The organism is Streptococcus suis (assembly GCF_019794615.1).
GTDB lineage: Bacteria > Bacillota > Bacilli > Lactobacillales > Streptococcaceae > Streptococcus > Streptococcus suis_AI.
Window position 1 is genome coordinate 1 of sequence record NZ_JAIMDU010000001.1, and the last position, 115,343, is coordinate 115,343.

Genomic DNA, 115,343 nt, shown 5'->3' on the forward strand with positions numbered 1-115,343 from the left:
ATTCAGAATAAAGAATGAGTGCTTGTATTTTTCTATGATGCGGAGCATTATTTTTATCTTTAAGTGCTTGCTTTAATTCTTCAACTTGTGTCTGGGTAAGTTCTTTTGTCATAATACTATTATAACGCTATTTTTGATTTTTGTTAAGTATTAATTTGAAATATAAAATATTTAAATTATTAATTTCACAAAAAGCTAAGTATAGTTTTAAGGGAGAAAGAACCAATGATTTAATATAATATAACAAGTCTTGAATAATTCATAAAAATAGATAAATTTCAAAAAAACTAGGTAACCGTAACAAATTCTTCTATTGTATTTGTAAATTAATTACCAACAATAGAGAGTATACGTTTACCTAGTTTTATTTATTAATTTTACTCCACTTCAACAATCCAACCTTCTGGTGCTTCAATATCACCAAACTGAATTCCTGTCAATTCTTCATAAAGTTTGCGGGTTACAGGACCAACCTCTGTTTCACTGTGGAACACATGTAATTTATCACCGATTTGGATACCACCAATTGGGGAAATAACAGCGGCGGTTCCACAGGCTCCTGCTTCAACAAAATCATCTAGTTCATCCACAAAGACTTCCCTTTCAATTGCTTTTAATCCCAATCGTTTTTCTGCTAAGTAAAGAAGAGAATACTTGGTAATTGAAGGTAGGATAGATGGTGAAACTGGCGTAACAAATTCATTTTCAGCTGTGATACCAAAGAAGTTAGCTGACCCAACTTCTTCAATTTTCGTGTGAGTAGCTGGATCCAGGTAGATAACATCTGAAAATCCTTGATTTTTTGCATACTTCCCTGGCAGTAATGAAGCCGCATAGTTCCCGCCAACTTTTGCCGCTCCTGTACCATTCGGGGCAGCACGGTCATATTCATCTTGAATAAGGAAATTGGTTGGAGCTAATCCACCTTTAAAGTAGTTTCCAACTGGCATAGCAAAGACAGTAAAGATATATTCGTCAGCTGGCTTAACCCCAATAATGTCACCAACACCAATCAAAAGCGGTCGTAGATATAACGTTCCGCCAGTTCCATATGGTGGGACATAATCAGCATTCGCTTTCACCACTTGCTTACAAGCTTCAATAAATAATTCTGTTGGAACTTGAGGCATAAGAAGTCGGTCAGCGGTTCGTTGCAAACGCTCAGCATTTTGATCTGGACGGAAAAGTTGCAACTTCCCTTCCTTAGTTCGATAGGCTTTAAGACCTTCAAATGCTTGTTGACCATAGTGTAGAGCAGGTGAACTTTCGGAAATATGTAATTCTGCATCCTCTGTCAATTCACCATTATTCCAATGACCGTCTTTGTAATAAGCAATAAAACGATAAGGTAATTTCATATAGGAAAATCCTAAATTCTCCCAGTCAATAGTTACTGTCATAGGTCATCTCCAATTTATTTTTTACTATTCTACTACTTTTGGTGATGAATTTCAAGAAAAATTCAGAAAATTTCGGCAATCTAAGAAATTAGACCGCAAAAATAAATTCTAGCTTTATGTCTGGCGAAATCGCCCTAAATAAATTGATGTAGTAACTCATTGCTGAACTCTGAATATCCTCATTATAGGTCTGCAGGACCTTTTCTTGTTCCTTGGATTTGAATTGTTCCGTTAGAACTGATCCAGTGTCTACTTCTTCTGTTAGCAAACTCAATATTTCACCACTTTTATCGTATAAAGTATAGGGAATTTCGCTCAATGCAAAGCCGACCACACGAAACTTGGGAATGCGGACTTGATAGTGATTGTCTCCTATTTGTTCAATCGAAACAGGATCCGTAATACCAAATTTTACCTTGTAACGCAAAATAATCAGCGCTGATTTTTCTGTAAAAGGCACTTCTTTGCCGAAAATTTCTGTACGGTTCTTTTCTGTAATGACCGTCTCAATCCCTGTTGTCAGAAAAACAAGCTCATTGACCTTCTCAACAGACTGTATTGTCGAGCTAATTGTGCGCTCAGAAGATTGATTTCCAGCTCCTCTACTATAGCCAACTGCCCACATGCCAAGCAAGGCTAAGAGCAGGCCAATCATGACCCAGAGATAGATTTTTATCCTAAAAAATGTTTTTATTGCTTTCATCCACTATCCTTTCTTGATAACTAAATCTTTCACTACTTTCTATCAATCAACATTGATTTTTAGTACACGGTCTACCGATGTGACCGTTGGATTGAGCCGGTATTTAAAGGCAGAAGATTCAAATAAGAGATAAAGTCCATCTTCCTCCGCAACAATTTGCTGCATATAAGGAGGCGCAGTCAAATCTTTTTCAATATCCTTTTCTTGATCCAGATGCCCAAGATTATCCAGATTATCAAAAGCAAAGAAGAGAAGTTTAGAATCATCCTTGCCATAGGACTGCGAAAAAATTATCTCCTTGTCCCCGACAGCCACGCCTTGAATTTTTTTCAAAGTATCAATCACGCGCTTGGGCTGATAACCGTCGTTGCCTTCTTTTTTCCGGAAGAGCAAACCTTGATTGTCCAAATCAAAAATTCCCAAATGACCCTTCTCATCCTTATCAAAATAACCAACAAGCAGATGATTGTCATAATAAGACATGTAGGATGATTTTTCAATATTGTCCAGATCATATTGTTGGTCAAACGTCACTTCTTTTTGAGATTTGCTGAAATCTTCTTGCTCCAAGGTTTCTAAGTCCAAAGCTGAAATCTGAGAACTACTGTCTTTATCCGTTGTTGTAATCCACAAACGCTCGTGTTGTGTATCATAGGCAATTCCGCCGACATGGCTAGTCGTTGGCAGAACAATCGTCTTGAGATAATCACCTGACTCACGGTTCAAGAACCAGAGGACGGAATTATGAGAATAACTCGCACTATAGGCAGAAATAATGACAAAATTCTCTGCAAAGCTCAGTCCCTGCGGTGTCATATCTTCCGTTTGGTCAGCATCTCCCTTGTCCTCACCTTTGGCTTGCACACTTTCTGTCTGAACAAGACCCGGAACCACGTAGGTCTCACGGTCCTTAGAAATAACGTTAAATAAATCTGGATAATATTCTTCCAATTCCGCAAAAAATTCATCCTGCTCCTTGCTCGCCGCGTTGGTATTGGTACCGTCCTCTTCATGATAATCCGTCCCATTAAAGAGCTTAAAACCATAAAACAACAAGAAACTAATCCCTACCACTGCCACTAGAGCTGTAAACAACTTTTTCATTATCTCACCTAAACCGCCTTCTTCCATCACACATGTCATCTTAGGCTGTACTTTCTAACACCAGTATAACAGAAAAAACTAGTCAATGGAGACAAGTGAATTCAAAAATCTGCAAATGACGATTGTTTTTGAAAAAAAAGTATCTCCATCACGAGACACTTCTTCATTTTTCTATACTGACTCTGTTTGAGTTTGAATCGCTCCAATTACAGCGTCCTTATCCTTGACAATCAGTTGTACTCTGGACTCGATGTCACGAATACCCATCTGAATATTGCGACTGAGCGCCATATCATCCAATTGTGGCTCAAAGAAAGTTTTGTACTCAGCTAGACGGATGTCTGTTTTAAAGATTGCTGCTGGAATCAGCACAAAGTGGTCAAAACTCATGTCCCCACCCAATGCTTGCTTGATCCAGTTCCACTCGTTGCGTGCCCAAGTCCAAACTTTTTCCTGTGCAAATTCTTTCCGTAACAAACTTCCATACCAAGCTGCCAAATCCTGCGGTTTCACGACATCCTTATTCTTCAAGACAGACAAAATCAAGTCCAGACTAGCGTCCTGTTTGGTTTCAACAATGGCAGCTAGCAAGTGCTGTTTCAAAACCGGATCATTACTGCCGGCATAAAGGTTGAGCAATTCTTCCACCAAACCATCAGTCTCAAACCGTTTGACTTGGTTAGCTAAGACATAAGGACGAATACCAGCTGGCATTTCTGCAATCCGGTCTTTATAGTCTTGATAAATAGCCTGTGCTTGCTCAATAACATCCGCATGGTCGGTGGCAATCATTTGTGAAAGAGCGTACTCACGAATCAACTCATCCTCATCCGTTTCGCCATCCTTCTTCTCAAAACCAAGGCGGTCATATTGTTTTACGAAGAGCTTCTGCACCAGTTTCTTAAATTGGTCATCAGCCACGGTTCCCTCATCGACAAAACGACGAATTCCTGCCACCAAATACAAGATGGCATCCAAAACAGCATAGTCTGTTTCATTTGTCAACGGTGCCATCAAGTCCACCAAAACTGCATTGGAAATCACACCAGCTTCTGCCAAGAGACGACGCTCATGTAAAACTTGCAATTTAGAAATCTTATCCAGCTGTTCCCAAGAATGTAATAAGTTATCAAACAAATTGCCTTGGTAATCCACCAGATAGTGGGCAGTATTGCCAGTATTCAAGCGCAAGGGTTGCGACTGCTTGCTAATCAGTTGACCGGCGTTGGCAATGCGGATTTCTGGTTCAACCAACGTATCTGGCACTTCTTCCCATGTCGCATTGAGCGGAATTTGCCACAAACGTCCCTTATCTTGGTGCTCTCCGATGAAGAATTGTTGCTGTGAAATGACCAATTCCTCCCCTTCGACAGCCAGTTTCACAACAGGATAACCCGGTTGTTCCAACCACGAATCCATAAAGGCTGCCACATCGCGACCGGATGCCTCAGAAAGAGCATTCCAGAGGTCACTACCCTGTGTATTTCCATATTGGTGGCGCTCAAAATATATTTTCAAGCCTGCGCGGAAGGCTTCATCACCTAGCCACTGGCGCAACATGTGCATCAAACGGCTTCCTTTAGCGTAGACAATCGCCGCATCAAAGAGCGTATTGACTTCGTCTGGATGATGAACTTCCACATGAACGGACTGCACACTATCTGTCGCGTCGCGTTTCAGAGCCGCCTGCACACCAGTCGTTTGGAAATCTTCAAAGATATTCCAAGTCGGTTCAATAGCATCAATCACCACGTATTCCATCATATTGGCAAAAGATTCATTCAACCACAAGTCATCCCACCACTTCATGGTCACTAAGTTACCAAACCATTGATGGGCTACTTCATGGGCAATGACCAGCGCAACCTGCTGACGGGCAGTAACGGTTGAATTTTCATCCACTAGCAAGTAAACTTCACGGTAGGTAATCAAGCCCCAGTTCTCCATTGCACCCGCTGAAAAGTCAGGCAAGGCAACGTGCAAACATTGAGGAATAGGATAAGCCACACCAAAATAATCTTCGTAAAATTCAATAACGCGTTTGGCAATGTCCAATGAAAAATCCAATTCGCTCAACTGATGAGCCTTGGTCGCATAGGAACCAATCACTGTTCCCTTGCTAGTTTTGACTGTCTTACCATGCAGGTCTCCCAAAGCAAAGGCCAACAAATAAGAGGACATGCGTGGAGTTGTTTCAAAGGTCCAAACCCCTGTTTCTTGGCGCTCTGCCACATTCTTTTCAGACATATTGGACAAGGCTATTTCACCCTCTTCTTGGTCAAATATTACCGAAAAATCAAATGTCGCTTTGGCCTCAGGCTCATCAATACACGGGAAAGCTTCACGAGCAAAATGACTCTCAAACTGGGTTGAAATAATTTCTTTAGTCTGACCATCAATCTTGTAATAAGACGGGTAGATCCCTGTCATGTTGTCGGTAATGGTTCCAGAAAACTCCATCTGAACAAGAACCTGCCCTACAACTGGACTATCAAAAGAAACAGCCTCTTTTTCCACATCCAATTCAAAGGCTACAGCCTGTTCTCCGACACGCACAGAAGAAATGGTTAAATTCTTCTGATGGAAGGACAGACGTTGCTGACATGCCTCTCCCTGAATGCTGACCTTACCAGTGAAAGTCTTGTCTATCCGACAAATATCTAAAAAGAGGTCATAATGTTCTGGAATAAAAAAATCAATAAAACGATCTACACTCATCTTCTTTTCCTTTCTTATTCTTAAAACCTATATTCACAGCTCAGTATACCTTGCTTGTGAATACAGGTTCTTACTTTTTAACATGATTGGCACGGCTAATCCTTAATCGTCGCCGCGAAAACTTCCTGCTCGGAAATAGTATCGTTAACGAAGGAGCCATTGCTGGTCCGTTCAGACAAGGATAAGTCCGCAAGATTTTTCTCGATAACTTGACCCGTTGTAGAGGTGATGACGAGTATCTGCTGGTCTGTCGTCTCTACTTCTGAAGTAAACAAATCGAGGACCGCACCGCTATTTTCCGTGTAAATAGGACCCGCCACAAAGACACGGTGTGGTTTAGCCTTGAGTTCGCGAAGCACCTGCAAACCACGCTTGGCACGACTGGTCACAGGGATTTCCTCCGTCGCCATCCGCTTCAAGCTACCACGCTGGGTCAGAATATAGACGGAGCTGGTATTGCTGATAAAGGCCGCAGCCACCACATCCCCATCCTTGAGGTTGACCGCCTTGACACCAGCTGCCTTGGCACCGATGATTGGCACTTCTTCGATGTTAAATCGCAGAGCGTAGCCTTTCTCAGTGATGAGCATGATATCATCCAAAACTACAGGCGATACAGTAATAACCACATCTTCGGCATCTTTGAGTTTGGCATACTTGGTTGACTTAGACTTGTAAGTCCGCCATGGAGCAAACTCCTTCCGCTCTACACGTTTAATTTGGCCAAATTTAGTTACCGCGAAATAAGTCCCCTCATCAAAATTCTCAACCAATTCAGCAAAGATAACCTCTTCATCGGTATCAAAGTTCATCAAGGTCTGGCTCAGGTGTTCACCAATGTCCTTCCAACGAATATCTGTCAACTCATGAACAGGTCGGTAGATGACATTTCCAAGATTAGTAAAGAGCAAGAGGTGCTGAGTTGTCTTTGCATTCTGCAAGAAAATCAGCTGATCATCATCTCGCTTGCCCATTTCTTCTAGCGTTGAGGCATTGAAAGAACGAGGACTTGTCCGTTTGATGTAACCTGCCTTTGTCACGCTCACAAAGGTTTCTTCTTCGACAATAAGGCTTGCAGTATCAATCTCAATCGTTTCTGCCTGAACCTGCAATTCACTCAACCGAGGGTTACCAAACTGCTTCTTGACCTCACGCAGTTCCTTCTTCATGAGATTGAACATGGTCCGCTCATCGCCAATAATGGCTGCCAAGGTCTGAATTTGCTCGCGTAGGGCTGCTTCTTCATTTTCCAAGGTCACAATGTCGGTATTGGTCAAGCGGTAGAGTTGCAAGGTTACGATAGCTTCTGCCTGTTCCTCGCTGAAGTCATAGCTGATTTTCAGATTTTCCTTGGCGTCAGCCTTGTTTTCAGATGCACGGATAAGAGCAATAACTTCATCTAAGATGGAAATGACACGAATTAAACCCTCAACTATGTGAAGACGTTTCTCTGCCTTCTCCTTGTCGAACTTAGAACGAGCAATGATAATCTCACGGCGATGGGCAATATAGCTAGACAGTATCTTCTGCAAGCCGACCTGACGCGGTGTGAAATTATCAATCGCCACCATGTTGAAGTTGTAATTAATTTGCAGGTCGGTGTATTTGTAGAGATAGTTGAGAATGGTTTGCTCATCGCTGTCTTTTTTCAGCTCAATGGCAATCCGCAGACCTGTACGGTCTGACTCGTCACGTACCTCAGCAATTCCAGGCACCTTGTTGTTGACACGGACATCATCAATCTTTTTAACCAGAACAGCCTTATTTACTTCGTACGGAATCTCCGTCACAATGATCTGTTTCTTTCCACCCTTCAGTTGTTCAATGTCACAACGGCTACGGACTACGACACGGCCCTTTCCAGTTTCATAGGCTTTCTTGATTTCGTCAGCCCCTTGGATAATGGCACCTGTTGGAAAGTCTGGTCCAGGCAAGAACTCCATTAGCTTTTCTAACTTAGCAGTCGGATGATCAATCATGTAAACAACGGCATCGATGACCTCCGCCAGATTATGCGGCGGGATGTCAGTCGCGTACCCAGCTGAAATTCCTGTCGCCCCATTAACCAAGAGATTGGGGAAGGCAGCTGGTAGCACAGTTGGTTCTTTTTCCGTATCGTCAAAGTTCCAGGCAAATGGTACTGTCTTTTTCTCGATGTCGGCCAGCAAATAACCTGCCATTTCCGACAGGCGAGCCTCGGTGTAACGCATCGCCGCAGGTGGATCGCCGTCCATGGAACCGTTGTTTCCGTGCATCTCCACCAAAATCTCGCGATTTTTCCAGTCCTGACTCATGCGGACCATGGCATCATAAATAGAGGAATCCCCGTGCGGGTGGAAATTCCCCATGATATTTCCGACTGACTTGGCGGACTTGCGGTAGCCCTTGTCAAACGTATTGCCGTCCTTATTCATGGAATAAAGAATCCGACGTTGCACGGGCTTTAAACCGTCACGAATGTCCGGCAAAGCCCGCTCCTGAATAATGTATTTGGAGTAGCGACCAAAACGCTCTCCCATGATGTCCTCAAGGGACATGTTTTGAATGTTAGACATAAATTAAGATACAAAGGGACGATTCGGTCCCGCATTCAGTTAAACAAGCTAACTGAACATTCCTTTCTTTCACATTGTTTTGAAAAGAGAAAAATTTACCTCGACTTACTTCACAAACTTCCTCTTATACTTGATATGACTGGCAATATTGCCTTCTACATCCTTCTCATCCCACAGTTGCAGTTCCCACGGATAGTAAAAATTGCTCTTATTCTTGAAATAGATATGAATACCAACATAGCCGTCTTTATCACGCAGATACCAGTTTTTCAGACCATATTGTTCCTGCCAGTCATCCAGACGCTCCATGACCTCAGCAATTTCCTCAGAAGTTAGAATCATACGAGCACCGAAAATATCATTGAGAATGGAGTTGACAGGATAGCCCTCGCTTCTCTCCTTAAAACGCTCAATCTTATCCAAAATCGATTCCGATGTTTTGACACGATAAAAATAGGCAATATCCTTGACATCGGCACGCATCAAGTAGTCATTGATAGATTCGTGTAAGTTGAGCCGATAAGCCAGAATAGGTTGAGTTGGAACCTTTGCAAAGGTATGTTTGAGATTGACCTTTTCAACCTTACCAGTTTCTAAATAATCCTTTGAATACTCCAGATGAATACGGTTAATTTCACTTATTAAGCGTTCAACTTTCTCTAACATCTTCTTTCTCCTTTTGAAAATAGCAGAGCTACTCATCCACTTTCCACTGGCTTGCTTGCCAGCTTCTAAAGTCATCGACATCTGTTTTGATTAATTTCAAACAGGCATTAAGGACAAAGGCATCGTCAAGTAGACCTGCTCCAAGGATGAAATCTGGTAAGGCATCAATAGGACTGAAAAAATAAATCAAAGCACCTATAATTGCGAGGATTGTCCCTTTGGGTAACTTGCTGTAATCTCTACGGATATAGCTTCGCACCATGGAAATCAAGCCTGGAATAGCCGCAAACTTATCTCCACCAAAAGGCATACGAGACAGTTTCCGTTCCGTGCTATGTAAAAAATGTTCTAATTTTCCTTGCTCAGATAGCAAGTTTTCTGCATGTTGCCGAGTTTTGTAAGATTGCCAAATCTTCAATGCTTGGTCAAATTTCTCTTCCAACTCCTGTTTATTTTTAAATGGCTTGCGCTTTCGAGCCCATTCAGACAACCGTTTTTGAAAACCGTCAGTTAATTTTACTCTTAGTGGCATAAAACACCTCACATCATTTGTTTATGCTAGATTTACAAATCCTCAAGGTTTGAGTGATTTTCATTTAGATTTTAATAGATTCAATCGCGATAAAATCTGAGCCTCATCCAAACTTAAAACAACAAACAATGTCGATGTATAAATATCATCATACCATCGTTCACACTCTTCTTCTGTCATACTATTATGGTATTGCTTGCTATTGTTATGTCGTAAACCAAACTGATTATACATTTCAAAAAGTTTGTCAACAGCTGAAATTTTCCCATTGTTTATTTTCAAGACTTCTTTCAATTCTTCAGAAGAATTAAGTTCATTTCTTAAAGGTTCAAGATATTTCGCTAAAGATATCAAAATTTCTCTCTTACGTTCAACATTGCCTTTATTAGCAAAATGATTATATTCTAAAACTTTTATAGCTTCATGAATATTAGTTTCAGAAATGATTTGAGATACCTGCGAAGCATACACATTCTTTTCAACGATGATTTGGTTACCATTTTCTAATTCAATAAATTCATGGTTAATAGAATTTAGAAAACTTTCAATATTTTCTCGAATAGCATATATATCATTTTTATAATAGGGATTAAATGGACTTACGATTGGTAAGATGTCATTTAAAATTTCAGAAAAAATTAAAAGTCTCTCTAATTCATTATCTGCTTGTGATAAACAAAATTCTAGGAATTTATCAAGACTTATAAATGTTTTACGATTTCTATAACTTAGAAATTTATCTACTAATTCCTCAAACAATCCATTTGATGAAAGAAGTTGTAAAAGATTTTTGTATTCTACACTTGGATCAAACTGCATATTATTAAGTATTTCAAAATAGTTTTTTCTAACCATAAGTTCTACACCTATTTACTAAAAGCTGTCGCTTCCTCCAATGTAAACTTAACATTGTCTTCAATCCACTTACGGCGTGGCTCGACCTTGTCCCCCATAAGGACAGATACACGGCGTTCCGCACGCGCCAAATCTTCAATCGTCACACGAATCAAGGTTCGAGTCTCAGGGTTCATAGTCGTTTCCCAGAGCTGATCAGCATTCATTTCACCAAGACCTTTATAGCGTTGGAGGGTAGAGCCTTTGCCAAAATCCTTGCGGAGATCTTCTAGCTCTCCATCAGACCAAGCGTAGGCAATCTTTTCTGTCTTCCCTTTTCCTTTAGACATCTTATATAAAGGAGGCAATGCAATATAAACTCGCCCTGCTTCTACTAAGGGTCTCATATAGCGATAAAAGAATGTTAACAAAAGCGTTTGAATATGGGCACCATCTGTATCCGCATCGGTCATAATAATAATCTTATCATAGTTAACATCTTCCAGCGTAAAGTCTGATCCAACACCTGCACCAATTGTATAAATCATGGTGTTGATTTCTTCGTTTTTGAGGATGTCCGCCATTTTTGCCTTGGCGGTATTGATAACCTTACCACGCAAAGGTAGGATGGCTTGAAACTTGCGGTCACGGCCTTGTTTGGCAGAGCCTCCGGCTGAATCTCCCTCGACCAGATAGAGTTCGTTTTTGGCTGGATTTTTAGACTGGGCTGGAGTTAGCTTACCTGACAGAAGACCCTTATCCTTCTTATTTTTCTTACCGTTTCGGGATTCGTCACGTGCCTTACGCGCAGCCTCGCGGGCGTCACGCGCCTTAATGGCTTTACGAACTAGATTTGAAGCTAATTCACCATTTTCCAAAAGGAAGAACGTTAATTTCTCTGAAACGATTCCATCTACAATTGGACGGGCAAGCGGGCTTCCAAGTTTATCTTTAGTTTGACCTTCAAATTGAAGATGTTCTTCCGGGACGAGAACTGACAAGACAGCTGACAAGCCTTCACGGTAGTCAGAGCCTTCCAAGTTCTTGTCCTTTTCCTTGAGCAAGTTGGTCTTGCGGGCATAGTCGTTCATAGCCTTGGTAATAGCAAGTTTCAATCCTGTCTCATGAGTACCACCATCCTTGGTACGAACATTGTTTACAAATGAGAGTATGTTATCTGAATAGCCATCATTGTACTGCATGGCTACTTGTACTTGAAAACCAGATTCTTCACCTTCAAAATAGAGGACTGGTGTCAGAGTTTCCTTGTCTTCATTTAAATAAGATACAAAATCCTGAACACCATTTTCGTAGTGATACTCTTCTTTTTCACCAGTGCGCTCATCTTTCAAGGTCATCGTCACTTGCTTGAGCAAGAAGGCAGATTCCTTCAACCGCTCTGCAATGGTATTAAATTTAAAATCAATTGTAGAGAAAATGGTACCGTCAGGCATAAAGGTAACTTTGGTACCTGTTTTTGATTTTGGTGCACTACCAATTTTTTTCAAGGTAGTAACAGGCTTACCTCCCTGCTCAAAGCGTTGTTTATAAACTGCACCATCACGGGTAATTTCCACATCTAACCAACTAGATAGGGCATTGACCACAGAAGAACCAACCCCATGCAGACCACCTGACGTTTTATACCCACCCTGGCCAAACTTACCACCTGCATGGAGAACGGTGAAGATGACTTCAACCGTTGGCTTGCCTGTAGCATGCATACCAACTGGCATACCGCGACCACAGTCTGTTACGGATAAACTTCCATCTTTATGAATCGTTACTTCAATTCTATTCCCGAATCCAGACAATGCTTCATCTACCGCATTATCGACAATCTCCCAAACCATATGGTGTAGACCGTTGCCGTCTGTTGATCCGATATACATGCCGGGACGTTTACGAACAGCATCTAACCCTTCCAAGACCTGAATGGCATCATCGTTATAATTATTAATATCAATCTCTTTCTTAGCCAAATTTGACCTCCATACTTATCATCTTTTCTATATTACAAGTTTTTTTGTATTTTTGCAAAATATTTCTGTTCTTTTCCGGTGCAACAAGATAATTCGTGTCCAATTCAAAATTCTTGATAAAAAATATGCTATAATGAAACTATGTTAAAGATTGTATTACTATTCATTACTGCCTACTTATTAGGCTCAATTCCATCTGGTCTTTGGATTGGTCAAGCGTTTTTTAATATCAATATTCGTGACCATGGATCTGGCAATACGGGAACAACTAATACATTTCGGATTCTGGGACCAAAAGCAGGGACAGTTGTATTTATTGTCGATTTCTTAAAAGGAACCTTAGCAGCCCTTTTACCTATTCTCTTCCATGTGCAAGACATTTCACCAATCGTTTTCGGTCTTCTAGCTGTTCTAGGACATACCTTCCCTATTTTTGCTCAATTTAAGGGTGGTAAGGCTGTTGCTACGTCTGCAGGAATGCTTTTGGGAGTTGCACCTGCATTTTGCCTCTATCTAGTAATCATTTTCACAGTATCTCTTTATTTGACGTCTATGGTCTCTTTCTCCAGTGTCTTTTCAGCCGCCTTAGCCATTTTGGGAGTCTTAGTGTTTCCAGCATTTGGATTCCTCTTTAATGAATATGACTGGTTATTTACACTGATTATTGTCTTTCTCGGACTCTTTGTGATTATCCGTCATAAAGAAAATATCAATCGAATTCTTCGTAAAGAAGAAAATCTGGTTCCCTTTGGATTAAACCTAACGAAACAAAAGAAAAAATAGCTTCATCAAATACCCCTTACACCCTTATTAGGAACCTCGACCTAGTAAGGGTTTTATAGTCATTTTAATTAGCTTTCATACATCGTCACTTTCGCCTTGCCGTACTCTAGTACAGCCTGCGCCTCAGTTCCTTGTCTGAAAGCTAATTCATTCGACTATATTATGGAAAAACATAGTCGTCTGAATTAATACACTATGAAAGTGACTAGTTTCGCAAGTCATATTTCCAACCTAGAAAAACCTCAAGGCTACTCTAGCTACCTGCACCAAAATTTCAAGCTCCAAAAGCTCTTCATTCGACTAAACAACAATTAAAACCAGCCTCACACTACCCAATCAAAGGAAATCTATCATCCCAAAATACTGGTAGAATCTTGAACACCACTCTTGGGTTTAACGTATTAAACTTTTTTGTAGATTTGAACATTCATTTTTGTTATACTAATTGTATGAAAACATTAACGCTTGGAAAACTATTAGGATTACCAAATTTTCATCATTTTTATTCGGTTCCTGTGAAGAGACTTGAGCACACCACAGACAATTATATACTTGTTTTTAAACAGGATAAGGAGCCTGTTTTTGTCGACTTAAAAAGTGAGACCGGAAAGACTAAGGAAGCTAGATTTGCTAGTCATTTTCAGAATGATCATCTGTTAATCGGTTTGGGAGCAATTCCTGTTTCTGCATGGTCTACCTGTCAAGTCCTTGAAGTAATGAAAAATACTAATCAACGAGGAGTCAGTCTCTCGCATTTGATGGAAAGCCATGGACAATTACCTATTTTTAAGTCAATAGCAGAGCGATATCGATCACGTGAACAAGCAACAGTTTATGATCCCTACCGCTACTCATACACTGTTGATGATAAATCTACTATTAAAGACAATCAATTAAAAGTCATTCCTAGAAAAGAATATGAAAAAATAAAAGATTTTCATCCCTTTTTGAAAACAAGAAATGGAAATGTTTATGCTGTTCCCTGCCTCTATCAAGACATAAAACGAAAGCAAGTAACTAAGATTTATATCATGGGATGGTATTTTTACGAAAAACAACTAAAAATATCCTGGAAACCCTCCCACTCTCGAAAAAGTCGCTGGCGTTCCTCACTTGTTTCTGTTGATAAACTGTCGGACCGCTACTTCTTCCAAGGTGAATTGTACAAGAAAGGCTCCTATCCAGTTTTTCTAGACCAGCTAACAATAAAAAATAAGGCTTACCAACAACGTCTAGACGACGAGTTTGCAGCCTTTATAAGTATCATTGAAAATCAAAAACAAAAAGCGCAGCTCCGTTTGAAATAAGGTATCGATGGACAGCTCTTATTTCCGACGATTGTCTTTTAATTTCACAGCTACGCGAAATTGGCGATCTGGATGGTTCTCTGTGTTAGACATTTGAATACGATCCTCAAGAATATCTCCATGTCCAAAGTAAATCAATCGGCTGATCAAAGAATTTTTATCAGATGGAATATAACCTAATTTGGTACCCTGATAAAAGATTGCCACCGCTTCAGAATCATATGGGTTAGAAGGCTCCTCTACTAATTCCACTGGTGTTCCTGGTTTTAGTTGATCAATCACATCAAGCCCATCATAATAGGCAAATGAAAATCTTGTACATTGCGTGTTGGTTCAAAAGAAGTAAAAGTCATGTGTTAACCTCCAAAATTTTCTTATGGTTGGTAGACAATTTGATAATTAGCATTGATAATAACCCCATTCTGATAGACAGTATACCGACTGTCGTCATCCCCCTCTATAACATTGTATGGGATAGATTCTGTGCGGGTGTAATTTCCCTCAATCACATGCCAGTTATTTTCACCTAAAATAGCGTTTGCGTATTCAATCGTCTTGGGACCACTTTCCAGCTGAATCCCAGTTTCAGTATTCTTTAACGGATCAATACCACTATCAGCTGATTGAGATAGACGATAATAGACTTCCATTGAATCTGCAGACGCCGAGCTTATCACTATCATTCTATCACGTGTGGAGTCAGATGTATCTGTACCAGTTGTTAGGTAGGTTGCACTCAATTGAGTTCCTCCCGGAACCATCAGTAATGTTACATCTCCAATTTTTGCATCTACATAGCCTGTTTCAAATACCCCGTCCATAATTTTTCCGCGTCCAAGCAAAGCACGATTTTCTGTGACCAAGCCCTTGCTATTAAATATCAAGGAATCTCCTTGGGCATTCTGCCAAGTACCAAGAATACTGTCGTAATTTCCCTGCATCAAAGCATCTATATCTATCGAAATTGGAAGAATGTCTTTCTGACTGGTAGATGAGTTACTCGTGCTTGAGGATTGGCTTGTTGATGAAGCAGTGTTTGACGATGTCGTAGACGTCTGACTGGCATTGCAAGCTGAAAGTACAAAAGCTGTAATCACACCCAGAATCATACATAAAATTCTCTTTGACATGCCGTCCTCCTATTCTCTGTGAATAGTAAATCCAGTTGCCTGTTTGGTTGCCATAATAGTCATATCAGAAATCTGAACGTGTGCAGGTTGATTGGCAACAAATAGAGTACATTGTGCAATATCGCTAGCTTGCAAAGCATCAATCCCTTGATAAACCGTCGCTGCTCTCTCCTTATCTCCATGAAAACGAACTTGGCTAAAATCAGTCTCAACAATACCTGGTTGTAAGGTAGTTACCTTGATATTTTTATCAATCGTATCAATACGAATACCGTCTGAAAGCACCTTGACAGCTGATTTGGTTGCAGCGTAGACAGCAGCTCCTGCATAGGCATAAATACCGGCCGTTGATCCAATATTGATAATATGGCCTTCATTGTTGCTAACCATCTGTGGCAATAATTGTCGAGTGACTGTTAAAAGGCCTTTAATGTTGGTATCAATCATCGTCATCATATCTGTCAAATCATAATCTTGGAATTTGTCCAATCCCAATGCCAGGCCAGCATTGTTTACCAAAATATGAATTTGTCCAACTTCTTCTAAGATTTTTTGACAATTTATGATTGTTTGCTCCATATTCGTAATATCAAATGAATAAATGGATACTCGGACATGGAATTGCTTTTCAATATCCTGTTTAATTTCTTCTAGTTTGCCAAATCTGCGTCCGGTAATAACCAGATGATCTCCGCTTTCTGCAAAAGCATATGCGATTGCTTTACCAATTCCGCTACTTGCACCTGTAATCAATACATTTCGTTTCATCATTCCTTCTCCTATTTCTATATTATACTACTTTTTTGAATAGAATGGAAAAACACAGAGTACAAAATAAGATCCCCTATCGACAGGGGACCTTATTCTTTAGGAAGGAAACACACTTATTTTAGACCATCTTTGGAATAATGGCCATCTACTTTAAAATCAAAACCAACTGAGACAGGGAATTGAATAGTAGAATTTGGTTTATTAAATAATAATTTTACATTAGAATTTGCATATTCTTCTGGTAAATCGATATAGAAGTGACCTTTGCTATCTTTCAGCATAGCTTGACCAGGCCAAGCTCCCAAAGGCATTTGAATTGGATTACCATAATAGGCATAGACATTTGCAGCACTCCATCCACCAGGATTTTCAAAGGAAATACGAGTAAAGCCTTCGGCAACTGGTTCTGGTAAAACGGCTCTATGGCTACCGTCTATTTCATAGACTTGGCCAAGTTCCAAATCATAGCCAGGTTTATTTTGTGCTGGGAATTGAACTTTCGTATCAGGATTATTGAAAATTACTTTACCACCTGCAAATTCTTCACCAAGTTCAATATAATATCCGTACTCATCTTGACTCATTTCTTTACCTGGCCAATTTCCAACGAGTGGTACACCTTTATTATCATAAACATAGGCGTAGACCTTAGACCAACCTTGTGAGTTGTTGAAGTAAACACGGTTGGCAATTTGTTGCTCAATGTCTGGGACTTTTGTACCGACTTCAACCACTTGTGTTACTGGCTCTTTGCTAACTGTTTCACTGATTTTTGTCTTAGAAACAAGTTGATCACCAATGTACTCTGAACGGTAAGTTATTGTCTTCACTCCGTCTTGACCTTCAATGCGAGTTACTTTCTGTCCTTTTTCAAGTTCAGGATTGTCTACATACTCTGTTTCAAATGGGATTGGAAGCTCTTCACTTTCTTCTTTGAACTCACTAGCAGGTTGTTCGGCAACTAAACCATCTTTAGAATATGTTCCGCCTGATTTAAATTCAAAACCAACGGATTGTGGATACTGCGCTCCTTTGTTGTTAGAAAAGAGTACTTTAACGCCATCAGTCTCGTATGATGTTGGAAGAGTGATGGCGAAAAGACCTGTACCATCTTTTTCCATCTTAGTTCCTGGCCATGCGCCCAACAATTTATCACCTTTGGCATTATACATATAAACAAAGACATCTGTCCATTTATCTGGATTTTCAAAGCGTATGGTTGTTTGGGTGGCTGGTTCTTCTGTTGGTTCACTAGGTACATCTGTTACTTTCTTCGTGATAGTATATACTTTCGTCACTAATTCACCAGCTGAATCTTTTGCTGATAGCGTCAAGCTCAACGATTCACCATTTTTCAGATCTTGTCCTAGTGTCAAGTTGTCCCCATCATTAAAGGAAACTGCATCACCATCATTCATCTGATAGGTCGCATCCGTTACGTGACTAGCTTGTAAAATCAACTCAATAGCATCTGTAATAGTAATCTCAGTTGTTGTTTGATCTTTTAATCCAATCACTGCAGGTTCAGTAATTTGTTTCTCAACAACTTTTACAAAGCCATCACGAGAATATAGACTATTTGTTTTTACTTCAAATCCCACACTCTGAGGATACTGAGCACCTTGATTGTTAGTGAACAATACCTTAGCGCCTTTGCTGATAAATGAATTTGGAACGGTAATCGTGTAATAGCCCGTTGCACTATCTTTACTCATAGCAGTTCCAGGCCATTTGTTCAGGAGAACGGTATCTGTCCCGCTATACATATAGGCATATACTTGATTCCAATTTTCAGGATTGTCAAAATAGATGGTTGTATTGGCATTCGGATCCTCTTTTGTAAAGCGATAAACGGATTGAACTGTCTGACCTTTAGTGTTTTTAGCAGATAATGTAACCGTTACTGTTTCACCAAATTGCACTTGACTTCCGATTGTAATGACCTTTCCATTTTCAAATTTAATTGGAGCGCCATTATTGACAGAATAGGTAGCCTCACTCGTATTGGAAGTTTGTAATGTAAGATTTAAGGTATCTGTCAAGAAAGTATGGCTACCTTCTTGATATCCTTGAACTGACAAGGATGCTAAATTATCAAAACTTTCACCATTTGTTAATACTAATACTGATCGTCTCGCAATAGAACCGCTTAACCGTCCGTTCGAAACAGTGTAGGTTTTACCAGAAATTTGGTCTTTATAGGTTCCATTCGCCAATTTAGTCTCAGTATTTAAGCTTTTCTCACTGTCGGAAAGGTTTGCAATTACTGCGCCTTGAGTGCCTCGTTCAATCATGGCAACGGTTGTATCACCATTCGGGTTACGAATATATTCTGATTGACCAACCATAGCATTATGGAATTTGTTTACTGCTACAATCGTAGGGTCTTTATAAAGATTGCTACCCGCATCACCGATTTTAGTTTGTTCAGGGAAACGGACACCATTACCGCCACCAACTGGACGTGAGAAGAATAGAGGTGTACCTTTGGCGCGTGCAGTAATCATTGCCCAGCCAAGTTTCAAATCTTCATCGCTCATCCAAGCTGATTCGGATTCACTATCCGTTTTTCCGTTTGCATATGTATCGTGAGATTCGACCCAAAGTACGAGTTTAGATGGATCGACTCCTGCTCTGTAATTTCCAAGATTCCCAGCATTGGCATTTCGATTGCGGAGCATTTCTCGGATAGAGTGTCCGTATTCGGATGCAGTAATGCTCATCAAGTTCGCATAATCTGCATCACGTGAAATATTATCTTGTAATATTTCACCATATTGAAATTCAGTACCGTTGTTCAAGATAACATTCCAGAAATTACTACCAAATTCGTTAGGATATTCTCCTGGTAATTCGATATGTTTTGCAGCATCATAACGAAATCCATCCGCTCCATCAGCAACTGCATTTTTTAAGAATTTCAACAAATACTGTTGTACTTCTGGATTTTGTGTATTCCATTCCCAGAGCTGAAGCAGAGCGTTTTGAGTTACATCCCAACGACTCCCCCAGTTTTCAATTAAAGTATTTCCATGAGTCCATTTTGTAATGGATTTAACTTCTGAAGAGATCGCATTATAATCAGAAGTAGTATGATTCAGTACTGCATCAACTATAATTTTTATACCATACTGCTCTGCGACACGATTCATCTCGATAAATTCAGCTTCAGTCCCAAGCTGATAGTTACCAATCGTATAGGCGGTTGGTTGATAATGATAATACCATTGCTCTGTAAATTTCTTATCTCCACCATTCCCAACAACTACAGCATTAATTGGGGATGTTTGAACACTTGTATAGCCTGCTTCTTTAATGGCTGCCATATTTTCTTTGATAGCATTAAACGACCAACACCAAGCATGCAAGATAGTCCCATCTTTCATTGAAACTTGCTGGTTGGAGCTGGCAACGATTGTTTCACCATTTACTGTAGTGTTTGTGAATACCTGTTCAATTCCAGCAAACATGGATAAAATCAGGGTAATACTAACCCCTTTTTTTACCAATTTGGATAGTTTTCTCTTACTTTGACTTTGATAAGCCATATAAACCTCCTAAAAAATAATAAGAAAACGTTTGCATTTTCTTGAAAATATATATCTACAGTTGATGACTTCGAACCTAGCAATCAACTGTAGAGGAATGAATACTCTCCTTTCTTTCAAAATTAATTCATTTTGCCAAATGCAAACGGTTGCAAAATGATAGTATCATATTTGTAGGTTAATTTCAAACAGCTAAAAAATCATGAAAAACCGCTCTGTATACGGTTTTACTGGCAATTTATGCTACTTTATGAAAAATTTTGTTACCGATAACTATTTTGGGATAAACAAAAAACTCATTGAACGTCAACGAGTTTTTGTATGTCATCAGAAAAAATTAAAAAATTGCATGAGTCGCATATTGAACTGAACCTGTCTTGCATAATAAATATTGCCGCCATTTACATATAATTTTCCACCACTAAGTAATGCCAAAGGATGATAATAGGTATAGGTTTCTCCTGTTGTATTACCCAAACTAGGAGCAACAACAGTCTTCGAATATTCTTTTGCCAAGGCTAGCGTATGTTCTCCACCATGTTCTGCGATATAGTCAATATAGGCCGGCCCAAAATTATAGGCTTGAACAGCGGCCCAAACTTCTACCCCTTTTTCTTCTGCCAGTCGCAAATTTTCAGTGAGATAGATTACACCTTGACGAATGCTTTCTTTACTATCTGTAATTGTATTCGTATAACCAGTTGCGGACTCACTAGATTGCATGACATCAGCTTCTAATCCTTTTGTTTCTGTATAAATCATGGCCAAAACCAATTCTTCATTGGCAGGTGTATCATTTTCAGCTAGTACTTCTTGTACCATTGATTGATAGGCCATTACTTGCTTGACAGCGTGATAGGTTTGGAAACCTTTATAGCCAAGAAAAATCAATAAAAGAATCACTAGAATGCGTCTCAGTTTTTTCATTTACTTACTCTTTATATCTTCAATATTTTTGATGAGAATCGAATAGGTTCCGTTATCATTTTGAATAAATTCAACAGATTCAGCATCCTCATAGATTGCGTTAGGTACAATCAACTCAATGCCATTTGATAAAGAAAGCTTTTGGTTTTCAAATTTCTTAAGTTGACGACTACTATCAATCTCATCAAATGAAATCTTATCCGGTATGATCTCTTTCAGTTGATCAACGAAATTTAAGCGTGCGGTCAGGTTGTTATCGAATAACTGATCAGCCAATTTTTCAGGTGAAAGCTCATTATCTTCTTCCAAATTGTTAAAAATAGCTGACTTGACTTTCGATTGAAATTGAAAATCGCCTTGATGGAAATTGTCAGCAATCTTCTGTGCAGTTTGCTCTACTGCTTTGATTGATTTCTTTGCAGAAATAGCTGGTGTAACTTGCAGAAGATTATCTGAGAAATAATTGAGGAAGGCTCCATTATGCTTGATTCGCTTTTCAATCAAGTGGTACTTGTTAGATTGAAGATTGACAATCAAGGCTTCATCAGGTGCAGAGCCTGCTCCAGGTAAATTATTCTGGGTGATTTTTAAAGGACTTCCACTTTCCAGACCAACGTGGGCGAGATTTTCACGTAGTGAGATTCTCAAAAAGGCAAAATGTTCAACGCCATTTCGCTCAAACTCGATGAAAATGAGGTCATTGGTTTTTAAATTTTCAGAAATGGAAAATTCTTCTTTCCAGAGATTGGCGATCTTTACTGAATTCGACAACAAATCAGCCTTTAGATAATCTAGAAAGGGATTCTCAGAATTGAATTGACCTGTTTTAGCCTCATCGGAAAAAACACGTTCAATTTTTTTGCGCAAATATTCTTCTATTTTGGGGCTAACAGTCAAAAGCTGGTCGGCAAGGACCAGCTCTGTATCATCAGGACTAAATTGATGTATGATGGCTTTTTTTACAAATATATCCATTATAAACCTTCGTAAAGTGGGAATTGATCTGTCAAAGCACGCACTTCTTGACGGACTTCCTCAAGAGCGGTTTCATTTTCTGCATTTTCAAGTGCTTTGATAGTTAGTTGTGCAACCTTGCGAGCTTCCTCTACTCCAAAACCGCGAGCAGTAATGGCCGCAGAGCCAATACGGATACCGCTTGTTTTGAATGGTGAGAGTTTTTCGTAAGGAATTGAGTTTTTATTGAGAGTAATATTTACTTCATCCAAGAGATGCTGAGCAACTTTACCATTTTCAACAACTTTGGTCACGTCAACAAGGAAGAGATGGTTGTCTGTTCCTCCTGTGATGACTTTAAAGTTTGGGTTAGCAAGGAAGACTTCGGCCATGGCCTTGCTGTTTTCAATCACTTTCTGAGCATAGTCTTTGAAAGCTGGGTCCAAAACTTCTTTGAAAGACACAGCTTTGGCAGCGATGACATGTTCTAGTGGACCACCTTGAATTCCAGGGAAAATAGCTGAGTTGATTTTCTTGATGAGCTCTTCATCATTGGTCAAAATCAAACCACCACGAGGTCCACGAAGAGTTTTATGTGTTGTTGTAGTAGTGATATGAGCATGCGGAACCGGGTTTGGATGGAGGCCAGCAGCTACTAGTCCAGCAATATGTGCCATATCCACCATCAATTTTGCACCAACTGCATCAGCAATCTCACGGAATTTAGCAAAGTCAATTGTACGGGCATAGGCTGAAGCACCTGCTACAATCAATTTTGGTTGTACTTCTTTTGCTTGCTCTAAAATCGCATCATAATCAAGCAAGCCAGTTTCTTCGTCGACATTGTAAGCGACAAAGTTATAAGTTTGTCCTGAGAAGCTAACGGATGCACCGTGAGTCAAGTGACCACCTGCTGCTAAGTCCATTCCCATAACAGTGTCTCCTGGCTCAATCAAGGCCATGTAGGCAGCACAATTGGCCTGGCTTCCTGAGTGTGGCTGAACATTAGCAAATTTTGCACCGAAGATTTCTTTAGCACGTTCAATAGCTAAACTTTCAACTACGTCAACGCATTCCGTACCGCCATAGTAACGACGACCTGGATAGCCTTCTGCGTATTTATTGGTCAAAATAGAACCTTGAGCAGCCATAACAGCCTTTGATACAACGTTTTCAGACGCAATCAATTCAATATTGTTTTGTTGGCGATTTTCCTCTGCCTTGATAGCATTCCAAACTTCTTTATCGAAGTCTTTAAAGTCAACTTTATCAAAAATCATATGCGGTACTCCTTTATTAGTGCTTGATGTAATGGTTATGCGACTTGTCAGATTGGCATCCCTAGTGTTATCAAAAAACTTATAATTGGTTTTCTTAGATATAAATGATGGTTTAAATATGTGAATAGACCCATTCATCTACTCAAATCATTCTTCAATCCTCGAATTCAATTTCAGGTATTTCTTTTTGAATGAGCTCACGACTTATTGCACCTTGACGCAAAATTCGCGCTTTCTGTCCAGAAAGGTCCAAAATCGTTGAATCAATGCCTGTCAAGGATTGGTCGTCCTCAATGCCAGGTAAATCAACTGAAAATTGTGCCTGGATGTCCGAAAACTTCTTGCCACTTTCATTTCCTGAAATATTGGCGGACGGTCCAATAAGTGGACCAGTCTCAGAAATCAATTGTAAGGTTTTTACGTGATTAGGTACACGAAATCCAACGGTATCCAGTCCAGAATTAACCCAAAAAGGAACATTATCATTCGCTTTTAGGATAATCGTTAGTGGTCCTGGCATAAACCTATTATACAGTTTTTCCAGAAAAAAGGGAGTATTTTGACTGAAAAAATATATATCGTTCAGATTTGAGACATTTAAGTTCATTGCCTTGTCCCTAGGGCGCTGTTTCAACTGATAGACACGATTGACCGCCTCTTCATTCAAGGCTTGGGCAAACAGTCCGTAGACTGTCTCAGTGGGAAGAACGACAGCCCCTCCACTAGTTAGAATTTTTCGGAGTTTCTCCATTGTCATCCGCTACGACCTTTCTATCCTGTCCAAATTGGTCTTTGAGGACTCGAATTCGCTTTTTTGGAAAATGCAGAGCAAGTAAGTCGGTTAGGTCTTGTCCTTGTTTATAGCCAATTTCAAAGTAGAGTTTCCCATTTTTCTTCAAAAATGACCCTGCTTGCTCCGCAATTTGTCTATAAATAGCCAGACCATCTTCTTCCGCAAATAAGGCCAGATGTGGCTCAGAAGTCAATACATTGAGTCCAACTTCATCTGTGTCATCTGGTGAGATGTAGGGCGGATTGGAAACGATGATGTCAAATTGCCCTTTCACTGCTTGCAAGACATCCGATTCTAGAAAGTGAACAGAGACTTGGTTGGTTCTTGCATTTTCCTGAGCCACTGCTAGGGCATCCTTTGAAATATCAACCGCAACCACTTCCCAATCAGGTCTAGCTTTTGCAAGGGAAATAGCTATGGCACCGCTTCCTGTACCGATATCTAAGATTCGCAAACCTGCTCTGCTATTTTCCTGCAAAATCAAATCGACTAATTCTTCCGTTTCAGGTCTTGGAATCAAGACTCGCTCATCTACCGCGAACTCCAAGCCATGAAAATCAGCCTTGCCGATAATGTACTGGGCAGGTCGGTGCTGGGAAAGTTGCTGAAAAATAGTATCAATCTCTTCTTTGTCGGCCGATGTGACTTCTTGACGGAGGAGTAAAAGAAATTCCGTAAAGTTCAGTCCCTTTAAGCCACGAAAGGTGAAGGACAGGGATTCTGCCTCTTCACCAATTGCGACTAATTGTTCTTCGTATGCTGCAAATAATTGAGCGTAATTCATTATTTGTTAAGCTCTTCTAGTTTTTGCGTCTGATCGTAGAGAACAAGGGCATCTACGACTTCGTCCATCTTACCTGACAAGATAGTATCCAGCTTTTGCAAGGTCAAGCCGATACGGTGGTCTGTCACACGGTTTTGTGGGAAGTTGTAAGTACGGATACGCTCTGAACGGTCACCAGTACCAATGGTTGATTTACGCTCTGCATCCTGCTCATCTTGGGCAATCTGTGCAAAATGGTCCGCAACACGGGCACGGATGATCTTCATGGCCTTTTCACGGTTTTTCTGCTGGGTCCGTTCTTCTTGCATTTCTACCTTGATATTGGTTGGCAAGTGAACGATACGCACGGCAGTTGCAACCTTGTTGACGTTCTGTCCACCAGCACCAGATGCGTGGTAAATATCGACACGAAGATCTTTTGGATCGATGTCATATTCCACTTCTTCAACTTCTGGCATGATGAGGACAGTTGCTGTTGAGGTGTGGACACGACCTTGGCTTTCTGTCACAGGGACACGTTGAACACGGTGAGCTCCTGATTCATACTTGAGTTTTGAATAAACGGATTGACCAGAGACCATGGCAACCACTTCCTTGATACCGCCGACACCATTGTAAGAAGCCTCCATGACTTCAAAACGCCAGCCTTGACCTTCTGCATACTTTTGATACATGGTCAAAAGGTCTCCAGCAAATAGGGCAGCTTCATCACCACCTGCGGCACCACGGATTTCCAAGATGATGTTTTTGTCATCGTTAGGGTCTTTTGGTAAAAGAAGGATTTTCAGCTTTTCTTCGTAAGCCTCTTTGTCAGCTTTAGCTTGTTTGAGTTCTTCCTTAGCCATTTCCTCCAAGTCAGCATCCCCAGAAGATTCTTTAATCATCTCTTCTGCATCGACAATGTTTTGAAGTACAGTCTTATATTCGCGGTAGGCTGTTACTGTATCACGAGTCGCAGCTTCTTCCTTAGATAACTCCATAAAACGCTTGGTATCGCTGACCACATCAGGGTCAGACAACAATTCACCAAGTTCCTCATAGCGGTCCTCCACCGCCTGTAATTGATCGTAGATGTTCATAACTATAAGATATTAAGGGCGTTAAACGAACAAAGCAAAAATAGGAGTTTTGACGAAGGACGAAAGCGTCCTAGGAAAAACTATCTTTTTTGCACAGTTCGTAGCCCGTATTCAATTCCTTTCTAAATATTTGACCGAACACACTTCCAGTTAGCTTGTAGGGCATGTTCAGTTCCTTTCTGTAATATGTAGGTCATGAAACAGGCACCGTTCGTAGCCCGTATTCAGTTCCTTTCTAAAAAATTGGGAAGAACACACTAATTGTTAGCTTGTAGGGCGTGTTCAGTTCCATTAAGATACAAAGCCTGTTAAGCAAGCACAGTCAAAATAGGAATTTTGACCAAGTGTTACAAACACTTGGAGAAATTATCTTTTTGACACAGCTTGTAGGGCGTGTTCATTTCCTTTCTGTTATTTGTAGGTCATGAAAATTGGCACAGAGTCATAGGCAAAATCAATTCTATACAGATGCTCAGTTTACAGCCGCTTCTCATTTTATTTTCAAAAATTAGGGTAATTCTTTAATTTCTGGTGAAAAATAATGTTTGCGACAGACAGGAATGTAGGTTTCATTGCCACCAATTTGGATTTGTTCTCCTTCATAAGTAGGTTTTCCATCCTGCGTTCTCAAAACCATTGTCGCTTTTTTAGAACAATACTGGCAGATTGTTTTGATTTCATCTAATTTATCAGCCAATAAGAGCAAGTGTTTGGAACCTTCAAACAGTTCATTTCGGAAATCATTTTTAAGACCGAAAGCCATAACAGGTACATCCAATTCATCTACAACACGCGCAAGAGCATATACATGATGACGTCGAAGAAATTGAGCTTCATCAATCAGAACACAATAAGGCCGGGGTTCCATTTTTTCGATAAAAGCAAAAATATCCATCTCATCGTCAATAGCTACTGCTTCACGTCGCATGCCAATTCGACTGGATACAACACCAAAGGCATCACGGGTATCAAGCGCAGATGTCATGATAACAACAGGTTTTCCTTGTTCTTCATAGTTGTGGGCAACCTTGAGAATTTCAATAGTCTTACCTGAGTTCATTGTCCCATATTTATAATATAATTGAGCCACTTTTCTCTTTCCAATCTTAAAATTTCACTCCTTTCATTCTATCATAAATTGGAGTTTATGGGAAATAGAAAAAAAGTACTTCCTATTTAATGAAAAAGTGCGAAACAAACTTTTTATTCATTCAAAAAAAATCATTCAGAAGCAAAATAATATTATTAAACTCTTTTTAATTACTTTATTGAATAAATAACCTCAATTCTATGGTATACTAGCTTTATAATGAAAGAAATTAAGGAGTTTTTTATGCCATTTGTACGTATTGATTTGTTTGAAGGACGCACAGAAGAACAAAAGATTGCTCTTGCACGTGAAGTAACTGAGGTTGTATCTCGTAATACCAACGCACCAAAAGAAGCCATTCATGTTTTCATCAATGATATGCCTGAAGGGACTTACTACCCACAAGGTGAAATGAAACGTAAATAAGAGAAAACACTCTTGCAACAAAATGAATTGCTCCCTGTCAAGTGGACAATGAAATAATAAAAGATTAGGCAACGGCCTTGTTCCTCATTTCAAGAGGGGCAAGGCCGTTATTGCGCTCTTGAAAGCGTTGATGATTGTAAAAGTAGATGTAGTTATCAATGTCTGATACTAGCTCCACAAAGGTCTTATACTTCTTCAAATCGTAGCACTCCGTCTTAAAGTGTCAAAAGAAACATAATTCTAAGAGCTTCATCTTCAGTTCGGGCTACCTCACTAAGGTAGCCTAATATTTATCTCGTGTAATACAATTTCTCACGACTTTGGGTACTAAATAAAATACAATTAATATGTTTAAGATTGTATAGAAAGTGGTAAAACTCCAAACTCGATTAGCTTTTAAATCTTCAATATATTGGTATCGTTCTGTGAAAAAGGAGTAAAATCCATAGATTTCAATAAAGATTAAGCCACTGATGATTCCGACAAGAAACAAAGCACCTGAATCTTTCACAATCTGTTAAAGGACAAGCAACATCAGTCCTATTACGACGATAATTAAAAGCCTTTATAAAATTTGCTCCAACATTTTCACCTCTTTCTAGGATAGCTGCATACGGTAATAGTTGGCTTGTTCCTGCTCAAGTTCATCTAGTTGAGCAACCAAATAAAGGTATTCTGCCTTCGTCACCTCATCTAAGCTTGGAAAATCAACCTCACGACTTGTGATGATGAGTTCCAGGTGTCCAGTGATTTCACGCTTTGAAAAACTATAATCAAGGTTCTCATCTTCATATTGTTCCTTTAAGGTTTGGTAGTTGGCTCTATCCTCTGGACTCGTAAAGCTTTGTGCCAACCATTCTTCTTGTTGATAACGCATTTCTTCTACTATTTGGGCCGGAGCTGATTCTCCTTTTCTGGTTTCTTGACTTCATTTTACCGCGTTCAAAATTATTTGTCAGCCTTTATCAAATGTTATATATCCCAAGCTTTTTTCAATCTCTCCATACAATCAGGTATATCTTCCAACTCAATTTTACTAAATCCCAAAAATAAATGTTCATGAGGACACTCTGCTTCTTCTTGCCAAAACTGCATCGTATCATATACTTTAACACCCTCATCAAGTGCACGTTTTATCATTTCATACTGATTGATTTTCGTTGGAAAACTGACCAAAAAATATTGTCCACTTACATTATGGGAAACCCTGATAGGCACTTGAAAAGTATCAAACCCATTTTGAAACGCCTCATATCTTTTTTTAAAAATATGGCTCATTTTTCTAACCAATCGATCATAATCGCCACTACTCAATACATTAGCTAGTGCAATCTGATTAATAAGATTCACAGTACTGTTGTGTAACCTAAATCGTTCTAAAAAGCCTTCAGTAAATTGTTTAGGTAGAACAATATAACTCATTCTAAAAGATGGCGATAAAATTTTTGAGAAGGTCCCTAGATAAATAACTCGATCAGGATAATCTATTGATTTTAATGCCGGAACAGGTTTCTCATAATAACGTAATTCACTATCATAATCATCTTCAATAACAAACGAATCGTTCTGTTCAGCAAATTCTAACAGCTTTTGACGTCTAGAAATTGGCATAATCATCCCCAATGGAAATTGATGCGATGGAGTCGTATAAATCATATCAATATTAACTGCATTAGAAAGTTTACTTATGTCTAATCCTTTTACGTCGACCTTTCCCGTACTAATATTACAAGAATTCTTTATAAAAATCTCTCTTGCTTTTGGATAACTTGGCTCCTCCATCAGTACATTTTTATTTTTACCTAAAAACTGACATAAATAATCTAAAGATTGTTGTAAGCCACTTGTGATAATAACCTGTCTAGGGTGACAAACAACACCTCTTATTCGCTCTAAATAACGACAAATTTCTTTTCTGAGGACTACATCACCTTGAAAAGGTTGTAAACTTGACAATCTTTCTGCTAATTCAAGTTGTTCAAGTGCAGTTATATAGTGCTTCTTCCATACTTTTTTTGGAAAAAGATTACTTGTATGGCTACTGTTAGTCAAGTCATAAACAATATTCTCTTGTCTCAATATTTCCTCATCCATGTAGTTTTCATCAAATGGATTTTTCTCTCTGCTAGAACATAGCACCTTCGGAAGTCTTAAAACATAAAATCCCGCATTTTTTCTACTTTCAATATATCCTTCAAGCGTTAATTGAAGATAGGCTCTATCAACAGTATTCCTACTGACATCTAGCATTTTAGCTAATGTTCTTGTTCCTAAGATTCTTTCATTTGGCGATAGGTAACCATTTATAATATCTAACTTTATCTGACTATAAATTTGCTCATATAATGGACGATGCTCCTTGCCTTTTTTAAGGTTTATCATAACTCCTCCCTCCAAAGTGGCACCTAAAAATTTTCTATTACTGGTACTTTTTATTATACCACTTATCTATTAAAATTTTAAAAAAGGAGGTTAAATAACAATGTCTATTCTTAAAGATATGGGAAATACACCTTTGGTAAAGTTAAAAAATCCATTTGGTGATAATTTTGCTCAGGTTTATTTGAAAATGGAAGAATTCAATCCAGGTGGTAGTATAAAATCTCGTGTTGCATTGCAAATGATAGAAGATGCAGAAACATCCGGTGTTTTGAAATCTGGAGACACTCTGATAGAGCCAACTGGGGGCAATACAGGCATTGGACTAGCTGTGGCCAGTTCATTAAAAGGTTATCAATTAGTTTTAACAACCCCAGATCACTTTAGTGCTGAAAAAATTGAAGTTTTAAAAAAATATGGTGCCAAAGTTGTTCTTGCTGATCATAGATTAGGCAATGATTGTCATATTCAGAAAGCTAAAGAATTGTTAAAAGATAATCCCGATTGGATTTGTTTAAACCAATTTGAAAATCCTTCAAATCCTAAAACACATTATCTATACAGGATATCAAGTCATAGATAATAATCTTATTATCTATTTTAATGATTTGAATAAAAATATGTTAAGCGAAATTCAATATTTATCAAAAAATAACACTTTTAAGTCATCCATTCTAAATGGTAATAGCATAACTGTTGAAAAAAATGGTTTTCTGTCACCTCTTAAACTACATTTTCTTAAAAATAATCGAATCATTAATGAAATGATTATACATGTTCAATAGATACAAGGAGAAAAATATCATGAAGTCTAACCGTTCAAATTCAAACATCCATATATTTCTAATCTTTGTTGCTATATGTTTTCTAGCAACAGGAGGTATATTTGTTAAATTAAGTTCCCTACCACCAATAAATACTGGTTTTTACCGTGTACTTTTTTCTATTCCTATGTTACTCCCCTTTATTAAAAAAGAAGATGTACAATTAAGTAAAAAAAATATTTTAACTATTGTATTAGCTGGAGCATTTTTAGCAGGAGACCTAGCACTATGGAATATTTCTTTCTCATATACAAGTGTCGCAAATGCAAATTTACTTGCTAACTTAACTCCTTTTACAGTAATTCCTTTCAGCTACTTTTTCTTTAAAGAAAAAATGACTAAACGTTTTTTTCTAGGAAGTATAATCACTTTTTTTGGTGTCATAATTTTAATGGGAAATAAACTGACCCTAACTTCAGATAGATTATTAGGTGATATCCTAAGTCTCAGCACCTCTGTGTTCTATGCAATGTTCATGCTTACAGTGTATAAACTAAGAGATAATATTAAAAGCAATGTTATTATGTTCATTAGTGCTTTCGGAAGCTTGCTTGTCCTTGGAATTGTAATTATATTTACTGAAGGATTCTATTTTCCACATAACTTCTCTGATCTCTGGCCACTTTTGGCGCTTGCACTAATTTCACAAATTCTAGGTCAAGGGTTACTGGCTTATTGTCTTGGAAAGGTAAATGCAAGTCTGTCATCACTGATTACATTATCTCAACCTGTTGTAGCCGCAGTCTACGCATGGATTATATTTCAAGAAAGATTAAATACACAATCAATTATTGCGATTTTAATTACTTTAGTTGGTGTTTATTTGGCTAAAACACAGACCAAACAATGAAAAGGAGCTCAAAAACAATCAATTACTTATGCTTGTTTTTTCTGACCACTATTCACTCCGTTACTTTTAAATCAAGTAATATATCTTGGTTCTTTGGCAGATGATGGGTATTTCGATTAAATTGTTCCAAAGCTGCATCTATCTCCTCAATCTCTACTTCTTTTTCAACCAAGAGAGCCAAAACATCATACTTAGCCTTTACAAGCTGATAGTCATCTTCCTTGGAAAAATTTTCTCTACTTCTACTTTTCCTACTTGTAGCTTATCTTTTTTAATACTTTACCAGCCCTTCTGTCTTTTCTTGGTCATCTATAATATGGTCAATGGCATTACTGATCCGTTGATTCGTTCCCACGTCTGATTTCAAATCAAGAGCGACTGTATATTGGTTATCACCTACAATCATCAAAGAAACCGTCTCTGGTAAGGGCTCACTAGGACCTCGTGTAGTCATTTTTAAGTCAAATCCTCTAAAGCTGGCAAGTGCTCTGACTTCCTTGGTCTCTGAGCGGTTATAGGTAATGAGTTTTCGCAGGTAGTCCCCTGCTTCTGCACGATTATCCATTACTTGATTGTCAAATCGAATGACATAAACTTGCTACTTTGTTGCCAAAGATTTAGCAATATCTTACTTAATAATTTTTCAATAATTGGGAGGAGCTTGTTCTTATAGCTCCTTACTACACTTCGTCCAGCAACTACTCTCCTCTAGCCTCTCGGCACCAGCTTCTTTGTACTTCCGAACCCAATTTAATAGTGTTTCCTTTGAGATACCATGGTTCCTAGCTAACCAACTAATTGATTCCCCTACTTTCAAGTGAATTAGAATTATTTCTAGTTTCTCAGAAACAGACTTTAGACTTCTTTTGGACATATTAAATCTCCCCTAATAGTTTCTAGTGAAAAAATTTTATTTTTCACTGTCCACTATAAGGGGAGCATATCAAAATGTTTGTATCCAGCTTATTTCTTATCGTCTTCATCCATGCTGAGAACGCTTAGGAAGGCTTCTTGTGGAACTTCGACAGAGCCGATGGCTTTCATCCGTTTTTTACCGGCTTTTTGTTTTTCTAGGAGTTTGCGTTTACGGGAAACGTCACCACCATAACACTTGGCCAAAACGTTCTTCCGAAGAGCCTTGATGTCGCTACGGGCAACGATTTTTTGACCGATAGCAGCTTGGATTGGCACTTCAAACTGTTGACGAGGGATGATTTTCTTGAGTTTGTCCACGATGATTTTCCCACGTTCGTAAGCAAATTCCTTGTGGACGATAAAGCTGAGGGCATCTACCTTGTCGCCGTTCAAGAGAATATCCATTTTCACTAACTTAGATGAACGGTACTCAGAAATTTCATAGTCAAAGCTAGCGTATCCACGAGTAGATGACTTGAGTTTATCAAAGAAATCAAAGACAATCTCCGCAAGTGGAATTTGGTAGATAACATTGACACGGTTATCATCGATATAATCCATGGTCACAAAGTCACCACGTTTGCGTTGGGCCAATTCCATCACCGCACCGACGTATTCCTGTGGTACCATGATTTGTGCCTTAACATAAGGCTCCTCAATACTTGCAATTTTTGTAGGATCTGGGAATTCTGACGGGTTGGCTACATCAATCATCTCACCATCTGTCATATTGACGTGGTAAACTACCGACGGTGCAGTCATGATGAGGTCAATGTTAAATTCACGCTCTATCCGTTCTTGAATAACATCCATGTGCAAGAGACCTAAGAAGCCACAACGAAAACCAAAGCCGAGGGCCTGCGATGTTTCAGGTTCGAACTGCAAGCTGGCATCATTGAGCTGGAGCTTTTCCAAGGCTTCACGGAGGTCATTGTACTTGTTGGAATCAATTGGATAGATCCCAGCGAAGACCATTGGGTTCATCTGCTTGTAGCCTGAGAGTGGCTCGCTGGCAGGATTTTCTGCCAAAGTCACTGTATCACCGACACGGGTATCAGCCACAGTCTTGATAGAAGCTGCGATATAGCCAACATCTCCAACTGCTAGGAAATCACGACCAATGGCTTTTGGTGTGAAAATTCCAACTTCTGTCACATCAAAGGTCTTGCCATTGCTCATCATCTGGATGGTATCGCCTGGCTTCACGACACCATTGACAATACGAACTTGGAGGATAACCCCGCGATAGGGATCATAGACAGAGTCAAAAATTAAGGCCTGCAATGGGGCTTCAACATCACCTGTTGGAGCGGGAACTTTCTCTACGATTTGTTCAAGAATCTCTTCAATACCAATTCCCGATTTAGCTGAAGCGGGAACCGCTTCCGAAGCGTCCAAACCGATGACATCTTCAATTTCTTGACGAACACGCTCAGGATCGGCAGCTGGTAGATCAATCTTATTAATAACTGGCAAGATTTCAAGATCATTATCCAGAGCCAAATAAACATTTGCAAGTGTTTGTGCTTCAATGCCTTGGGCTGCATCAACTACCAGAATTGCTCCTTCACAGGCAGCAAGCGAACGAGAAACTTCATAGGTAAAGTCAACGTGTCCTGGAGTGTCTATCAAATGAAAGATATAGGTTTCTCCATCTTTGGCGGTATAGTTAAGCTCGATTGCATTTAGCTTAATGGTTATGCCGCGTTCACGTTCCAAATCCATGCTATCTAACAATTGAGCCTGCATTTCACGACTAGAAACTGTTTCTGTCTTTTCGAGTATGCGGTCGGCCAAGGTTGATTTCCCATGGTCAATGTGGGCAATAATGGAGAAATTACGGATTTTCTCCTGTCGTTTTTTTAATTCTTCTAAATTCATGTTTCATCCTCTACAAGGGTATAATACTCTTCATTATATCAGATTTAGCTAGAACTTTCCATAAGAAAAACACCTAGAAATCCAGGTGCCAGCTCTGCTATTGTCCTAACCATAAAGAAATTTCACGTTCGGCTGCTTCTGAGCAATCTGATCCATGTACGACATTCTCTACCATTCCACCAACCGGTGCAGTGGCAAAGTCCCCTCGAATAGTTCCTGGAAGTGCATTGACCGGATTAGTAGCACCCATCATATCTCTCCATGATTTGATAACTTCTGGACCTTCCAAAATCCCAGCAATGACAGGACCACTAGTCATATATTGAACCAATTGCGGAAAGAAAGGTTTGTCAGTCAAATGATCATAATGTTGCGCAATTAATGCTTCTGTTGCAGTCAGCATCTTCAAATCACGAATCTTGAATCCTCTACGTTCAATACGTGTAAGAATTTGTCCTGCCAATCCTCGCTCAAGCGCATCCGGTTTGATAATGAAGAATGTTCGTTCCATGGCTTTTCTCCTCGTCTATAAATTAGATATTTTTCAAGATTGCATCCCAAGCCTGATCATAGCCATGACGAGTTTCAGAAGAAAACACGACAAATTGATCCTTCTTATCAAAGTCCAACTTTTTCTTGATCATTGATTCGTGTTTGTTCCACTTGCCACGCGGTATTTTATCAGCCTTCGTTGCCACAATAATAACAGGAATGTCATAATATTTCAAGAAATCATACATCTGAACGTCATCAGCTGAAGGCTCATGGCGCATATCCACTAGGCTAACAACAACCCGTAAATTCTCTCTTGTTGTCAAATATTCTTCAATCATTTTGCCCCACTTGGCACGCTCCGTTTTTGAAACTTTTGCATAACCATAACCTGGAACATCAACAAAACGAATTTTATCATCTATGTTATAAAAATTAAGTTGTTGAGTTTTTCCAGGCTTTCCTGATGTACGAGCAAGATTTTTTCTACCTAAGAGGGTATTAATAAAGGAAGACTTCCCAACGTTTGATCGTCCAGCAAGGGCGATTTCCGGAAGATCGTCTTCTGGATATTGGGCTTTCGAAACCGCACTAAGCAAAATTTCAGCATTATGTGTATTGATTTCCATTTTGTACCTTTCATAAATAAAGGGAGAAAGTCAAAACCTATCACCCCTTATTGTACTTATTTAAGCAGTTTCTAGCAAAGGTTTTTCCTTACCATCTACTGCATCTTTTGTAACACGAACACGTTTTACATTCTCTTGACTAGGAACTTCAAACATCACATCCATCATGGTTTCTTCAATAATCGAACGTAGTCCCCGTGCACCTGTTTTCCGTTCAATAGCCTTTTTGGCAATTTCCTCCAAGGCATCCTGGTCAAATTCTAACTCCACATTATCGTAGGATAAAAGAGTTTGGTACTGTTTTACCAAAGCATTCTTCGGCTCAGTCAAAATACGAATCAAATCCTCTGTCGTTAATTGGTCTAAGGCTGCAAAAACAGGTAATCGTCCAATCAACTCAGGAATAATACCAAATTTTTGAATATCATCAGCAATGATATGTTGCATGTATGATTCTTTTTCATCAATAGCACGATTGTTTTGACCAAAACCAATGATTTTCTCTCCTAATCGTTGCTTAACAATTTCCTCGATACCATCAAAGGCACCGCCAACGATGAAAAGAATGTTTTTCGTATCGACGTGAATCATTTCTTGATTAGGGTGTTTTCGTCCACCTTGTGGAGGAACACTAGCAACGGTTCCTTCAATAATTTTTAAGAGAGCTTGTTGGACACCTTCACCCGAGACGTCACGGGTAATGGACACATTTTCACCTTTTTTGGCAATTTTATCAATTTCATCCACATAGATGATACCTCTTTCAGCGCGGTCAATGTTAAAATCTGCTGCCTGCAATAATTTTAGTAAAATATTCTCAACATCTTCACCCACATAACCAGCCTCAGTCAGCGCAGTTGCATCAGCAATCGCGAAAGGAACATTCAGACTCTTAGCTAAGGTTTGTGCTAAGAATGTTTTTCCGGATCCAGTTGGACCAATCATCAAGATATTGGATTTTTGCAAATCAACATCATTTTCATCACGACTATCTTGGAAATTAATACGTTTGTAGTGATTATAAACAGCAACTGCCAATGCACGTTTAGCACGATCTTGTCCAATGACATAATTGTTTAAAATATTGAGTAATTCTTGTGGCTTTGGTGTGTCTGCCAAATCTGTCAGTACTTCTTCAGCTAATTCTTCACGAATGATTTCTTGAGCTAACTCAACACACTCATTACAAATGAAAACATTATTTCCTGCAATAATTTTTTTAACTTCTTCTTGATTTTTACCACAAAATGAGCAATAGATAAGCTCTTGTGTATGCTTAACAGCCATGTGTTTCCTCTTTCATATCTCTTATCTGAATAAAAAGCCATAAATTGCATGAATACTATTAACCAAATTGGTAAAAGCATTCAGTAAAAATAAAATGGCCAGACCAAAACGTTTCTTTCTAAAGGCTTGAACAGCACAAAGAACGCATATTCCGCAGAGCAACGCTGTAAATAAACCGAATAAACTTCTCTCCATGCCTAACTTTCTCTTCTTTCGTAGGTTTTTATAGTAAAATCAAATGGATTCGCCTCATCTTTTAATCGGAGTGTTTTCTTCTGTAGGCAAAATTGTTCCATCGGAAAATCTTTCGGAAAGAAAGTATCTCCATCAAATTGACCATGAATATCTGTCACAATCAATTGGTCGATATATGCCGCAAATGCCATAAAAATCTGACTCCCACCAAGTACAAATAAAGTCTGCTCTTGATGTGCATACCAATCCAACACTTCCTCCACACTATGAACAACTGTAACCCGATCATTTTCCGCTACATATGATTGATCCTTTGTCAAAACGATAGTGTGACGATTTGGAAGTGCACGCTTGCCCATACCATCAAAAGTTATACGTCCCATCACCATCGTGTGACCAGTTGTCGTTTCTTTAAAATGAGCGAAGTCAGCGGGCAAGTACCAAGGTAGTTTATCGCCTTTTCCAATCAATCCATTTTCATCTTGAGCCCAAATAGCAACAATCTTTTTTGTCATTTTCTCTCACTTTCCGTCCTATCATTCTATCAAAAATTCACAAAAAATGCACTTTCCAAGTAGGTCTAGTGCAAATTTTTATAGCTCTAAAAATGTAGCAGTACTCAAAGAATACTTGGAGAGTGAAACAGTCTTAGTATAGACTGTTTCAGCCCGAGCTTAAAATTAAAGAAGCGAGGTGGAGGTTGGAGATATAGGCTGTTGGAAAACAGCCTACAACTTAAATAGCAAGATCAAACTTCAATTGAGGTTTAACCGGTTCATAGTCCACCAACTCAAAATCTTCTGCTTTAATATCAAAAAAGTTTGTTCCGTCAGGGACGTTGAGCACTAAACGAGGCTCAACTTCTGAAGGAGTCCTACGTAACAATTCTTCAGCTTGTTCAAACTGATTGTCATAGATATGAAGGTTGTTGATGAAATAGAAAAACTTCCCAACCTTCCAGCCAAAATGTTTAGCAATCATCATCTGAAGGGCTACATACTGCATCGCATTGATATGATGGGCAACCAACATATCATTTGAGCGTTGAGTAAGAGTTGCGTCCAGATAAATGTCCCCATCCACTCGTCGAACGTCAAACATGGTCTGAAAGGCACATGGCAAGAGACCAGCAGATTGGTCAAAAGCCTCATAGTCCCATAACGAAATGACATTGCGGCGATTCCAAGGATTTTCTTCCAATTGTTTGAGAATCTTGGAAATGATGTCATGCTTCTTAACAATAGCACCATAGCGTTCGCCAATCGTGCCGGTTCCTTCCACTTCCCAGTCATTCCAATACTGGACACCGTACTTTTCTTGTAAAACAGACAAGTCATTAGTCTGGTCTTGGTAAATCCAGAGAATTTCCTTTATGGCTGATTTAATAGGGATTGGCCGTAAGGTCGTGATAGGGAACTCGCCCTTTGCTAAATCATACTCCGCAAAGGCACCTGTAAAGTACTTGGAATTGGCTACATTTCCATCCTTGTAACGGGGGCGAGCATTTTCTGAAAAAACGCCCTCTTCCATAATCTTACGAATGTTTTCTTTAAAAATACTATCTGCTTTTGTCATAGTTTTAGTATAGCAAAATCTAGCAAAAAACTCCAGTTTTGAACTGGAGTCCTCATTTATAGAGGAAGGGGTAGAAATTGAGCTGAAATAGACCAGAAAGGGAAGTTACTAAGCTGAGCAATATAAAATACAAAACAACCAAGACAGTACTCAATAATATCTGGCGAATATTTTTAGTGTAAATAGCCGTTGGTAAACTGGCTAGACCTAAAAAGGGAATGATGAAAAATGTTAGTTTGAAATTCACATTTACAATATCAAACCATTGACCTATTGGTAAAAATAGCATGACAATGAGAAATGTTGCAAGGCTGTAGAAAACTAAATTTAAGCATTTTAATTGTATAAGAAACTCCTTCTAGGGGCCAAATATAAAGTAGCCAATACCGAATATCAAAGGAAACGAGATAATTAAAAAGATACTAATTAAACCTGTCCACAATTTTTTATAGTAGATAGATAGTATAAGAATTAGAGTACCCAGCAGAGGGAGAATCAACATGGTTGCTACGTTTCCCCAGCTAGACGGGAAAAACCAGTCTCGAATCCAGTAATCAAGGAAAAAGGCAGATAACAAATCAATAAACCAAGAGTGGTCAGATAGTTGATTATCTTTGACATGTTTACCTGTTTCATAAGGTGACACTCCTTTCTTTTTACACTTTCATTGTACGCTTAAACACTACATTTTTCAATATATGTATATAAGAAAATTGTAACAGCGGATTAAAAAAAGCAGAGTTTCCTCTGCTTCTAACAATTATTATTTTAATACAAGTGATGCTGCGCCTAATACACCTGCATCATTGCCTCGTGTTGCCAATACGATTTGTGTACTTTCCTTAATTTGTGGGAAGCTATTTTCGGCAAATACATTACGTACACCATCTAATAGGAATTCACCTGCAGCTGAAACACCACCACCAAGAACAATGTAGGCTGGATTTAAAACAGCTGCAATATTTGCACAAGCAACACCTAGGTATTCTGAGAAGTGACGGTAGACAATCAAAGCCAAATCGTCACCTTCTTTAGCTAAGTCGAACACATCTTTTGCAGTAACTTCTTCTCCGTCGTCAATCAATTGTTTCAGTTTGGCATCACCTGCGTATTCTTCAGCATAACGGCGTGTCAAATTCACAATACCTGTTGCTGAAACAACAGTTTCCAAACAACCTTTTTTACCACAAGTACATGCAAATGGTGCATCAAAGTCAACTGTGATATGGCCCAATTCACCACCAGCACCTTTGACTCCACGAATCAAGTTTCCAGCAGCAATGACACCGCCACCGACACCTGTACCAAGAGTCATGAAGACAACATTCGGATTGTTATTTCCTGCACCAACCCATTGTTCACCAAGAGCCGCTACATTGGCATCATTGTCAATGTAAAAAGGTAAGCCGAGGGCAGATTCAAACTGATCTTTAACCAATTGCAAGGTTTTCCAATTGAGGTTGTAGGCACCGATAACAGTACCAGCTTCGCTATCAACGACACCTGGAGACCCCATACCAACACCAAGAAAATCTTCTTTCGTTAAACCATGTGTTTCAAAACGATGTTTGATGCTGTCAATGATATCAGGAACAATGTGGCTTCCCTCATCTAAAATATTTGTTTTGATAGACCATTTTTCTTGAATTTCACCTTCGGTAGTCAAAATCGCCAATTTAACAGAAGTTCCCCCAAGGTCAATTCCGATGATTTTTTTAGACATAAGATACTCCTAAAATCTGTTTTTTACAATTATACCACAATGCAAACATTTGCGTAAAGCCTTTTCATGGATAAAATAATCCTTTGTTCAGGATTATCATTCCTATTCAATAGCTTTTATTCCAAAGAACTGTGTTTAAAATATTTTAAAAATAAGAAGCTCTATCGAAAAAGATAGAGCAAGATAATGAATTGAATATGCAAAATAAATCGACCCACGGAAAATAGCATCACAGTCGCAAATTGACTGCCTTCTTTGGTACCATTATACAAAAATAAGGTCGAGATAAAGGTAAATCCTAATGCAAATCCGAGCATTTGCAAATCATGATAGGATTGAGCATAAAAATAAAGGGTTATGGCTAGTAAAACCATAGACAAGACTGTCAAAACAAGTCTGAGCCCATTCATCTTTCTTGTTTTAAAATAACTAAATAAGGCTGCAACCAAGGTAACTAGCAGATAAATGACCATATAGGAAATGACAAGAATTTTCATCTAGCCCTCCAATTCACTTAAGTATTCATAACGCTCATATTTTTCCAATAGAGAATCATTTTTCTCATCCAACTCCTTTTGTAAGTCGGACAATTTTGTAAAATCACTTCCGCAAGTGAGCATTTCCGATTCAATCACCTGGATTCGATCTTCTAAACTAGTGATTTCATCTTCAATACTTGCCCATTCCTGCTTTTCAAAATAGGACATCCGCTTCTTGCTTGCCTTGACCTTTTCTGTTTTTTCCTTTGGCATTTCAAGCGAAATAGCAGAGCTGGAAGCCAGAAAGGCCTTCTCATCCAGATAGTCTGTGTAGTTGCCAAAGAAGGTTTCGATACCGCTATCTTCGAATGCCAAAATTTTATTGGCTACCTTATCTAGGAAATACCGATCATGGCTAACGGTAATCACTGGACCAGAAAAACCTTGTAAGAAATGTTCGAGTACTGTCAAGGTTGCAATATCCAAATCATTTGTTGGTTCATCTAAGAGAAGTACATTTGGTCGTTGCAAAAGAATTTTGAGTAAATAAAGCCGCTTCTTCTCCCCGCCTGACAACTTTTCGATCAGAGTGCCATGCATATTCCGCGGAAAGAGAAATTGTTCTAGGAGCTCCGCAATTGAGACCATGCCAGAACTTGTCTTAGCTTCTTCAGCCACTTCTTGCAAGAAATTGATAACACGTTTGCTTTCATCTAATCCTTTGATAGTTTGCGAGAAATAGCCGATTCGGATGGTTTCCCCAATGTCCACTTTTCCGCTATCTGCTTGTAACTCACCAGCAATCAGATTCAAAAGGGTGGATTTTCCTTTACCATTGTCTCCGACAATCCCAATGCGATCCTTATTTTGAATGAGTAAATTAAAGTCTGATAAAATGGGCTTATCTGGATACGAAAAGCTGACATGATCAAAGTTGATGACTTTTTTACCAATACGTGAGGTTTCAAAATTTAATTCCAACTCACTGTCATCTATTGACTGAGCTAAATCACCCTTTAGGTCATGAAAACGATTGATACGAGCTTGTTGCTTTGTTGCTCGCGCTTGTGGCTGTCTTCGCATCCATGCTAGTTCTTGCTTGTACAATTGCTCTTTCTTATGGCGAAGAGCTGCGTCACGCTCATCCTGTTCAGCTTTTAAGCGCACATAATCTTGGTAATTTCCCTGATATTCAGTTAAATTTGCACGGTCTAGCTCAAAAATCCGTGTTGCAACATTGTCCAAGAAATAGCGATCATGGGTAATAAAGAGGACAGACTTTTTGGTATTTTTTAAAAACGTTGTTAACCACTCAATCGTATCAATATCTAAGTGGTTGGTAGGTTCATCGAGTAATAAAAGGTCTGCATGACCAAGAAGGACTTGGGCCAATTGAACACGTCTACGCAAACCACCTGAGAGTTCAGAAACAGTCTTCTTTAACTCAGTAAGGCCTAATTTTGAAAGAACCGTTTTGACCTGACTTTCGATTTCCCAAGCATTTAATGCATCCATTTCAGTCATTACAATTTCTAACTTTGATTGACTTGCTTCATCATAATTCGACATGAGCATCTCGTACTCACGAATCAACTGCATTTCGCGTAAATCCGAAGATAAAACCGTATCTAAAACTGTTTTACTCTCATCAAAAACAGGCTCCTGAGTCAAATATGAAATTTTATATGTATTTTTTGTACGAAATGGAGATACATCCCCATCAAATCCAATTCGACCTGATAAGACATCCAAGAGAGTTGTTTTTCCAGTTCCATTGACCCCGATTATCCCAATGCGATCTCCTTGGTGAATAATGAAAGAAAGGTCAGAAAAGACCGTCTTATCTCCTACTGACTTGGTAAGATGTTCAACGATAAAATCACTCATTATCTAAGATTCCTTTCACAAATGTCATAATTTCTGCAGATGAATTAGCTAAGTTCCCCTCAACGATTTGGAATTCAATTTCTTTTAATAACTCACCTAGAACTGGCCCTGGTTTAAGACCAAATGCTTGCATGAGATGACCACCATTAACAACAATTTCGTGTCTATCATGTATTGTTAAAGATTGGTCAACTCTTTCTATTGCTTTGAAATCTGTAGAGAAACCTTGAGCTTGACGCAATTCCTCAACCAAATAGAGTAATTCTTTGCCATACTTGAAACAAATTTGTTTTGTGACAGTTCCTGCATGCCGCATGTGGTATATTTCTACTAATTGAATAACCGTCCGTTGAAAATCATTACTGGTCTTCCATTTTTTCAGGAAAGATTTGATATTTTCAATTTCCAAGCAAACAAAAAGCATGGCCCAAGCTTGTTCAGAAGTTGAAAATCGGAAAGCCTCATCTAAACGAGTTAACATGGTCTCTAACTGTTCACCTTTTCCTGCCAAATCAGGCAAGAACTGATAAGCCTTAGAATCTATCATCGCACGCAAGCCATTTCGCCAATAATCAGCGACTAGGAGCTTATCAAATTCGATAAAACTCCGTTCTACAGATATTTTTTCCAAGAGCGGTGCAGTATCTACCATTGCTTTAAAAGTCTTTTCCTCAATTTTAAAGTTCAGTGTTGCTGCGAAACGAAAGCCCCGCATGATTCGTAAGGCATCCTCATTAAAACGTTCAGACGGAATACCAACAGCCCGAAGTGTATGATTTTCTAGGTCAGAAAGCCCTTGAAATAGGTCAATGATTGTTGACTCCTCATCAAGAGCGAACGCATTCACAGTGAAATCACGGCGTTTCAAATCTTCTTCCAGGGAGCGCACAAAAGAAACCTGACTCGGTCGACGGAAGTCAACATAGTCCTCTTCCGTCCGAAAGGTGGTAATTTCATACTCTTTTTGTCCTTCCAAAACCAAGACTGTTCCATGTTCAATGCCAACGTCAAATGTGCGTGGAAAAATTTGCTTAGTCTCTTGCGGATAACTGGATGTGGCAATATCGACATCATGAATAGGCCTTCCAAGAATCGCGTCACGAACAGACCCTCCTACAAAATAGGCCTCATATCCAGCTGATTTAATTTTCTCTAAAATCGGCAAAGCCTCCTGAAACTCAGAAGGCAGATTGGTTAATTTCATAATAAGTGTTCCAAACCATAAACGAGTTGTGAGCGATGAACAACCTCTTTAATGCCAAGGTTAACACCACTCATAAAAGAAATACGATCGTATGAATCATGTCGAATTGTCAGACCCTCACCTTGTGCACCAAAGATGACCTGTTGGTGAGCGACCAATCCTGGTAAGCGAACGGAATGAATGCGGAACCCATCGAATGCTGCACCACGAGCTCCAGCAATTAATTCTTCTTCATCTGCAGCACCCTGAAGTAGGGTTGGCCGTACTTGAGAAATCAGCTCGGCTGTTTTTACAGCTGTACCACTTGGTGCATCTTTCTTCTTATCATGGTGAAGTTCAATAATTTCAAGATTAGGGAAATACTTAGCTGCTTGAGCGGCAAATTGCATTAACAAGATCGCTCCGATTGCAAAGTTTGGTGCAATCAATCCACCTAAACCTTTTTCAGCAGACAAAGCTGTCAATTCTTCAATTTCTTCCGAAGTAAATCCAGTCGTCCCAACGACAGGTGCGAACCCATTTTCTAAAGCAAAACGAGTATTTTCGTAAGCAAATTTTGGTGTTGTAAAGTCAACCCAAACATCCGCTTCCACACCCGCAACTTCTTCCTTGGTTTTGAAAACAGGAACACCATCAACTTCGGTCTCAGTTGCAAATGGGTCTACTAAGGCAGCCAACGAGAGGTCTGCGTCACCATTGACCATTTCTACGGCTGTTGATCCCATTTTCCCTTTAAAACCAGCAATAATCACATTAATTGTCATAAGAACTCCTATTCAATAATGGGTGAAATACCAAAAGCAATGGCACCTTCGCCTAAATGAGTACCAATTACAGAACCAAATGTGACGATTGGTAATTCGCTAGTAACCCCAGCTTCTTCCAACAAAGCCTTGAAATTATCTGCTTTTTCAGGAGCATTTGCATGAATAATAGCTAATTGATAGTGTCCATCCGCAGTTTTTTCCTGTAAAATTTCAAGAAGTCGTTTCACAGCCTTTTTCTCTGTACGAACTTTTTCGTATACTTCAATCTTTCCTTCGGAAGTAAAATAAAGAATTGGTTTGATACTCAAAAGATTTCCCAGAATCGCTGCAGCATTCGACAAGCGTCCCCCTTTTACCAAATGATCTAAATCATCTACCATAATAAAAGCAGAGGTTTGTTCAATTTGACAGTTAAGTTTTTCACAAATCGTCTCAAAATCCTGACCTGCATCAGCCCATCTGAGAACATTCTCTACCATCATGCCAAGCGGTGCAGAAGTAATTTTTGAATCTGGGAATGCAATGGTTAGTTTTTCAAATTCATCAACCAAATACTGAATATTTTGATAAAAACCTGAAATTCCTGATGATAAAAACAGACCAATTGCATGAGTAAATCCTTGTTCCGATACTTGAGACAGGACTTCTTCCAATTTCATCAAACTTGGCTGACTCGTCTTTGGTAATTCTGCTGAAGCAGCCATTTTTTGATAGAATTCTGTTGCTGTTAAATTCTGTCCTTCTATATAAGACTCCCCATCAATCGTAACAGGAATGGGTAGAACAAAGACACGCTCATCAGAAATAATCGTTTCGCTTAAAACAGCCGAGCTGTCCGTAATAACTGCTATTTTCATTTAAATCTCCAAATTCACACCGGGTGCATCAAATGCAATCTCGGTTACATCATATGTCATTCTCTTTAAGATATCCAAAAGTGGTTCAACCAAGACACGCTTATCTTCGTTTGTAAATTCAGTTGGTTCTTCAACGAAACGGTTTTGCAAGTGAACAGCTTGGCTCATCGCTCCAGAAATAACATGTTGATTCAATACAATCATAAATCGGAGAATGGTAATCATGGATGTTTTATTTTCCTCACGACTATGCTTGAGCAATTGAAAATCAACGTTCAATTTTGTCACTGGGACTCCATTTTCTTTTTCCCATTCGTGATTACGAGCATCAAAATGATATTGATTAACAAATTCTTTTTCGCGAATAATTTCCATCTTTTTTCTCCAATACACAGTAATAGAATTATTATACCATAGTTTGTGGTGAAAATGAAAAAAACCTTGCCAACAGACAAGGTTTTTATATTCTTATTTAGGTTGACGTAGTGCTCCGTAAAGGACACCTGAAACTACTGCACCGATTGCAACATAAGCAAGGTATAGAAGTGGATTAGATGTAAGAGCAATCACGAAGATACCACCGTGTGGAGCCATCAATTGAATGCCTGACAAACCAACCAAGGCACCTGCAAGGGCAGAACCTGCGATAAAGCTTGGGATTGCACGAGCTGGGTCAGCAGCACCAAACGGAATCGCACCTTCAGTGATGAATGAAAGACCCATAACGATGTTTGTCAAACCTGAATTGCGCTCTTCTTGTGTAAATTTGTCTTTGAAAAGAAGTGTTGCAACGAATACTGCCAATGGTGGAACCATACCACCAGCCATAACGGCAGCCATTGCAACTGAACCACCATTTGCGACAGTTGCTGCAAGTGTACCAGTACCAAATACATACGCTGCTTTATTGACAGGTCCACCCATGTCAACTGCCATCATTCCACCAAGAACAAGTCCAAGTAGAACAGCTGAACTACCTTCAAGACCAGATAGGAAGTTGTTCATACCTGTGTTGATAGCTGCCATAGGAATATTGACGAAGAACATCAAGAAACCTGTGATTGCTGTACCTAAAAGTGGCAAGAGTAAGATAGCATTCAAACCTTGAAGGGATTTTGGAAGGTTGCGCAAAGCGTTGCGAAGAACGAGCACTACACCACCAGCAAGGAAACCACCGACAAGGGCACCCAAGAAACCAGATGATACACCAGCAAGAGCAAGGGTTTCTTCACCACCAGCTGCATAAGAAATTTTACCGAAAGCAAGACCACTGTTGGCAATAGCACCAGCTACAAAACCTGCAACCAAACCTGGTTTTTCAGCGATTGAGTAAGCAATGTAACCTGCAAGAAGTGGTAACATGAAGCCGAAGGCTGCTCCACCAATCTTCATAAACATGGAGGCTAATTCATTGTAAGAACCAAGACTACTTAAGCTATCATTAGGAACACCAAGTAAGTTATCGACTAAGAAGGCTAAAGCAATCAGGATACCACCACCGATAACGAATGGCAACATTTGAGATACACCGCTCATCAAGTGCTTATAGAAAGCTTTACCAAGACTAAGTTTTTCTGAAGATTCCACAGTAGCTACTCCTTCTGATGCTGTATAAGCTGATGCTTTACCTTCCAAGATAAGGTTAATCAATTCTTTTGGCTGTTTGATACCAGCTGCAACTGGGCGAGATACCAATGGCTTACCATTGAAACGCGGCATATCGACAGCCTTATCTGCTGCGATGATGACACCTGCAGCATTCTTGATATCTTCAGCGGTTAGTTTATTTCCAACACCTGAAGCACCGTTGGTTTCAACCTTGATGTCAACACCCATCTCAGCAGCTTGTTTCTTAAGTGCTTCTTCTGCCATGTAAGTGTGAGCAATACCTGTTGTACATGCTGTAACTGCAACGATAAATGGACGGTCACCACTTGGTGCTGCAACCACTTCTTCAACTGCCTTATCTGCGGCTTCAGCGGTATCGAAGACTGCAATGACTTCTTCAGGATTTGTTGCCGCCCGAAGTCTATCAGCAAATCCAGCTTTCATCAAGTATTTAGACAATTCAGCAAGAGCTGCCAAGTGGGTATCGTTAGCACCTTCTGGAGCTGCAATCATGAAGAACAAGTCGGTTGGTTGACCGTCAAGACTTGCATAATCAACACCCTTGTTTGATTTTGCAAAGAGAACAGTCGCTTCTTTTACAGCAGCATTCTTAGCGTGTGGCATTGCGATACCGTCCCCAAGACCTGTTGTAGTCTGTGCTTCACGATTTAGGATTCCTGTTTTAAAAACTTCAAAATCAGTAACATATCCCTTATTTACCAAGCTGGTAATCATTTCATCGATAACTGCTTCCTTGCTTGTCGCTTGCAAATCAAGCAACATGACATCTTTTCTCAAAACGTCTTGAATTTTCATAGTGTTTCTACCTCAACTTTTTCATAAGTTTCCTTAATAAATTCGATACTTGCCAGATCATCTGAAAAGGCTGTTGCCGTACCGCAAGCAACTCCCCATTTAAGGGCTTCGATTGGGTCTTGTGAGCGAACGTATTCACCTGTAAAACCTGCCACCATGGAATCTCCAGCTCCGACAGAGTTTTTCACTGTACCCTTGATTGGTTTAGCAAAGTAAGTAGCTGCTGGAGTGACCAACAAAGCACCATCACCAGCCATAGAAATGATCACATTCTGAGCCCCCATATCTAAGATTTTCTTAGCATAGGTCTCGATGTCGGTAGTGCCATTCAATTCGACATTGAAGATTGCTTCAAGTTCATGGTTGTTTGGCTTGACCAATAGTGGTTGGTGTGCCAGTGAGTCAAGAAGTGTTTGACCTTCAAAGTCACAGACAACCTGTGCCCCTGTTTCCCTCACCGCTGGAATTAATCGGTTATATACTTCGTTACCAAGGCTTGCCGGTGCAGAACCTGCAAATACTACAATGTCGTCTTTGGTAAGACCTGCAAGAATCATCTCTAATTCTGCCAACTGTAAATCTGTCACGACTGGTCCCAATCCATTGATTTCAGTTTCTTGATCAGCCTTGATTTTTACATTTATCCTTGTATCTTGATCTACTTGAACAAAATCAGTTTCAATCCCTTCGGCTACCAATCCATCCTCAATAAATTGACCTGTAAAGCCTCCAAGAAAGCCAGTTGCTGTATTGGAATACCCTAAACGCTTTAAGACACGACTAACATTAATTCCTTTACCACCAGCATACTTATCATCGCTCTCCATACGATTGACACTGCCTGTTTCAACATGCTCTAAACGAACAATATAGTCAATAGCTGGATTGAGCGTAACTGTATAAATCATACCTCGATAACCCTCGTTTTCTCTTTTATGATGTCCAACAAACTGCTTTCTGATGTTTGGCAGATAATGTTGGCTTTTTCGATTGCAGCAACCTTCACAAAGGAAAATTGTCCAATTTTAGATGCATCCACAAGTACATAACTTTCTTTTGCGTTATCAATAACAGTCCTTTTTATCGTTGCCTCTTCAACATCTGGTGTTGTCAAGTAGTGTTTGTCAATACCATTCATACCAAGAAATGCCTTGTCAAAATTGAGTTGCCGTATTTGATCTATTGCTACCGCACCAACGGAAGCATCTGTTGATTGCTTGACAAACCCACCAATAATAATGGTTTTTATCTTGCGTTCAACCAACTTAACCGCGTGATGAATCGAATTTGTCACAACTGTAAGATTCTCTTGATGAAGATAGTCAATCAGCAATCCTGTAGTGGTTCCGGCGTCTAAAAAGATTACATCGCCATCTCCAATTAGCTGAACTGCTCGTTCAGCAATCTCTCGTTTTTCTTGAACGTTTTTGACAGATTTTTCCAGCATCGATTCTTCTAACTGTAAATTGCCTGTTGATTCAGCTCCTCCGTGCACACGTCTCAGTTTCCCCTCATTCTCTAATTCATCTAAATCCCTACGAACAGTGGACTCAGACGTTTCGAGAATGTCAACCAACTCTTCCAAACGAACATACTGTTGTGCTTGTATTCGCTCTAAGATGAGTTGTTTTCGTTCTGATTTGAGTATGTTTAACACCTCCTGCAATCGTTTACAAAATCTATTATACACGAAAAATTTATCCTGTCAATCATTTTCTATCAAATTCCGTCAAAAAACTTCAATTTGGGAATTTGGGGATTTGGGAAAAACTTCAATTATAAAATTTTTATAAAATTCACGAACTATAAATCAATGAATATAAAAAGGAACCTAGCTTCAACTATCTAGAAGATAAGTAAATGTTGGAAATATGGAGAACTGTGTTGGCGTCATTAAGCCGACGATGTTACTCTGTCACTTTCCCATTTCAAGGTAGCAGGGTGAAAAGCTGCACTTAATCTTTTCACTCATCAAGGCACTTGACAGGGATATTTTTTCATTTTCAAAGAGTATAAATGGTTCCTATTATTTTATTATAACGAAAAAACCGATCCATCAAACGATGAATCAGTCTTATACTTTTTCTCTATATCATTAAATATTAAACAGAAGATCTACTATTCGGCAGTGGCAATGTTACGTATCATTTCTTTCATCATTTCCATCTCTTCTTTTCTGCCAATAGCCATTCGAATATGGTTGGACAATTTTCCACTTGGATAATACTTAAAATTCCACTCTTTTTCCAAGGCATATTGATGCAATTCTTGAGCCCATGGTGCAGAAAAAGTTACAAAGTTGGTTTGACTTGCCAGAACACAACAGTTTGGCATTGTTTCCAAAAATTCAATAAATGTTGCACGACTACTTTTTATTTCCTGGATTTTTTCTTGAACCAAGACAGTATATCCAAGGGCCATTGTCCCTATTTTAGCTGTCAGGTTTGGCACACTGTAAGGAGGAATAACCCGATCTAATTCAAAAATAAGTTGCTCGTCCGCAACTGCAAATCCAAGGCGGACACCTGCTAAACCAAAGGCTTTTGATAAGGTTCGAAGAACAATCAGATTCTTATATTGGTTTATGCGGTTAACAAAACTAGTTGTGTCAGAAAATTCTATGTAGGCTTCATCAATCACGACTAAGCCATCAAAATTGCGTATGAGTTCTTCGACCTCTTTTTCATCAAATGCCACTGAGGAAGGATTATTCGGATTAGAAAACATAATCATTTTCGCTCCTACACTGTTTGCATAAGCTAGTATATCATCAGCTTTCAGGCGAAGTGTTACTCCGTCACTAGGCAATTCATATTGTTTGAATCGGCTACCATGTAACTGATTGTAAACTTCGTACATAAAGAAATCAGGATCAATAGTTAAAAAGACTTCATCCACTTTCAGAACCCCTGTAATCAGCATATGGATGATGAAATCTGATCCAACCCCAACCGTCAATTGCTGAGGCTGCACCCCAAGATAGGCCGCATAAGTCTCAATCAATTCAGCATACCGATTATCTCCGTAGAAAGATAACTCACCAGCTGTAACAGCCTCTAAGGCCTCCTGTAAGAGAAAAGACCAATCAATCAGTCGATTCTCATTATCACCTAAATTGTACTTTGCCTGACCTGGCAATTTATAGGGCTCTAAATTTTCTATATCAGTTCTAAATAAGTTCATTTTTCTCCTACTTTCTATTGTTTTGAACCTATCACATACTTGGGTTCGTTAAAAAGCCTCAGGCCCTGAAAGAAAATTCTCGACAGTTACTATGATACTCTTCGAATAGTAGCAATGATAGATACAAACAAATAACTGATAAAATTTCCCTACTGAACCGTTCGTTTTTCTACAAGATGCATACGAATGTTTAAGGAAATACCACAGACAAAAATACCAACTATCAAACCAACCCAGTAAGCCTTAGGCCCTAAATCTGTCGTGCCTTCTAGTAAATATGCAATTGGAAACGTCAATGACCAAAAAGAAATGAGGCCAAGTAAAAATGGGACAGTTGTGTCTTTGTATCCGCGCAGAATTCCCTGAATCGGAGCTGTAAACGCATCTGCTAACTGGAAGAATAAAGCAAAAACTAAAAAATCTGCTGTTAATCGGATAAACTCAGGATCTTGACCATACCAACCCGCCACCATCTGCCGATTAAAATAGAGGAATGTTAGGGTTAAACCAGCAAATAAAATTGCAGTCAAACGACCGATAACAGCATACTGTCGCGCCGCTTGAGGCCGGTTTGCACCTATTTCATATGAAATCACAATCGGTAAGGCCATGGAAATACTAACTGGAAAAGCATATAACAAGGTCGCAAAATTCATCGCAGACTGGTGGGCAGCAATAACCTGAGAAGAAAATTTTGCCATTTGTAAACCGACAACTGCAAAAATAGCAACTTCAGCAAAGACTTGCAAACCAATTGGAAGACCCAATTTTAACCCAGCTTTTAAGAGAGAGGGTTGAACAGGGCTCCATTGCCACAGTTGATACGAAACGATACGCTTATTTTTAAGCATGACTAAGATAATGACTGCTAGGACAGCCCAATAAGCTAAAGCAGTTCCCAACCCAGCTCCTGCCCCGCCCAAAGTCGGAAATCCAAGCTTACCATAAATAAATAGATAATTGAATAAGCTATTAAAGGGAACTAGCAATAACATTAAATTCATGGACAAGCGTGTCATCCCTAATGCATCAAAAAATGAACGACAGACACTAAAGAGTAAAAGAGGCAAAATTCCAATTGAAATATAGTTAAGATACGATTTTGCTATAGACTCTACCTCAGCGTCCAAGTGCAAGAGACCAAGAACCGGAGCCGCAGCAAACTTTACCAATACAAACAAGATGACTGCCAAACCAAGAGCTAGATAAACAAATTGGTGGAATTCCTCTCTTATTTTATCACGGTTTCCCCGCCCTAAGTGATGACCAATAATAGGTACCATAGCGGAAACAATTCCTGTTAGAAAAGAGAAAAACGGATTCCAAAGACTTGTTGCCATAGAAACTCCTGCCAAATCAAGGGTCCGATATTGACCAGTCATCATAGTATCAATAAAAGATGCAGAAAAATTTGCAAACTGATAGATGAGAATGGGGAGAAAAATCTTTAAAAATAGAAGAAACTTATCTTTTCGAGTGTGAGTTGGATACATAATGATTCCTTTTTCATTCTAAGGCACCTTTTAAATAAATACAATTGACTTGATTATCAAACTGTCAACGGGTACCTCTATTATTGTAACAGGACTGAAAGCATTCTGCAAACAAAGAAAGGACCTGCATTGCAAGTCCAATGGAATTATAAGGAATCACCGTTCCAAATTGAATTTTTTACTACAACATAATCCACATGTTTTAAGCTTGTGAGATCACGTCCACCAGCATAAGAAATAGAAGATTGCAAATCTTGCTCCATTTCAATCAGAGTATCTTTCAAGCGACCTTTAGCTGGCAATAAAATTTTCTTACCCTCAACGTTTTTATAAGCACCTTTTTGGTATTCAGAAGCAGAACCATAGTACTCTTTAAACTTCTCACCATCTACTTCAACTGTTTTTCCTGGGCTTTCGATATGTCCTGCAAAAAGCGAACCAATCATGACCATACTTGCCCCGAAACGGATGGATTTAGCAATATCTCCGTGGGTACGGATACCGCCGTCCGCAATGATTGGTCTACGAGCTGCTTTTGCACACCAACGTAGGGCAGCCAATTGCCAACCACCTGTACCAAAACCAGTTTTAACTTTAGTAATACATACCTTCCCTGGGCCGATACCAACTTTTGTGGCATCTGCACCAGCATTTTCCAATTCACGAACTGCTTCTGGTGTGCCAACATTTCCAGCAATCACAAATGTTTCTGGCAATTCTTTTTTAATATGCTGAATCATATTTATCACACTATCAGCATGACCATGAGCAATATCAATGGTAATAAACTCAGGAGCATCTGCTTTCAAACTGGATACAAAGTCATATTCATATTCTTTTACACCAACAGAGATAGAAGCTATCAAGCCCTGTTCATGCATGCGTTTGATAAATGGAAGACGGCCAGCTTCATCGAAACGGTGCATAATATAGAAATAACCATCCTTTGCTAACATCTCTGCAACATCTTCATCAATTATCGTCTGCATATTGGCCGGAACTACAGGTAACTTAAAGCTGTACTTTCCCAGAATTACACTCGTATCTGCCTCTGAACGACTATTGATAATACATTTATTTGGGATAAGCTGAATATCTTCGTAGTCAAAAATTGGAGTCTCGTTAATCATAATCGCACCTCTATTTTCATATAATTTTCAGAAAAAACAATAAATTTTCGTAATTAAATGAATTCATATGTATTATTATAGTTTATTGTTTGGTTTTTGTCAATAACAACTAAGAAAATTGGTTAATCATTCGTATATTCAGTTGCTTTTTATTTTTCTGATAAATAAGTATAGGGATTGTTCAGATTTTAAGAAAGATTTCTAGTATTTTCGAAAAAATATTCTGAATTTACCATTTATTTCTGTCTCAAAAACGAAAAAAATCTCCAAAAACTGAAGATTTTTTAATCAAATTCATATAATTGCGGATATTTGTGACACTCAGGATTCTTTGGATGGCATACTTCTCTTCCAAAATAAATCATCGCCTGATGAGCTGGAAGCCATCGTTCAGGTGGTAAAACCTCCATAACCCGCTTTTCTGTTTCCAAAGGTGTTGCAGATTTTTTCACAATATCATGGTGTTTGCAGATGCGTCCTACATGGGTATCGACAGCAAACGCTGGAATCCCAAATCCGACACTCAATACTACGTTAGCAGTTTTTCGGCCCACACCTGCTAGCGCCTCCAATTCCTCACGTGTTTGAGGAACTACCCCATCATGACGATCCATCAACTGCTGGGCACATTCTTTTAAGAACTTAGCCTTATTTCGATACAAACCCAAGCGAGAAATAAAGGGTTCAATATCCTCCACATTCGCAGCTGCCATTGCTTGAGGGGTTGGAAAAACAGCAAACAAACCTGGAGTAGCTTTATTTACAGCAGCATCAGTCGTTTGAGCAGAAAGTAGTACAGCGCACAACAATTCGAAATGGTTCCGAAAATCCAAACTAGGTTTGGCATCAGGATAGAGTGCAATAATTTCTTCAATAACTTTTCTAGCACGTTTTTTTGATAATACCATAAAACCATTATAACATACGATAAATGAGAAACGAAATCAGAATGCCTAAGGTGTTAACAACCTTTCGATGGAATTTTGACACTAACTATCTAAGCACCTTCCAGTATCTTTCGAACAGTGTGAATTTGTGAAATTGGAACTGCGACGAGTAAGGAATCACCCATAAAAAGTTGGCTATTTCCTTTCACAATCCTAGACTTTCCGTGATGAATTTGACTGGTAATCAAGCACGAATCCGGCAAACGTAACTCACTTACAAAGGTTTGATCCAAAGTTTCGTTGACAACAACCTCTATTAAGGTCATATTTTCTTGCTGTTCTACTTCTTCTGGCAGAATTTTTTCCAACATCGCTTCGTAGACGGGCGCGCCACCTAAGAGATCCATTATCACATAGGAACTTAAAGCCACCAACCCAATGACCATCAATTGATTCAAACTTCCTACCATTTCAGTTACTAAAATAATAGCAGTTAGAGGGGCTTTGGAAATCGCTGAAAAAAAGCCTGCCATCCCCAATACAATAAACAATAGCATCTGGTCCTGACTGATGAAACCAATATCAAGGAAGAACCGTGCAACAAATAGGCCGAGGAGACTTCCTAAGGTTAATATTGGCAAAAAGATCCCCCCTGGTAGACCTGAACCATAAGAAATCATACTCCATACAAATCGTATTAAAATCAAGATTGCTAATGTCAGTAGCCCTTGATCCAAATGTGGAAGCTCTAAAATCAAATGATGCCCGCCACCCAACAGGTTAGGGAAATAATAACCAATCGGTATGATGAACAAAAAGGCAAATACACTATAATACGGAGCTGGGAGAGGAATGATTTTTGCAAGCATGGTATAGACAACTTGTATGTTGAGGATAATAACTTCATATACATATCCAGCAAGTCCAAGGAAAATACCAAGTAAGATATAGATCCAATATTGGTCAAGAGGTAATAGCTGCAAATCTTCCGGCATGTGCAAAACAGGTGTTAGTCCAAAAACATGTAAGGAAATAAAGTTTGCAGTGATACTAGCAGCTAAGGCTGAGACCCAAACCAGCCGCGAAAACTGATGATAGACTTCCTCTACAACAAATAAAAGTCCAGCTATTGGGGCATTGAAAGCTGCTGCCAAACCAGCCGCAGCTCCACTAGCAATTAAACTCCTTCTTTCCATTTCACTGGATTTAAGAAGAATTGATACTCCTTTAGCTGTTACAGCACCTAGTTGAATACTGGGACCTTCACGACCCAGCATTAAGCCCGATGCAATGGATAAAACACCACCGATAAATTTTTTCCAAAGAACTGACCACCACCTTAAACCTATCAATCCTTTTAGTTCCGCTTCAACTTGAGGAATTCCGGAACCTTTTGCATTGGGTTCGTCCTTCATCAATTGGCCAACAAGTAAAGCTATAACCAGATAAAGCCCTCCAATAAGAAGTAAATAGATTGCATTGTCTGTTGCCAGAGAATAGAGGTGTGTAAAGACAACAAATAGTTTTTCAATGGCTAAGCGAAATAGAACAACCACTAAACCAGCCGCAATACCAACTATACTACCACGCAGAACCGAATAGAGGATTGATTGCGAAATAAAACTAACTTCTTTCCGGTGATTTTCCATTGGAATTTCCTTTCCATTCTTTCTATAGTATACACGCCAAAAAAATGGGAGCAATAAGTACTTAGTAAAGAACCTCACTCCCATTCAACTATTTATCTTGCTACCGGTCCAATCAAATTATTTACGATACATTTTAAATTGGAGGTACAAATCATTGTAAGTACCAAGTAGTTCTTTTCCTAAATTATCATAAACTTCCATCTGCTTCATCGTTTCCTCAGAAGGATAGAAAGCTTCATCACTTTGTGTTTCTTCATCCAGCATAGCCTTAGCTGCAGGAATTGGAGTGGAATAACCCACGTATTCTGCATTGCGCAGTGCATTTTCAGGACGGAGCATGAAACTCATAAAAGCATAGGCGCCATCAATGTTTTTAGCTGTTTTTGGAATGACCATGTTATCAAACCAAAGGTTCGATCCCTTCGATGGCACGACATAGTGAAGATGTTCATTTCCATCCAACATTTCACTGGCTTCACCTGAGAAAGACACTGCAATGGCTGCTGCATCTTGTATCATATAGCCCTTGATTTCGTCAGCAACAATAGCCTTGATATTTGGTGTCAGGTTGTAGAGATGTTCAGCTGCTTCTTCAATCTCTACAGGATTTTTAGAATTCAGGCTATAACCTAGGGATTGTAGGCCAAAGCCCATAACCTCACGCACGCCATCAATTAACATGATGTTGTCACGGTATTCGTCGGACCATAAGTCTTCCCACTCTTGAGGAGGATTTTCAACCATAGTATCGTTGTACACAATTCCCAAGGTTCCCCAGAAGTAAGGGATAGAATAGTCATTATTCTTATCAAAGCTCAATCCCATAAATTGAGGGTCAATATTCTCCAAACCTTCGATTTTAGACTTATCGAGTTTAACCAGCATATTTTCTTCTGTCATTTTGGAAATCATATATTCTGATGGAACTGCTAAATCGTAGGTTGTTCCGCCCTGCTTGATCTTAGTGTACATGGACTCATTGGAATCAAAAGTCTGATAATCAACCTGAATTCCTGTCTCGGCAGTAAATTCATCTAATAATTCAGGATCAATATAATCGCCCCAATTATAGATGACCAATTTGTCTGTCGTTCCTTGTGTCGAATCGGCTTCTAACTTGTAGCCGATTCCCCATAAAACAAGAATAATAGCTACAATACCTACAAAAAATGAATACAGTCGTTTCATTAGTTGGCCTCCTTTTCACGTGAAATGAAATAATAACCCACTACCAACAAGATAGAGAAAAGGAACACAACCGCTGACAAGGCATTGATTTCCAAAGAAATACCTTGTCGAGCCCTTGAGTAGATTTCAACCGAAAGATTTGAATAGCCATTTCCTGTTACGAAAAAGGTTACAGCAAAGTCATCCAAAGAGTAGGTAAAAGCCATGAAATAACCCGCGATAATTGCTGGCGTCAGATAAGGCAACATAATTTCTTTCAGCATTTGTGGCTGAGTTGCGCCCAAATCATATGCAGCTGAAATCATGTCCGCGTTCATTTCTTTCAAACGGGGTAAAACCATCAAGACGACGATTGGAATCGAAAAGGCAATATGACTGAGTAAGACAGAAACAAACCCCAATTGAAATCCAATCATGGTAAAGAGAATCAAGAAACTTGCCCCAATCATAACGTCAGGTGCCACCATCAAGATATTATTGATAGACAAGAGGGCATTTTGAAAACGAGGTTTTGCCTGATAAATATAAATAGCTCCAAATGTCCCTATAATGGTTGCAATCAAAGAACTTAAGAAAGCAAGTAAGAATGTCTGAGCTAAAATCAGCATCAGTCGGCTGTCACCAAGCATCGAAGAAAAATGATCCAAGGTAAAGCCAGTAAAACCATTCATATCTCCACCAGCATTAAAGGCATAGAAAATGAGATAAAAAATGGGTAAATAAAGCACGAGGAAGGCAATGGTTAAGTAGATATTTGCAAATTTCTTCATTATTTCTTCCTCTCTTTCGTCATCCACATAATCAAGAGCATGGCCAAAATCAAGACCACACCTATTGTTGAACCCATTCCCCAGTTTTGTGTGGTGAGGAAATGCTGCTCAATGGCTGTACCAAGTGTGATCACTCGATTACCACCAATCAAACGGGTCAACATAAAGAGGCTCAAACTTGGAATGAAAACCGCCTGAACACCAGAACGGACACCATTCATGGAAAGAGGAAAAATAACTTTTGTAAAGGTCTGCCAAGAAGTTGCCCCCAAATCACGACTAGCATTGATGAGGTTTTTATCCAAATCATCTAAGGCATTAAAGATCGGCAAAATCATAAAGGGGATCTCGATATAAGCTGCAACAGCAATGAAGGAGAAATCCGTGAAGAGAATTTGCTGGGCACCCAGACCAATAAATTCTAAGAACTGGTTAATAGAACCATGTTGACCAAAAATACCAATAAAGGCATAGGCTTTTAGCAAGAGATTGACCCAGGTCGGCAAGATAATCAACATCAGCCAAAGCTGTCTATGCTTGAGCTTGGTCAAGAAATAGGCAGTTGGGTAGGACACCAAAAGCGTTACCAGTGTAATAATACCTGCGTAAAAAATGGAGTTAAAACTCATTCGCAGATAGGTCATATTTGGCGAATTGAAGTAGGTTTGATAATTAGCCAGAGTGAAATTACCATGAATATCAAAGAAAGATTTGAAGATAATCAGGGCAACAGGTGCGAGTACAAAGAGAAAGACCCATAGGGCATAAGGAATTGCAAAGAGCCTAGAGGTTTTCTTCATTGCGTTCCTCCTCGATGGCATTGATCAAGCCATCTTCCACTTCTTCCACCTCAACATACTCTTCGATACGGGCGTCAAATTCTTCTTCAGTTTCATTGAGGCGCATGATATGAATATCTTCTGGCTCAAAACTGAGACCAATTACCTCACCCACAATGGCTTTACGAGTGGAATGAATCATCCATTCGTTGCCCAAATCATCGTAGGCTATAATTTCGTAGTGAACACCACGGAAGAGCTGTGTATCGACTTTAACCTGTAGTTTTCCTTCTTCAGGTAAGGTAATTCGTAAATCTTCTGGGCGAATAACTACCTCAACCTCCTCATTCGGTCGCATACCACCGTCGACAGCTTCAAACCGTTTGCCATTGAATTCTACAAGATAGTCTTCAATCATACGCCCCGGAAGAATGTTGGACTCACCGATAAAGGTTGCAACAAAATGGTTAATTGGCTCATCATAGATATCTACAGGTGTTCCAGATTGAACAATTTCACCCTCATTCATAACAAAAATCCAATCGCTCATGGCCAAGGCTTCTTCTTGATCATGCGTTACGAAAACGAAGGTGATTCCAAGGCGCTGTTGCAACTCACGCAATTCATACTGCATTTCAGTCCGAAGTTTTAAGTCTAAGGCAGATAAGGGTTCATCCAGCAAGACAACGCGAGGTTGATTGATAATGGCACGCGCGATGGCAACACGCTGCCGTTGTCCACCAGACAATTTCTGAATGGAACGTTTCTCATAGCCAGAGAGTCGAACCATCTGTAAGGCTTCTGTCACACGACGTTCAATTTCTGTCTTATCTACCTTACGCAATTTTAGAGGAAAAGCCACATTTTCAAAGACAGTCATATGAGGGAAAAGGGCATAAGACTGGAAAACGGTATGGACATCACGCTTGTTGGTTGGCACATCATTTATCCTTTGGCCATCCAAATAAATATCGCCTGAGCTTGCATCCAATAAGCCAGCGATAATATTCAAAATAGTTGATTTTCCAGAACCAGAGGCACCTAACAAAGTGTAAAATTTGCCCTCCTCTAATTCAAAACTAATGTCCTTTAAAACAGTTGTTCCACTATCTTCAAAAACTTTAGATACATGTTTAAATTCAATAATCGGCTTTTTCAATTCACATAAATTCCTTCTTTATATAGTAGCCAATTGGCTAAAGAGTTTCGGCAGGGTCGCCAATAATACGTACTTCACGCTCTAAGGTAATGCCTGAAGATTTTTCTACAGTTTCAATGACATGCTTAATGAGACTTTCATAATCATTTGCAGTCCCATTTTCAACATTTACCATAAATCCTGCATGTTTTTGAGAAACTTCTACACCACCTATACGATAGCCTTTCAAGCCTGCTTCCATTATCAGTTGACCAGCAAAATGGCCAAGTGGCCGTTTAAAGACTGAACCACAAGATGGTAATTCCAATGGCTGTTTTAACTCACGCAAATGGGTCAGACGGGCCATTTCTTGCTCGATAACTGTGTAATTACCAGGACGAAGAGCAAATTTTGCAGATAAAACAATTGCGCCATTTTCCTGTAAAATAGAAGTACGATAACCAAAGCGTAATTCACGATTATCTAAAGTTTCTACATAGCCAGCAGGCGTCAAAATTTGTGCAGATACTAAAATATGCGATACTTCACCACCATAAGCGCCAGCGTTCATATAGACAGCTCCACCGATGCTACCAGGTATTCCACAAGCAAACTCGAAACCGGTCAGTGAATGAAATAGCGCAACTCTAGTTGTCTCAATCAAGTTAGCTCCAGCCTCTGCTTCGATAGTATAGCCAGAAACAGTTACCGTATTTAATTTATCCATTCGGATAACAAAACCACGAATACCACCATCACGAACAATGACATTGCTTGAATTTCCAAGTACTTGCCAGGGAATCCCTTCACGTTTTGCAAATTCAATGACACGAACAATTTCATATCGGTTACGAGGAAATACCAAATAATCAACTGCCCCACCGACTTTTGTATATGTGTACTCTTTCAAAGGCTCATCAAAACGGATATCGATGCCTTCAAGTTCAACTCTTATTTTATTTTTCATATCCTTCTCTTTTCCAAGTTATATACGGAGAATATTATACCAAAAATTCGGATAAAAAACGAATAGAAAATAAAATATATTAAATTCAAGCCTTAAAAATAAAAAAGCCCAAAACTGGACTTTCATTTATAAAATAACTTGAGTTCCCTTTGTATCAACTGTTAGGGAATGGACAGAGCCATCTAGTTGCAGAGCTTCAATCGCCCCAATAAGTTTCGTTTCTTTCTCAGCAGGTGCCAATACCATCACGGTCGGACCAGCTCCAGAGAGATAGGTTGCATAAGCGCCAATTTCTTGCGCCAACTGCTTAATCGGACAAAACTCTTTAACAAGTAGTTGCCGATAGGGTTCATGAAACATATCTAACTGAATCAGTTGACCCGCTTTTTCAATATCTCCTGACATAAGGCTTGCAATTGCAACGTTTGCTATCGAACTAGCAGCAACTGCCTTTTTATAGCCCATTTGTGAAGGAAGAACACCTCGACTTTCACTTGTACGAAGTGGATAATTTGGAATAAAGGCAACAAAACTTGTTGGTGGAAAGTCAGTTACAACTGCTTGAACTTTTTTATTGACATAGCTTGAAATGACCAAATTTCCATAAATAGCTGGAGCTACATTATCTGGATGTCCTTCAATCTTTGTAGCCAATTGCAACTTTTCATCCTGGCTCAAGTTCAGTTTCCCTAACTGATTGGCCAGTTCGATACCTGCAACAATGACTGAACTAGATGAACCTAAGCCACGAGCTAAGGGAATATCGCTTTCCATTTTTAAACGATGTGGTTGTAGATGTTTTGCAACTGTCAGGGCAGTCCGGATGAGTAAATTATTTTGATCAGAGGGAACATGTTCTAATTGATGCTCAACAATCCACTCATTAGTAGGTTCTAGAACTTCAACCGAAAGATATTTTGAGAGTGCTACACCAAGAGAATCAAATCCTGGTCCAATATTTGCTGATGTCGCTGGAACAATAATTTTCATAGACTATTCCCCCAAAACCTTAAAGGTGTTAACGAGTGTGAAATCAGTCGCTTCTGCTAATTTTCTAGTCACTTGTTCCAACTGTGTTTTGTTCATCGCATGTGTAACAATTACAAGGCGAGCAGTGTCGTCCTTTGTACCTTTTTGTAGGATTTGTTTAAATGAAATTCCCTCAGAATGGAAGATCTCTGCAATTCGTAACATTTTTCCACTTGTGTCTGGAGTCAGAATTGAGAAATAGTATTCGCTTGTCACATCTTCTGGTATAGCTAATTGAAGCGGGCGAGAATATTCATTAAATAGTTTGCCTACAGTTTTATCTTTCATCCTGCGCACAATTCGAATGATATCAGCGGTCACACTAGTTGCAGTTGGCTTTTGCCCCGCACCTGGCCCATAATACATGGATTGGCCAATACCGATAGACTCAACAAAGACCGCATTCATTACTCCATTTACACTTGCTAACGGATGGTTCTTAGGTAAAAATGTTGGTGAGACTTCGGCCGCGATTCCTGAAGCTGTTTCTCGGATATCACCTACCAACTTGATGACATACCCCAGCTCTTGAGCTACTGCAACATCTTCTGGTGTAATTGTGGTAATTCCTTTATGTCCTACAGCATCAAAATCAACGGTCATCCCAAAACCAAACTGACTCAAGATAACTGCTTTATAGGCAGCATCAATTCCTTCTACGTCATTTGTTGGATCAGACTCAGCATAACCCAATTCTTGGGCTGTTTCCAATGCTTTCTCATATGTCCAACCTTCATCTACCATTTTGGTCAGCATAAAGTTTGACGTACCATTTAAGACACCCAAAATGCGGGTAATTTTATCCGCAGCAAATGAATTCACAAGCGTACGCAAGATAGGAATGCCCCCAGCTACTGCTGCCTCATAATAAAGTGCTAACCCTTTCTCTTCAGCAAGTGTACGCAACTCTGTACCATGAACGGCCAATAAATCTTTGTTAGCTGTTACAACATGTTTGCCAGCTTCTAAAGCACGAGTGATAAATGTTTTTGCTGGTTCAATTCGCCCCATCAATTCTACAACAAGAGCAATCTCTGCATCATCTAAAATATCATCAATATTGGTCACAAAATGAAATTGATGACCAGCAGCTACCAACCGGTCTTTTTCAGCCTCATCTTTTACCAATACCTTAGCAATTTCAATCGAATCCCCAGCAGCTTTTTCAATTTTTTCTTTATTTTCTTTCAATAGAAATGGTACACCACTTGCTACTGTACCGAATCCTAATAATCCTACCTTGATAGCCATGTTTTCTCCTTATTTAAATGTATTTCGACTATTATACCAAATATTCTGATAATTTTCCAAATAATTTGATATAATTAATTTATCTAGACTCAAAAGGAGAACAATCATGGCGCGTAGACGTAGAAAACAACCTCAACCATCCAAGAAATATATTCATTATATTTTTCTCTCTCTTCTTACAATTCTTGTACTAAGTTTGATATATCTTCTACTCCCCACCTTGATTCCTCGCTCTTCAAATGCTTCACAGACTACTGTTTCAAGCCAATCAAGCAGTCAAGCATCTACTCAAAATACTACTACAGCTGATTCCAATTCATCAACCCAAACAAGTTCTGTAAACTGGGTTAAAGTGGATGAGCCTGTCCAAATACCGATTCTCATGTACCATGCGATTCACGAAATGGCTCCTGAAGAGGAAGCAAATGCCAACTTAATCGTCTCACCAGCAGTTTTTGAAAGTCATTTGCAAGTTTTAGAAGAAAATGGCTACTACACTCTTACACCGGAAGAAGCCTATAAAGTTCTAACTGAAAATGTTCTTCCACAGGACAAAAAAGTCGTTTGGTTAACCTTTGATGATAGCCTTTGGGATTTTTATTCTTATGCCTATCCTCTTTTGGCAAAATACCACATGAAGGCGACTAACAATGTAATAACTGGTTTTACCGAAAATGGAATTGAAGGATATTTAACCCTTGATCAGATGAAAGAGATGCAAGCAAATGGGATGTCTTTCCAAGGACATACAGTCAATCATCCTGACTTAGAGGTAAGCAGCATTGATGATCAGATGAGCGAATTGAGCCAATCCAAAAATTATCTAGATAGCCAACTTAATCAAGAGACTATTGCAGTAGCTTATCCATCTGGTAGCTACTCACAAGATACCCTAAACATCAGTGAGCAAGCCGGTTATAAATTAGGTTTAACGACAAATAATGGCTTAGCTAGTCTAGCGGATGGCTTATTAAGTCTTAATCGTGTTCGCGTTCTCCCAACTACAAGTGCAGAAGGACTCCTAAATGAAATAACACCATAATATCCACTGATAGATACCATCCTTTTTTCAAACCATGTCCTTTCAAAGGGGCTTGGTTTTTTCTTTTAGTAATTGCAGATGATACACATTTTCTGAAAAAAAAAGAGGGAGTGGGAAAGAACTCGACCAGTCAAAAAAGAGTTCGTCTTCCCACCCCCGCACAGTTGATTAGGTCAGATTTGGAGTGTGAAACACGAACAAATCTGCCAATCAACCACTGCGCTGAGATGTTGACACGAACTCTGAGAAGCGAGGCTGAACTTTCTGCCTCATTTGAACTCATCTAATGATTGTTCCGATATGATCTTATCCAAAATGAAGCGTTCTTCATCCGATAATTCATAGCATGCTAGTAAATCTGGACGTCGCTCATAGGTTTTTCTAATACTTTGTTCCAGTCGCCACTTCCGAATATTTTCATGATGGCCACTCATCAACACATCAGGTACGACCATGCCACGATATTCATAGGGACGGGTATATTGTGGGTATTCCAATAAACCAGAAGAAAAACTATCATCTGTATGACTGGCTTCTTTCCCAATGACCTCTGGTATGAGACGAACAGTCGCATCTATCATGGTCATTGCCGCCAATTCTCCACCTGTCAAGACATAATCACCCAGTGAAATTTCATCAGTGACTAGTGTCTTGATACGCTCATCATAGCCCTCATAATGCCCACAGATAAAAATTAACTGGTCTTCTTTTGATAATTCTTCTGCATAGGCTTGATTAAATGTCCGACCAGCAGGATCCAATAAAATAACGCGAGGATTTGTCTGTTCAATCGCATCCATGGTATCAAAAATTGGTTGAGCCCTTAATAGCATCCCTTGCCCGCCACCATACGGCTCATCATCAACATGTCGCGCTTTCTCTGCTTTTTCTCGAAAATTATGGTAGTTTACTTCGAGAATTCCCTTCTCCCTCGCCTTTCCGACAATTGAGTGCTCTAAGGGGGCAAACATCTCAGGAAACAGCGTTAAAATATCAATTCTCATCGTCCAAACCCTCAAGTAATTCCACATCTACACGATTGTTTGGAATATCAATATTCAACACAACTGGTGGGATATATGGTAAAAGCAAATCTTTCTTGCCTTTTCGCTTAACCACCCAAACATCATTGGCACCTGGCTGAAGAATTTCCTTTATTTGACCAATAACTTGATCATTTTCATAGACATCTAAACCAATAATTTCATGATAGTAAAATTCACCATCTTCAAGATCTGTCAGTTTTTCTTCAGCGATTTTTAAACTGTACCCTTTATATTTTTCAATATCATTAATATGGTACATTCCCTTAAACTTGATAATATCAAAATTCTTTGCCTTGCGATGATTAGCAATTTCCACATCCATAACAAATCTGTCTTTTTCATCAAAAAGTGCTAGGACTGAACCTTTTTTAAACCGTTCCTCCGTGAAATCTGTTACGGATAAAACCCGCATTTCTCCTTGCAAACCTTGAGTATTAACAATTTTACCGACATTAAAATAATTCATGATAACTTCCTTTGTATTTCTATCCATATATTTTAACATGTAGCGGAAGAATGCACAAGGATTAGAAAAAGTACCGATTGAATCGATACTTTTCACTGTACACTATTATCCCCTATTTAGACTGGCTGAACTGGCTTTGATAGAGGTTATAATAGAAACCTTTGTCAGCCAAAAGACTTTCATGATTACCTTGTTCGATAATCTGTCCATCTTTCAAGACCAAAATCTTATCAGCTTCCTGAATGGTTGATAAGCGATGGGCGATGACGAAACTTGTCCGCCCCTTCATCAATCGTTTCATAGCCTTTTGAATCAAAAGTTCCAAGCGAGTATCAACTGAGGAAGTCGCTTCATCAAGGATAAGAATGGCTGGGTCCGCCAACAAGGCACGCGCAATGGTCAAAAGCTGTTTCTGACCTTGGGAAATATTGCTGGATTCCTGGTTCATTTCCATATTATAACTGCCAGGCAGGGTACGAATAAAATGGTCAACGTTGGCGGCTTTAGCAGCTTCTACAATTTCCTCATCCGTCGCATCCAAACGTCCAAAACGTAAGTTTTCCTTAATCGTCCCCTCGTAAAGCCAAGCATCCTGCAAGACCATGCCAAATTGACTACGGTAGGATTGACGAGAAATATTCCGAATATCCTGACCATCAACCTTGATAGCACCTGAAGTGACATCATAGAAACGCATGAGAAGGTTGATGAGGGTTGTTTTACCAGCCCCTGTTGGTCCTACGATAGCCACCATTTCTCCTGGCTTAACATCAAGATTAAAGTTACGAATAAGTGGCTTGTCTTCTGAATAGCCAAATTCAACCTGTTCAAAGCTAACTTGTCCGGTCAAACCAGCTGTCAACTCTAGCGCATTGGCGTCTTCTTCGTCAAGTTCATCTAAGACTGAAAAGATGCGTTCAAGGGAAGATTTGGCAGACTGCAACTGTGGAGCCAACTGGGTCAAGGTTTGGACGGGCTGAGAAATCTGCCAAACGTATTGGACGAAGGCCTGCATGTTACCAACCGTTAGTTTACCTGCTAGGACTTTCAAACCAGCAAGCAAGGCTACGACGACATAGGCAATATTAGAAAAACCGTGAACTAAAGGCATGAGTAAACCAGATACGAAACTGGCTTTGAAGCCGACTTCTTGCAAATCCGAAGTAATCTGGCGAAATTCTTCTGTAGAGATTTCCTCTCGTCCATAGAGTTTGAGGACGTTGAAACCTGTTAGGTTTTCCTGAACAAAACCGTTCAATCGTCCCAATGCATCCGCCTGTTGTTTAAAGTAGGGCTGGGACTTGCCCATGACAAACTTGGAACCCAAATAGGTCACTGGAACCAAGGTTACGACTACGAGAGCCAGGGATATATCCAACCAAAAACACATAAAAATGGCTAAAGAAAGGGTTAGTACAGCATTGACGAGCTGAAGAAAACTTTGCTGCAAGGCATTTGAGACTGTCTCCACATCACTTGTAAATCGACCTAATAGGTCACCATACTGGTGTTTATCAAAATAGGAAACGGGAATTTTGTTAATCTTGTGACTCAAATCCTGCCGCAGTTCCTTGGTTGCTCCCTGTACCGCCTTAGTCATGAAATAGGTAGAACCATAGGCACCGATTTCATATAGAAGGGCACGGAGGGCATATAGCGCAAGCATGATGGCAATATAGGAAACATTGATATGGGCCCCTTCTACTCCATTTGCAATATCTAACAGATTTTTAGTCAATTCTGTGATGATCAGTCCCAAAACGAAGGGTTCCAGAGCATTCATCACTGCGCTAATGGTTTTTAGAAAAACAGCCAAAAATACTGAAGATTGATAATGACGTAAATAGTCCCAAACACGGATAAATACTGATCTATTCTTCATAATTCCTCCTATTCTTCTGTCAAGGATTGACGGTTGAGCTGAGAATTCGCGATTTCACGATAAATCTCGTTGGTCTCCATCAATTCATTGTGGGTGCCACGGCCAACGATTTCACCTTCGTTCAGCACGATAATCTGGTCAGCATCCATAATGGTTCCAACACGTTGGGCAACAATCAGCACTGTCGCATTTTCCGTTACTTCCTTCAAACGACTCCGCAAAATTGCGTCCGTCTTATAATCCAAGGCTGAGAAGGAATCATCAAAAATGTAAATATCCGGCTGCTTCACAATAGCACGCGCAATCGAAAGACGTTGTTTCTGCCCACCAGACAAATTGCTTCCGCCCTCAGCAAGATGGGTGTCAAACTTCTCTTCCTTCCTCTCGATAAACTCCATAGCCTGAGCCACATCCGTCGCATCATGAAGTTCAGCAAGACTAGCATCCATCTTACCGTACTTTAAGTTTTCCGCGATAGTTCCGGTAAATAGCAGAGCTTTCTGCGGAATAAAACCAATCTTGCTGCGGAGTGCCTTTAGATTGTAGCGTCTGACATCCACACCGTCCACCAAGATACGACCAAGTGTCACATCATAGAAACGTGGAATCAAGTTGACCAAGGAAGACTTACCAGAACCTGTTGAACCAATAAAGGCAATGGTTTCCCCAGGCTTAGCCTTAAATGAAATATTGTGGAGAACAGGCGATTCCGTTTCACCAGGATAGGCAAAAGTTACATTTTCAAATTCCAAATAACCACGAGTGTCTGTTTCAGTAATACCTTCTTCATTCTTAGAAATGGAAATGGGCATGTCCAAGACTTCCTGAATCCGTTGGCTTGATACGGACATACGTGGATACATGTTAAACAAGTTGGCAAAGAGCAAGAATGAGAATAGCGCGTGGAAACTATATTCGATAAAGGCTACCAAATCACCGATTTGCAGACTGCCCTCTTGTAGAGGGGTCAAAGCAAACCAAACGATTGCCACAATCATAGCAATGATAATCTGCACAAACAAGGGCTCCGTCAACCCAGTAAGGTTGAAAAGCTTTTTAGACGTTTCTGTATATTGTTCATTGACATCTGAAAAACGCTCTTCTTGAAACTCCTCACGCGTAAATGCACGAATGACACGAAGTCCCATTAAGTTCTCACGAACATACTGGTTGATTGTATCCAACCGTTTTTGTTGTTTTTCGGATAAGGGGCGTGTTTTAGTCGCAACATAATAGATAACGAAAATAAGGAAGGGAATAGCGACCGCCACTGTCCATGCTAAACTTGGACTCGTAACCAAGGTCATCACAACGCTGGCTACCATCATCAACGGAGTAATAATTCCCAATTTCAAAACCATCTCAGAGAATTGCATCAAAACAAAGGCGTCATTTGTCATACGAGCAACTAGGGAAGAAACACCAATTTGCTCATATTCATGATGGGAATAGTCTTGAATTTTCTCATACAGATCATTCCGAATATCTTTTACGATAGTTGTCGTTAACTTCCCTGCTGCATAGGCCAAAATCACACGACCAGCAATTCCTAATAAGACAATAAGCCCCATCATCCCAGCCCAGAAATAGAGCTGACTGGCATCATTTTTGGTAATACCTTGGTCAATCATTCTTGCCAAAAATGTAGGCAAGCCTAAGTTTACTACAACAAATAAAATAGCTCCCAACAAATCTAATGCTAACCATTTTGGATATTTTTTCAAATAAGTCCAAATCAGATTCATCTTTTCATCCTTTCTATATGTTAAAAGGGGCAAGGCCCCTGACTGTAAATTTAAAAGCCACCAAAAGGTGACTTTCTATTCTTTCTCGTCGATCACTAAACGAACTTTTTTATCACTTGTAGGGACAGAATAAACAATCGTTCTGATTGCAGAAATGGTACGTCCTTTTTTACCGATGACACGGCCGATGTCCGATTGATCTAAATCCAAATGGTATTCTAAGAATTCAGGTGTATCAACGATTTTAATCGTCAAGTTTTCAGGCTGTGAAATCAAAGGTTTCACAATCGCAATAATGAGATTTTCAATCATGTCCATAAGTGTTCTCGCTTACTGTTCTTATTTAGAGAATTTTTGTTCGTGGAATTTTTTCAATACGCCAGCGTTTGAAAGAAGAGCACGAACAGTGTCAGATGGTTGTGCACCTTTTGCCAACCACTCAAGTACACGTTCTTCTTTAAGAGTTACTGAGTTTTCAGCCAAAAGTGGGTTGTAAGTACCAACTGTTTCAATGAAACGACCATCACGTGGTGCACGTGAGTCTGCAACGTTAATACGGTAGAAAGGTTTCTTTTTAGAACCCATACGAGTCAAACGGATTTTTACTGCCATTTTTTAATGTCTCTTTTCTTTTAATTTTTCTTATTCGGTGAAATAGCAGAGCTATTTAGCACATGTTCTATTATAACACACTTTAACAGAGTGTCAAGAAAAAAACTTGACACTTTTTAAAAATTTTATTGCCATTTTTATTGCTCCAGCAGATCCGCTAATTCTCTCAGTTGACTTGCTAAATTCGGGCGGTCAAAAAGCAAATTATAGACTCCATCTTCACTCAATACACCGCAAGGAATACCATCAAAATAACCTTTATTGGATAAATCAAGATCTTCCATATAGGTCTGGCTTTGATAATAATCTAGCAACCGTAAATAACTTGATTGTGCCTGATTGAGTTGGGTAACACTATCAGCAAGGGACTTGTTCATCTCCAGATGCATATTAAATATTTTTTCCATCTCCTCGACACGTTTCCTAGCTTCCATACAATCCCCCATCAATGTGTTGCACCTCCAATGTTCTTCACATCCTCTTTGTCTTTAAATGCAACTATTGCTCCAATGGCTACTTCAACTCCTCTAACAATATCGGCTAGAGACATAGAGGCAAAGCCTGGTTTGTCAAGAACCTGTTCCGGCAGAAACGGAATATGAAGAAAACCAGCCTTAGTCTTTGGAAATTGTTTATCAGCTAAGTAAAGAGCTTGGTACATGAGATGGTTGCAGACAAAGGTCCCTGCGGTATTAGAAACAGAGGCTGGAAGACCTGCTGCACGAATGGCTTCAACCATTGCTTTGATGGGTAAGGTTGAAAAATAAGCAGGTTGCCCATCTTCACGAATCATAGTGTCAATTGGTTGTTGTCCTAAATTATCTGGAATGCGAGCATCGTCTTGATTAATGGCAACACGCTCAGGTGTTAATTCCGTCCTTCCACCAGCCTGTCCAATACATAGCACAATATCTGGTGCATACTTAGCCATGGCTTCTTCAAGAACACTTGCAGCTTGATAAAAAACAGTTGGAATCTCCTCAAGAAGAATCTCTGCGCCTGCAATCTGCTTTGGTAATGATTTAATAACCTCCAGTGCAGGATTGATAGACTCACCTCCAAATGGATCAAAACCAGTTACTAATATTTTCATTCTGTTCTCACTCCTTCAAACGAATTTCTCCATAATGAAATTTTTGATTGGGTCTTACATGACGTTTAAAGCCAAATTCTTCAAAAACACTGTCTCTGAAATGAGCCTTGACAAGAATTTTTTCCCTTGCAACCCGTTTTGCCTCAAGAAGCAACTCTTTTGACAATCGACTTCCGTCAGCCATCTCCACTAAACCAGCAAGATTGTTTGATTCCTTGATTTCTTCTGAAAACATGGGATCAAAGTAAATGACATCAACAGACTTATCTATTTGTTCTTTCAGATAGGTTAAACTATCTATACATTTAGTTTGAACTGATCGCATAGCACAATCCACCAGCACATTACTACTGTTGAAATCCTGTAAACCACGACTAACAATAAAATAAATAAGCCGTGAACTCTCCAAGGATGTCACCTGATGACCGGCACTAGCTAATACGATACTATCAGAAGCTAGTCCCATGGTACAATCTAAAATCGTTTTCTTTGGTGGCCCAATTAGATCTAATAGTGGATCATGTCCTGCTTTTATTCGCAACATCGCTGTGTCAGGGTGGAAAAAGAAGGTTTGACCATTTCTCTGCTCTAAAACAAGCTTATTTTGATAGAGCACAAGCACCTTTTCTACTTCCTTTAATAAAGACGAAATGGACCGCTTGTTTCTTTTCAAGTATGCTATACCTAACTCCTCAGCCAGCTGTTTCGCCTTTGCAACAAGATTATCATCCATCCTCAGACTCGTAGTGATTAATACTTTCATACTGTATCTAGTATACTCAAAAAACAGAATGAACTCAACATTCATCCTGTTTTTAGGTCCTATTAAATTGCCTGTGTCATAAAGCTACGGCTTTCTAGAACTTTAACCATGGCTTCAGCAGTATCAAGAGCTGTAAAGAGAGGAATTCCTCCTTCAATAGCAGAACTACGAATCACTTGTCCAGCACCATCTGCTACACGCTTTTTACCAACTGTGTTAATAATAGCTTGGACTTTCCCAGCTCGAACGAGACTAGGAATATCTTGATTTTCAGGATCTCCTAATTTTCCAATGAGCGTAACAGGTAAGCCATTTTCAATCAGATAGTCTGAAGTACCAACTGTCGCAAATAGACCATAACCCAATTCGTAGAACCGTTTTGCAAGAGCAAGGGCCTCTTCCTTATCTTCATCTGCAATAGTGAAGACGATGTTCCCAAATTCTTCTAAATGCTGGTAACTTGCTTCAAAAGCTTTATAAAGGGCTTTTTCGAGTGTGACGTCTGAACCCATAATTTCACCAGTTGACTTCATTTCTGGGCCTAAAAGACTATCTACTTTAGCTAATTTTGAGAATGAGAAGACAGGAGCTTTGACATGGACTTGTTGACTTTCAGGATAGAGTCCATCTTCATAACCAAGTTCTGAAAGGCTTTGCCCCAAAATCAATTTCGTTGCCACTTGCGCCATCGGAATATCTGTTACTTTTGACAAGAATGGAACCGTACGACTGGCACGTGGATTTACCTCAATGACATAAACTATTTCGTCTTTGATGACAAACTGAATATTCATCATACCAATACAGTTCAAGCCGATTGCTAGACGTTTAGTATAATCCGCAATCGTTTCTTGCACCTTTTTCGATAAAGTCTGTGGTGGATAAACTGCCATTGAGTCCCCTGAGTGAACTCCAGCACGTTCAATATGCTCCATGATACCAGGAATTAAAACATCAGTACCATCTGATATAGCATCCACTTCACATTCACGACCTACAATATATGAGTCAACCAAGACAGGGTGTTCTGGCGATGCCTTAACTGCTGTTCGCATGTAGGAACGTAGATCATTTTCATTTTCAACAATTTCCATCGCGCGACCACCCAAAACATAAGATGGCCGTACAAGTACAGGGAATCCAATCTTGCGAGCCGCTTCTAACGCTTCCTCTTCATTTGTTGCAGTTTGCCCAGGTGGTTGTGGAATACCCAAATCTTTCAGGGCTTTTTCAAACAAATCACGATCTTCTGCTCGATCCAAATCAGCCACTTGCGTACCTAAGATTGGAATACCAGCTTTTTCCAATGGTTCCGCCAAGTTGATCGCAGTCTGTCCACCGAATTGAACGATAACACCCTTTGGTTGTTCCAAGTCAATCACGTTGAGGACATCTTCAAGAGTTAGAGGCTCAAAATATAACTTATCAGAAACAGAGAAGTCTGTCGAAACTGTTTCAGGGTTTGAATTCATAATAATCGCTTCATAGCCTGCGGCCTGAATAGCTTTTACCGAATGGACTGTCGCGTAGTCAAACTCAACACCCTGCCCAATCCGAATCGGACCTGATCCTAACACAAGGACAGATTCTTTTTCAGACCGAATGGATTCATTTTCCCACTCATAAGTCGAATAGAAATAAGGTGTTGAACTTTCAAATTCAGCTGCACAGGTGTCTACCATCTTATAAACAGGAATAATCTTATGATCTGTACGCAGCTGACGAATATAGGACTCTGTTCTACCCCAAAGTTCTGCAATTTTACGATCTGCAAAGCCATATTTTTTAGCTTTTTTCAACAAATCAATATTATCATGATTGATGGCTAATTCCTGCTCGATTTCTAATATATGAAGCAGTTTATCAAGGAAGAAGATATCAATTTTTGTTAATTGAGCAAGCTCTTCAACAGTGTATCCTCGTCTTAGACCTTCTGAAAGATAGAAAAGACGGTCATCTTGAGCCTTAACAATTTTTTCTACTAAAGCATCATCAGACAAGTGACTTAGCTCAGGCATTTCATTGTGGTAAACACCAATTTCCAAGGAACGACAAGCCTTCAAAAGACTTTCTTCTATGTTACGACCAATCGCCATCACTTCCCCAGTTGCTTTCATCTGTGTACCAAGACGACGTTCCCCTTTTTCAAATTTATCAAATGGGAAGCGAGGAATTTTAGCAACAACGTAGTCGAGTGCTGGTTCAAACATAGCGTAAGTTGTTCCCGTCACAGGGTTAACCATCTCGTCCAAGGTCAAACCGACAGCAATTTTAGCAGCTAGTTTGGCAATTGGATAGCCTGTTGCTTTTGAAGCTAAGGCTGATGAACGAGAAACACGTGGATTCACCTCAATGACGTAGTATTTGAAACTATGTGGATCTAAAGCCAACTGAACATTACAACCACCTTCGATTTTCAAGGCACGAATGATTGTCAGACTGGCATCACGTAGCATTTGATTTTCAATATCTGAAAGCGTCTGAGTTGGCGCAAATACAATCGAGTCACCTGTATGAATTCCAACAGGGTCAAAGTTTTCCATGTTACACACAACAAGGGCATTATCCGCAGCATCACGCATGACCTCGTATTCTATTTCTTTGAATCCAGCAATAGAACGTTCAATCAAACATTGTGTAACAGGTGAAAGTTTCAATCCATTTTCAGCAATTTCTTTCAACTCCGACTCATTGCTACACATACCGCCACCGGTACCTCCTAAGGTAAAGGCTGGACGAACAATTACTGGATAGCCAATTGTCTTAGCAAAAGCCAAGGCCTCCTCAACCGTTGTAACAATTTCAGATTCAGGAATTGGCTGTTGCAAATCCTCCATCAGTTGCTTAAATAGGTCACGATCCTCAGCCTGATCAATTGCAGACAGCTTAGTTCCCAATAACTCAACACCAAGTTCATCTAAAATACCAGCTTTAGACAGTTCCATAGCCATATTTAGACCAGTTTGACCACCAAGTGTTGGTAAAAGAGCATCTGGACGCTCTTTCCGCAAAATACGTGTAACAAATTCAATCGTGATAGGTTCAATGTAAACCTTATCCGCGATTTCTTTATCTGTCATGATTGTTGCAGGATTTGAATTGACCAAGACAACGCTATAGCCTTCTTCTTTCAAAGCTAAACAAGCCTGTGTCCCAGCATAGTCAAACTCAGCAGCCTGACCAATCACAATGGGACCAGACCCAATCACCATAATTTTTTTAATATCCGTACGTTTAGGCATAATTTATGATACAGAGCCCGTTAAGAGGACAAAGCGAAAATAGGAAACTCGACGCTGATGCTTAGAGCATCAAGACGATGTTTATCTTTTTCGCACAGTCCTTAGGGCGTGTTCGAATAGGATAATCAAATCTTACTCAAACCTGTATCTTCTCCTTTCTATTTGTCAACTCACAGGTTGACATTAAATAAGATAAGTCCGACGCTTAACAGTTCAGCTCGATAATAGATGAACTGTTAAGCTAGTGCAAGGGATAGCCTGACCTCCATAGAGGCAGGCGTAGGGAAATGAGTTGCTGGCAACCATTGACCTGTCCCTTGCCTTTCTATTTTCTATCTCTCCGGATAGAATTAAATAATAGTCCGACGCAGTAAGGGTTAGCTCGATATTAGTTAAACCTTACTGCTAGTGTCAGAGTTAGCAAAGGTCCCATAGGACTTTGCGTAGGAGGACAAATGCATTCGCATGAAGTCCGACTTGCTCTGACCGACGTGAGAAAATGGATTCGATATTAATCCATTTTCGAGCTAGTGCAAGGGATAGCCTGACCTCCATAGAGGCAGGCGTAGGGAAATGAGTTGCTGGCAACCATTGACCTGTCCCTTGCCTTTCTATTTTCTATCTCTCCGGATAGAATTAAATAATAGTCCGACGCAGTAAGGGTTAGCTCGATATTAGTTAAACCTTACTGCTAGTGTCAGAGTTAGCAAAGATCCCATAGGACTTTGCGTAGGAGGACAAATGCGTTCGCATGAAGTCCGACTTGCTCTGACCGACATGAGAAAATGGATTCGACATTAATCCATTTTCGAGCTAGTGCAAGGGATAGCCTGACCTCCATAGAGGCTAGTGTATGGAAATGAGTTGCTGGCAACCATTGACCTGTCCCTTGCCTTTCTATTTTCTATCTCTCCGGATAGAATGAAATAATCAACCGATGTCTGAAATCTCTATTCAATCATAATTGAGGTTTTTAAACTAGTGTCTAAGCTAGCAACTGAACGAAAATGCAGCACTAGTTCTCAGAATTCGACTCAACTTTTCAGCTTAGTGGACAATTGCATACGCGCATGTAATCTCGAAGTCGCACTATATTTTGTTTGTCAATTGTGCTCTTGTTTAAATGAGTCCATCAAGTCCATGAATTCATCAAAAAGATAGCTAGCATCGTGAGGACCGGGTGCTGCATCTGGGTGAAATTGTACCGAGAATCCTGGAAGGTATTTATGACGCACACCCTCGACCGATTTATCGTTGATTTCTTCATGCGTAATCATGAGACAATCTGGCAGATCTTCACGCGAAACCGCAAAACCATGGTTTTGGCTTGTAAAGTCTACACGACCAGTTACAATTTCTCTAACAGCATGGTTGAAGCCACGGTGTCCAAACTTCATCTTATACGTCTTAGCACCATTTGCCTTGGCATACAATTGATGTCCCATACAAATTCCAAAAATAGGGATTTTCCCTTGGATACCACGAATCATCTCCAACGCTTCCGGTACATCATCTGGATTTCCAGGACCATTGGACAACATCACACCATCTGGAGAGAGTGCTAAGATTTCTTCTGCTGTCGTATCAAATGGAACTACAGTAACATTGCATTCACGCTTGGACAATTCACGTAAGATTGAATGCTTCAAACCAAAATCAACCAAGACCACGCTACGCCCAATTCCCGGAGCAGGATAAGCTGTTTTCGTTGATACTTGCTGAATATTATTGGTCGGTAATACTGTCGCACGCAACTGATCTGTCAAATGCTCAATGGAATCACCCACATTTGCAATTGTTGCCTTCATAGTCCCATGTTTACGAATAATTTTTGTTAAGGCACGCGTATCGATACCAGAAATCCCTGGAATATTTTTTGCTTTTAAAAATTCATCTAATGTTAGTTGGTTCCGCCAGTTGCTTGCCCGTCTAGCCCACTCACTAACAACTACTCCTTTACAAGTTGGATTAATGGACTCATAATCATCACGATTGACACCATAATTCCCTACCAAAGGATACGTAAATGTTAAAATTTGACCATTATATGATTGGTCTGTAATGGACTCTTGGTAACCTGTCATGCCCGTTGAAAAAACCAGTTCACCAGTCACATCTAATTCGGAACCAAAGGCTTCCCCTTCAAAAATAGTTCCATCTTCCAAAATTAATCGTCTTTTTGACATAATCAATGATACAAAGCCCGTTAAAAGGACAAAGCGAAAATAGGAAACGCGACGCTGATGCACCAAGCATCAAGACGACGTTTATCTTTTTCGCACAGTCCTTAGGGCGTGTTCGAATATGATAATCAAATCATAGTCGAACACGTATCTTCTCCTTTCTATTTGTCAACTCACAGGTTGACATTAAATAAGATAAGTCCGACGCTTAACAGTTCAGCTTGATAATAGTTGAACTGTTAAGCTAGTGCAAGGGATAGCCTTAAAGTATATCACCATTTCTAAGAGCAGGTGTCAACATCTCAGCGCAGTGGTTGATTGGTAAATTTGTTCGTATTCTATACTCCAAATTTAACCTAATCAACTGTGCGGGGGTGGGAAGACGAACTCTTTTTTACTTTTCGAGTTCTTTCCCACTCCCAGGCGTAGGGAAATGAGTTGCTTGCAACCATTGACCTGTCCCTTGCCTTTCTATTTTCTATCTCTCCGGATAGAATTAAACAATAGTCCGACGCTTAATAGTTCAGCTCGATAATAGAAGAACTGTTAAGCTAGTGCAAGGGAAACTTTTATGCTTTGCCATTCACTATCGCTTCTAAGATAGCCATTCGGACAAATACACCATTTTGCATTTGTCGGACAATGCGTGATTTAGGTGCTTCAACCAAATGATCAGCAATTTCTACATCACGATTAACTGGTGCTGGATGCATTACAATTGTCTGTTCTTTTAGTCGTTTATATCTATCCTCAGTTAATCCATGCAAACGATGGTAATGTTCTTTTGAAAAGCTTTCTGACCCATCATGTCGTTCGTGTTGAACACGGAGCAACATCAAGACATCTACTTCTTCAATAATATCATCAATATTTACATGTTTACCATAAATATCAAATTCTTCCGCATACCATTCTTCAGGACCAGTAAAGTAAATATCAGCTCCCAATCGTTTGAGAATTTGCATATTTGATTTAGCAACCCTCGAATGAGTGATGTCCCCTGCAATAGCAATTTTTAACTGATCAAAGCGGCCAAATTCTTCATAGATTGTCATCAAATCAAGCAGAGATTGACTCGGATGCTGACCTGAACCATCTCCACCATTGACAATTGAAGTCTGTATTGTCGGACTATCAATCAATTGTTTGTAGTAATCTACCTCTGAGTGTCGAATCACACAAATATCAACCCCTAATGCCGACATGGTTAGAATTGTATCATAAAGGGTTTCACCTTTATTTACCGAACTCGTACGGGCATCGAAATCTATCATTCCCATTTCTAATCTAAGTTCAGCCATTTCAAATGATTTGTGAGTGCGTGTTGAATCCTCAAAGAATAAATTTGAGGCGTAATATTTACGATTTAAAGCAACAGGCTCACCTTTTTTGAAAGCTAATCCCCGTTGGATAAGTCCCAGCACTTCTTCATTCGAAAGTGTTTCCATAGTCACCAAATGTTTTAGAGATACTTTACCATCTACAATTGTCATGATACTTACCGCCTTTAATCTACTTGACTTATTCCGCTTCTACTAATAAAACAGCATCTTGTTGGTCAATTTCCGTCATATGAACTATGATTTCCTCTGTCCGACTTGTTGGGATATTTTTTCCAACATAATCTGCACGAATCGGTAATTCTCTATGACCGCGGTCAACCAATACAGCCAAACTAACGCGAGCGGGTCTTCCAAGTGACACAATATTATCAATTGCAGCACGAATGGTTCGTCCAGTATAGAGTACATCATCTACCAAGATGACATCCCGATCATTGACATCCGCAGTAAAATTCGTTGTATCTTCTTCAACTTTCACATCATCTCGGAAAGGCTTGGTATCTAATTCACCCAGAGGTACATCAATCCCCTCAATTTGCTTCAGCCTTTCTTGAATTCGCTTAGCTATAAAAACACCACGTGTTTTAATGCCAGCAAGAACGATATTGTCTAAATTTTTGTTGCGTTCGATAATTTCATATGTGATGCGGGTAATCGCCCGCTTCATGGTCATATCATCAACGATTTCTTTTGTCTTCATAAGACCTCCAAAAAATATAGAAAAAGTCTCCTTTTCCAAGGAGACTTTGAAAATATCAGCTAATATGGTCTTCGAGTCCTACGATTATTATGGCAACGAATAAAAAACATTGTTTCCTATTTCCCAATCCTGAGAACCTTGCTCAATTTCAAAAGTAAACTAAAAGACAATCAAGACCAGCCTAATGATCATCCGACTCCTTGTCTGCCTCTCTGGACAGGTATTAAAGGATTTATTAAGCAGAGTATAGCATAAAATACTGTCCTTGACAATTTTTTTGTTGAAAAAAATACTAACTTTCGGTTTTTAGTGGAAATCATTTTGAATCTGTTTATTTGGCGCAAGACATAGACACTTGATTCCAGCTAATCCAAATCCGCAGATAAGATAGGCTGCAAAAATAATTCCTACATAGGTCAATACATACGACCAGCCATATTTAGGCACATTTAAAAAGAAATAGGCAAATGGACTATCCTTGGCATCTGGAATTGGAATCTTGAGAAAAAAGCCATTGATTAACCCAAAAATCATATACAGAACTGGTAATAAGGTCCACCAAATCGGATCAAACCATTTATACTGGCGCTGATGATCTACAAAGATGGTATCCAGCAAAAAAGTACAAAGGAACAACATAGTGGCAAAGTATATTCTCAACACGCCAAAAATCTTCGGCCAGTGGTGCCAACATAAAATGATAGACCACACAGGTAATCATTATTGACATTGTTACCGCAGCCTTTATTCGAAGGAACTGAGGACCTTGTAAATCGTTTCCCTTGAACATGGCATAAACCATATACACAGCGAACAGGGAGACCAGTAAGTTAGACTGCACTGTGTAATACATAAGCATGCCGATGCCATACTTGATAATCTCCAAAGCTGTACCAGTAACAGCTAAAATAGCCAGCAGACACCTACTGTAAAACAAAATACTTTGATATTTCATAATATCCTTTCAAAAACGCGAAAAGACTGGTCAACCAGTCCTTTCCAAATCTATACTAAATTTTCTTAACGAACTCAGATTTTAACTTCATCGCACCGAACCCATCGATTTTGCAATCAATGTTGTGGTCACCTTCGACGATACGAATCCCTTTAACACGTGTACCTTGCTTCAAATCCTTAGGTGCACCCTTGACTTTCAAGTCTTTTATAAGTGTAACAGTATCGCCATCAGCCAAACGATTGCCATTTGCATCAATTGCCACTGGACCATTTTCTTCTTCAGCCACATCAGCTGGGTTCCATTCATAGGCACATTCAGGGCAAACTAATAGTGCTCCATCCTCATAAACGTATTCAGAATTGCATTTTGGGCAATTTGGTAAAGTTTCCATTCATTTTCTCCTCAAATGTTATCTGTACTAGTCTATCATCTTTTTATAAAATGAGCAAGTGGGCCAAAATCAGCAAGCTTCCTTGCCACTTCCATTCACCAAACTGAAATTTTCACAATTTTTTCAGAGAATGGTCTGTTCTCGCGCCCCCTAGCCTTTAGCAGTTCGACGAAGATACTCTAGTGTATCTTGAAAAATAGCTGGCGCTTCTGCTGTAAAAGCAACTACCTCTCCAGTTTTCGGATGAGTGAATCCAAGAGTTCTGGCATGGAGAAATTGGCCATGTCCTTTTAAAGTTTTTCGGGGACCATAAACTTCGTCCCCAGCAACTGGATGACCAATATAAGCCATGTGAACCCGAATTTGGTGGGTTCTACCTGTTTCTAATGTCAATTCAACTAAGGTATAGTCACCAAATCGTTCCAATACTTGGAATCTCGTGACCGCTTCTTTCCCTTTTGCCGTCACAGCCTGTTTCTTACGATCCTTTTCAGAACGACCAATAGGTGCTTCAATGACTCCACGATCATTTGGAAGGTTTCCATGTACAATGGCCCAATACTTGCGAAGGGATTTTTTATCTTTTAACTCAGCTGCGAGTTTTGTATGAGCATCATCGTTTTTAGCAATCATTAATAAACCTGAGGTATCCTTATCAATTCGATGAACAATCCCAGGACGAAGGACTCCATTGATACCTGACAAGTCTTTGACATGGTATAGAAGAGCATTAACTAAGGTCCCAGAAGTATGCCCAGCTGAGGGGTGCACAACCATTCCTTGAGGTTTGTTGACAACAGCGACATCTTCATCTTGATAAACAATATCTAAAGGAATATCTTCAGCGACATAATCAATTTCTTCAATCTCTGGTACTTGATAGGTAACGATATCCCCTTCTTGTACAGTATATTTTGCCTTCTTTACTTGACCATTGACCAATACCTGACCAGCCTTGATTTGGTCATTTGCCACCGAACGAGATAACTCTGTCAATTCTGACAATGCCTTATCCAGACGAACACCGCCTGTTTCAACCTTTATTTCCATCATACTCTTCTTTCAATATACAAATAAATAACAATCCAACCCCAACCGACAAGCACATATCAGCGACATTAAAAATCGGAAAATTTATAAAATCCAGGTGAAACATATCAACAACATACCCCAAACGAACACGGTCAATAAAGTTACCCAAAGCTCCAGCCATCATCAAAGACAGACTGAATAATGTCCAAAGACTGCCTTTTAGTTGTCGAATATAGTACCAAACCAGCCCAATCAATACAACAATAGTTACAATCGTAAAAAACCATTGTTGATTTTGCAAAATCGACCAAGCTGCACCATAGTTGCGCAAATAGGCCAAACTCATGAAACCTGGTAAAAATTCTCTTACTGAATCTAACTCAATATTCGCAACTGTCCAAGCTTTCACATATTGATCAATAGCAATTAAAACCGCCGCAAGGAGCGGAAACCCAAATTTACGCATGTTCTTCCTTCTTTTTATCAAAATATGACTGCATAGTCTCCACAAAATCCTGTGCGCATTGACTCAATTCATCACTCGCACGTTTAACGTAGACCATGCGATTGTCAACTTTTCCTTTAAATGGTATCACTGTAATCCCATTCACACTCTCATCATCCAAGTAACCCGAACCAGTCGCATAAGCGTCTGTACGTTCTAAAATGCCATTTAAGGTAGCTCGATCTGTCACATCAAAAACTACTGATGAGTCAGAGGTGTCAATCAGATTTTCTGAATAATATAGATAGGCTTCCTTCTCTTGGGTAAATCGAACAGTTGGTAAACCAACCAAATCTGCTGGTTCAATCTCCTCTTTATTTGTCAAGGGATGGTCTTCCCGAAGGTAGATATGTGTTTGGAAATCAGATAAATCAATCGCTTGCAAATGAAGTTTATCTAACTTTTGCATAATACCTTTCGTATTTTTATCATTTAAATAGATAATACCTAATTCACTATATCCTTGGGCAACCTCATCTAAAATCTGTGCTGTGGTTGATTCAAAAATACGAAAATGAGGATATTGTGGATGTTGTCTCGAAAACTCGGTAATCAATGGAGGTAAAAAATCATAGTGTTGACTAGAAATAGAAAAAGTTTTCTCACCTTCTTCAGGTTGCAAATAAAGATGTTCAAACTGATCAAAACCTTTTACCAAATTTTGAGCTTTTTCATAAAAATCCATCCCTTTTTGCGTTAAAAAGGTGCCAGAACTGGTTCGACTAAAGATTTGAAAACCAAGCTCTGTTTCCAAATCTTTAATGGAAATGGATAAACTTGGCTGAGAAACATACATCTTTTCCGCCGCTTCTCGAAACGTTCCACTATTAGCAATAGCCACTACGTATCGTAATTGTTGAATATTCATCGTAAAATCCTCTTTTATACTACTTTTTCTATTATACCAGAAATATGTAGATTTTGGGAGACTTCAAATTACACCATAAAGCGTCACTTCTATACCAACCTAGATGGAGGTGAAAGACCAAGGGATAAAAAACACATTTCAACAATCATCAGTCCAAAGTTGGTTAGTATTTTTTTCTAATCATTAAAAAAATGGCAATTAAAAGATTGATTTTTCAAATGCTCCAAGGAAACACCCAGACTTCAACAATATTACACCACACGGCTCCCAACGCATCCACTGCTCCCTACTCTTTAAAGCTGATTCCACCATCAAGAAAGTGCAGGAAAGATTAGGTCACGAGAACATCCAAACCACCATGGACATCTATGCCCATGTCACTCAAAAAGCAAAGAATGAAGTTGCTGATAAGTTTGCTTCCTACATTGGATTTTAAAATATGGGTACCAAAATGGGTACCAAAACAAAAAAACAGACCTTCCGAAATCTCGGAAAGCCTATTGCTAAGCCATATTCAGACTTATTTTGCGATTGGGTAAACAGATACTTGTTTCTTATCGCGACCTTTACGTTCGAAGCGTACAACGCCTTCTACTTTAGCGTAAAGAGTGTCATCTCCACCACGACCTACGTTAGCTCCTGGGTAGATTTTTGTACCACGTTGGCGGTAAAGGATTGAACCACCTGATACAGTTTGGCCGTCAGCAGCTTTCGCACCAAGGCGTTTCGCTTGTGAGTCACGACCGTTTGACGTTGAACCTCCACCTTTTTTGTGGGCCATAAATTGCAAGTTAGCAAGATTCAAGTTTAACATATGTTATTCCTCCGAATTTCTGTAATGATTGCTTCAAGCTACGCCTTAAGCGTTGATAGCGTTGATAACAACTTTTGTGTAAGGTTGACGGTGACCTTGTTTGCGGTGGCTACCTTTTTTAGGTTTGTACTTGAAGGTAACAACTTTTTTCTGTTTACCTTGTTTTTCAACAGTACCAACAACAGTAGCGCCTGCTACAAGTGGAGTACCCACAACAGTTTTCTCACCACCAACAAGAACTACTTCTTCGAAAGTAACTTCTTGACCTGCTTCAACGTTCAATTTTTCAACGTAGATAGCTTGACCGACTTCAACTTTAACTTGTTTGCCGCCAGTTTTAATGATTGCGTATGTGCTCATTATGCACCTCCTATGATTTTTGGGTCTTGCCCGAATTTGATGTGAAGACTCGCCTAGTACCGTGGGACGAACCACTTACTCTACTCTCAATGAAAGAACGGCATTCGTGCGGTTGCACAGGATGTGTGCATAGTCAACACTCCTATTATAACAAAAACACCTGCAAATGCAAGTGTTTTGTATCACTTTTCTTACATTTCGAAAGCTTCGCTCTCCTGCTTGTTTGGTAAGAACAGAGAGAGGACAATTCCGACCAAGGCTGGCAAGAGCCAGGTCAGAGACTGTTGGGATAATGGCAGAGCTGCAAAGAAAGCTTTGACTGGCTCCAAGCCCAACTGACCTGCCACTACTTCCACAAGAGACATAACCGTCACCACACCCACTGTTAGCTGCATACCGTAGACAGAAAGTGGAACAAATTTATTAACAATAATAATCATAACCAGACAAATGGTAATCGGATAAAGGACCAAGAGCACCGGAATCGAAAAGGCGATAATCTTACTCAAGCCAAGATTGGCAATTCCAAAACCAATCAAGGTGAAAATAGTTGCATAGACTTTATAAGATAATCGTGGGAAACGGTCATTGAAAAACTGTCCAGTCGATACAATCAAGCCAACTGTTGTTGTGAAGCAGGTTACCGTTACCATCAGAGCCAAGAAAAGCTGAGCTGACGGACCAAAAATTGCCTGTGTTGCAGCCGATAAGATATAGACCCCTTTGTGCGTATCCGATGCCAACATATCTGCCGGAACTGGGAAATGATTCCCAAGAAAAGCTAAGCCTACATAGAGTGCTGAGAAAGCTAAGGCTACTACAAAACCAACAGACCAGATAGTTGAGACATATTCTTTCTTGCTGGAGAAACCAAGTTGTTTTAAGGTGTTCACTGCTACGACACTAAAGGCAATTGAAGCAAGGGCATCAAGGGTGTTGTATCCTTCAATAAATCCTGTCCCGAAAGCCTGTCCTGCTGAATAAGCATCGGTTGCAGGAAGTGGAGCTGTAGAACCATATTTAAGGATACCCAATACCACTAGAATCACAATTAAAATAGCAAATACAGGAGTCAAAATACGACCAATACTATTCAAGATTTGAGATGGATTGAGGGCAATCAAATAGGCTGCCACAAAGTAAAGAGCTGTAAAACCAAACAACCACAGTTGTGTGTTTTGTCCCTCCAACATGGGTGCAATCCCCATATCAAAAGCAGTTGTTGCTGTACGTGGAATTGCAAAAAATGGTCCAATCGCCAAATACAAGGCAACAAGATAAAAAGTAGCAAACAAGGGTGAAATCTTACGTGAGATCTCATGCACGTAGCCTTTAGGGTTGAGTGTTCCTACAATCAAAGCAATCACGGCAATACCGACACCCGATACGACAAATCCTAAAATGGCTGGCCAGAAATGTTCACCAGATAAGACACCAAGTGCAGGTGGGAAAATCAAATTTCCTGCACCAAAAAACATACCAAACAGTAGTAAACCTGTTAAGGCTCCTTTTTTCATAAAAACTCCTTCAAATCTTTTTCGAAAGTCCATTATACCACAAAAATTCGATTTTTCCGAACGTTAGGTTATAAAAGGTAAGGATACCTAAGTCAAATAATTAAAAAACGCATCAAATCAAGTTAATAGTAACCTTCATTTGATGCGCTGAATGAATTTCTTTCTAAAATTGTCTATTCTTTCCCAACCGTTTCAGGCATTAAACTTCGTCAACAGTTTACAGTAAATCTTCGATTAAATTGTCAATCTCATCTTTTGCTTCCACTTTTGGAGTAATTTCTGTCACAATAATTCCTGCAACAGCACGTTCTACCAATCCTTCTACATCCATACGAGCTTCGTACTGCTCGACATTTTTGATTTTAGGGTTCGTTTTTGGACGGTCAGGGGCAAAGATGGTACAGCAATCCTCAAATGGCTGGATGGAAATATCAAATGTATCAATTTCTTGAGCAATATCAATAATTTCCAACTTGTCCATGGTAACGACTGGACGGATAACAGGTGTATTGGTCACCGCATTGATAGCCTGCATGGATTCCAAGGTCTGACTTGCCACTTGTCCTAGACTTTCACCGTTGATAATAACCATGGCACCACGTTCTTCACGAACTCGGTCTGTAATCCGCATCATGAAGCGACGTGTTAAGGTCATCAAATAAGCTTCAGGTGCCTTTTCCTTGATTTCTTCCTGAATTTCTGTAAATGGCACTTCAATAAAGGTGATATTACCACCAAAGGCAGTCAATTTACGAGTCAAATCATGGGCTTTCTTAAGTGCACCTGGACTCGTGTAAGGCGGGCTAGCAAAGTGAAGAGCTTCGATTTCGACCCCACGTTTGAGAGCCAAATAGCCCGCAACAGGCGAATCAATACCGCCTGATAACATCAGCGTTCCTTTTCCAGATGTTCCAACTGGAAGACCACCTGCTCCCTTGATTTCTTCATGGGAAATATAAGCAGCATCAGGACGGATTTCCACTCGCAAGGTAATATCTGGAGACTGCATTTGCACTTGCACATTTGGAATAGCTGAGAAGACCGCATCTCCAAGGACTTGGTTAAGGTCACGGCTGTCCAATTCAAAATTGTGGTCACTACGACGCGCAGCAATCTTGAAGGTCATCCCTTCCTTGTAAATAGACTGCATAATCTCCACAACCGCCTCTTTCAAGGCTGGAACAGACTTTTCAACCTTATAAGATGGCGCAAAACTTTGGATTCCAAAAATCTTCTTCAAAGAAGCGGAAACTTCCTGATAGTCTGCTCCATTCAAATAGACATGACCACGGTCACGATCAAAATAAACCGACACTTCTGGGTAAACAGAAAGGACATGCTTGATATTATTGCGGAGTTTGTTAACAAACCGCATCTTGTTTTTCCCTTTGGTTGACAATTCGCCATAGCGAATCATAATTTCTGAATAGTTCATTCTACCTTACTTTCTGTGTATTGTGATAAATTTGTTTGAAAATCGTGAGGAATTGTTCAATTTGCCCCATATCGTTGTCATCATCCAAGCTGATACGGACAGCAGTTTGTGCCAACTTCTGAGGAACGCCCATGGCAATTAATGTACCCGCAGGTTTCCCAGCCTTAGACGAGCAGGCAGATGTAGTGGAAATATAAATCTGATGGTCCTCAAAAGCATGAACAATGACCTCACCACGAATATTCTTAATTCCAAAGGTCAAAATACTAGGTACAAAGTTTTCCATTCCAGAAAAGACCGTCACATCTTGATACTTACTCAATTCATCCACCAGAATCTGCTTCATAGCTGCTAGTTGCTTTTGGCTATCTGATGCTTTGACCAGGGTCAAGCGAAGCGCCTTAGCTGTAGCGGCAATACCAGCCACATTTTCCGTAGTTGAGCGTTTGTCGCTTTCCTGTCCTCCTCCTGTCAATAGCGGAGCGATTTTCTTACCAGCTTTAATATAGACGAACCCTACACCTCTTACAGAATGGAATTTGTGACCTGAAAAACTAACAAAATCAACTCGGTCTGTCAGATACTGTTCCGTTGGCACCTTGCCGATAGCCTGCACAGCGTCCACATGGAAGGAGATGGTGGGTTTATCAGCTAGGAGTTGTGAAATTTCCTGAATGGGCTGAATGGCACCAATTTCATTGTTGACGGCCATGACAGAAACCAGAGTGGTATCTGGACGAATCAAGCTCTCTAAGGCTGAAACATCAACAAAACCTTGGGCATTGACCGGAGCCAAATCCACCTCAAAACCTTGCGTTTTGAGCCAAAGTGCTGACTCTTTTACCGCTGGATGCTCGATAGCTGAAACGATGATGTGCTTACCCAGGTATGCTTTCTCAAATGCGACACCTTTAATGACCCAGTTATCACCTTCTGTACCGCCTGAGGTAAAAAAGATTTCCTTGCTTTCTTTCCCCAATAGCTCTGCTATTTGCCTACGAGATGCTTCTAAAATACGGGTCGCCTGACTGCCAAGATTGTGGAGGCTGGATGGGTTGCCCCAGATTTTTGTTGCAACTTCCATGTACGTTTTAATAACTTCTGGATGAGTCTGTGTTGTGGCTGCGTTATCGAAATAGATCATTATTTTCATTCCTTTGTTTGCAATAGTCCTATTTTATCACGTTTCACATCTTGTTTCCACTCTTTAAGTTAGATTTAAACTTCATTTCATACACTAGGTTCGGAGGTATACCATGAATACACGTTCAAAAAAAGAAAACACAACAAGAGTCGCTGGACTTTCCCATTTACAAAAAGTTCTGACCTTTATTGGATCCATCTTAGGGATTATCACTGCATGCATTACGATTTACACCTTTAGCTCCAAATCATCTGCTCAATCAGTGTCAAATACAAGCAGCTCAACTGTACAAATGCCTTCTAGTACTGTTACACAAAGTTCTAATCAAGAAGGAACGACCAGTAGTTCTTCAACTGACTCATCTACATTAACAGCAGATGAGACGACTCAAACAGCTACAAGTAGCTCAACAGCAACATCAGAAGTCTCCTCTGCTTCTACTGATTCCTCCTCAACAGGAACAAGCACTGAAACAAGTTCAACTACAACTTCCAGTGAAGAAGTGACTAGCGGAGCTTCTGAAAATACTTCTGGCCAATAAAAACACATAAATACTTGTCTCCCTATTTACTATTTGATATACTAATTTTGGGAGGTGATGGAATGAAATACTTCATCCTAAAAGTGCCAACTTTCTTATGGTTACTCACTTTAACAATTTTAGGTAATTTTTTCCTATATTCACTTTTTCCAAATCCGTTTGTGTCCTATTTTCTCATTGTCTTAGGGAACCTAACTGTTTCTAGTATACATATTTCAAATAAGATTTATGATGAAGATGGGCGTTACACTCCTTTACAGACACTTTGGTGGTGGGTTTTGGGTTTTGTCATCATACTCATTGTGGTGAAGTCTTTCTTACAAACCACTTTAACGCAATTATTTGCAATGATAATATTCATCATACTCGGCGGATTTGGTTACCGTCTTATTGAACACTTTGCAATTTACAAATATCATTACTTGGAAAAGGAACGTCAAAAACGCCTTTAATTCATCTCCTCAAAAAAAAACAAAAACAGATTGGGTATCACAAGGAAAACTCAATCTGTTTTTATACTCTTCAAAATTCAAGTTTCGAAAACATTGTTGAAGCGGTTCATAACCCTCACCTAAAATTCCGGTCCCATTCCCCAGTTTGGTCCTTCTTGGTGTAAAAGAATTCAGATAAGGTTGGGTCATCCATGACTTTTACGATTTCAAGCAAATCATAGGCTAATTCCAATTGACTCAGTTCAGTTTTCTTAACCCATCGAACTTCTCCCTCTTCAGTTGAGTGGATAGTTCCTGAAAACTCCGTAGCCTTATAAAGAAAGACAATATAGCGATGTCCTTCTTTGTCAGGCCAGTGCTTAGTACCAACCAAGCGGGGATTTGAGATCTTCTGAATAAATAAAAATGCCAGGATTGAACACCCAGCTTCATTATCTTATTTATTTTGATATGTCCTACATGCAATAACTAAGCAAAATTTCCAAATAATTTCTATAGCAATTGTTCTATTTCTAAAATTACAATTAAATTTCTCATACATGTTTAATTAGATTCCAAAAGATTCAATTTCCTCAGATTCTCGTTTCTTAAAAAAACATCTACTTCACTTTGAATAGCACAAAAGAGAAGACGACACCCATCTCCTCTCATGCTTATTTATAAGTCAACTCAATACAGTTGACAATGAGCCTCTTACAATCAAATGCTATTCAAAGATTTTTTTAAATTCCCTAATTTCACACCTCGCATATTCCAAATAACAGAAATTAAAGTGATCAATAGGATAAGCATGGTGACTAATCGTACCACTTGAAGGGTAAACATCACACTCAAACCTGAAAAATAGGGTATCTGCCGTAGATAAAATTTGTAAATGAGTTTATCTAAACCGTAAGCTAAACCTAGACAAGTAAGAAAGACAATAAGATTTTCACATAAAATCAGCCAAGCAAGTTGTCCCCTACTATACCCTAGGCTATACAAAACAGCCAGTTCCCGATTTCTTTTTCTAAAATAACCTTTGTTCAAAAAAGTAATTACTAAACCTAAAGTGAGTGAGATAATACATGTGATGCTCAGCATTTTCTTGGTCTCATACTGATAAATCTTAGCATACTCCCCTGTTTTCCAACTTAACTGACTGGTCAGTCGATATTTTGGAAAGAGTTGGTCTAAATTTTGAGAAATCGTCTCAACATCTTTCGGCGATTGCGCTTTAACAAGTAGGGTCGTGTAGCCCAATCCAACAGCTGTTTTATAGCTATCAAGCGTATCAAATATATTTGAGAGATAGGCTGCATTTTCTTTTGACGAACCAATAAATGCGATTTTATCCTCTTCATACATTTGTGCAATATCTGTCTCTTCATCCAAAATCCCTTGGCCATCCCAGCCCAAATAGATAGCGTAAGTTGGCTGAAGTGTATCTTGATAGTTAGTTCGATAAATCCCCGACACTTGGTAGCTTCTCTCAACCAAATTCGTAGATTCTCCATATTTAAATGTAGTTAAATTGACCGAATGCCCTATAAACTGATCAAAATCATCACTTCCAAAGTAAATCTGCGCAAAAATATCAGGTAAAACGACTTCTAAACTTTGATTTTGTGGAAATTCTCCCGTAAGTAAAGTGATATTTTGGGTATTGTAATCTTTAGCAAAAGCTTTCGGACTACTCAATCCTAAAAATTTAAAAGTCAACTTAGTATCTTGGTTTAAAAAGCCAATATCCTTTTTTAAAAAGTCTGGCAACTCTTCTACTTCATAAGTCAAATCAATTTCATAGCCGTCTTTATCCGACAATGCCATTTGACGCCCTAAGGTTAAAGCGACATCTTCAACACCTTTAATTTGGCGTACCTGTTCATAATCTGCCTGAGAAAAATAAATCCGCTGGCCATCTAAACTCGAAGAAATATTGTTCTCACGATTTTGGACTGTGACATCATTTTTAAGCTCTTGCGTATCAATCATGATGAGCCTATCAGAGACACCTGAAAACATGCGATTGTAAGTACCAACGACTGTACTGTAATAAAAAGAAAAGCCTAAAATAAACAAAGAAAAAATAAGCATTATCGGGACAGCAAGCAATAACAATTCAAACTTATTAGCTCGCAGGGCTGATAAAATATAGCGCCCCAACTTTTTCTTTTTTATCTCTGTAGACTGGATCTCTGTAGGCTGGTGGAAAAGAGCAATTTCCGGCTCAGTTTTTCCCACCTCACGGCGAACCTTTAAATTTTTTTCTTTAATCTCTAAGACAATGTCCGAGTAGTCAATAATCAGGCGATCATGACTAATAATCAAAACTGTAACCCCTGTATGTTTTATCGCTGTTAGATATTCCAGCAATTTTTCTGTCGTCTCAGTATCCAAGCCACTGGTTGGTTCATCTAACAGTAATATTTTAGGTTTAAACAGCATCGCTCGCGCAATCGCAACACGTTGCTTTTGCCCACCACTTAAGTCTGCTACACGCTGATCAGCGAATTCTAAAATATCTAATTTTTTTAATACTTCTGTTATAGCCGCATCATCAAAATCGCCTGCATTTTTTAAATTATCAAGAACACTCAAACCCTCCGTGAGTTTGTAATCTTGAAAAACTAGCTGTAAATCCCTATTTCTTATGGTTTGCCAGTCTTTTTGCTTTAACTCTCGGACATTTCGTTCAAATAAAAAATAGTCGCCCTCATAATCAAAATCTAAGCCAAAAATAATATTTAAAAGCGTTGTCTTGCCTGAACCGCTCGCACCAATGACCGTATAAATCAAACCGGATTGTTCTATGGTAAAGTCTAATTGATGAAAAATTTCTCTCTTACTGTACTTTTTATTGATATTACTAAGGTTTATCATAGAATCCCCCTTAAAGATCGCTATAACTATAAAACAGACTACGTTTTCTATTTAAACAAGCTAATAAATCATATTAATGTTTTAGCTATTAAACCAAGGGTCATAGGATGTACTAGAAGTAATCACTTCTCCATATCTATCTAATGCTGGTTGACCCCAACATATGTGAACATCACTTTTATTCTTTCCTATACGAACCGTCTTGCTACCAATAGTATCCCCATTTGCCCGCATTACTTTTAAAGTAAAGGTCGTTGAGTCTGAACGGTTTACAGTACCTGTTTCAGAAACACCATTTGCATCCCATTGGATAACCGATTTCCAATTACCAGAGGCTGCAAGTACTGGAGCTGCTGTTCCAATAATACTAGAAAAAATTGCAAGACTCATAAGAGCAGTTATAATTCTTTTCTTCTTGATTATATTCTCCTAAAAATGAAGAGATAGCTTAAGAAAACTTAGTCCGTTCTCTATTATTATAGTATTTTTTCCTCCTTCAGTCAAGCGCTTTCACTTTTCAAACACGCCGTACGCATGAAAACTTTCATCTCTCCTTTTGTCCCCGGAAATAACCGCTTTAAACTTGGTATCTACCTTTTTACAACCACCTTTATCCTCAATGTCCAAATAATTGTGGCAAATAATCCTCCAAATGGACAGAAATATAGCGTTGTTTACGGCGGTAACTCAATTTCTCCTTAGGGAAGGTCATCATTTGTAAGTGATGAAGACAAACTTTACGAATAGCATTCAAATTGAAGGCGGCTCGTTTATCTAATGTTTGGTTCTTATCTTCTCTGTAAACTACATCTAACAACCAATACTTCGGTTAATTGTTCAGCCCTTCGCTCCACCTCTATTACAGAAGTTTCATCGCTACTATGGCCTCGGCTGACTTCTCATGATTCGTTGTTACTACGTCTTTGACGCTCATGAGACCTCACGGGATAAGTCGTACATCTTTCCTCGTTTACTCTCGTGATTTACGTCTATAGGTTACGACTACCTTTTTTGGACTTTAGACTTATATGCCCCCTCATCCCCTATATATGCCTTGTTATCACGTTTCTGTTCGTAGAGCCACGATTTCGCTATCCCTTCCTCTGACGGTCTTGGTTTCTAGCGTCAGACTTAAAACAGTCTCTCCCCAGACCGTTTTAATCCGCTACCTCACGATAGTCAGGCTTGGGAGTCGCTTTGGGGTTCACCGGTAGCGGGTGTCCACGGAGGACTTTCACCTCAGATGTACGACATGCCCGTCGTACATATAAAAAAGCGATAAAGCAAACTGCTCTATCGCCTAGATTGTAATAACCTTACATGATTTCAGCTGGTGGTAAAATGGGCTTTGGTATAGGAATCGGCTTCGGATATTTAATTGGTTTAATTGTTCCGATTCCATATAGTGGTGGTCGAAGGCTTCCGCCTGAAATATGGGACAGTTGAGAGAGATCTAGTTCTTTAAGCATCTAATATGCCTCCTTCTATAAAATTATTATTAACCAAGCATTAGAATAAGATAATTAACAACAGATACAATAACCAGTAATCCGTTATTCAGTAGATGCACAACAATCGAATCGACAATGTTTTCACGACGAGCGTATGCCAAGTAAAAAATTGCTCCTAACAGGAAATACACAATAAACTCGATTGGATAGAATATATGTAACAATGCAAAAATGGAAGAGCTCACAGTCAATTTCAACCACTTACGGTTGTTTTTGAAAAAATAACGACCAAAGAATCCTCTGAACACAAGTTCTTCCAAGATAGGAGCAAAGATACCAATTGCAAGATGAAAGGCTACAAAGTATAAAGGGAACATCCGGCTAAGCTGCTCATTGGTTGCCATCAAGGCTGCATCATTTGCTGATGTTGCATTACCCGTGACCATTTGAATTAAAAAGGTCCCACCAATGGCTACTAGACGAGTAGCAAGATAAAAGAGAAGAGCAATTCCAAAGTCTTTCCAGCTAAAGGGTAATTTTTCCTTTTCATCCTTGTTTTTATATTTTTTCCAAACAAGAACAAGGACGATACCAGTAACCACTAAATAACCTAGACTAGCAAGCCACTGCATATAAGTTGGCGTTGTCTCCTGAGTAGCAATCAATCTCATTGGAAAGATATTGACACTTAAGGTAAGAAAGATTAGCCCAATAAACTTCAGTATATTTTTAAAACGTTGCATTATCTAACCCTCCTGCTTTGTTCTCAAACGACTGATGCCTGTGAATCCCGAAGCTAGCAAGAAGGCTAGACCGAAACGCACAAGATTAATCGAATTGACTTCTCCAGTTCTAGGCAAAGTTGTGGCTCCAGCAACTCCAGTAACACGACTTGCTAGTGGTGTGACCTGTGATGTGGAGCTTACTGGCTTAATCAAGGTTTCTTGTTGATTTTCTTGCTGTTTAACATCAACTTTGAGACTCTCATCTTTGGTACTGACATTTTCTATAGATTTATCTGTAACCTCTTTGGATTGTTCTGAAGAATCAGCCTTGGTTTTATCAGAGGAAGAGACGGTTTCGGACAACTCTTGATTCGAAATTTCCTCAATGTTAGCTTGATTATCTAAAGTAGTGCCTGACTGTGTCTCTTCCTCTTGATCGGTTGTATTCTGTTCACCATTCCCAAGCTCTTCTGCAGGTTGTTCAGGTGATTTTCCAAGATAGAGGTAGTCGTAAAGTTGCTGAGCATTAACTCCTCCACCGACCCATCCAGAAACAGGCTGACCATTTTTAAGGTAGAGAATGGTTGGCGTTCCAGGGATACCGACTGTTTTGAACAAGAACTCTTTAGCCTCATCATCTGCACTATCTGTATCGTAATACTCCAACTGACCAGCAATCAGCTGATTAAACTCCTTCAAGTCTGGTGAAAATTGACGGCAATAGTAACAGGTTCCACGACCGAAATACAAGGTGTGTTCCAAACCGTCAGCCGTAAAAGCTGCATGAACATCGTCAATAGTTACCTTCTTAAAATCAGCGACATTTGTCGCATACTCCTCGCTGGTCACTTCTGCAAGTTCCTCACCGGTTGTAGCTTCACCTGTCTGATCAGGTGTTGTTTGGCTAGATGGCTGTTCTGCCAATAGAGAAGGACTCTGTGCTTCTAATGCATTAGTTTCAGAACTGTCAGCCAAAACAGAACTAGTAACCAAAACCGCCAAAGCCGCTGTACTTAAAAGTAGTGATTTGAATAGTGTTTTCTTCATGATGAAACTCCTTTGTTATTGATAATCTTATTCTATAATTTTTACGAGAAAAATATCGCGCAAATCCTAAACAGTCATCGAAACGTCCTGAATGTTTTTTTAAAGTGTCTTAATGTTATTCTTAGTTGAAAAGGAACGGATTTTTATCTCCGCTCCTTCTATTAATTTTGCTTGCGATTAGCTTTATGATGTTAAATAAGCTTAGGCATCTCTATTTCTTATCAATATAGTATTTCAAACCTAATATAAATAGAGACATGATAATTAAACAAATTATTGCTTATAAGTAACCAATAAATCTCTGATAAAATTCAAGCGCAAACAATCCTCTAAAGATACCTAGTGTCCCCATAACTCCAGTAATAAAGATAAATATAAGTTGCATCCTCTTTAATGAATAACTGATTTCTCGTTTAGCCCTTCTCGTACTCCTAATAACGATTATCGTACTAACAATAGCAATTATAACTACGATAACTTGGGTGACAATATAAATATCTAACATTCGACGCAAAAAACAAGAATGAAATCAATAATAATGGTAAGTAACCAAATTGGAGAGAATAAGCTCCATTTAGAAATTTCTTGAAGAGGTTACCATTCAAATTATTAAATTCTTATCCCCAAAAATGTTTGTCCTACAAGTGATGAGTAAATTTCTTTAGAGTGGCTTACTTCAATATAATATTTAATTATTATAAGTTCTATAATAACAACCAAGCAGTTATACATAATGAGGCTAGCATTAATCTATCCATCATCTGTTTTTTATTCGGGAAAATCTTTTTCAGAAAAACGTAAGGCAGGGTGTTAATCATTAGGTAAATGATTAATTTATCATCAAAAGTAATAATAGGTCGCCAATCCAGCAGTACCACAAACAACTGCATAGCCCAATCCTGTTACCGGCCCCCCTGCCCAAGCCAATAACATACCACCTAAACAGCCGCCTACTGCAGCACCAAGGTTACCACCTCCAAGGATCCCACATAACTCTTCTGCATTGATTTCTTGATAAACAATAAGATCCATTACCTTCTCCTTATCCAAACTTACTTCCAATTTTACCACCTACACATACAAGACCACCAGCTATTGCTCCAACATGAAATCCTACAAATGCTCCCGGCAAGGAAGTTACACCAAATGTTGCCATACCACCCACAAAGCCTGCTCCCGCTGTTGTAATTGCAGTACCAAATATCGCATTTACGCAATCTCTATCTGAAAAACCACCCTCTACAGTAGCAAGAGTATCAGTACTAATCACGTTGAATTGTTCGATTGTTTTTGTATTCATAATTAAATACCTCCTTTATGATATAGATTTATATTTTGTCGGGTTGCAACCTTGACAAGTCTAGTATAGCACTTCTTCAAAAAATAATTTCCCCATTTCCTGAACAGTCATTTAACTTTCCTATATGGGAAAATTTTACCGTTCAAGAAGATAAAATAACCGTTCAGGTATGTATTATTTAGGAAGAGCCGAAATATCTTTTTCCCATTCAGGACGTTTCGATGACCATTTAAGATTTGGACATTTTTTTCTTTGATTTTTTGTCATAATAGTATTGTCACTAACAAGAAAGGATTTGACAAATGACAGCTTACAAACGAACCTCTGTTCCTCAAATCGATGCCAGAGACTGTGGTGTGGCTGCTTTAGCCTCTATTGCCAAGTTTTATGGCTCTGATTATTCCCTAGCTCATTTGAGAGAGTTGGCCAAAACCAATAAGGAAGGAACGACCGCTGTTATTAATAATCTTATTCTATAATTTTTACGAGAAAAATATCACGCAAATCCTAAACAGTTATCGAAACGTCTTGAATGGGAAAATATCCATGCCAAACAGAAATTATCCCTCAAGATATTCTCTATAATGGTTTCTCAGAGAGCATTTCTTTTCTCCTCGTAAAATTTTTATGGGGACCTCTAAAAACTAATTTTCTAAAATTTAAAATGTTGATTTAACAAGGTTTTCGTAACTCCAAATTCGCAATTTTGGGAGTTTATAGAGGTGCCCTTATAAATTATGATTATATCGTTACAAATAAAAACCACAATATCTAAAAAATAATAGACATTGCGGTTTTAAGAGACCTTATAGATAATACTAACTAGAAACCCAGAAGAGCCAAGCATTCCAAATAATATGTAGGATTAGGGCAGGATAAATCGTTTTCGAACGCTTAAATAGAGTACCGTAAATCAGACCTATTCCAAAATAAACAACAAAATCAGATAATTTAATGCCCTGAAGAACTGTATGAGCAAGGGAGAAAAATACTGCTGACACCAAGAGGTCCAAGCCTATACTTCTAAAACGTTCCAAATTTTTAATAATCAAGGCACGAAACACAAGTTCTTCGCTAATTGGACCGATGAAAATTCCATAAATATAAAAGAGATATAATTCTAATCCTGTTCCACTATAAGTATCGAGAAGCTTTTGATTTTCTGGTACAGGAAAGAGACGATTCACAATGATTGACCAAATGGTCAAGGCAACAAAACCTAAACAAATAGCCAGTATTGGTCTTCTACTAATTTTATCTAACTGAAATATTTTCCCATATCCCTGATAGTACAGCAATATAAGCGTTACACAGCCAATAAGTAAGACTGAAAGATCGAACAACAACTCACTCTTGATAAATCCCACTCCAAATACATATAACAGTAAGATTGCAAGAGCATAAATATGGTTATTTTTAAAACCAGTAGTAGTCTCCCCCATGTTCTGAATTCCTCCTACAACATCATTTTTTATTTTCGTTTCCGGATAACACTACCAATACCATCTATAAAACCATTCCACATATCTCTCAACCCTTTAAAAGGGTCGAAACCGCCATTAATTTTTTCAAGATGATATTCTGAGATTGAATTAAACTTATCATACTTCATAATTGATTACTCCTCTCTAACGACAAATATAATCACTTGGAACAATTCTTTGGCCTAGAACCTTTTTAGCAAATATTCTTCCCCAAATTTGTCCCGTACAATAGTCGTTCGACTTTCCGCCAGTAATATCTGCAAGAGAATCTAGATTCAATTGATCGAATTTTGGGTTTGTTTTTGTATTCATAATTAAATACCTCCTTTTTTCTTAATTTTAAAGGTAATTCATATTTATTAGCACCAAGGGGCAACTCCACAGATAGCTTTACCTACTGCATTGATGGCTTTACGAGTATTTTTCCCGATTCTGTACCAAAAATCATATGATTCATTGTCACCGCCATTGATGTATTGCAAGTCAGATGTCGTCAAAGTTTTAAAATGTTTAGTTTTCATTGTTTTTCTCCGCTATTAAAATTATTTCAGCAGTAGTCCTGCTATAATATATGACACAGTGATGAGTGAATTTGTTAAAATATGAGCAAATATGCTATCTCGTAATTGTCTTTGTTTACAATATAAGACACTAAAAAGGAGGCCGCTTATAAAATAATCCAGTAAATTAGCAGATAGTACATAGGTATGGGCATAAGCAAAAAGAAATGATGAGAGGAAGATAGGAAGGTATTTTTGAGTTGGGTTTAATCTCATAAGACTCTCTTGAAAAATCCCCCTAAAGACAACTTCTTCAAGAATTGGACCTGTGAAATGAAGAGCCACTAGCATAACCAACATATTGGGTGAATTGAATTGTTGCACGATATCGTCATTGTTAGCAGAAGCCAAATCCAAGCCGAAACCTATCAACATCGATTTAATCCCAATAATTAACAAGAATGATAATAGCGTCCAACCTACAGTCGTTCTCAAAGAGAGATATTTTTTAACAGGGATATTAGGAAAACACTTGACTTTGACCAGTGATAAGCATCCCAATAACAGCAAGAAAGCTATTAACAAAATCGTTATTTTAAGAACAACACTCCCTTTAAACATATTAATCCCTAAATAAATTGGAATTTGTACCACTAAACTTAAGAAGATTGTTAACACAATCAAACCACATAGTTTTAGTAACCTCATTTTGCTTTTCCTATCTATTACTTGTAGCTAGCTACTTTCTAGCAACTTCCTTTATGCTTTCTACCTTTCAACCCATCTGCAAGACCGCAAATACTAGATAAAATTTGACTATAAGTTGGTAACAATGGGAGAAACCATCCTCCCTCACCACCTTGAACAGTTGCAAGGGCCTCAGAGTTAAGTGTGTTAAATCGTTCCATTTTCTTTGTATTCATCTCGAATACCTCCTTTATGATATAGATTTTATATTTTGTCGGGTTGCAATCTTGACAAGTTTAGTATAGCACTTCTTCAAAAAATAATTTCCCCATTTCCTGAACAGTCATTTAACTTTCCTAAATGGGAAAATTTTACCACTCAAGAAGGTAAAGTGATCTTTTATATAAGTTGACCATACAGATGAATAATCCTTAATAAGTTTGAGCGATCGAGTAGGGACTAATTTCTAGTCCCTCTCACACCACCGTGCGTGCCGTTCGGCACACGGCGGTTCAACTAACTTTTAACGCATGTCGTTTTAGATAATAATCTAGGCAAGAAACCAGTCCACGTTTAGCGAGGACTGGTTTTGATATGGCACGTTTCAGTACAGACCTCTGAGCCACTAATTGATAATGGTCTCCCCAGCCAGATACTTTATCCGCTATCCACTTCGGTACTCCTAATTTGAGAAGTCCCCATAATCGCCTAGATTTCTTCTTCCATTGTTTCCAGATAATAACTCTTATTCGAGTTCTTAGTCGTTCATCAATGCTTTCCATGACTGATTTCATGTTCGTCATAGAAAAGTAGTTTATCCAACCTCGGATGACCCAGTTTAGTCGTTCAATTCGGCTGTCTAAGTCAGTACTCCACTTACGGGCCGTTAGTTTCTTGAGTTTTCTCTTGAAACTCTGTACGCTATCCTGATGCGGACGACTTTTCCAGCCCTCAGATGATTTCCAGAACCCAAATCCTAGGTACTTTAATTTGCTCGGTCTCACAATCTTGGTCTTGGTCATGTTGACTTTCAAACCTAATCGTTTTTCAATATAACGACTAATTGAATGCATCACACGTTTAGCCGCCGCCTCACTACCGACTGTGATGACGCAGTCATCTGCGTAGCGAACGAAGCGAAGTCCACGATTTTCCAACTCTTTATCTAGCTCATTAAGCATGATATTGGACAGGAGCGGTGATAGGTTTCCTCCCTGTGGAGTTCCAACTAGTGTTTTATACCGTTGTCCGTTGATGACTACACCTGAATGAAGGTACTTACGAATTAAAGATTCTGTATCTCCATCTTGGATAATGTTATGAACAAGTGACATCAGTCTATCTTGAGGAACGGTATCGAAGAACTTCTCAAGGTCTATGTCTACTATCCACTCATAGCCGTCATTAAGGTATTCTAATAACTGGATAACGGCATGTTCGCAGGACCGATTGGGTCTGAATCCGTAGCTCTTATCAGAGAAATAGGGTTCACAGATAGGACTAATGACTTGGACAATGGCTTGTTGTATCATTCTATCCATGACCGTTGGAATGCCTAGCTGGCGAACTCCGCCGTTAGGCTTGGGAATTTCAACTCGTAAAACGGGCTGTGGTTTGTACTTTCTCTGCTTTATGAGTTCTTTAGTTGAACGCCAGTGTTTGCGGAGATAGTCATCTATTTCGTCAATAGTTACGCCGTCAATTCCTGCTGAACCTTTATTGGCTCTAACTTGATTGTAAGCATCCAACATATTTGAACGTGATAGGATATTATCTAATAACTGTGACATGTGCGTACTCCTTTCTTGTTTCGGTGTCTGTAGGATATCTTATATTGATGAGCTTTCTTCCAGTCAATACGTGACCATCTCCAGTTCTATCAGACCATTCTTTACAGACACAATCGAAGTAGGTATACTTCGGTTTGACAGCCTTTATTTTCAATGTCAAACTTTCAACAGTCACTCCCCTGACTGTTGAAATATTCAGCCCTTCGCTCCGTTTCCATTACAGAAATTTCATCGCTACTATGACCTCGGCTGACTTCTCATGATTCGTTGTTACTACGTCTTATTGACGCTCATGAGACCTCACGGGATAAGTCGTACATCTTTCCTCGTTTAGACAAGATATGAGGACGTAAAAGGTCTAAGTGAAAATAGGAATTCTGACGAAGAGTCCAGTGACTCTAGGAGGAATTATCTTTTTCACACTGACCTTAGTCCGAATTCAATTACACTCGTGATTTACGCATATAGGTTACGACTACCTTTTTTGGACTTTGGTGCTTGTAGCCACCTTATCCGCTATATACGCCTTTGTATCACGTTTCTGTTCGTAGCGCCACGATTTCGCTATCCCTTCCTCTCCCCGCTACCTCACGATAGTCAGGCTTGGGAGTCGCTATAGGGTTCACCGGTAGCGGGTGCCCGCAGAGGACTTTCACCTCAGATGTACGACATGCCCGTCGTACTACAAAAAAGACTGGACATTTTTGCCCAGTCTTTAAAATCACACCTGTATCTGAAGTATAGTTATTTGTCAATAATGAATATCTTTTAGCTATCTAAAAAATTTTCATTATTGTCCAAATTTAATCTCCTTCAAAGTATAACTTAGTACAATTATATCCTGTTAGAAATCCAAAACCAGCTGCTGACACTAAAGCAACACCCCAACCAATAGGACCTGTTACTGCTCCAGCTCCAGCAATTGTGCCTAGTGCACCACTTGCGGACAGAAAACAATCTGATACATTTCCTCCACCTGAAACTTTTTCTAAAATATCATCTTTAATTTCTGCTATCATCATTGTTCCTCCTAGTCTCCATTGTAATAAAGTGCAGTACATGACCATCCAGTGGCAAAACCAGCGGTACCAGCTGCGCCACCAAGAGCAGCAAGTGCTAACCACCCTGTAGGGCCTGTAGCAGCAATTGCCAAGACCCCAGCAGAGGCAAGAATACCATTCACACAGTCATTCACATTTCCGCCTCCAGAAATCGTCTCTAATTTTTCGACATTTAATTCTAACATATCTACTCCTTTTGTTTTGATTTTATAAGTCCTATTATCGAAAAAACTACTAGAACTATTGACATTAAACTAGTAAAAATAACTACCTTTGATTCTAAACCAATGGAAAAAATTAATATTCCGTAAAGAATATTTGCAATATAGTAAATTTTACTCTTTAACATTGTCCACCTCCAGATACAAATTTTTTGACGGGTTGCAACCTTGACAAATTAAGTATAGCACTTCTTCAAAAATAATTTCCCCATTTCCTGAACAGTCATTTAACTTTCCTAAATGGGTAAAATTTATCGTTACTTATTGATATTGGTAAACCAAATCAAAAGTCACACCAATAATTTATATTAGTGTGACAACAAACAATATTAGAAACATCAAGTTTTACTGGACCAGAAAAGCTGATCTACCAATACATTAGCAACAGTGATAAAACAAAACTCAACCAGTATACCCAACTGTATAAGCCATACTTATCTAATAGATAGATATTCAGATAAAACTCTGAGCCTCCGTAAAGGACACATTTAAGAAATCGATTCATACAATCATACTTACCTTTCCTCACAAATAATCTACCGTAATCCTTATCTTTGAAAACTCTCCTCAATCACATTGGTAAAAATTGAAAATATTTACAAGAGAGAGACTAGTATAACAAAGCTATTGTAGCCAATATGACTTAAAATTGGCAAAGATAAATTATCACTTACTTTATAGGAAATACCATAAATTATTCCGGAGATTGCATAAAATAGGAAAGAAATCATGTTTACTGGACCGTGAACAAAAGCAAATAAGCAGGAAGTTAAGATTAGTCCTAATACTGAATTTTGGAATACTCCATTTTGAATAAAACCTCTAAAGATAAGCTCTTCTTCAATAGGACCAAAAATTGACACTGATAAAATATATGAAATACTGTAACCAGTAACTCTTTGCTCTGAAAAAGCAGTGGAAGCTCTTGAAGAGACATGAAAGATACTTGCATAGATATAAACAAAGAGAATATCCAATAATAATAATAGCAATAACTGAATGCATTCTTTTTTTGTTAGAAAGCGAACCACAATCAGATTCACTCTCTGGGCATACTTAATAGCTCCAATTAGAAATATCAGGCATACTATAACTACTAGCATTTCGCGATATTTGTAATCTCCCTGATTAACAACAAATCTTGCTATTCCAAAAATGATTGGGAAAATCAAAGCAATTACTAAATATTTTATTCTCTTTACCATAAAAACTTCCTACCATTTACTAAATAATTATCTCTCTAACACTGAGGTAAAACTTTACCCGGATAAGCAGGGGTATAATAGTCACACACAGGACCAGTTCCTCCCTTACCAGGATTTTTCAAGCTTTCTTCAAACCAAGCCCACCAATTTTTCGGATGAAGTGTTGAACCATATCCGTTTCCACCCAAAATTACTTCCAAATCATCTAAATTAATATTATTAAAATTTTCCATATTATCTACTCCTCTTAATGACATGGTAAAACTGGTGCTGGATACGCTGAACCATAGTTATAACAGAATGGTGGCGGGCCACTAGGTTTAACAGTCCAGTGGACTATTCGTACCCGAGCCTAAAAATAAGGTAGCGAAGTGTTTCAGCTGGTCACCTAAAAATAAGAAAGTAACCATAGAAAACCGAACCTACATGTTGGGAAGTGAGGGGAGCTCTTTTTTCAACCAGTCGAGTTCTCTCAAAGTATAACAGTTGGACCATATACTTTGAGTTGCGGTTTGATTGTTGCATAATGATACTGGTCATATTGTCGCCAAGCTAGTCTCGTCGGTTCGTCTAGTTCAAGCGAACTCAATCCGATTAACAAACTACAATGTTGATAAAACTTTTCTAAGGTTATTAGTAGCTTGTTATCTACATTAGAACTTGCCTCAAGTTTACTGAGGGTTTCTCGTATATATTCTGCAAATCGTACTTCATCTATAGTGCCTTTTTTCTTCATTTTTAGGAACTGTTTGTCCATTTCAGTAATTAGGCTTTTTACATCTACAATTACATTTTCCATATCATTACCTACCTCCATTATGGCAGTGGATTATGAAGATCTCCCCAAGCTGCAGCCATATTGTTAGCAACATTTCCAACAACGTTAGACCAATCTACCCTGCAATTTCCATTTCTCATATTTGCCATTGTGTAGCGATAACCATTTCTACAAATGATATTGTCACTTATAGAGCTAAATGGGGAATACCAACCATACGGTACACCTCCCTCAATATTCTCAAGAACTTCTGTGTTTATTTGGTTAAATTGTTCCATTGTTTTCGTATTCATATCGAATACCTCCAGTATAATATTAATTTTTTTCGTCTTGTTGCAACCTTGACAAGTAAATTATAGCACTTCTTCAAAAAATAATTTCCCCATTTCCTGAACAGTCATTTAACTTTCCTAAATGGGAAAATTTTACCATTCAAGAAGGGAAAGCGACCGTTCAGGTATGTATTGTTTAGGAAGAGCCGAAATATCTTTTTACCATTCAGGACGTTTCGATGACCATTTAAGATTTGGATATTTTTTTCTGTGATTTTTTTGTCATAATAGTCTTGTCACTAACAAGAAAGGATTTGATAAATGACTGCTTACAAACGAACTTTTGTTCCTCAAATCGATGCCAGAGACTGTGGTGTGGCTGCTTTAGCCTCTATTGCCAAGTTTTACGGTTCTGATTATTCCCTAGCTCATTTGAGAGAATTGGCCAAAACCAATAAGGAAGGAACGACCGCTCTTGGTATCGTCAAAGCAGCCAAAGAGATGGGCTTTGAAACTAGAGCCATCCAGGCTGACATGAGCCTCTTTGATATGGATGACGTTCCCTATCCCTTCATCGTTCACGTCAATAAAGAAGGCAAACTGCAACACTACTATGTGGTCTATCACAACAAAAAAGACCACCTCATCATTGGTGATCCTGACCCTACGGTCAAAGTCACCAAGATGACCAAGGAGCGGTTTGCTTCTGAATGGACAGGCGTCGCTATCTTTCTGGCTCCAGAACCCAGCTATAAGCCTCACAAAGATAAAAAGAACGGCCTGATGAGCTTTCTCCCTCTTGTTTTCAGGCAACGCTCGCTTATCTTTTATATCGTCTTGGCTAGCCTTTTGGTGACGCTTATCAATATTGGTGGTTCTTACTACCTGCAAGGGATTTTAGATGAATACATTCCTAATCAAATGAAGTCAACCTTGGGGATTATCTCCATCGGCCTGATTATCACCTACATCCTCCAGCAGATGATGAGTTTCTCACGAGATTACCTTTTGACTGTGCTCAGCCAGCGGCTAAGTATTGATGTGATTCTTTCCTATATCCGTCATATCTTTGAGCTGCCCATGTCCTTCTTTGCGACGCGGCGGACTGGTGAGGTTATCTCTCGCTTTACAGATGCCAATTCAATCATTGATGCCCTGGCATCGACCATTTTGTCACTCTTCCTTGATGTCTCTATTTTGACCATCGTCGGTGGTGTGCTTTTGGTACAAAACACCAACCTCTTCCTGCTCTCCTTAATTTCAGTTCCCATTTACATCATCATTATTTTTACTTTTATGAAGCCGTTTGAGAAGATGAATAACGATGTTATGCAGAGCAATTCCATGGTCAGCTCTGCCATTATCGAAGACATCAACGGCATTGAAACCATCAAATCCTTGACCAGCGAAGAAAGCCGCTACCAAAAGATTGATAGCGAGTTCGTAGATTACCTGGACAAATCCTTCAAACTCAGTAAATACTCTATCCTGCAAACTACCCTTAAACAGGGAGCTCAGCTCATTCTAAATATTGTCATCTTGTGGTTTGGGGCCCAGCTAGTCATGAACGGACACATTTCAGTTGGACAACTGATCACCTTCAACACCCTTCTATCTTATTTTACCAATCCTTTGGAAAATATTATAAACCTTCAAACCAAGCTCCAGTCTGCCAAGGTGGCTAACAATCGCCTGAATGAAGTCTACCTGGTTGAATCTGAATTCAGTAACAGTCAGACCTTAACAGATTCACAGTTCCTGACTGGCGATATTCGCTTTGAAGACCTTTCCTATAAGTACGGTTTCGGACGTGACACCCTATCGGATATCAATCTGACCATCAAACAAGGCGATAAGGTCAGTCTAGTGGGAATTAGCGGCTCAGGAAAGACAACCTTGGCCAAGATGATTGTCAATTTCTTTGAGCCTTACAAGGGTCGAATCACCATCAACAACAATGACCTTAAACTAATTGATAAAAAGACGCTTCGGCAACACATTAACTACCTCCCACAACAAGCTTATATCTTCAGTGGTTCAATCTTAGAAAACTTGACTCTAGGGGCCAATCAACTGATTAGTCAGGAAGATATTATCAGAGCTTGTGAGATCGCTGAAATTCGACAAGACATCGAGCAGATGCCTATGGGCTATCAAACAGAATTGTCTGACGGAGCTGGCTTATCGGGTGGTCAAAAGCAACGGATTGCTTTGGCTAGGGCTCTACTGACTAAAGCCCCTGTTCTTATTCTTGATGAAGCCACTAGTGGCCTTGATGTGCTAACGGAGAAAAAGGTCATTGATAATTTAATGGCCATGGCAGACAAGACCATTATCTTTGTCGCACACCGCCTCAGTATTTCTGAGCGAACCAACCAAGTTATCGTTCTTGACCAAGGGAAGGTCATTGAGACTGGTTCACATCACGAATTGATGACCAAACAAGGTTTCTACCATCATCTATTTAGCAAGTAAGGAGACTAAGCATGAACCCTAATTTGTTCAAAAGTGCTGAATTTTACCAGCGGCGCTACCATAATTTTGCGACACACTTAATTGTCCCCTTGATATTATTAGTCGGCTTTCTTCTAACCTTCTCCCTTTTTGCCCAAAAGGAGGTTACCGTCACATCAAGAGGTGAAATTACTCCGACGACAATCATCGCTTCCATCCAATCCACCAGCAATAACCCTATCACAACCAATAATCTAGCCAATAACAAGCTGGTTAAAAAGAATGAGCTCATCATCCAATACGCTGAAACTATGGAGAGTTCCCAAAAACAAGCCCTTGAAACCCAGCTAGCCACTCTAAATAGACAGAAAACTGGACTTGAAACCCTCAAAGAAAGCCTGTCACAGGGAACGAACCTCTTTACAGGGGAGGACGAATTTGGCTATATCAATACTTTTAACAACTTTATCACCCAGTCACAGGACATCGAACTAGGAATTTCCAAAACCAATGCAGAGGTGAGTAACCAGGCCGCCCTAGCAGGTAATACCATTGCTGCGATTGACACGCAAATCAATCAAATCTATCACCAAATAGCAGAATACGAGGAGCTTCGTCAAGCCATTACCAATAGACAGACCAGTTTATCAGCTGACAATCCACACCAAGCCACCTTAAACAATTTCTTAGCCCAATCCCAACAAGACTCCCAGACAGGATTAACTGATCAATACCTTTCTCAAATCAACCAAAGTATCTCAGGGCTAGAATCATCCATAGCTAGTCTGAACATCCAACGAGCTGGAACTGGCTCTGTTGCAACCTATGATAACAGCTTTGTAACAAAGGTTGAGGTCCTAAGAACACAGTTTTTACAATCGGCCTCTCAGCAGCTGACCACCCTTGAAACGCAAATCACAGAGCTAGTGGCACAGCTAGAGCAAGCATCCGTCCGACTAGAAAACAATACCATTACAGCTCCTGAAACAGGGGTAATCCATCTCAATAGTGAGTTTGAAGGAAAGTCTTTGATTCCAAGCGGTAGTGAAATCGCTCAGATTTACCCCAATATCAATCAAACCAAAGAATTCCTCATTACTTACTACGTGACTTCAGAACATGTCGCCTTACTCAAAGAAAAACAAGACGTACGCCTGAGCTTAGAAAAAGTTGGCAACCAAAGCATCACTGTTGTTGGAAAAATTAAGTCTATCGATAAAACTGCTACTAAAACTGAGGAGGGGAATCTTTTCAAAGTTACTGCCTTGGCTCAACTATCCGACAAGCATAGCGACGTCATCCAGTACGGTCTCCAGGGTCGAGTCACAAGTATCATTGCCAAGAAGACTTACTTTGATTACTACAAGGATAAAATTTTATCCAACCATGATTAACCATTTAGGAAAGTTAAATGACTGTTCAGGATTTGAATGTCAAAAATCGCCATATTTTGTGTATAATAAATTAAAACTTATATAAAGGAGGTCCTTATATGACCAAGCATCGAACTTCTCTCACTGCATTCACAGAGCTTTCTCCTTCAGAACTTCACCGCATCTCTGGTGGAGATTGGTGGAGTGATCTGATTAGATTTTTTCCTAGACACGATAAAATTGCAGGTGACAACAATATACATAAACTGGGTTAACATCAAAAAATCTGGACCGAGGGATTAAATCCCACGGTCCAACTTTTTTTATTATGTGACTTTTAGTCCGTCACGCTCCGTAAGATGCGTGACACGTGACAAATAAACCACCCGCTATGCGGGTGCGCGACGAAGGTTATACCAAAAAAACTCCAAACGCGATACAATAAAGGTGTTCAAGCCTATTGTAAAGCGAGAGGAGAAAAGTATGGCACAAAAGGCACATAGTTTATCACATACAAAGTGGTTGTGTAAGTACCACATTGTCTTCACACCTAAGTATAGACGAAAAATCATCTATAATCAATATCGAAGTAGTTTGGGAGAAATATTCCGACGTTTGTGTAGTTATAAAGGCGTAGAAATTATCGAAGGACATCTGATGCCGGATCATGTTCATATGTTAGTCAGTATTCCTCCGAGATTAAGTGTATCAAGCTTTATGGGATATTTAAAAGGTAAGAGTGCTCTTATGATGTTTGATAAACACGCTAATCTCAAATATAAATTTGGCAATCGTCATTTCTGGGCAGAGGGATACTATGTAAGTACGGTTGGACTTAATGAAGCCACAATAAAGAAATATATACAAGAACAGGAAAAACATGATATAGCACTTGATAAATTGAGTGTAAAAGAGTATGAAGATCCCTTTAGGGATAATGGCAAGTAGTACGAATGCCTCTTTAAGAGGCTAGTGACGAGTCAAAAGCAGTGAGGCTTGAACAAAGTGAAAGCCATCGTCTTTAGGCGCTGGCTGGTGATGTGGGCTTATAGCCCTTGTTCAAACCACCCGTTTGACGGGTGGTCATGATTTCGATGACAAGTCAATTTCTAGAGATTGGCCAAACAGATGAGCCTTACTAGTCGTGTTCAGCGAAATCAGTGGGTAACGCTCTAGAATTTTCATGACATTATATAGACCAATACCTCTGCCCTCGCCTTTAGAACTATGACCAAAGGCATAAAGCTCTGAAAGGTCAACTCTTTCTTCCTTGGTGTTATTTTCGATAATAAACATCTGCTTATCATTGACCAGCAAAAAAGCGATGGTTAGCTTTGGACTGGCTGCATTTATCGCAGCCTCTATGGCGTTATCACATAATATCGATACTATTGTGATAAAATCTACCAACTCCATTCCTTGCAGTTTGATCACTTCTGGCACCTCCAAGCTAACTGATATATTGTTATCATTAGCCTGTAAGAACTTGGAGGCCAGTAGACTTTTCAAGCCGGAGTTATCAATATTGACCAAGCATCCGATGTCATATTTACTGGCTCGAAGTTGTTTACTTGAATCTTTTAATACTGTTTGGTAAATGTCCCTTATTTGCTCAATGTCATTATCTTCAATAGCCAAGCGTAATGTGGTCATCAGATTAGCATAATCATGCCTAAAACATTTCACTTCACGATAAAGATCCTCAACTTGCTTACTATAATCTTCCAAGCTTTTGAGCTGCAAGGCTTGTTGAAAATCAAGCTGTTCTTGTAGCTTTTTTCGCAAATGGAAATCAAGTTGTTTGATAATTCCCATGAAGATAACAAGATAGGTCACTAGAATAAATTGACGATGAGCCATGGTCGGCAATCCGATGTCATACTCTAAATAAGTCAAGGTCTGTATCAAGATGTAATACGCAACCATCACCCAGTTGGTCAGATAGAGTAGCCGTTTGTCTTCAGTTACAAGATTGTCTGTTCTTAACTTGACAAAGTCATACTTTAGCCATTTTAAAAAGAAAAGAGCAGCCGATATAGACAAGAAATTAACGAGAATAAAAGTTGGTGTATCTTCTATAATTCCCGATGACTGCCCCAATAAAGGTAAAACAAAATAGGACACCATGCGATAAAAGAGATTTTCTAAGGTAAAGGGCAGTAGACCATAGAAAATCAAAAGGGTCTTCGGTAAGGGCCGCAGCAATATCATGGCTAGGAGAAAACCATACAAAGGGGTGTCAAAATAAGATAAAAATTGACTTGAAAATAACTGACTTAAAGTCGCGAAAAGGGCTGCAACGGATACTCTGAGCAGAATGATCAAGAGGATTGAACGGATGGAATACTTTAGGCGGTTAACACTAAAAAAGAGAACAATGAGTGAACCCAATGAAACAACGGATTCAATAATATAGTTTAAAACAGACATCCTTTCTCCTTTATCTATGCAGTCTATCAATAACAGCTAAAGTTGATTCTAGCTTTTGCCTTGAGACAAGACAGGTAGAGCTATTTGGAAAATAGACCTGCTTTTCTTGCCGATCAACCTTAACAACATTCCTCGGATTGATTGCAAATGAACGATGACATTGTAACAGTCGCTTATCTTGTTTCAGAATATCTGATAAACTTGCTGTAAACTCCATTCGGTCTGTTTTGGTGTAAAGGATAACACGATGAGGACGTGGAGAAGTCTCGATGTAGTAAACTTCATTAAAGGGGTACTGTACTTGGGCATATTTAGATTTAAAATAAAATGAATCCTCCGCCACTGCTTTATGATTCTTACCATAAACATGAAATAAAGCAGCTTCTATTCGCGATTCAAATTCAGTAGCTCCAAGTTCTTTATCAATATAATCTAGGGCAGATACCTGGTACCTGAAAGATAAGGGCATAAACTCGGAGTGTGTTGTCACAAAAACAATACTAGCATAAGGGTCAATCTCTCTAATTTGTTTAGCGACTTGAAGTCCTTTTAGTTCGTCTTCCTTAATCTCAATATCTAAAAAGAAGAGCTGATGTACTCCTTTTTCTTCTATTGCTTGAAGTAGCTGATGAGGTTTTCCTGAAATTTCAAATTTTTTCGGAACGATGTTGTGCTTTTCTAACAGCTTAGTAATAATCTTCTCAATTCTCGCTTGTTGCTTAAAATCATCTTCCAATACAAAGATATTCATGCTACATTCCTCCTTTGTTAATCCACTGACGCAGTATGTCCTGATAACGACGTCTTGAAAAAGTAAGGCAATGTTCTCCTTTTTCTCCAAGAAAAATACGTTTTTCTCGAGAATTGATAACCTTAATTTTTGAACGGTTAACTAGACTAGAACGATGACATCTAATAAAATATTCTGGATACATTTCCTCTATGTTTTGTAGCTTTTGTAAACAATCATAAATCTCTTTCTCAGTCACAATTTGAATGTAATGTGGCTTAGATGGATGCGATATGATATATAGTATATCTGACAGCAGCACTTTCTTTGTTTCATCCTTGACTTTGATAATCATAAAGTTCATAGCTATTTCCTCCTATGAACACTATAGCATAGGAGCAAAATCATTTTTCCTTCAAATCCTAAATGGTTATCTAAACGTCTTGAATGGTAAGATTTTACCATTTAGGAAAGTTAGAGGTCTATTCAGGAAATTAAGCTCACTAAACCAACAATAACTGATATAATTAAATTCCTAAATCATTGAAAAAGAAAGGATACTATGATTGAAATCTTTCCTTATTCCCCATTAAGTATTTTTATCGCAATCGTCATTAAAGGTTACTTAATCAGTCATCAGATTTATTCAAAAATCAAACTATCTTTCTCTTATTATCCGTATAAGTACGATAGTCCTACTACCTATTTTATCATAAAATCTAAGTTTTTAACATCAGAGAAGATGAACAATTACATAAAGAATGTACGAGATTATTCAGAACTAGCGACTATCATTATTATTGGCCAAAATATCGATTATGAAGAACTCTTCAAAAATCATTATCGGGTATTTGGCGTGATTAATACGACAAACAATAAATCATTAACATTTATCAGAGACCAAGTTCATTTTTATTTGGACGGTCTCTATGGTCTGAAGAAGAAAGAGAGTGACTAAGTGTCTGGACTAAAATCTCCAGTCTCCTAACCTTATATTCGTAATCATCTATCCATTTCGTCATAGATTTTTGATTTTTTTCTATTTCTTCTTCCACCTGTTCAAGTGTAATTGCCGCAGTCAAATTCATCTTGGCGTAGTCGTATCGTGCCAGTCTTCGATTTTCTGAATCAGAATTGTTAAGGTTGATCAATACTTCCGCCACCTTATTGAGATAAGCAACCTTATCTTGCAAATCCGTAATGGTCAAATCCAGCTGGGCAATTTCGTTGATGAGTTCGTCTTTGACTTCTTGGTAGGACTGGTTATTGAGGTCTAGCTCGATAAGAAGATTGAGCTCTGAGATATTATAACAAATTGAAACAAAAATAGTACATTTGTGGTATAATATACTTATGGCATATTCATTAGATTTTCGTAAAAAAGTTCTCGCATACTGTGAGAAAACCGGCAGTATTACTGAAGCATCTGTTGTTTTCGATATTTCACGCAACACCATCTATCAATGGCTAAAATTAATGGAGAGTACAGGCGAGCTTCATCACCAAGTTAAGGGAACCAAACCAAGAAAAGTTGATAGAGAAAAATTAAAGAACTATCTTGAAGCTCATCCAGATGCTTTTTTGACTGAAATAGCTTCTGAATTTGGCTGTCATCCAACAGCTATTCATTACGCTCTCAAAGCTATGAGGTATACTCGAAAAAAAAGAGCTGTACCTACTATGAACAAGACCCTGAGAAAGTAAATCAGTTCCTTAAAGAATTTAATAACTTAAGTCACTTGACACCTGTTTATATTGATGAGACAGGGTTTGAGACATATTTTCATCGAGAATATGGTCGATCTTTGAAAGGTCAGTTGATCACAGGTCAGGTCTCTGGAAGAAGATTCCAGCGGCTATCTTTAGTTGCAGGTCTTATAAACGGTAAGATTATAGCCCCAATGACCTACAAAGAAACCATGACTAGTGACTTTTTCGAAGCTTGGTTTAAAACATTCTTACTACCCACTTTAGATAGACCATCTGTTATCATTATGGACAATGCAAGGTTTCATCGGATGAGTAAGCTAAAAGAGTTATGCAAGGAGCAGGGTCATAGACTATTACCACTTCCTCCTTACTCACCTGAGTATAATCCCATTGAGAAAACATGGGCTCAAATTAAAAAACACCTCAGAAAAGTATTGCCAAATTGCAATACTTTTCTTGAGGCACTTTTGTCCTGCTCCTGTTTCAATTGAATATATTTCAAGGGAACAGGCTGTCAAGCTCCACTAGAGCTTGAAGCTCATCAAATCAAGTCAACAATGTCTAACTTTGATTTTCGAAGAGTATTACTGGCTAGTTTCTGCCCAGCCTCATTACAAAACTAAAAATGAGTTGATACAAATATATGATGTACCAACTCATTTTTAATCCAAATTACATGAAAAATCTTATTTCAAATATACATACCTCACCTAAAATTCCGGTCCCATTCCCCAGTTTGGTCCTTCTTGGTGTAAAAGAATTCAGATAAGGTTGGGTCATCCATGACTTTTACGATTTCAAGCAAATCATAGGCTAATTCCAATTGACTCAGTTCGGATTTCTTAACCCATCGAACTTCTCCCTCTTCAGTTGAGTGGATAGTTCCTGAAAACTCCGTAGCCTTATAAAGAAAGACAATATAGCGATGTCCTTCTTTGTCAGGCCAGTGCTTGGTACCAACCAAGCAGGGATTTGAGATTGTCAAGCCAGTCTCTTCAAAAACCTCACGTATAACAGAGTCAGAGAAATTCTCACCTTCTTCGATATGTCCACCTGGAAATGCTGCACCAGACCAACGATACCGTTTAGGATCTCGAATCTGAACTACTACATTTCCATCCTTATCCTCTATCATACACATATTCGTAAGTGTAACCAATTGTTTACGTGACATATGATCTCCTACTCTTTATCCAATACCTTTCATAATGAAGGCTTATCCTTTAAATTGACCCCTACCACTTCAATCTTCTCCCCACCAAGCAAAATCAAATGACAGTCTACACGATCTATCTTGTAGGCTTTTTTCAATGCCTCGGCATAGAGTTGCATTTGAGCTTGATAACGCTGGCTGAGTTGGCTTGGTTGGTCATATTTGTCTGTCTTGTAATCAAAGAGGACAATATGATCCTCATACAGTAGGTAGCCATCGATAATCCCACGAAGGACAAATTGTTCCTGCGACAAAGAATCTGTCTGAAAACTTGCAAATGGAGCTTCTCGGTGGAGTTTGTCTGTATTGGCTAGAATTTCTCTTCCTAAGTCTGTATCAAAGAAATCCAAAATCATTTGAACATTGATTTTGTCTTTAACCGCTTGCTCAGCATGAACAGCTTCTAGGGCATCTCTTACCGTATCTTCTGTCACCAACCAAGACAGATCCAAGCGTTGCATGAGTTCATGGACTGCTGAACCGACTTGAGCTCCAGTGATTTTTGGTTTCTTGGAAAAATCTGGCAAGTTGAAGGTCCGTTTTGGCAGGTATTTTTCCATAACTTCCATGCCTTCTTGTTCCAAGACAGGCTCATAGAGTTTCTTGATTTGACTTGGAGTACGTAAACTTGGTAATTCGATGGCAGCCTTATAGTGGGCATTCAACTCTTGGACAGAAGATAATTGGTCCAAGGCCTGGGCAATGTCTTCTGATTGAC

The 115,343-nt window shown here is 39.1% G+C and carries 113 protein-coding genes, 9 pseudogenes and 1 other annotated feature (1 of these 123 running past the window's edge); of the genes and pseudogenes, 16 read left to right on the top strand and 106 right to left on the bottom strand.

Annotated features, from left to right (window positions below; all coding sequences use genetic code 11):
* Window positions 1-377 precede the first annotated feature (377 nt).
* The 9 genes from K6V43_RS00005 to parE form a co-directional block, all read right to left on the bottom strand.
* A complete protein-coding gene (locus tag K6V43_RS00005; RefSeq protein WP_024404635.1) occupies window positions 378-1,400 on the bottom strand; it encodes a branched-chain amino acid aminotransferase in 1,023 nt (340 codons plus the stop codon).
* An 88-nt stretch (window positions 1,401-1,488) separates the two neighbouring features.
* Window positions 1,489-2,103, bottom strand: a complete 615-nt coding sequence (locus K6V43_RS00010) for a DUF4230 domain-containing protein (RefSeq protein WP_024404634.1) — start codon at window positions 2,101-2,103, stop codon at window positions 1,489-1,491.
* A gap of 42 nt (window positions 2,104-2,145) precedes the next feature.
* On the bottom strand, window positions 2,146-3,207 hold the full coding sequence (locus tag K6V43_RS00015; protein WP_024404633.1) for a hypothetical protein: 1,062 nt from the start codon (window positions 3,205-3,207) through the stop codon (window positions 2,146-2,148).
* 171 nt (window positions 3,208-3,378) lie between these two features.
* On the bottom strand, window positions 3,379-5,925 hold the full coding sequence (locus K6V43_RS00020) for a M1 family metallopeptidase (protein ID WP_222381005.1): 2,547 nt from the start codon (window positions 5,923-5,925) through the stop codon (window positions 3,379-3,381).
* Between the two features lie 95 nt (window positions 5,926-6,020).
* A complete protein-coding gene (gene parC, locus K6V43_RS00025; protein ID WP_222381006.1) occupies window positions 6,021-8,480 on the bottom strand; it encodes a DNA topoisomerase IV subunit A in 2,460 nt (819 codons plus the stop codon).
* 105 nt (window positions 8,481-8,585) lie between these two features.
* Window positions 8,586-9,146, bottom strand: coding sequence for a RelA/SpoT-related domain-containing protein (locus K6V43_RS00030; protein WP_172006409.1), 561 nt, complete (start codon window positions 9,144-9,146; stop codon window positions 8,586-8,588).
* Between the two features lie 28 nt (window positions 9,147-9,174).
* Window positions 9,175-9,678 carry a DUF1232 domain-containing protein gene (locus K6V43_RS00035; protein WP_172006408.1) on the bottom strand — a complete coding sequence of 168 codons (504 nt, stop codon included), beginning with the start codon at window positions 9,676-9,678 and terminating at the stop codon, window positions 9,175-9,177.
* A 60-nt stretch (window positions 9,679-9,738) separates the two neighbouring features.
* Window positions 9,739-10,533, bottom strand: coding sequence for a hypothetical protein (locus K6V43_RS00040; RefSeq protein ID WP_172006407.1), 795 nt, complete (start codon window positions 10,531-10,533; stop codon window positions 9,739-9,741).
* Between the two features lie 11 nt (window positions 10,534-10,544).
* The gene (gene parE, locus K6V43_RS00045; protein ID WP_222381008.1) at window positions 10,545-12,494 is read right to left on the bottom strand and encodes a DNA topoisomerase IV subunit B; all 1,950 of its coding nucleotides are present in this window, start codon (window positions 12,492-12,494) and stop codon (window positions 10,545-10,547) included.
* A 141-nt stretch (window positions 12,495-12,635) separates the two neighbouring features.
* Between parE and plsY the strand changes: the two genes are divergently transcribed.
* Window positions 12,636-13,277, top strand: coding sequence for a glycerol-3-phosphate 1-O-acyltransferase PlsY (plsY, locus tag K6V43_RS00050; RefSeq protein ID WP_160863509.1), 642 nt, complete (start codon window positions 12,636-12,638; stop codon window positions 13,275-13,277).
* A gap of 449 nt (window positions 13,278-13,726) precedes the next feature.
* Window positions 13,727-14,584 (top strand): hypothetical protein, encoded by an 858-nt coding sequence (locus K6V43_RS00055; RefSeq protein WP_261311733.1) that lies wholly within the window; start codon window positions 13,727-13,729, stop codon window positions 14,582-14,584.
* 18 nt (window positions 14,585-14,602) lie between these two features.
* On the opposite strand, the pseudogene K6V43_RS00060 reads toward K6V43_RS00055, so the two are convergent.
* From K6V43_RS00060 to K6V43_RS00110, 11 genes and pseudogenes are all read right to left on the bottom strand, one after another.
* Window positions 14,603-14,937: pseudogene (locus tag K6V43_RS00060) on the bottom strand (HIRAN domain-containing protein).
* A gap of 21 nt (window positions 14,938-14,958) precedes the next feature.
* Window positions 14,959-15,714 carry a DUF6287 domain-containing protein gene (locus K6V43_RS00065; RefSeq protein ID WP_222381012.1) on the bottom strand — a complete coding sequence of 252 codons (756 nt, stop codon included), beginning with the start codon at window positions 15,712-15,714 and terminating at the stop codon, window positions 14,959-14,961.
* Window positions 15,715-15,723: 9 nt separating this feature from the next.
* Complete coding sequence (locus K6V43_RS00070) at window positions 15,724-16,482, bottom strand: SDR family NAD(P)-dependent oxidoreductase (RefSeq protein ID WP_222381098.1); 759 nt, start codon at window positions 16,480-16,482, stop codon at window positions 15,724-15,726.
* 116 nt (window positions 16,483-16,598) lie between these two features.
* Complete coding sequence (locus K6V43_RS00075; RefSeq protein WP_222381014.1) at window positions 16,599-20,033, bottom strand: starch-binding protein; 3,435 nt, start codon at window positions 20,031-20,033, stop codon at window positions 16,599-16,601.
* A 327-nt stretch (window positions 20,034-20,360) separates the two neighbouring features.
* Window positions 20,361-20,960: a lysozyme family protein gene (locus K6V43_RS00080; protein WP_172019228.1), complete on the bottom strand. Its 600-nt coding sequence runs from the start codon at window positions 20,958-20,960 to the stop codon at window positions 20,361-20,363.
* Window positions 20,961-21,935, bottom strand: coding sequence for a nucleoid-associated protein (locus K6V43_RS00085; protein ID WP_222381016.1), 975 nt, complete (start codon window positions 21,933-21,935; stop codon window positions 20,961-20,963).
* Window positions 21,935-23,194 carry a serine hydroxymethyltransferase gene (gene glyA, locus K6V43_RS00090; RefSeq protein WP_024396510.1) on the bottom strand — a complete coding sequence of 420 codons (1,260 nt, stop codon included), beginning with the start codon at window positions 23,192-23,194 and terminating at the stop codon, window positions 21,935-21,937. Before glyA ends, K6V43_RS00085 begins: the two co-directional genes overlap by 1 nt.
* Window positions 23,195-23,348: 154 nt before the next feature.
* Window positions 23,349-23,951: an L-threonylcarbamoyladenylate synthase gene (locus tag K6V43_RS00095; RefSeq protein WP_172019231.1), complete on the bottom strand. Its 603-nt coding sequence runs from the start codon at window positions 23,949-23,951 to the stop codon at window positions 23,349-23,351.
* Entirely contained in the window at window positions 23,917-24,771 is an 855-nt protein-coding gene (gene prmC, locus K6V43_RS00100; RefSeq protein WP_222381018.1) for a peptide chain release factor N(5)-glutamine methyltransferase, read from the bottom strand. The genes K6V43_RS00095 and prmC overlap by 35 nt, the downstream gene beginning before the upstream one ends.
* Complete coding sequence (gene prfA, locus K6V43_RS00105; RefSeq protein WP_015646857.1) at window positions 24,771-25,850, bottom strand: peptide chain release factor 1; 1,080 nt, start codon at window positions 25,848-25,850, stop codon at window positions 24,771-24,773. Before prfA ends, prmC begins: the two co-directional genes overlap by 1 nt.
* Window positions 25,851-26,358: 508 nt before the next feature.
* Window positions 26,359-26,940: a thymidine kinase gene (locus tag K6V43_RS00110; protein WP_172054781.1), complete on the bottom strand. Its 582-nt coding sequence runs from the start codon at window positions 26,938-26,940 to the stop codon at window positions 26,359-26,361.
* A 243-nt stretch (window positions 26,941-27,183) separates the two neighbouring features.
* On the opposite strand from K6V43_RS00110, the gene K6V43_RS00115 reads away from it, so the two are divergent.
* Window positions 27,184-27,366: a 4-oxalocrotonate tautomerase gene (locus K6V43_RS00115; RefSeq protein WP_002934978.1), complete on the top strand. Its 183-nt coding sequence runs from the start codon at window positions 27,184-27,186 to the stop codon at window positions 27,364-27,366.
* Window positions 27,367-27,430: 64 nt separating this feature from the next.
* Here K6V43_RS00115 and K6V43_RS00120 read toward each other — a convergent pair.
* From K6V43_RS00120 to pdxR, 4 genes and pseudogenes are all read right to left on the bottom strand, one after another.
* Window positions 27,431-27,589, bottom strand: a pseudogene (locus tag K6V43_RS00120) (IS3 family transposase); the annotation flags it as partial.
* A 60-nt stretch (window positions 27,590-27,649) separates the two neighbouring features.
* Window positions 27,650-27,901, bottom strand: a pseudogene (locus K6V43_RS00125) (DUF5966 family protein).
* Window positions 27,902-27,964: 63 nt separating this feature from the next.
* On the bottom strand, window positions 27,965-28,255 hold the full coding sequence (locus K6V43_RS00130; protein ID WP_336512759.1) for a DUF5962 family protein: 291 nt from the start codon (window positions 28,253-28,255) through the stop codon (window positions 27,965-27,967).
* Window positions 28,256-28,338: 83 nt separating this feature from the next.
* On the bottom strand, window positions 28,339-29,748 hold the full coding sequence (pdxR, locus tag K6V43_RS00135) for a MocR-like pyridoxine biosynthesis transcription factor PdxR (protein ID WP_024392199.1): 1,410 nt from the start codon (window positions 29,746-29,748) through the stop codon (window positions 28,339-28,341).
* Window positions 29,749-29,848: 100 nt separating this feature from the next.
* Between pdxR and K6V43_RS00140 the strand changes: the two genes are divergently transcribed.
* Both K6V43_RS00140 and K6V43_RS00145 read left to right on the top strand, forming a co-directional pair.
* The gene (locus K6V43_RS00140; protein ID WP_050571162.1) at window positions 29,849-30,328 is read left to right on the top strand and encodes a PLP-dependent cysteine synthase family protein; all 480 of its coding nucleotides are present in this window, start codon (window positions 29,849-29,851) and stop codon (window positions 30,326-30,328) included.
* A 221-nt stretch (window positions 30,329-30,549) separates the two neighbouring features.
* Complete coding sequence (locus K6V43_RS00145; RefSeq protein ID WP_024392200.1) at window positions 30,550-31,419, top strand: DMT family transporter; 870 nt, start codon at window positions 30,550-30,552, stop codon at window positions 31,417-31,419.
* 52 nt (window positions 31,420-31,471) lie between these two features.
* Here K6V43_RS00145 and K6V43_RS00150 read toward each other — a convergent pair.
* From K6V43_RS00150 to K6V43_RS00300, 31 genes and pseudogenes are all read right to left on the bottom strand, one after another.
* Window positions 31,472-32,094: pseudogene (locus tag K6V43_RS00150) on the bottom strand (helicase SNF2); the annotation flags it as partial.
* Window positions 32,090-32,293 (bottom strand): annotated as a pseudogene (locus K6V43_RS00155) (helix-turn-helix domain-containing protein); the annotation flags it as partial. The pseudogenes K6V43_RS00150 and K6V43_RS00155, both read right to left, overlap by 5 nt.
* 89 nt (window positions 32,294-32,382) lie before the next feature.
* Entirely contained in the window at window positions 32,383-34,215 is a 1,833-nt protein-coding gene (gene lepA / locus K6V43_RS00160; RefSeq protein WP_024404612.1) for a translation elongation factor 4, read from the bottom strand.
* A 97-nt stretch (window positions 34,216-34,312) separates the two neighbouring features.
* Window positions 34,313-34,726: a nucleoside-diphosphate kinase gene (gene ndk / locus K6V43_RS00165; RefSeq protein ID WP_024392203.1), complete on the bottom strand. Its 414-nt coding sequence runs from the start codon at window positions 34,724-34,726 to the stop codon at window positions 34,313-34,315.
* A 22-nt stretch (window positions 34,727-34,748) separates the two neighbouring features.
* Window positions 34,749-35,336 carry a ribosome biogenesis GTP-binding protein YihA/YsxC gene (gene yihA, locus K6V43_RS00170; RefSeq protein WP_024396517.1) on the bottom strand — a complete coding sequence of 196 codons (588 nt, stop codon included), beginning with the start codon at window positions 35,334-35,336 and terminating at the stop codon, window positions 34,749-34,751.
* 60 nt (window positions 35,337-35,396) lie between these two features.
* Window positions 35,397-36,623 carry an ATP-dependent Clp protease ATP-binding subunit ClpX gene (clpX, locus tag K6V43_RS00175; protein ID WP_024404609.1) on the bottom strand — a complete coding sequence of 409 codons (1,227 nt, stop codon included), beginning with the start codon at window positions 36,621-36,623 and terminating at the stop codon, window positions 35,397-35,399.
* Window positions 36,624-36,820: 197 nt separating this feature from the next.
* A complete protein-coding gene (locus K6V43_RS00180; RefSeq protein WP_222381020.1) occupies window positions 36,821-37,333 on the bottom strand; it encodes a dihydrofolate reductase in 513 nt (170 codons plus the stop codon).
* A gap of 220 nt (window positions 37,334-37,553) precedes the next feature.
* Window positions 37,554-38,393: a thymidylate synthase gene (locus K6V43_RS00185; RefSeq protein WP_222381022.1), complete on the bottom strand. Its 840-nt coding sequence runs from the start codon at window positions 38,391-38,393 to the stop codon at window positions 37,554-37,556.
* Between the two features lie 507 nt (window positions 38,394-38,900).
* Window positions 38,901-39,029 carry a hypothetical protein gene (locus K6V43_RS11425; protein WP_261311734.1) on the bottom strand — a complete coding sequence of 43 codons (129 nt, stop codon included), beginning with the start codon at window positions 39,027-39,029 and terminating at the stop codon, window positions 38,901-38,903.
* A 127-nt stretch (window positions 39,030-39,156) separates the two neighbouring features.
* Complete coding sequence (locus K6V43_RS00195; RefSeq protein WP_222381024.1) at window positions 39,157-40,116, bottom strand: ROK family glucokinase; 960 nt, start codon at window positions 40,114-40,116, stop codon at window positions 39,157-39,159.
* Window positions 40,117-40,277: 161 nt separating this feature from the next.
* Entirely contained in the window at window positions 40,278-40,613 is a 336-nt protein-coding gene (locus K6V43_RS00200; protein ID WP_024396524.1) for a hypothetical protein, read from the bottom strand.
* On the bottom strand, window positions 40,614-42,482 hold the full coding sequence (locus K6V43_RS00205; RefSeq protein ID WP_222381026.1) for an ABC-F family ATP-binding cassette domain-containing protein: 1,869 nt from the start codon (window positions 42,480-42,482) through the stop codon (window positions 40,614-40,616).
* Window positions 42,475-43,686, bottom strand: coding sequence for a CCA tRNA nucleotidyltransferase (locus tag K6V43_RS00210; RefSeq protein WP_160863526.1), 1,212 nt, complete (start codon window positions 43,684-43,686; stop codon window positions 42,475-42,477). The genes K6V43_RS00205 and K6V43_RS00210 overlap by 8 nt, the downstream gene beginning before the upstream one ends.
* Window positions 43,683-44,450 (bottom strand): 4-hydroxy-tetrahydrodipicolinate reductase, encoded by a 768-nt coding sequence (gene dapB, locus K6V43_RS00215; protein ID WP_222381028.1) that lies wholly within the window; start codon window positions 44,448-44,450, stop codon window positions 43,683-43,685. The genes K6V43_RS00210 and dapB overlap by 4 nt, the downstream gene beginning before the upstream one ends.
* 8 nt (window positions 44,451-44,458) lie before the next feature.
* Complete coding sequence (locus K6V43_RS00220; RefSeq protein ID WP_222381030.1) at window positions 44,459-45,310, bottom strand: DegV family protein; 852 nt, start codon at window positions 45,308-45,310, stop codon at window positions 44,459-44,461.
* A complete protein-coding gene (locus K6V43_RS00225; RefSeq protein ID WP_024396527.1) occupies window positions 45,311-45,685 on the bottom strand; it encodes a DUF1149 family protein in 375 nt (124 codons plus the stop codon).
* Between the two features lie 93 nt (window positions 45,686-45,778).
* Window positions 45,779-47,734: a fructose-specific PTS transporter subunit EIIC gene (locus K6V43_RS00230; protein WP_222381032.1), complete on the bottom strand. Its 1,956-nt coding sequence runs from the start codon at window positions 47,732-47,734 to the stop codon at window positions 45,779-45,781.
* Window positions 47,731-48,642, bottom strand: coding sequence for a 1-phosphofructokinase (gene pfkB / locus K6V43_RS00235; RefSeq protein ID WP_222381033.1), 912 nt, complete (start codon window positions 48,640-48,642; stop codon window positions 47,731-47,733). Before pfkB ends, K6V43_RS00230 begins: the two co-directional genes overlap by 4 nt.
* Window positions 48,639-49,391 carry a DeoR family transcriptional regulator gene (locus tag K6V43_RS00240; protein WP_337250523.1) on the bottom strand — a complete coding sequence of 251 codons (753 nt, stop codon included), beginning with the start codon at window positions 49,389-49,391 and terminating at the stop codon, window positions 48,639-48,641. The genes pfkB and K6V43_RS00240 overlap by 4 nt, the downstream gene beginning before the upstream one ends.
* Before the next feature lie 461 nt (window positions 49,392-49,852).
* Window positions 49,853-50,917 (bottom strand): pyridoxal phosphate-dependent aminotransferase, encoded by a 1,065-nt coding sequence (locus K6V43_RS00245; RefSeq protein WP_222381037.1) that lies wholly within the window; start codon window positions 50,915-50,917, stop codon window positions 49,853-49,855.
* A 149-nt stretch (window positions 50,918-51,066) separates the two neighbouring features.
* Entirely contained in the window at window positions 51,067-52,410 is a 1,344-nt protein-coding gene (locus tag K6V43_RS00250; RefSeq protein ID WP_222381038.1) for an MATE family efflux transporter, read from the bottom strand.
* A gap of 146 nt (window positions 52,411-52,556) precedes the next feature.
* Window positions 52,557-53,540: a GMP reductase gene (gene guaC, locus K6V43_RS00255; protein WP_222381040.1), complete on the bottom strand. Its 984-nt coding sequence runs from the start codon at window positions 53,538-53,540 to the stop codon at window positions 52,557-52,559.
* A 284-nt stretch (window positions 53,541-53,824) separates the two neighbouring features.
* Window positions 53,825-54,448 (bottom strand): endonuclease III, encoded by a 624-nt coding sequence (nth, locus tag K6V43_RS00260; RefSeq protein ID WP_024392223.1) that lies wholly within the window; start codon window positions 54,446-54,448, stop codon window positions 53,825-53,827.
* A gap of 89 nt (window positions 54,449-54,537) precedes the next feature.
* Window positions 54,538-56,076 carry a ClC family H(+)/Cl(-) exchange transporter gene (locus K6V43_RS00265; RefSeq protein ID WP_222381041.1) on the bottom strand — a complete coding sequence of 513 codons (1,539 nt, stop codon included), beginning with the start codon at window positions 56,074-56,076 and terminating at the stop codon, window positions 54,538-54,540.
* Between the two features lie 117 nt (window positions 56,077-56,193).
* Window positions 56,194-57,264, bottom strand: a complete 1,071-nt coding sequence (locus K6V43_RS00270; protein WP_222381042.1) for an ABC transporter substrate-binding protein — start codon at window positions 57,262-57,264, stop codon at window positions 56,194-56,196.
* Window positions 57,264-58,034 carry an ABC transporter permease gene (locus tag K6V43_RS00275; protein WP_222381043.1) on the bottom strand — a complete coding sequence of 257 codons (771 nt, stop codon included), beginning with the start codon at window positions 58,032-58,034 and terminating at the stop codon, window positions 57,264-57,266. Before K6V43_RS00275 ends, K6V43_RS00270 begins: the two co-directional genes overlap by 1 nt.
* Entirely contained in the window at window positions 58,034-58,834 is an 801-nt protein-coding gene (locus K6V43_RS00280) for an ABC transporter permease (protein WP_024400543.1), read from the bottom strand. Before K6V43_RS00280 ends, K6V43_RS00275 begins: the two co-directional genes overlap by 1 nt.
* Window positions 58,818-59,972, bottom strand: coding sequence for an ABC transporter ATP-binding protein (locus K6V43_RS00285; RefSeq protein WP_222381044.1), 1,155 nt, complete (start codon window positions 59,970-59,972; stop codon window positions 58,818-58,820). The genes K6V43_RS00280 and K6V43_RS00285 overlap by 17 nt, the downstream gene beginning before the upstream one ends.
* A 37-nt stretch (window positions 59,973-60,009) precedes the next feature.
* The gene (gene murB, locus K6V43_RS00290; protein WP_105127207.1) at window positions 60,010-60,918 is read right to left on the bottom strand and encodes a UDP-N-acetylmuramate dehydrogenase; all 909 of its coding nucleotides are present in this window, start codon (window positions 60,916-60,918) and stop codon (window positions 60,010-60,012) included.
* A gap of 126 nt (window positions 60,919-61,044) precedes the next feature.
* Window positions 61,045-61,908, bottom strand: coding sequence for a homoserine kinase (thrB, locus tag K6V43_RS00295; protein ID WP_222381045.1), 864 nt, complete (start codon window positions 61,906-61,908; stop codon window positions 61,045-61,047).
* A gap of 3 nt (window positions 61,909-61,911) precedes the next feature.
* On the bottom strand, window positions 61,912-63,198 hold the full coding sequence (locus K6V43_RS00300) for a homoserine dehydrogenase (protein WP_172075687.1): 1,287 nt from the start codon (window positions 63,196-63,198) through the stop codon (window positions 61,912-61,914).
* Window positions 63,199-63,304: 106 nt separating this feature from the next.
* Between K6V43_RS00300 and K6V43_RS00305 the strand changes: the two genes are divergently transcribed.
* A complete protein-coding gene (locus K6V43_RS00305) occupies window positions 63,305-64,240 on the top strand; it encodes a polysaccharide deacetylase family protein (RefSeq protein ID WP_222381046.1) in 936 nt (311 codons plus the stop codon).
* A gap of 269 nt (window positions 64,241-64,509) precedes the next feature.
* On the opposite strand, the gene trmD is transcribed toward K6V43_RS00305, so the two are convergent.
* The 18 genes and pseudogenes from trmD to K6V43_RS00395 form a co-directional block, all read right to left on the bottom strand.
* Window positions 64,510-65,244, bottom strand: coding sequence for a tRNA (guanosine(37)-N1)-methyltransferase TrmD (gene trmD / locus K6V43_RS00310; protein ID WP_024392233.1), 735 nt, complete (start codon window positions 65,242-65,244; stop codon window positions 64,510-64,512).
* Complete coding sequence (gene rimM / locus K6V43_RS00315) at window positions 65,234-65,752, bottom strand: ribosome maturation factor RimM (RefSeq protein WP_172017808.1); 519 nt, start codon at window positions 65,750-65,752, stop codon at window positions 65,234-65,236. The genes trmD and rimM overlap by 11 nt, the downstream gene beginning before the upstream one ends.
* A 112-nt stretch (window positions 65,753-65,864) precedes the next feature.
* On the bottom strand, window positions 65,865-67,634 hold the full coding sequence (locus tag K6V43_RS00320) for an ABC transporter ATP-binding protein (protein WP_222381047.1): 1,770 nt from the start codon (window positions 67,632-67,634) through the stop codon (window positions 65,865-65,867).
* Between the two features lie 8 nt (window positions 67,635-67,642).
* Window positions 67,643-69,379 (bottom strand): ABC transporter ATP-binding protein, encoded by a 1,737-nt coding sequence (locus K6V43_RS00325; protein ID WP_222381048.1) that lies wholly within the window; start codon window positions 69,377-69,379, stop codon window positions 67,643-67,645.
* Window positions 69,380-69,454: 75 nt separating this feature from the next.
* Entirely contained in the window at window positions 69,455-69,697 is a 243-nt protein-coding gene (locus K6V43_RS00330; protein ID WP_024392237.1) for a KH domain-containing protein, read from the bottom strand.
* Window positions 69,698-69,718: 21 nt separating this feature from the next.
* A complete protein-coding gene (gene rpsP, locus K6V43_RS00335) occupies window positions 69,719-69,991 on the bottom strand; it encodes a 30S ribosomal protein S16 (RefSeq protein WP_024392238.1) in 273 nt (90 codons plus the stop codon).
* A 137-nt stretch (window positions 69,992-70,128) separates the two neighbouring features.
* On the bottom strand, window positions 70,129-70,425 hold the full coding sequence (locus tag K6V43_RS00340) for a DUF4298 domain-containing protein (RefSeq protein ID WP_261311735.1): 297 nt from the start codon (window positions 70,423-70,425) through the stop codon (window positions 70,129-70,131).
* Window positions 70,426-70,436: 11 nt separating this feature from the next.
* Entirely contained in the window at window positions 70,437-71,084 is a 648-nt protein-coding gene (pcp, locus tag K6V43_RS00345; protein ID WP_222381050.1) for a pyroglutamyl-peptidase I, read from the bottom strand.
* Between the two features lie 7 nt (window positions 71,085-71,091).
* Complete coding sequence (locus K6V43_RS00350) at window positions 71,092-71,847, bottom strand: class I SAM-dependent methyltransferase (RefSeq protein ID WP_172130180.1); 756 nt, start codon at window positions 71,845-71,847, stop codon at window positions 71,092-71,094.
* A gap of 62 nt (window positions 71,848-71,909) precedes the next feature.
* The gene (gene carB, locus K6V43_RS00355) at window positions 71,910-75,089 is read right to left on the bottom strand and encodes a carbamoyl-phosphate synthase large subunit (protein ID WP_222381052.1); all 3,180 of its coding nucleotides are present in this window, start codon (window positions 75,087-75,089) and stop codon (window positions 71,910-71,912) included.
* Window positions 75,090-76,192: 1,103 nt separating this feature from the next.
* Window positions 76,193-77,275: a carbamoyl phosphate synthase small subunit gene (locus K6V43_RS00360; RefSeq protein WP_024392243.1), complete on the bottom strand. Its 1,083-nt coding sequence runs from the start codon at window positions 77,273-77,275 to the stop codon at window positions 76,193-76,195.
* Between the two features lie 566 nt (window positions 77,276-77,841).
* On the bottom strand, window positions 77,842-78,765 hold the full coding sequence (locus K6V43_RS00365) for an aspartate carbamoyltransferase catalytic subunit (protein ID WP_024397085.1): 924 nt from the start codon (window positions 78,763-78,765) through the stop codon (window positions 77,842-77,844).
* 28 nt (window positions 78,766-78,793) lie between these two features.
* Window positions 78,794-79,315, bottom strand: coding sequence for a bifunctional pyr operon transcriptional regulator/uracil phosphoribosyltransferase PyrR (gene pyrR, locus K6V43_RS00370; RefSeq protein ID WP_024392245.1), 522 nt, complete (start codon window positions 79,313-79,315; stop codon window positions 78,794-78,796).
* A 306-nt stretch (window positions 79,316-79,621) separates the two neighbouring features.
* Window positions 79,622-80,270: pseudogene (locus K6V43_RS00375) on the bottom strand (Pr6Pr family membrane protein).
* Between the two features lie 55 nt (window positions 80,271-80,325).
* Entirely contained in the window at window positions 80,326-80,664 is a 339-nt protein-coding gene (locus K6V43_RS00380) for a zinc ribbon domain-containing protein YjdM (protein ID WP_024392247.1), read from the bottom strand.
* Window positions 80,665-80,814: 150 nt separating this feature from the next.
* On the bottom strand, window positions 80,815-81,714 hold the full coding sequence (locus K6V43_RS00385; protein ID WP_160863629.1) for an RluA family pseudouridine synthase: 900 nt from the start codon (window positions 81,712-81,714) through the stop codon (window positions 80,815-80,817).
* Window positions 81,698-82,162: a signal peptidase II gene (gene lspA, locus K6V43_RS00390; RefSeq protein ID WP_172103817.1), complete on the bottom strand. Its 465-nt coding sequence runs from the start codon at window positions 82,160-82,162 to the stop codon at window positions 81,698-81,700. Before lspA ends, K6V43_RS00385 begins: the two co-directional genes overlap by 17 nt.
* A complete protein-coding gene (locus K6V43_RS00395; protein ID WP_024397081.1) occupies window positions 82,155-83,069 on the bottom strand; it encodes a LysR family transcriptional regulator in 915 nt (304 codons plus the stop codon). The genes lspA and K6V43_RS00395 overlap by 8 nt, the downstream gene beginning before the upstream one ends.
* A 226-nt stretch (window positions 83,070-83,295) precedes the next feature.
* Here K6V43_RS00395 and K6V43_RS00400 point away from each other — a divergent pair.
* Window positions 83,296-83,505 (top strand): annotated as a pseudogene (locus tag K6V43_RS00400) (tyrosine-type recombinase/integrase); the annotation flags it as partial.
* An 84-nt stretch (window positions 83,506-83,589) separates the two neighbouring features.
* Here the strand turns inward: K6V43_RS00400 and rpmA are convergent.
* From rpmA to K6V43_RS00425, 5 genes are all read right to left on the bottom strand, one after another.
* On the bottom strand, window positions 83,590-83,883 hold the full coding sequence (rpmA, locus tag K6V43_RS00405; RefSeq protein ID WP_009909754.1) for a 50S ribosomal protein L27: 294 nt from the start codon (window positions 83,881-83,883) through the stop codon (window positions 83,590-83,592).
* A gap of 45 nt (window positions 83,884-83,928) precedes the next feature.
* The gene (gene rplU / locus K6V43_RS00410; protein ID WP_002941330.1) at window positions 83,929-84,243 is read right to left on the bottom strand and encodes a 50S ribosomal protein L21; all 315 of its coding nucleotides are present in this window, start codon (window positions 84,241-84,243) and stop codon (window positions 83,929-83,931) included.
* Between the two features lie 35 nt (window positions 84,244-84,278).
* Window positions 84,279-84,367 (bottom strand) — a sequence feature (ribosomal protein L21 leader region).
* A gap of 67 nt (window positions 84,368-84,434) precedes the next feature.
* Window positions 84,435-85,760: a branched-chain amino acid transport system II carrier protein gene (gene brnQ / locus K6V43_RS00415; protein WP_222381053.1), complete on the bottom strand. Its 1,326-nt coding sequence runs from the start codon at window positions 85,758-85,760 to the stop codon at window positions 84,435-84,437.
* A 217-nt stretch (window positions 85,761-85,977) separates the two neighbouring features.
* Window positions 85,978-87,195: a tRNA uracil 4-sulfurtransferase ThiI gene (gene thiI, locus K6V43_RS00420; protein WP_222381054.1), complete on the bottom strand. Its 1,218-nt coding sequence runs from the start codon at window positions 87,193-87,195 to the stop codon at window positions 85,978-85,980.
* Between the two features lies 1 nt (window position 87,196).
* The gene (locus tag K6V43_RS00425; protein ID WP_222381055.1) at window positions 87,197-88,339 is read right to left on the bottom strand and encodes a cysteine desulfurase family protein; all 1,143 of its coding nucleotides are present in this window, start codon (window positions 88,337-88,339) and stop codon (window positions 87,197-87,199) included.
* A gap of 112 nt (window positions 88,340-88,451) precedes the next feature.
* Here K6V43_RS00425 and K6V43_RS00430 point away from each other — a divergent pair, with 112 nt between their 5' ends.
* On the top strand, window positions 88,452-88,880 hold the full coding sequence (locus tag K6V43_RS00430; RefSeq protein ID WP_222381056.1) for a DUF6556 family protein: 429 nt from the start codon (window positions 88,452-88,454) through the stop codon (window positions 88,878-88,880).
* Window positions 88,881-88,942: 62 nt separating this feature from the next.
* Window positions 88,943-89,332 (top strand): hypothetical protein, encoded by a 390-nt coding sequence (locus K6V43_RS00435; protein WP_222381058.1) that lies wholly within the window; start codon window positions 88,943-88,945, stop codon window positions 89,330-89,332.
* Window positions 89,333-89,447: 115 nt separating this feature from the next.
* Here K6V43_RS00435 and K6V43_RS00440 read toward each other — a convergent pair whose 3' ends face one another.
* From K6V43_RS00440 to K6V43_RS00480, 9 genes and pseudogenes are all read right to left on the bottom strand, one after another.
* On the bottom strand, window positions 89,448-89,705 hold the full coding sequence (locus tag K6V43_RS00440; RefSeq protein ID WP_261311736.1) for an NUDIX hydrolase: 258 nt from the start codon (window positions 89,703-89,705) through the stop codon (window positions 89,448-89,450).
* A 326-nt stretch (window positions 89,706-90,031) separates the two neighbouring features.
* The gene (locus tag K6V43_RS00445; RefSeq protein WP_222381060.1) at window positions 90,032-92,194 is read right to left on the bottom strand and encodes an ABC transporter ATP-binding protein/permease; all 2,163 of its coding nucleotides are present in this window, start codon (window positions 92,192-92,194) and stop codon (window positions 90,032-90,034) included.
* Window positions 92,195-92,275: 81 nt separating this feature from the next.
* Window positions 92,276-92,584, bottom strand: a complete 309-nt coding sequence (locus tag K6V43_RS00450) for a hypothetical protein (RefSeq protein WP_222381062.1) — start codon at window positions 92,582-92,584, stop codon at window positions 92,276-92,278.
* Between the two features lie 226 nt (window positions 92,585-92,810).
* Window positions 92,811-93,017: pseudogene (locus tag K6V43_RS00455) on the bottom strand (ISAs1 family transposase); the annotation flags it as partial.
* Window positions 93,018-93,510: 493 nt separating this feature from the next.
* Window positions 93,511-93,663: a hypothetical protein gene (locus tag K6V43_RS00460; RefSeq protein WP_153309318.1), complete on the bottom strand. Its 153-nt coding sequence runs from the start codon at window positions 93,661-93,663 to the stop codon at window positions 93,511-93,513.
* 29 nt (window positions 93,664-93,692) lie between these two features.
* Window positions 93,693-94,388, bottom strand: coding sequence for a CPBP family intramembrane glutamic endopeptidase (locus tag K6V43_RS00465; protein ID WP_172103810.1), 696 nt, complete (start codon window positions 94,386-94,388; stop codon window positions 93,693-93,695).
* A 3-nt stretch (window positions 94,389-94,391) separates the two neighbouring features.
* Window positions 94,392-95,417, bottom strand: coding sequence for a DUF6568 family protein (locus tag K6V43_RS00470; RefSeq protein ID WP_172130805.1), 1,026 nt, complete (start codon window positions 95,415-95,417; stop codon window positions 94,392-94,394).
* A gap of 840 nt (window positions 95,418-96,257) precedes the next feature.
* Window positions 96,258-96,449: a class IIb bacteriocin, lactobin A/cerein 7B family gene (locus K6V43_RS00475; RefSeq protein WP_172103808.1), complete on the bottom strand. Its 192-nt coding sequence runs from the start codon at window positions 96,447-96,449 to the stop codon at window positions 96,258-96,260.
* A gap of 10 nt (window positions 96,450-96,459) precedes the next feature.
* Window positions 96,460-96,717, bottom strand: coding sequence for a Blp family class II bacteriocin (locus K6V43_RS00480; protein WP_172096808.1), 258 nt, complete (start codon window positions 96,715-96,717; stop codon window positions 96,460-96,462).
* 302 nt (window positions 96,718-97,019) lie between these two features.
* Here K6V43_RS00480 and K6V43_RS00485 point away from each other — a divergent pair.
* Window positions 97,020-97,175: pseudogene (locus K6V43_RS00485) on the top strand (cysteine peptidase family C39 domain-containing protein); the annotation flags it as partial.
* Window positions 97,176-97,535: 360 nt separating this feature from the next.
* Here K6V43_RS00485 and K6V43_RS00490 read toward each other — a convergent pair.
* From K6V43_RS00490 to K6V43_RS00550, 13 genes are all read right to left on the bottom strand, one after another.
* Window positions 97,536-98,159 (bottom strand): CPBP family intramembrane glutamic endopeptidase, encoded by a 624-nt coding sequence (locus K6V43_RS00490; RefSeq protein WP_172103807.1) that lies wholly within the window; start codon window positions 98,157-98,159, stop codon window positions 97,536-97,538.
* A gap of 29 nt (window positions 98,160-98,188) precedes the next feature.
* A complete protein-coding gene (locus K6V43_RS00495) occupies window positions 98,189-98,329 on the bottom strand; it encodes a hypothetical protein (protein WP_172096806.1) in 141 nt (46 codons plus the stop codon).
* A gap of 16 nt (window positions 98,330-98,345) precedes the next feature.
* Window positions 98,346-98,513: a hypothetical protein gene (locus tag K6V43_RS00500; protein ID WP_172096805.1), complete on the bottom strand. Its 168-nt coding sequence runs from the start codon at window positions 98,511-98,513 to the stop codon at window positions 98,346-98,348.
* A 47-nt stretch (window positions 98,514-98,560) separates the two neighbouring features.
* Window positions 98,561-98,722, bottom strand: coding sequence for a hypothetical protein (locus K6V43_RS00505; protein ID WP_172103806.1), 162 nt, complete (start codon window positions 98,720-98,722; stop codon window positions 98,561-98,563).
* 21 nt (window positions 98,723-98,743) lie between these two features.
* Entirely contained in the window at window positions 98,744-99,409 is a 666-nt protein-coding gene (locus K6V43_RS00510; RefSeq protein ID WP_172103805.1) for a CPBP family intramembrane glutamic endopeptidase, read from the bottom strand.
* 38 nt (window positions 99,410-99,447) lie between these two features.
* Window positions 99,448-99,624, bottom strand: a complete 177-nt coding sequence (locus K6V43_RS00515; protein ID WP_153309315.1) for a ComC/BlpC family leader-containing pheromone/bacteriocin — start codon at window positions 99,622-99,624, stop codon at window positions 99,448-99,450.
* A gap of 276 nt (window positions 99,625-99,900) precedes the next feature.
* On the bottom strand, window positions 99,901-101,178 hold the full coding sequence (gene ltrA, locus K6V43_RS00520) for a group II intron reverse transcriptase/maturase (protein WP_222381064.1): 1,278 nt from the start codon (window positions 101,176-101,178) through the stop codon (window positions 99,901-99,903).
* Window positions 101,179-101,981: 803 nt separating this feature from the next.
* On the bottom strand, window positions 101,982-102,200 hold the full coding sequence (locus tag K6V43_RS00525) for a hypothetical protein (RefSeq protein ID WP_024404836.1): 219 nt from the start codon (window positions 102,198-102,200) through the stop codon (window positions 101,982-101,984).
* A gap of 8 nt (window positions 102,201-102,208) precedes the next feature.
* The gene (locus K6V43_RS00530) at window positions 102,209-102,424 is read right to left on the bottom strand and encodes a hypothetical protein (RefSeq protein WP_024404835.1); all 216 of its coding nucleotides are present in this window, start codon (window positions 102,422-102,424) and stop codon (window positions 102,209-102,211) included.
* 632 nt (window positions 102,425-103,056) lie between these two features.
* Window positions 103,057-103,665, bottom strand: coding sequence for a CPBP family intramembrane glutamic endopeptidase (locus K6V43_RS00535; RefSeq protein WP_222381066.1), 609 nt, complete (start codon window positions 103,663-103,665; stop codon window positions 103,057-103,059).
* A 35-nt stretch (window positions 103,666-103,700) separates the two neighbouring features.
* Window positions 103,701-103,898 carry a hypothetical protein gene (locus tag K6V43_RS00540; RefSeq protein ID WP_024404833.1) on the bottom strand — a complete coding sequence of 66 codons (198 nt, stop codon included), beginning with the start codon at window positions 103,896-103,898 and terminating at the stop codon, window positions 103,701-103,703.
* Between the two features lie 239 nt (window positions 103,899-104,137).
* Window positions 104,138-104,464 (bottom strand): helicase BlpT, encoded by a 327-nt coding sequence (locus tag K6V43_RS00545; RefSeq protein ID WP_172018844.1) that lies wholly within the window; start codon window positions 104,462-104,464, stop codon window positions 104,138-104,140.
* A 17-nt stretch (window positions 104,465-104,481) separates the two neighbouring features.
* Window positions 104,482-104,736, bottom strand: coding sequence for a ComC/BlpC family leader-containing pheromone/bacteriocin (locus tag K6V43_RS00550; RefSeq protein WP_228381684.1), 255 nt, complete (start codon window positions 104,734-104,736; stop codon window positions 104,482-104,484).
* Between the two features lie 300 nt (window positions 104,737-105,036).
* On the opposite strand from K6V43_RS00550, the gene K6V43_RS00555 reads away from it, so the two are divergent.
* The 4 genes from K6V43_RS00555 to tnpA all read left to right on the top strand — a co-directional run bounded on the left by K6V43_RS00555 (window position 105,037) and on the right by tnpA (window position 109,490).
* Window positions 105,037-107,190 (top strand): peptide cleavage/export ABC transporter, encoded by a 2,154-nt coding sequence (locus tag K6V43_RS00555; RefSeq protein WP_222381067.1) that lies wholly within the window; start codon window positions 105,037-105,039, stop codon window positions 107,188-107,190.
* 11 nt (window positions 107,191-107,201) lie between these two features.
* Complete coding sequence (locus tag K6V43_RS00560) at window positions 107,202-108,563, top strand: bacteriocin secretion accessory protein (protein WP_111679175.1); 1,362 nt, start codon at window positions 107,202-107,204, stop codon at window positions 108,561-108,563.
* Window positions 108,564-108,661: 98 nt separating this feature from the next.
* Window positions 108,662-108,817, top strand: a complete 156-nt coding sequence (locus K6V43_RS00565; protein WP_153309303.1) for a ComC/BlpC family leader-containing pheromone/bacteriocin — start codon at window positions 108,662-108,664, stop codon at window positions 108,815-108,817.
* 208 nt (window positions 108,818-109,025) lie between these two features.
* Window positions 109,026-109,490: an IS200/IS605-like element ISSsu4 family transposase gene (tnpA, locus tag K6V43_RS00570; RefSeq protein WP_029172398.1), complete on the top strand. Its 465-nt coding sequence runs from the start codon at window positions 109,026-109,028 to the stop codon at window positions 109,488-109,490.
* Window positions 109,491-109,625: 135 nt separating this feature from the next.
* Here the strand turns inward: tnpA and K6V43_RS00575 are convergent, their stop codons facing one another.
* The 3 genes from K6V43_RS00575 to K6V43_RS00585 are packed head-to-tail and all read right to left on the bottom strand — an operon-like array spanning window position 109,626 to window position 112,066.
* Complete coding sequence (locus K6V43_RS00575; protein ID WP_222381068.1) at window positions 109,626-110,972, bottom strand: GHKL domain-containing protein; 1,347 nt, start codon at window positions 110,970-110,972, stop codon at window positions 109,626-109,628.
* Between the two features lie 10 nt (window positions 110,973-110,982).
* On the bottom strand, window positions 110,983-111,723 hold the full coding sequence (locus K6V43_RS00580; RefSeq protein ID WP_222381069.1) for a response regulator transcription factor: 741 nt from the start codon (window positions 111,721-111,723) through the stop codon (window positions 110,983-110,985).
* 1 nt (window position 111,724) lies between these two features.
* Window positions 111,725-112,066 carry a LytR/AlgR family response regulator transcription factor gene (locus K6V43_RS00585; RefSeq protein ID WP_222381070.1) on the bottom strand — a complete coding sequence of 114 codons (342 nt, stop codon included), beginning with the start codon at window positions 112,064-112,066 and terminating at the stop codon, window positions 111,725-111,727.
* A 198-nt stretch (window positions 112,067-112,264) separates the two neighbouring features.
* Here K6V43_RS00585 and K6V43_RS11430 point away from each other — a divergent pair, with 198 nt between their 5' ends.
* Window positions 112,265-112,660, top strand: coding sequence for a hypothetical protein (locus K6V43_RS11430; RefSeq protein ID WP_237395093.1), 396 nt, complete (start codon window positions 112,265-112,267; stop codon window positions 112,658-112,660).
* Here K6V43_RS11430 and K6V43_RS00595 read toward each other — a convergent pair.
* A complete protein-coding gene (locus K6V43_RS00595) occupies window positions 112,596-113,159 on the bottom strand; it encodes a helical hairpin domain-containing protein (protein ID WP_496108332.1) in 564 nt (187 codons plus the stop codon). The genes K6V43_RS11430 and K6V43_RS00595 overlap by 65 nt on opposite strands.
* On the opposite strand from K6V43_RS00595, the gene K6V43_RS00600 reads away from it, so the two are divergent.
* Window positions 113,056-113,903 (top strand): IS630 family transposase gene (locus tag K6V43_RS00600; protein ID WP_222381072.1). Its coding sequence is split into 2 segments (ribosomal slippage): window positions 113,056-113,359 and window positions 113,359-113,903, totalling 849 coding nucleotides; the frame shifts between segments, so codons are not numbered across the junction. The genes K6V43_RS00595 and K6V43_RS00600 overlap by 104 nt on opposite strands.
* A 215-nt stretch (window positions 113,904-114,118) precedes the next feature.
* Here the strand turns inward: K6V43_RS00600 and K6V43_RS00605 are convergent.
* Window positions 114,119-114,586 carry an 8-oxo-dGTP diphosphatase gene (locus K6V43_RS00605; protein ID WP_222381074.1) on the bottom strand — a complete coding sequence of 156 codons (468 nt, stop codon included), beginning with the start codon at window positions 114,584-114,586 and terminating at the stop codon, window positions 114,119-114,121.
* Window positions 114,587-114,615: 29 nt separating this feature from the next.
* Window positions 114,616-115,343, bottom strand: partial view of a helicase-exonuclease AddAB subunit AddA gene (gene addA, locus K6V43_RS00610; protein ID WP_222381076.1) — the 3' end only. The gene runs 2,941 nt beyond the window's last position; the window shows 728 of its 3,669 coding nt (coding positions 2,942-3,669); its start codon lies beyond the right edge, outside the window; it ends in the stop codon at window positions 114,616-114,618.

Bases quoted from the DNA above. Each gene is read 5' to 3' on its own strand.
- rplU (WP_002941330.1), bottom strand. From the start codon at position 84,243: ATGAGCACATACGCAATCATTAAAACTGGCGGCAAACAAGTTAAAGTT.
- pdxR (WP_024392199.1), bottom strand. From the start codon at position 29,748: ATGATAAACCTTAAAAAAGGCAAGGAGCATCGTCCATTATATGAGCAA.
- lspA (WP_172103817.1), bottom strand. From the start codon at position 82,162: ATGCGTAAATTTGGGTTTCCGCTCCTTGCGGCGGTTTTAATTGCTATT.
- K6V43_RS00525 (WP_024404836.1), bottom strand. From the start codon at position 102,200: ATGATGATAGCAGAAATTAAAGATGATATTTTAGAAAAAGTTTCAGGT.
- K6V43_RS00560 (WP_111679175.1), top strand. From the start codon at position 107,202: ATGAACCCTAATTTGTTCAAAAGTGCTGAATTTTACCAGCGGCGCTAC.
- pfkB (WP_222381033.1), bottom strand. From the start codon at position 48,642: ATGATTTATACAGTTACGCTCAATCCAGCTATTGACTATATTGTTCGT.
- K6V43_RS00605 (WP_222381074.1), bottom strand. From the start codon at position 114,586: ATGTCACGTAAACAATTGGTTACACTTACGAATATGTGTATGATAGAG.
- K6V43_RS00275 (WP_222381043.1), bottom strand. From the start codon at position 58,034: ATGAAGAAATTTGCAAATATCTACTTAACCATTGCCTTCCTCGTGCTT.
- K6V43_RS00140 (WP_050571162.1), top strand. From the start codon at position 29,849: ATGTCTATTCTTAAAGATATGGGAAATACACCTTTGGTAAAGTTAAAA.
- glyA (WP_024396510.1), bottom strand. From the start codon at position 23,194: ATGATTTTTGATAAAGTTGACTTTAAAGACTTCGATAAAGAAGTTTGG.
- K6V43_RS00395 (WP_024397081.1), bottom strand. From the start codon at position 83,069: ATGAATATTCAACAATTACGATACGTAGTGGCTATTGCTAATAGTGGA.
- K6V43_RS00595 (WP_496108332.1), bottom strand. From the start codon at position 113,159: ATGGTGTTGCGTGAAATATCGAAAACAACAGATGCTTCAGTAATACTG.
- K6V43_RS00435 (WP_222381058.1), top strand. From the start codon at position 88,943: ATGAAATACTTCATCCTAAAAGTGCCAACTTTCTTATGGTTACTCACT.
- K6V43_RS00270 (WP_222381042.1), bottom strand. From the start codon at position 57,264: ATGAAACGACTGTATTCATTTTTTGTAGGTATTGTAGCTATTATTCTT.
- K6V43_RS00470 (WP_172130805.1), bottom strand. From the start codon at position 95,417: ATGAAGAAAACACTATTCAAATCACTACTTTTAAGTACAGCGGCTTTG.
- K6V43_RS00475 (WP_172103808.1), bottom strand. From the start codon at position 96,449: ATGGATCTTATTGTTTATCAAGAAATCAATGCAGAAGAGTTATGTGGG.
- K6V43_RS00185 (WP_222381022.1), bottom strand. From the start codon at position 38,393: ATGACAAAAGCAGATAGTATTTTTAAAGAAAACATTCGTAAGATTATG.
- K6V43_RS00250 (WP_222381038.1), bottom strand. From the start codon at position 52,410: ATGTATCCAACTCACACTCGAAAAGATAAGTTTCTTCTATTTTTAAAG.
- K6V43_RS00565 (WP_153309303.1), top strand. From the start codon at position 108,662: ATGACCAAGCATCGAACTTCTCTCACTGCATTCACAGAGCTTTCTCCT.
- yihA (WP_024396517.1), bottom strand. From the start codon at position 35,336: ATGGAAATCAATACACATAATGCTGAAATTTTGCTTAGTGCGGTTTCG.
- clpX (WP_024404609.1), bottom strand. From the start codon at position 36,623: ATGGCTGTTAAGCATACACAAGAGCTTATCTATTGCTCATTTTGTGGT.
- parC (WP_222381006.1), bottom strand. From the start codon at position 8,480: ATGTCTAACATTCAAAACATGTCCCTTGAGGACATCATGGGAGAGCGT.
- K6V43_RS00075 (WP_222381014.1), bottom strand. From the start codon at position 20,033: ATGGCTTATCAAAGTCAAAGTAAGAGAAAACTATCCAAATTGGTAAAA.
- K6V43_RS00430 (WP_222381056.1), top strand. From the start codon at position 88,452: ATGAATACACGTTCAAAAAAAGAAAACACAACAAGAGTCGCTGGACTT.
- trmD (WP_024392233.1), bottom strand. From the start codon at position 65,244: ATGAGAATTGATATTTTAACGCTGTTTCCTGAGATGTTTGCCCCCTTA.
- K6V43_RS00385 (WP_160863629.1), bottom strand. From the start codon at position 81,714: ATGGAAATAAAGGTTGAAACAGGCGGTGTTCGTCTGGATAAGGCATTG.
- K6V43_RS00575 (WP_222381068.1), bottom strand. From the start codon at position 110,972: ATGTCTGTTTTAAACTATATTATTGAATCCGTTGTTTCATTGGGTTCA.
- K6V43_RS00245 (WP_222381037.1), bottom strand. From the start codon at position 50,917: ATGAACTTATTTAGAACTGATATAGAAAATTTAGAGCCCTATAAATTG.
- K6V43_RS00230 (WP_222381032.1), bottom strand. From the start codon at position 47,734: ATGAAAATTCAAGACGTTTTGAGAAAAGATGTCATGTTGCTTGATTTG.
- ltrA (WP_222381064.1), bottom strand. From the start codon at position 101,178: ATGTCACAGTTATTAGATAATATCCTATCACGTTCAAATATGTTGGAT.
- K6V43_RS00220 (WP_222381030.1), bottom strand. From the start codon at position 45,310: ATGAAAATAGCAGTTATTACGGACAGCTCGGCTGTTTTAAGCGAAACG.
- K6V43_RS00505 (WP_172103806.1), bottom strand. From the start codon at position 98,722: ATGAAAACTAAACATTTTAAAACTTTGACGACATCTGACTTGCAATAC.
- K6V43_RS00340 (WP_261311735.1), bottom strand. From the start codon at position 70,425: ATGGAAGCTAGGAAACGTGTCGAGGAGATGGAAAAAATATTTAATATG.
- K6V43_RS00225 (WP_024396527.1), bottom strand. From the start codon at position 45,685: ATGGAAATTATTCGCGAAAAAGAATTTGTTAATCAATATCATTTTGAT.
- K6V43_RS00015 (WP_024404633.1), bottom strand. From the start codon at position 3,207: ATGAAAAAGTTGTTTACAGCTCTAGTGGCAGTGGTAGGGATTAGTTTC.
- K6V43_RS00545 (WP_172018844.1), bottom strand. From the start codon at position 104,464: ATGGAAAATGTAATTGTAGATGTAAAAAGCCTAATTACTGAAATGGAC.
- K6V43_RS00445 (WP_222381060.1), bottom strand. From the start codon at position 92,194: ATGATAAACCTTAGTAATATCAATAAAAAGTACAGTAAGAGAGAAATT.
- K6V43_RS00450 (WP_222381062.1), bottom strand. From the start codon at position 92,584: ATGAGTCTTGCAATTTTTTCTAGTATTATTGGAACAGCAGCTCCAGTA.
- K6V43_RS00030 (WP_172006409.1), bottom strand. From the start codon at position 9,146: ATGTTAGAGAAAGTTGAACGCTTAATAAGTGAAATTAACCGTATTCAT.
- K6V43_RS00115 (WP_002934978.1), top strand. From the start codon at position 27,184: ATGCCATTTGTACGTATTGATTTGTTTGAAGGACGCACAGAAGAACAA.
- lepA (WP_024404612.1), bottom strand. From the start codon at position 34,215: ATGAATTTAGAAGAATTAAAAAAACGACAGGAGAAAATCCGTAATTTC.
- plsY (WP_160863509.1), top strand. From the start codon at position 12,636: ATGTTAAAGATTGTATTACTATTCATTACTGCCTACTTATTAGGCTCA.
- K6V43_RS00540 (WP_024404833.1), bottom strand. From the start codon at position 103,898: ATGGAAAATTTTAATAATATTAATTTAGATGATTTGGAAGTAATTTTG.
- K6V43_RS00365 (WP_024397085.1), bottom strand. From the start codon at position 78,765: ATGACAATTGTAGATGGTAAAGTATCTCTAAAACATTTGGTGACTATG.
- K6V43_RS00040 (WP_172006407.1), bottom strand. From the start codon at position 10,533: ATGGTTAGAAAAAACTATTTTGAAATACTTAATAATATGCAGTTTGAT.
- K6V43_RS00085 (WP_222381016.1), bottom strand. From the start codon at position 21,935: ATGGATATATTTGTAAAAAAAGCCATCATACATCAATTTAGTCCTGAT.
- prmC (WP_222381018.1), bottom strand. From the start codon at position 24,771: ATGAATTACGCTCAATTATTTGCAGCATACGAAGAACAATTAGTCGCA.
- K6V43_RS00550 (WP_228381684.1), bottom strand. From the start codon at position 104,736: ATGAATACGAAAACAATGGAACAATTTAACCAAATAAACACAGAAGTT.
- guaC (WP_222381040.1), bottom strand. From the start codon at position 53,540: ATGATTAACGAGACTCCAATTTTTGACTACGAAGATATTCAGCTTATC.
- K6V43_RS00210 (WP_160863526.1), bottom strand. From the start codon at position 43,686: ATGAAATTAACCAATCTGCCTTCTGAGTTTCAGGAGGCTTTGCCGATT.
- K6V43_RS00380 (WP_024392247.1), bottom strand. From the start codon at position 80,664: ATGGAAACTTTACCAAATTGCCCAAAATGCAATTCTGAATACGTTTAT.
- nth (WP_024392223.1), bottom strand. From the start codon at position 54,448: ATGGTATTATCAAAAAAACGTGCTAGAAAAGTTATTGAAGAAATTATT.
- K6V43_RS00425 (WP_222381055.1), bottom strand. From the start codon at position 88,339: ATGATCTATTTCGATAACGCAGCCACAACACAGACTCATCCAGAAGTT.
- K6V43_RS00360 (WP_024392243.1), bottom strand. From the start codon at position 77,275: ATGTCAAAAAGACGATTAATTTTGGAAGATGGAACTATTTTTGAAGGG.
- K6V43_RS00180 (WP_222381020.1), bottom strand. From the start codon at position 37,333: ATGACAAAAAAGATTGTTGCTATTTGGGCTCAAGATGAAAATGGATTG.
- K6V43_RS00330 (WP_024392237.1), bottom strand. From the start codon at position 69,697: ATGGACATGATTGAAAATCTCATTATTGCGATTGTGAAACCTTTGATT.
- K6V43_RS00070 (WP_222381098.1), bottom strand. From the start codon at position 16,482: ATGAAACGAAATGTATTGATTACAGGTGCAAGTAGCGGAATTGGTAAA.
- prfA (WP_015646857.1), bottom strand. From the start codon at position 25,850: ATGAACATCTACGATCAATTACAGGCGGTGGAGGACCGCTATGAGGAA.
- K6V43_RS00080 (WP_172019228.1), bottom strand. From the start codon at position 20,960: ATGAAAAAACTGAGACGCATTCTAGTGATTCTTTTATTGATTTTTCTT.
- K6V43_RS00055 (WP_261311733.1), top strand. From the start codon at position 13,727: ATGAAAACATTAACGCTTGGAAAACTATTAGGATTACCAAATTTTCAT.
- K6V43_RS00465 (WP_172103810.1), bottom strand. From the start codon at position 94,388: ATGCAACGTTTTAAAAATATACTGAAGTTTATTGGGCTAATCTTTCTT.
- K6V43_RS00095 (WP_172019231.1), bottom strand. From the start codon at position 23,951: ATGACAATGGAGAAACTCCGAAAAATTCTAACTAGTGGAGGGGCTGTC.
- K6V43_RS00035 (WP_172006408.1), bottom strand. From the start codon at position 9,678: ATGCCACTAAGAGTAAAATTAACTGACGGTTTTCAAAAACGGTTGTCT.
- K6V43_RS00480 (WP_172096808.1), bottom strand. From the start codon at position 96,717: ATGAATACAAAAACAATCGAACAATTCAACGTGATTAGTACTGATACT.
- K6V43_RS00200 (WP_024396524.1), bottom strand. From the start codon at position 40,613: ATGAAAATTCTTGTCATTTCCTATATGGTCATTTATCTGCTAGTTACC.
- K6V43_RS00515 (WP_153309315.1), bottom strand. From the start codon at position 99,624: ATGAATACAAAGAAAATGGAACGATTTAACACACTTAACTCTGAGGCC.
- tnpA (WP_029172398.1), top strand. From the start codon at position 109,026: ATGGCACAAAAGGCACATAGTTTATCACATACAAAGTGGTTGTGTAAG.
- K6V43_RS00555 (WP_222381067.1), top strand. From the start codon at position 105,037: ATGACTGCTTACAAACGAACTTTTGTTCCTCAAATCGATGCCAGAGAC.
- pcp (WP_222381050.1), bottom strand. From the start codon at position 71,084: ATGAAAATATTAGTAACTGGTTTTGATCCATTTGGAGGTGAGTCTATC.
- K6V43_RS00350 (WP_172130180.1), bottom strand. From the start codon at position 71,847: ATGAAAGTATTAATCACTACGAGTCTGAGGATGGATGATAATCTTGTT.
- thrB (WP_222381045.1), bottom strand. From the start codon at position 61,908: ATGAAAATTATTGTTCCAGCGACATCAGCAAATATTGGACCAGGATTT.
- carB (WP_222381052.1), bottom strand. From the start codon at position 75,089: ATGCCTAAACGTACGGATATTAAAAAAATTATGGTGATTGGGTCTGGT.
- dapB (WP_222381028.1), bottom strand. From the start codon at position 44,450: ATGACAATTAATGTGATTATTGCTGGTTTTAAAGGGAAAATGGGATCA.
- K6V43_RS00490 (WP_172103807.1), bottom strand. From the start codon at position 98,159: ATGGGGGAGACTACTACTGGTTTTAAAAATAACCATATTTATGCTCTT.
- K6V43_RS00530 (WP_024404835.1), bottom strand. From the start codon at position 102,424: ATGTTAGAATTAAATGTCGAAAAATTAGAGACGATTTCTGGAGGCGGA.
- K6V43_RS00195 (WP_222381024.1), bottom strand. From the start codon at position 40,116: ATGTCTAAAAAAATCATCGGAATTGACCTTGGGGGAACTTCTGTTAAA.
- K6V43_RS00325 (WP_222381048.1), bottom strand. From the start codon at position 69,379: ATGAATCTGATTTGGACTTATTTGAAAAAATATCCAAAATGGTTAGCA.
- K6V43_RS00010 (WP_024404634.1), bottom strand. From the start codon at position 2,103: ATGAAAGCAATAAAAACATTTTTTAGGATAAAAATCTATCTCTGGGTC.
- K6V43_RS11430 (WP_237395093.1), top strand. From the start codon at position 112,265: ATGATTGAAATCTTTCCTTATTCCCCATTAAGTATTTTTATCGCAATC.
- rimM (WP_172017808.1), bottom strand. From the start codon at position 65,752: ATGAATTATTTTAATGTCGGTAAAATTGTTAATACTCAAGGTTTGCAA.
- K6V43_RS00065 (WP_222381012.1), bottom strand. From the start codon at position 15,714: ATGTCAAAGAGAATTTTATGTATGATTCTGGGTGTGATTACAGCTTTT.
- K6V43_RS00280 (WP_024400543.1), bottom strand. From the start codon at position 58,834: ATGAAGAAAACCTCTAGGCTCTTTGCAATTCCTTATGCCCTATGGGTC.
- ndk (WP_024392203.1), bottom strand. From the start codon at position 34,726: ATGGAACGAACATTCTTCATTATCAAACCGGATGCGCTTGAGCGAGGA.
- K6V43_RS00300 (WP_172075687.1), bottom strand. From the start codon at position 63,198: ATGGCTATCAAGGTAGGATTATTAGGATTCGGTACAGTAGCAAGTGGT.
- K6V43_RS00005 (WP_024404635.1), bottom strand. From the start codon at position 1,400: ATGACAGTAACTATTGACTGGGAGAATTTAGGATTTTCCTATATGAAA.
- rpmA (WP_009909754.1), bottom strand. From the start codon at position 83,883: ATGTTAAACTTGAATCTTGCTAACTTGCAATTTATGGCCCACAAAAAA.
- K6V43_RS11425 (WP_261311734.1), bottom strand. From the start codon at position 39,029: ATGAAACAGGTAAACATGTCAAAGATAATCAACTATCTGACCACTCTT.
- K6V43_RS00020 (WP_222381005.1), bottom strand. From the start codon at position 5,925: ATGAGTGTAGATCGTTTTATTGATTTTTTTATTCCAGAACATTATGAC.
- K6V43_RS00510 (WP_172103805.1), bottom strand. From the start codon at position 99,409: ATGAGGTTACTAAAACTATGTGGTTTGATTGTGTTAACAATCTTCTTA.
- K6V43_RS00265 (WP_222381041.1), bottom strand. From the start codon at position 56,076: ATGGAAAATCACCGGAAAGAAGTTAGTTTTATTTCGCAATCAATCCTC.
- brnQ (WP_222381053.1), bottom strand. From the start codon at position 85,760: ATGAAAAAAGGAGCCTTAACAGGTTTACTACTGTTTGGTATGTTTTTT.
- K6V43_RS00585 (WP_222381070.1), bottom strand. From the start codon at position 112,066: ATGAACTTTATGATTATCAAAGTCAAGGATGAAACAAAGAAAGTGCTG.
- K6V43_RS00460 (WP_153309318.1), bottom strand. From the start codon at position 93,663: ATGCTTAAAGAACTAGATCTCTCTCAACTGTCCCATATTTCAGGCGGA.
- K6V43_RS00500 (WP_172096805.1), bottom strand. From the start codon at position 98,513: ATGAATACAAAAACAAACCCAAAATTCGATCAATTGAATCTAGATTCT.
- thiI (WP_222381054.1), bottom strand. From the start codon at position 87,195: ATGAACTATTCAGAAATTATGATTCGCTATGGCGAATTGTCAACCAAA.
- K6V43_RS00495 (WP_172096806.1), bottom strand. From the start codon at position 98,329: ATGAAGTATGATAAGTTTAATTCAATCTCAGAATATCATCTTGAAAAA.
- K6V43_RS00205 (WP_222381026.1), bottom strand. From the start codon at position 42,482: ATGAGTGATTTTATCGTTGAACATCTTACCAAGTCAGTAGGAGATAAG.
- pyrR (WP_024392245.1), bottom strand. From the start codon at position 79,315: ATGAAGACAAAAGAAATCGTTGATGATATGACCATGAAGCGGGCGATT.
- K6V43_RS00145 (WP_024392200.1), top strand. From the start codon at position 30,550: ATGAAGTCTAACCGTTCAAATTCAAACATCCATATATTTCTAATCTTT.
- rpsP (WP_024392238.1), bottom strand. From the start codon at position 69,991: ATGGCAGTAAAAATCCGTTTGACTCGTATGGGTTCTAAAAAGAAACCT.
- K6V43_RS00580 (WP_222381069.1), bottom strand. From the start codon at position 111,723: ATGAATATCTTTGTATTGGAAGATGATTTTAAGCAACAAGCGAGAATT.
- K6V43_RS00535 (WP_222381066.1), bottom strand. From the start codon at position 103,665: ATGGTAAAGAGAATAAAATATTTAGTAATTGCTTTGATTTTCCCAATC.
- murB (WP_105127207.1), bottom strand. From the start codon at position 60,918: ATGAAAAATAAAATAAGAGTTGAACTTGAAGGCATCGATATCCGTTTT.
- K6V43_RS00305 (WP_222381046.1), top strand. From the start codon at position 63,305: ATGGCGCGTAGACGTAGAAAACAACCTCAACCATCCAAGAAATATATT.
- K6V43_RS00320 (WP_222381047.1), bottom strand. From the start codon at position 67,634: ATGAAGAATAGATCAGTATTTATCCGTGTTTGGGACTATTTACGTCAT.